The organism is Ralstonia chuxiongensis (assembly GCF_024158925.1).
Classification (GTDB): Bacteria; Pseudomonadota; Gammaproteobacteria; order Burkholderiales; family Burkholderiaceae; genus Ralstonia; species Ralstonia chuxiongensis.
On record NZ_JAMYWC010000003.1, the window covers coordinates 283464 to 396650 of the forward strand.

Annotated in this window: 107 protein-coding genes, 1 tRNA gene and 2 pseudogenes (1 of these 110 cut by a window edge); 65 read left to right on the forward strand and 45 right to left on the reverse strand. The window is 63.7% G+C overall.

The features are described from left to right. The 5 genes from NKG59_RS10500 to cysM form a co-directional block, all read left to right on the forward strand. Positions 1-45, forward strand: partial view of a UDP-glucose dehydrogenase family protein gene (locus NKG59_RS10500; RefSeq protein ID WP_253536662.1) — the end only. 1320 nt of this gene lie to the left of the window's left edge; only the last 45 of its 1365 coding nucleotides appear in the window; the start codon falls outside the window, past its left edge; its stop codon occupies positions 43-45. 38 nt (positions 46-83) lie between these two features. Beyond that, a complete protein-coding gene (gene rfaE1 / locus NKG59_RS10505; protein WP_253536663.1) occupies positions 84-1037 on the forward strand; it encodes a D-glycero-beta-D-manno-heptose-7-phosphate kinase in 954 nt (317 codons plus the stop codon). After that, positions 1034-2029, forward strand: coding sequence for an ADP-glyceromanno-heptose 6-epimerase (rfaD, locus tag NKG59_RS10510; RefSeq protein WP_253536664.1), 996 nt, complete (start codon positions 1034-1036; stop codon positions 2027-2029). Before rfaE1 ends, rfaD begins: the two co-directional genes overlap by 4 nt. A 138-nt stretch (positions 2030-2167) precedes the next feature. After that, entirely contained in the window at positions 2168-2485 is a 318-nt protein-coding gene (locus NKG59_RS10515; RefSeq protein WP_253536665.1) for a ComEA family DNA-binding protein, read from the forward strand. A 110-nt stretch (positions 2486-2595) separates the two neighbouring features. Further along, positions 2596-3498, forward strand: coding sequence for a cysteine synthase CysM (gene cysM / locus NKG59_RS10520; protein WP_253536666.1), 903 nt, complete (start codon positions 2596-2598; stop codon positions 3496-3498). 73 nt (positions 3499-3571) lie between these two features. On the opposite strand, the gene mltB is transcribed toward cysM, so the two are convergent. Then, entirely contained in the window at positions 3572-4696 is a 1125-nt protein-coding gene (gene mltB, locus NKG59_RS10525) for a lytic murein transglycosylase B (RefSeq protein WP_253536667.1), read from the reverse strand. A gap of 131 nt (positions 4697-4827) precedes the next feature. Here mltB and NKG59_RS10530 point away from each other — a divergent pair, with 131 nt between their 5' ends. The 7 genes from NKG59_RS10530 (at position 4828) to NKG59_RS10560 (ending at position 12337) form a co-directional block, all read left to right on the forward strand. Further along, the gene (locus NKG59_RS10530) at positions 4828-5751 is read left to right on the forward strand and encodes a histone deacetylase family protein (RefSeq protein WP_253536668.1); all 924 of its coding nucleotides are present in this window, start codon (positions 4828-4830) and stop codon (positions 5749-5751) included. A 166-nt stretch (positions 5752-5917) separates the two neighbouring features. Beyond that, complete coding sequence (locus tag NKG59_RS10535; protein ID WP_253536669.1) at positions 5918-6967, forward strand: methionine ABC transporter ATP-binding protein; 1050 nt, start codon at positions 5918-5920, stop codon at positions 6965-6967. Next, complete coding sequence (locus tag NKG59_RS10540) at positions 6957-7610, forward strand: methionine ABC transporter permease (RefSeq protein ID WP_253536670.1); 654 nt, start codon at positions 6957-6959, stop codon at positions 7608-7610. The genes NKG59_RS10535 and NKG59_RS10540 overlap by 11 nt, the downstream gene beginning before the upstream one ends. Before the next feature lie 33 nt (positions 7611-7643). Beyond that, on the forward strand, positions 7644-8444 hold the full coding sequence (locus NKG59_RS10545) for a MetQ/NlpA family ABC transporter substrate-binding protein (protein WP_045204497.1): 801 nt from the start codon (positions 7644-7646) through the stop codon (positions 8442-8444). A 189-nt stretch (positions 8445-8633) separates the two neighbouring features. Continuing rightward, the gene (locus NKG59_RS10550) at positions 8634-9383 is read left to right on the forward strand and encodes an electron transfer flavoprotein subunit beta/FixA family protein (RefSeq protein WP_024976254.1); all 750 of its coding nucleotides are present in this window, start codon (positions 8634-8636) and stop codon (positions 9381-9383) included. Positions 9384-9448: 65 nt separating this feature from the next. After that, the gene (locus NKG59_RS10555) at positions 9449-10384 is read left to right on the forward strand and encodes an electron transfer flavoprotein subunit alpha/FixB family protein (protein WP_253536671.1); all 936 of its coding nucleotides are present in this window, start codon (positions 9449-9451) and stop codon (positions 10382-10384) included. 168 nt (positions 10385-10552) lie between these two features. After that, entirely contained in the window at positions 10553-12337 is a 1785-nt protein-coding gene (locus tag NKG59_RS10560) for an acyl-CoA dehydrogenase (protein WP_253536672.1), read from the forward strand. Between the two features lie 65 nt (positions 12338-12402). On the opposite strand, the gene NKG59_RS10565 is transcribed toward NKG59_RS10560, so the two are convergent. Next, positions 12403-13692, reverse strand: a complete 1290-nt coding sequence (locus tag NKG59_RS10565; protein ID WP_045204494.1) for a D-amino acid dehydrogenase — start codon at positions 13690-13692, stop codon at positions 12403-12405. Positions 13693-13814: 122 nt separating this feature from the next. Here NKG59_RS10565 and NKG59_RS10570 point away from each other — a divergent pair, with 122 nt between their 5' ends. The 3 genes from NKG59_RS10570 (at position 13815) to NKG59_RS10580 (ending at position 17203) form a co-directional block, all read left to right on the forward strand. Continuing rightward, a complete protein-coding gene (locus NKG59_RS10570) occupies positions 13815-14312 on the forward strand; it encodes an Lrp/AsnC ligand binding domain-containing protein (RefSeq protein ID WP_253536673.1) in 498 nt (165 codons plus the stop codon). A gap of 64 nt (positions 14313-14376) precedes the next feature. Continuing rightward, on the forward strand, positions 14377-15996 hold the full coding sequence (locus NKG59_RS10575; protein WP_253536674.1) for an alkaline phosphatase D family protein: 1620 nt from the start codon (positions 14377-14379) through the stop codon (positions 15994-15996). Between the two features lie 82 nt (positions 15997-16078). Then, a complete protein-coding gene (locus tag NKG59_RS10580; protein WP_253536675.1) occupies positions 16079-17203 on the forward strand; it encodes a PA0069 family radical SAM protein in 1125 nt (374 codons plus the stop codon). Here NKG59_RS10580 and NKG59_RS10585 read toward each other — a convergent pair whose 3' ends face one another. The 4 genes from NKG59_RS10585 to NKG59_RS10600 form a co-directional block, all read right to left on the reverse strand. Continuing rightward, on the reverse strand, positions 17204-17659 hold the full coding sequence (locus NKG59_RS10585) for an NINE protein (protein WP_045204491.1): 456 nt from the start codon (positions 17657-17659) through the stop codon (positions 17204-17206). Between the two features lie 188 nt (positions 17660-17847). After that, complete coding sequence (locus tag NKG59_RS10590; RefSeq protein WP_045204490.1) at positions 17848-18030, reverse strand: hypothetical protein; 183 nt, start codon at positions 18028-18030, stop codon at positions 17848-17850. 127 nt (positions 18031-18157) lie between these two features. Then, positions 18158-18550: a hypothetical protein gene (locus tag NKG59_RS10595; RefSeq protein ID WP_253536676.1), complete on the reverse strand. Its 393-nt coding sequence runs from the start codon at positions 18548-18550 to the stop codon at positions 18158-18160. A 193-nt stretch (positions 18551-18743) separates the two neighbouring features. After that, positions 18744-19817, reverse strand: a complete 1074-nt coding sequence (locus NKG59_RS10600) for a PQQ-dependent sugar dehydrogenase (RefSeq protein ID WP_253536677.1) — start codon at positions 19815-19817, stop codon at positions 18744-18746. Positions 19818-19962: 145 nt separating this feature from the next. Between NKG59_RS10600 and rpsP the strand changes: the two genes are divergently transcribed. The 6 genes from rpsP to NKG59_RS10630 all read left to right on the forward strand — a co-directional run bounded on the left by rpsP (position 19963) and on the right by NKG59_RS10630 (position 24028). Then, entirely contained in the window at positions 19963-20217 is a 255-nt protein-coding gene (rpsP, locus tag NKG59_RS10605; protein ID WP_024976244.1) for a 30S ribosomal protein S16, read from the forward strand. A 133-nt stretch (positions 20218-20350) separates the two neighbouring features. Then, a complete protein-coding gene (gene rimM / locus NKG59_RS10610) occupies positions 20351-20905 on the forward strand; it encodes a ribosome maturation factor RimM (RefSeq protein ID WP_253537479.1) in 555 nt (184 codons plus the stop codon). 23 nt (positions 20906-20928) lie between these two features. Continuing rightward, entirely contained in the window at positions 20929-21717 is a 789-nt protein-coding gene (gene trmD / locus NKG59_RS10615; protein ID WP_253536678.1) for a tRNA (guanosine(37)-N1)-methyltransferase TrmD, read from the forward strand. Between the two features lie 73 nt (positions 21718-21790). Beyond that, entirely contained in the window at positions 21791-22177 is a 387-nt protein-coding gene (gene rplS / locus NKG59_RS10620) for a 50S ribosomal protein L19 (RefSeq protein WP_253536679.1), read from the forward strand. Positions 22178-22282: 105 nt separating this feature from the next. Further along, positions 22283-22978, forward strand: coding sequence for a CoA pyrophosphatase (locus NKG59_RS10625; protein WP_045204484.1), 696 nt, complete (start codon positions 22283-22285; stop codon positions 22976-22978). Between the two features lie 108 nt (positions 22979-23086). Then, positions 23087-24028, forward strand: coding sequence for a CobD/CbiB family protein (locus NKG59_RS10630; protein ID WP_045204483.1), 942 nt, complete (start codon positions 23087-23089; stop codon positions 24026-24028). A 32-nt stretch (positions 24029-24060) separates the two neighbouring features. Here the strand turns inward: NKG59_RS10630 and NKG59_RS10635 are convergent, their stop codons facing one another. The 3 genes from NKG59_RS10635 to NKG59_RS10645 are packed head-to-tail and all read right to left on the reverse strand — an operon-like array spanning position 24061 to position 26609. Further along, a complete protein-coding gene (locus NKG59_RS10635) occupies positions 24061-24375 on the reverse strand; it encodes a hypothetical protein (RefSeq protein WP_045204482.1) in 315 nt (104 codons plus the stop codon). 30 nt (positions 24376-24405) lie between these two features. Further along, complete coding sequence (gene rsgA, locus NKG59_RS10640) at positions 24406-25353, reverse strand: ribosome small subunit-dependent GTPase A (RefSeq protein WP_045204481.1); 948 nt, start codon at positions 25351-25353, stop codon at positions 24406-24408. Beyond that, positions 25350-26609, reverse strand: a complete 1260-nt coding sequence (locus tag NKG59_RS10645; protein WP_253536680.1) for a M48 family metallopeptidase — start codon at positions 26607-26609, stop codon at positions 25350-25352. Before NKG59_RS10645 ends, rsgA begins: the two co-directional genes overlap by 4 nt. A gap of 76 nt (positions 26610-26685) precedes the next feature. On the opposite strand from NKG59_RS10645, the gene orn reads away from it, so the two are divergent. After that, positions 26686-27330, forward strand: coding sequence for an oligoribonuclease (orn, locus tag NKG59_RS10650; protein ID WP_394373621.1), 645 nt, complete (start codon positions 26686-26688; stop codon positions 27328-27330). 3 nt (positions 27331-27333) lie between these two features. On the opposite strand, the gene mog is transcribed toward orn, so the two are convergent. Both mog and yjgA read right to left on the reverse strand, forming a co-directional pair. Beyond that, on the reverse strand, positions 27334-27981 hold the full coding sequence (mog, locus tag NKG59_RS10655) for a molybdopterin adenylyltransferase (protein WP_253536682.1): 648 nt from the start codon (positions 27979-27981) through the stop codon (positions 27334-27336). Then, a complete protein-coding gene (gene yjgA / locus NKG59_RS10660) occupies positions 27978-28595 on the reverse strand; it encodes a ribosome biogenesis factor YjgA (RefSeq protein ID WP_301288126.1) in 618 nt (205 codons plus the stop codon). Before yjgA ends, mog begins: the two co-directional genes overlap by 4 nt. Positions 28596-28688: 93 nt before the next feature. Here yjgA and pmbA point away from each other — a divergent pair, with 93 nt between their 5' ends. Next, positions 28689-30062, forward strand: coding sequence for a metalloprotease PmbA (gene pmbA, locus NKG59_RS10665; protein ID WP_045204476.1), 1374 nt, complete (start codon positions 28689-28691; stop codon positions 30060-30062). Positions 30063-30126: 64 nt separating this feature from the next. Here the strand turns inward: pmbA and NKG59_RS10670 are convergent, their stop codons facing one another. Both NKG59_RS10670 and NKG59_RS10675 read right to left on the reverse strand, forming a co-directional pair. Then, positions 30127-30630 carry a dihydrofolate reductase gene (locus NKG59_RS10670; protein WP_045204475.1) on the reverse strand — a complete coding sequence of 168 codons (504 nt, stop codon included), beginning with the start codon at positions 30628-30630 and terminating at the stop codon, positions 30127-30129. A 4-nt stretch (positions 30631-30634) separates the two neighbouring features. Further along, entirely contained in the window at positions 30635-31429 is a 795-nt protein-coding gene (locus tag NKG59_RS10675) for a thymidylate synthase (RefSeq protein WP_045204474.1), read from the reverse strand. 214 nt (positions 31430-31643) lie between these two features. Between NKG59_RS10675 and NKG59_RS10680 the strand changes: the two genes are divergently transcribed. Continuing rightward, positions 31644-32645: a threonine dehydratase gene (locus tag NKG59_RS10680; protein ID WP_253536683.1), complete on the forward strand. Its 1002-nt coding sequence runs from the start codon at positions 31644-31646 to the stop codon at positions 32643-32645. Here NKG59_RS10680 and NKG59_RS10685 read toward each other — a convergent pair. After that, complete coding sequence (locus NKG59_RS10685) at positions 32642-33334, reverse strand: TerC family protein (protein ID WP_253536684.1); 693 nt, start codon at positions 33332-33334, stop codon at positions 32642-32644. The two genes, NKG59_RS10680 and NKG59_RS10685, sit on opposite strands and share 4 nt — an antisense overlap. Before the next feature lie 515 nt (positions 33335-33849). Between NKG59_RS10685 and egtD the strand changes: the two genes are divergently transcribed. After that, complete coding sequence (gene egtD / locus NKG59_RS10690) at positions 33850-34896, forward strand: L-histidine N(alpha)-methyltransferase (RefSeq protein ID WP_253536685.1); 1047 nt, start codon at positions 33850-33852, stop codon at positions 34894-34896. Positions 34897-34960: 64 nt separating this feature from the next. Continuing rightward, the gene (locus tag NKG59_RS10695; RefSeq protein ID WP_253536686.1) at positions 34961-36259 is read left to right on the forward strand and encodes an ergothioneine biosynthesis protein EgtB; all 1299 of its coding nucleotides are present in this window, start codon (positions 34961-34963) and stop codon (positions 36257-36259) included. A gap of 143 nt (positions 36260-36402) precedes the next feature. Here NKG59_RS10695 and NKG59_RS10700 read toward each other — a convergent pair whose 3' ends face one another. Continuing rightward, positions 36403-38283 carry a DEAD/DEAH box helicase gene (locus NKG59_RS10700; RefSeq protein ID WP_253536687.1) on the reverse strand — a complete coding sequence of 627 codons (1881 nt, stop codon included), beginning with the start codon at positions 38281-38283 and terminating at the stop codon, positions 36403-36405. A 499-nt stretch (positions 38284-38782) separates the two neighbouring features. Here NKG59_RS10700 and NKG59_RS10705 point away from each other — a divergent pair, with 499 nt between their 5' ends. Continuing rightward, positions 38783-38971, forward strand: coding sequence for a hypothetical protein (locus NKG59_RS10705; protein WP_012435166.1), 189 nt, complete (start codon positions 38783-38785; stop codon positions 38969-38971). A 112-nt stretch (positions 38972-39083) separates the two neighbouring features. On the opposite strand, the gene NKG59_RS10710 is transcribed toward NKG59_RS10705, so the two are convergent. After that, positions 39084-39158, reverse strand: a tRNA-Arg gene (locus NKG59_RS10710). 311 nt (positions 39159-39469) lie between these two features. Between NKG59_RS10710 and NKG59_RS10715 the strand changes: the two genes are divergently transcribed. Both NKG59_RS10715 and NKG59_RS10720 read left to right on the forward strand, forming a co-directional pair. Then, positions 39470-39685 (forward strand): hypothetical protein, encoded by a 216-nt coding sequence (locus NKG59_RS10715; RefSeq protein ID WP_024976225.1) that lies wholly within the window; start codon positions 39470-39472, stop codon positions 39683-39685. A 135-nt stretch (positions 39686-39820) separates the two neighbouring features. Beyond that, positions 39821-40795, forward strand: coding sequence for a Kdo hydroxylase KdoO (locus NKG59_RS10720; protein WP_253536689.1), 975 nt, complete (start codon positions 39821-39823; stop codon positions 40793-40795). 60 nt (positions 40796-40855) lie between these two features. Here the strand turns inward: NKG59_RS10720 and NKG59_RS10725 are convergent, their stop codons facing one another. Then, positions 40856-41767: an amino acid ABC transporter substrate-binding protein gene (locus NKG59_RS10725; protein ID WP_045204468.1), complete on the reverse strand. Its 912-nt coding sequence runs from the start codon at positions 41765-41767 to the stop codon at positions 40856-40858. A gap of 463 nt (positions 41768-42230) precedes the next feature. After that, the gene (locus NKG59_RS10730) at positions 42231-42437 is read right to left on the reverse strand and encodes a hypothetical protein (RefSeq protein ID WP_045204680.1); all 207 of its coding nucleotides are present in this window, start codon (positions 42435-42437) and stop codon (positions 42231-42233) included. A gap of 173 nt (positions 42438-42610) precedes the next feature. Here NKG59_RS10730 and NKG59_RS26505 point away from each other — a divergent pair. The 10 genes and pseudogenes from NKG59_RS26505 to NKG59_RS10770 all read left to right on the forward strand — a co-directional run. Next, positions 42611-43438 (forward strand): annotated as a pseudogene (locus NKG59_RS26505) (ABC-F family ATP-binding cassette domain-containing protein); the annotation flags it as partial. A 207-nt stretch (positions 43439-43645) separates the two neighbouring features. Further along, positions 43646-43957 (forward strand): annotated as a pseudogene (locus tag NKG59_RS26510) (ATP-binding cassette domain-containing protein); the annotation flags it as partial. A gap of 258 nt (positions 43958-44215) precedes the next feature. Next, positions 44216-44521 carry a hypothetical protein gene (locus tag NKG59_RS26515; protein WP_420804031.1) on the forward strand — a complete coding sequence of 102 codons (306 nt, stop codon included), beginning with the start codon at positions 44216-44218 and terminating at the stop codon, positions 44519-44521. 172 nt (positions 44522-44693) lie between these two features. Next, the gene (locus tag NKG59_RS10740; RefSeq protein ID WP_253536691.1) at positions 44694-46679 is read left to right on the forward strand and encodes a DNA topoisomerase IV subunit B; all 1986 of its coding nucleotides are present in this window, start codon (positions 44694-44696) and stop codon (positions 46677-46679) included. Positions 46680-46695: 16 nt separating this feature from the next. Continuing rightward, on the forward strand, positions 46696-47586 hold the full coding sequence (locus tag NKG59_RS10745; protein ID WP_253536692.1) for a lytic transglycosylase domain-containing protein: 891 nt from the start codon (positions 46696-46698) through the stop codon (positions 47584-47586). Between the two features lie 49 nt (positions 47587-47635). Then, a complete protein-coding gene (gene parC / locus NKG59_RS10750; RefSeq protein ID WP_253536693.1) occupies positions 47636-49978 on the forward strand; it encodes a DNA topoisomerase IV subunit A in 2343 nt (780 codons plus the stop codon). Positions 49979-49982: 4 nt separating this feature from the next. Next, positions 49983-50561, forward strand: a complete 579-nt coding sequence (locus tag NKG59_RS10755) for a chromate transporter (RefSeq protein WP_045204464.1) — start codon at positions 49983-49985, stop codon at positions 50559-50561. Continuing rightward, positions 50543-51088: a chromate transporter gene (locus NKG59_RS10760; protein ID WP_253536694.1), complete on the forward strand. Its 546-nt coding sequence runs from the start codon at positions 50543-50545 to the stop codon at positions 51086-51088. Before NKG59_RS10755 ends, NKG59_RS10760 begins: the two co-directional genes overlap by 19 nt. A 259-nt stretch (positions 51089-51347) precedes the next feature. Beyond that, positions 51348-52730 carry an amino acid permease gene (locus tag NKG59_RS10765; protein WP_253536695.1) on the forward strand — a complete coding sequence of 461 codons (1383 nt, stop codon included), beginning with the start codon at positions 51348-51350 and terminating at the stop codon, positions 52728-52730. Positions 52731-52773: 43 nt separating this feature from the next. Further along, entirely contained in the window at positions 52774-54093 is a 1320-nt protein-coding gene (locus tag NKG59_RS10770; RefSeq protein WP_253536696.1) for an MFS transporter, read from the forward strand. Between the two features lie 3 nt (positions 54094-54096). Here NKG59_RS10770 and NKG59_RS10775 read toward each other — a convergent pair whose 3' ends face one another. Then, a complete protein-coding gene (locus NKG59_RS10775; protein ID WP_253536697.1) occupies positions 54097-55929 on the reverse strand; it encodes an ABC transporter ATP-binding protein in 1833 nt (610 codons plus the stop codon). Positions 55930-56446: 517 nt separating this feature from the next. Then, positions 56447-58126, reverse strand: a complete 1680-nt coding sequence (locus NKG59_RS10780) for an L-lactate permease (protein ID WP_024976212.1) — start codon at positions 58124-58126, stop codon at positions 56447-56449. Between the two features lie 260 nt (positions 58127-58386). On the opposite strand from NKG59_RS10780, the gene NKG59_RS10785 reads away from it, so the two are divergent. From NKG59_RS10785 to NKG59_RS10795, 3 genes are all read left to right on the forward strand, one after another. Then, a complete protein-coding gene (locus NKG59_RS10785) occupies positions 58387-60750 on the forward strand; it encodes a patatin-like phospholipase family protein (RefSeq protein WP_253536698.1) in 2364 nt (787 codons plus the stop codon). A 167-nt stretch (positions 60751-60917) separates the two neighbouring features. Continuing rightward, positions 60918-62099 carry an efflux RND transporter periplasmic adaptor subunit gene (locus NKG59_RS10790; protein WP_253536699.1) on the forward strand — a complete coding sequence of 394 codons (1182 nt, stop codon included), beginning with the start codon at positions 60918-60920 and terminating at the stop codon, positions 62097-62099. Between the two features lie 2 nt (positions 62100-62101). Continuing rightward, positions 62102-65260 (forward strand): efflux RND transporter permease subunit, encoded by a 3159-nt coding sequence (locus tag NKG59_RS10795; protein WP_253536700.1) that lies wholly within the window; start codon positions 62102-62104, stop codon positions 65258-65260. A gap of 9 nt (positions 65261-65269) precedes the next feature. Here the strand turns inward: NKG59_RS10795 and NKG59_RS10800 are convergent, their stop codons facing one another. From NKG59_RS10800 to NKG59_RS10830, 7 genes are all read right to left on the reverse strand, one after another. Beyond that, entirely contained in the window at positions 65270-66094 is an 825-nt protein-coding gene (locus NKG59_RS10800; protein ID WP_253536701.1) for an alpha/beta hydrolase, read from the reverse strand. Beyond that, positions 66091-67377 carry an MASE1 domain-containing protein gene (locus NKG59_RS10805; RefSeq protein ID WP_253536702.1) on the reverse strand — a complete coding sequence of 429 codons (1287 nt, stop codon included), beginning with the start codon at positions 67375-67377 and terminating at the stop codon, positions 66091-66093. Before NKG59_RS10805 ends, NKG59_RS10800 begins: the two co-directional genes overlap by 4 nt. Positions 67378-67466: 89 nt before the next feature. Then, a complete protein-coding gene (locus tag NKG59_RS10810; protein WP_253536703.1) occupies positions 67467-68108 on the reverse strand; it encodes a glutathione S-transferase family protein in 642 nt (213 codons plus the stop codon). A gap of 47 nt (positions 68109-68155) precedes the next feature. After that, positions 68156-69346 carry an aminotransferase-like domain-containing protein gene (locus NKG59_RS10815; protein WP_253536704.1) on the reverse strand — a complete coding sequence of 397 codons (1191 nt, stop codon included), beginning with the start codon at positions 69344-69346 and terminating at the stop codon, positions 68156-68158. Between the two features lie 131 nt (positions 69347-69477). Continuing rightward, positions 69478-69948 carry a RidA family protein gene (locus NKG59_RS10820; RefSeq protein ID WP_004629056.1) on the reverse strand — a complete coding sequence of 157 codons (471 nt, stop codon included), beginning with the start codon at positions 69946-69948 and terminating at the stop codon, positions 69478-69480. A 45-nt stretch (positions 69949-69993) separates the two neighbouring features. Next, positions 69994-70932: a DMT family transporter gene (locus NKG59_RS10825; RefSeq protein WP_253536705.1), complete on the reverse strand. Its 939-nt coding sequence runs from the start codon at positions 70930-70932 to the stop codon at positions 69994-69996. Positions 70933-70941: 9 nt separating this feature from the next. Then, positions 70942-71661, reverse strand: a complete 720-nt coding sequence (locus NKG59_RS10830; protein ID WP_253536706.1) for an alanyl-tRNA editing protein — start codon at positions 71659-71661, stop codon at positions 70942-70944. Between the two features lie 52 nt (positions 71662-71713). Between NKG59_RS10830 and NKG59_RS10835 the strand changes: the two genes are divergently transcribed. The 3 genes from NKG59_RS10835 to NKG59_RS10845 all read left to right on the forward strand — a co-directional run bounded on the left by NKG59_RS10835 (position 71714) and on the right by NKG59_RS10845 (position 75798). Beyond that, on the forward strand, positions 71714-73267 hold the full coding sequence (locus NKG59_RS10835) for an aminotransferase-like domain-containing protein (RefSeq protein ID WP_253536707.1): 1554 nt from the start codon (positions 71714-71716) through the stop codon (positions 73265-73267). Positions 73268-73369: 102 nt separating this feature from the next. Further along, positions 73370-75292: a molecular chaperone HtpG gene (htpG, locus tag NKG59_RS10840; protein WP_253536708.1), complete on the forward strand. Its 1923-nt coding sequence runs from the start codon at positions 73370-73372 to the stop codon at positions 75290-75292. Between the two features lie 8 nt (positions 75293-75300). Then, positions 75301-75798 (forward strand): DNA-deoxyinosine glycosylase, encoded by a 498-nt coding sequence (locus tag NKG59_RS10845; protein ID WP_045204448.1) that lies wholly within the window; start codon positions 75301-75303, stop codon positions 75796-75798. A 7-nt stretch (positions 75799-75805) separates the two neighbouring features. Here NKG59_RS10845 and NKG59_RS10850 read toward each other — a convergent pair whose 3' ends face one another. Further along, positions 75806-76540 (reverse strand): type IV pili methyl-accepting chemotaxis transducer N-terminal domain-containing protein, encoded by a 735-nt coding sequence (locus NKG59_RS10850; protein ID WP_253537481.1) that lies wholly within the window; start codon positions 76538-76540, stop codon positions 75806-75808. Between the two features lie 79 nt (positions 76541-76619). Continuing rightward, entirely contained in the window at positions 76620-77351 is a 732-nt protein-coding gene (locus NKG59_RS10855) for a type IV pili methyl-accepting chemotaxis transducer N-terminal domain-containing protein (protein WP_253536709.1), read from the reverse strand. A gap of 437 nt (positions 77352-77788) precedes the next feature. Here NKG59_RS10855 and NKG59_RS10860 point away from each other — a divergent pair, with 437 nt between their 5' ends. The 3 genes from NKG59_RS10860 to NKG59_RS10870 all read left to right on the forward strand — a co-directional run bounded on the left by NKG59_RS10860 (position 77789) and on the right by NKG59_RS10870 (position 80141). Further along, on the forward strand, positions 77789-78298 hold the full coding sequence (locus tag NKG59_RS10860) for a DUF1993 domain-containing protein (protein ID WP_253536710.1): 510 nt from the start codon (positions 77789-77791) through the stop codon (positions 78296-78298). A 200-nt stretch (positions 78299-78498) separates the two neighbouring features. Continuing rightward, on the forward strand, positions 78499-79257 hold the full coding sequence (locus tag NKG59_RS10865) for a tetratricopeptide repeat protein (RefSeq protein WP_253536711.1): 759 nt from the start codon (positions 78499-78501) through the stop codon (positions 79255-79257). 8 nt (positions 79258-79265) lie between these two features. Continuing rightward, positions 79266-80141 carry a class I SAM-dependent methyltransferase gene (locus NKG59_RS10870; protein WP_045204444.1) on the forward strand — a complete coding sequence of 292 codons (876 nt, stop codon included), beginning with the start codon at positions 79266-79268 and terminating at the stop codon, positions 80139-80141. A 64-nt stretch (positions 80142-80205) separates the two neighbouring features. Here NKG59_RS10870 and NKG59_RS10875 read toward each other — a convergent pair whose 3' ends face one another. Continuing rightward, a complete protein-coding gene (locus tag NKG59_RS10875) occupies positions 80206-80604 on the reverse strand; it encodes a nuclear transport factor 2 family protein (RefSeq protein ID WP_253536712.1) in 399 nt (132 codons plus the stop codon). Positions 80605-81148: 544 nt separating this feature from the next. Between NKG59_RS10875 and NKG59_RS10880 the strand changes: the two genes are divergently transcribed. Next, positions 81149-81964, forward strand: a complete 816-nt coding sequence (locus tag NKG59_RS10880) for a hypothetical protein (RefSeq protein ID WP_253536713.1) — start codon at positions 81149-81151, stop codon at positions 81962-81964. Between the two features lie 57 nt (positions 81965-82021). On the opposite strand, the gene NKG59_RS10885 is transcribed toward NKG59_RS10880, so the two are convergent. Genes NKG59_RS10885 through NKG59_RS10895 form a run of 3 tightly spaced genes read right to left on the reverse strand, consistent with a single transcriptional unit; the run spans position 82022 to position 84728 of the window. Further along, positions 82022-83197 (reverse strand): vWA domain-containing protein, encoded by a 1176-nt coding sequence (locus tag NKG59_RS10885; RefSeq protein WP_253536714.1) that lies wholly within the window; start codon positions 83195-83197, stop codon positions 82022-82024. 16 nt (positions 83198-83213) lie between these two features. Continuing rightward, positions 83214-83822 (reverse strand): GNAT family N-acetyltransferase, encoded by a 609-nt coding sequence (locus NKG59_RS10890; protein ID WP_045204442.1) that lies wholly within the window; start codon positions 83820-83822, stop codon positions 83214-83216. Between the two features lie 12 nt (positions 83823-83834). Beyond that, positions 83835-84728, reverse strand: a complete 894-nt coding sequence (locus NKG59_RS10895) for an AAA family ATPase (protein WP_045204441.1) — start codon at positions 84726-84728, stop codon at positions 83835-83837. 300 nt (positions 84729-85028) lie between these two features. Between NKG59_RS10895 and NKG59_RS10900 the strand changes: the two genes are divergently transcribed. Then, positions 85029-85397 carry a c-type cytochrome gene (locus tag NKG59_RS10900; protein WP_045204440.1) on the forward strand — a complete coding sequence of 123 codons (369 nt, stop codon included), beginning with the start codon at positions 85029-85031 and terminating at the stop codon, positions 85395-85397. Between the two features lie 11 nt (positions 85398-85408). Beyond that, positions 85409-85807 (forward strand): c-type cytochrome, encoded by a 399-nt coding sequence (locus tag NKG59_RS10905; RefSeq protein ID WP_009238577.1) that lies wholly within the window; start codon positions 85409-85411, stop codon positions 85805-85807. A 59-nt stretch (positions 85808-85866) separates the two neighbouring features. On the opposite strand, the gene NKG59_RS10910 is transcribed toward NKG59_RS10905, so the two are convergent. Continuing rightward, positions 85867-86301, reverse strand: a complete 435-nt coding sequence (locus NKG59_RS10910; RefSeq protein WP_009238576.1) for a DUF1841 family protein — start codon at positions 86299-86301, stop codon at positions 85867-85869. Positions 86302-86419: 118 nt separating this feature from the next. Between NKG59_RS10910 and NKG59_RS10915 the strand changes: the two genes are divergently transcribed. After that, a complete protein-coding gene (locus NKG59_RS10915; RefSeq protein ID WP_253536715.1) occupies positions 86420-87355 on the forward strand; it encodes a DMT family transporter in 936 nt (311 codons plus the stop codon). 72 nt (positions 87356-87427) lie between these two features. Here the strand turns inward: NKG59_RS10915 and NKG59_RS10920 are convergent, their stop codons facing one another. Continuing rightward, the gene (locus NKG59_RS10920; RefSeq protein WP_253536716.1) at positions 87428-89233 is read right to left on the reverse strand and encodes a S10 family peptidase; all 1806 of its coding nucleotides are present in this window, start codon (positions 89231-89233) and stop codon (positions 87428-87430) included. A 608-nt stretch (positions 89234-89841) separates the two neighbouring features. Between NKG59_RS10920 and NKG59_RS10925 the strand changes: the two genes are divergently transcribed. Next, positions 89842-90429 carry a malonic semialdehyde reductase gene (locus NKG59_RS10925; protein WP_253536717.1) on the forward strand — a complete coding sequence of 196 codons (588 nt, stop codon included), beginning with the start codon at positions 89842-89844 and terminating at the stop codon, positions 90427-90429. Positions 90430-90489: 60 nt separating this feature from the next. Here NKG59_RS10925 and nth read toward each other — a convergent pair whose 3' ends face one another. Both nth and rsxB read right to left on the reverse strand, forming a co-directional pair. Continuing rightward, the gene (nth, locus tag NKG59_RS10930; RefSeq protein WP_045204434.1) at positions 90490-91134 is read right to left on the reverse strand and encodes an endonuclease III; all 645 of its coding nucleotides are present in this window, start codon (positions 91132-91134) and stop codon (positions 90490-90492) included. 13 nt (positions 91135-91147) lie between these two features. Continuing rightward, the gene (gene rsxB, locus NKG59_RS10935) at positions 91148-91978 is read right to left on the reverse strand and encodes an electron transport complex subunit RsxB (protein WP_253536718.1); all 831 of its coding nucleotides are present in this window, start codon (positions 91976-91978) and stop codon (positions 91148-91150) included. A 140-nt stretch (positions 91979-92118) separates the two neighbouring features. On the opposite strand from rsxB, the gene NKG59_RS10940 reads away from it, so the two are divergent. Then, positions 92119-92814 carry a TetR/AcrR family transcriptional regulator gene (locus NKG59_RS10940; RefSeq protein ID WP_045204432.1) on the forward strand — a complete coding sequence of 232 codons (696 nt, stop codon included), beginning with the start codon at positions 92119-92121 and terminating at the stop codon, positions 92812-92814. Between the two features lie 69 nt (positions 92815-92883). On the opposite strand, the gene NKG59_RS10945 is transcribed toward NKG59_RS10940, so the two are convergent. Beyond that, positions 92884-94155, reverse strand: a complete 1272-nt coding sequence (locus NKG59_RS10945; protein ID WP_253536719.1) for a polyhydroxyalkanoate depolymerase — start codon at positions 94153-94155, stop codon at positions 92884-92886. Positions 94156-94359: 204 nt separating this feature from the next. Continuing rightward, positions 94360-95556: an amino acid aminotransferase gene (locus tag NKG59_RS10950; protein WP_045204430.1), complete on the reverse strand. Its 1197-nt coding sequence runs from the start codon at positions 95554-95556 to the stop codon at positions 94360-94362. 336 nt (positions 95557-95892) lie between these two features. On the opposite strand from NKG59_RS10950, the gene uvrB reads away from it, so the two are divergent. Both uvrB and NKG59_RS10960 read left to right on the forward strand, forming a co-directional pair. Further along, positions 95893-97983, forward strand: coding sequence for an excinuclease ABC subunit UvrB (gene uvrB / locus NKG59_RS10955; RefSeq protein WP_004635725.1), 2091 nt, complete (start codon positions 95893-95895; stop codon positions 97981-97983). 169 nt (positions 97984-98152) lie between these two features. Then, complete coding sequence (locus tag NKG59_RS10960) at positions 98153-100237, forward strand: site-specific recombinase (RefSeq protein ID WP_253536720.1); 2085 nt, start codon at positions 98153-98155, stop codon at positions 100235-100237. Positions 100238-100239: 2 nt separating this feature from the next. On the opposite strand, the gene rbsK is transcribed toward NKG59_RS10960, so the two are convergent. The 5 genes from rbsK to NKG59_RS10985 are packed head-to-tail and all read right to left on the reverse strand — an operon-like array spanning position 100240 to position 105868. Next, entirely contained in the window at positions 100240-101205 is a 966-nt protein-coding gene (rbsK, locus tag NKG59_RS10965; protein WP_045204428.1) for a ribokinase, read from the reverse strand. Positions 101206-101242: 37 nt separating this feature from the next. Beyond that, positions 101243-102283, reverse strand: coding sequence for a LacI family DNA-binding transcriptional regulator (locus NKG59_RS10970; protein ID WP_045204427.1), 1041 nt, complete (start codon positions 102281-102283; stop codon positions 101243-101245). 18 nt (positions 102284-102301) lie between these two features. After that, complete coding sequence (locus NKG59_RS10975) at positions 102302-103309, reverse strand: ABC transporter permease (protein ID WP_253536721.1); 1008 nt, start codon at positions 103307-103309, stop codon at positions 102302-102304. Continuing rightward, positions 103299-104879 (reverse strand): sugar ABC transporter ATP-binding protein, encoded by a 1581-nt coding sequence (locus tag NKG59_RS10980; RefSeq protein ID WP_253536722.1) that lies wholly within the window; start codon positions 104877-104879, stop codon positions 103299-103301. The genes NKG59_RS10975 and NKG59_RS10980 overlap by 11 nt, the downstream gene beginning before the upstream one ends. A gap of 29 nt (positions 104880-104908) precedes the next feature. After that, on the reverse strand, positions 104909-105868 hold the full coding sequence (locus NKG59_RS10985; protein ID WP_253536723.1) for a sugar ABC transporter substrate-binding protein: 960 nt from the start codon (positions 105866-105868) through the stop codon (positions 104909-104911). A gap of 423 nt (positions 105869-106291) precedes the next feature. Between NKG59_RS10985 and iscR the strand changes: the two genes are divergently transcribed. From iscR to iscX, 9 genes are all read left to right on the forward strand, one after another. Next, positions 106292-106885 carry a Fe-S cluster assembly transcriptional regulator IscR gene (gene iscR, locus NKG59_RS10990; RefSeq protein ID WP_232042377.1) on the forward strand — a complete coding sequence of 198 codons (594 nt, stop codon included), beginning with the start codon at positions 106292-106294 and terminating at the stop codon, positions 106883-106885. 74 nt (positions 106886-106959) lie between these two features. After that, positions 106960-108177 carry an IscS subfamily cysteine desulfurase gene (locus NKG59_RS10995; protein ID WP_253536724.1) on the forward strand — a complete coding sequence of 406 codons (1218 nt, stop codon included), beginning with the start codon at positions 106960-106962 and terminating at the stop codon, positions 108175-108177. Between the two features lie 59 nt (positions 108178-108236). Beyond that, a complete protein-coding gene (iscU, locus tag NKG59_RS11000) occupies positions 108237-108638 on the forward strand; it encodes a Fe-S cluster assembly scaffold IscU (protein WP_045204422.1) in 402 nt (133 codons plus the stop codon). A 26-nt stretch (positions 108639-108664) separates the two neighbouring features. Then, positions 108665-108985, forward strand: coding sequence for an iron-sulfur cluster assembly protein IscA (gene iscA / locus NKG59_RS11005; protein WP_045204421.1), 321 nt, complete (start codon positions 108665-108667; stop codon positions 108983-108985). A gap of 10 nt (positions 108986-108995) precedes the next feature. After that, positions 108996-109196, forward strand: a complete 201-nt coding sequence (locus NKG59_RS11010) for a DUF3565 domain-containing protein (RefSeq protein ID WP_253536725.1) — start codon at positions 108996-108998, stop codon at positions 109194-109196. A 34-nt stretch (positions 109197-109230) separates the two neighbouring features. Continuing rightward, positions 109231-109770, forward strand: a complete 540-nt coding sequence (gene hscB / locus NKG59_RS11015) for a Fe-S protein assembly co-chaperone HscB (RefSeq protein WP_045204420.1) — start codon at positions 109231-109233, stop codon at positions 109768-109770. Between the two features lie 69 nt (positions 109771-109839). Continuing rightward, the gene (hscA, locus tag NKG59_RS11020) at positions 109840-111705 is read left to right on the forward strand and encodes a Fe-S protein assembly chaperone HscA (RefSeq protein ID WP_253536726.1); all 1866 of its coding nucleotides are present in this window, start codon (positions 109840-109842) and stop codon (positions 111703-111705) included. A gap of 46 nt (positions 111706-111751) precedes the next feature. Then, entirely contained in the window at positions 111752-112090 is a 339-nt protein-coding gene (gene fdx, locus NKG59_RS11025) for an ISC system 2Fe-2S type ferredoxin (RefSeq protein WP_045204418.1), read from the forward strand. Positions 112091-112121: 31 nt separating this feature from the next. Then, a complete protein-coding gene (gene iscX, locus NKG59_RS11030; RefSeq protein WP_045204417.1) occupies positions 112122-112316 on the forward strand; it encodes a Fe-S cluster assembly protein IscX in 195 nt (64 codons plus the stop codon). A 79-nt stretch (positions 112317-112395) separates the two neighbouring features. Here iscX and NKG59_RS11035 read toward each other — a convergent pair whose 3' ends face one another. Beyond that, complete coding sequence (locus NKG59_RS11035) at positions 112396-113139, reverse strand: glycine zipper 2TM domain-containing protein (RefSeq protein WP_232042382.1); 744 nt, start codon at positions 113137-113139, stop codon at positions 112396-112398. Positions 113140-113187: the final 48 nt, after the last annotated feature.

Consider the following 113187-nt stretch of genomic DNA (forward strand, 5'->3'; position numbering starts at 1 on the left):
GCGGGCTTTGAATACCAGGCCATCGGGCGCTCCACCCAATCGTAATCACCGAGAACCACCGGCCGCTGCCGACGCCCAGACCCATGACCACGCTCGCTTCCGAACAGATCCACGCCGCCCGTATTCTCGTGGTCGGCGACATGATGCTCGACCGCTACTGGTTTGGAGACGTCGATCGGATTTCGCCGGAAGCGCCGGTACCGGTCGTGCAGATCAAGCGCCAGGAAGAACGCCTTGGTGGTGCCGCCAACGTGGCGCGCAACGTGGCGGCACTGGGCGCGCAGGCCACCATGCTCGGGGTGATTGGCGATGACGAACCGGGCCGCACCATCGAAACGCTGCTTGGCGAGAGCCACGTTACGGGTCAACTGCATCGTGACCCGGCGGTCAACACGACGATCAAGCTGCGCGTGCTGGCACGTCAGCAACAATTGATCCGCGTCGATTTTGAGAACGCGCCTACGCATGAAGTGCTGATGTCGGTGCTCGATCGTTTCGCCACGCTGGTGCCGCAGCACGACGTTGTGGTGCTGTCGGACTACGGTAAGGGCGGTCTCACGCACGTGGGCAAGATGATCGAGACGGCACGCCAGGCGGGCCGCCGCGTGCTGGTCGACCCGAAGGGCGACGATTATTCGCGCTACAAGGGCGCAACCATGATCACGCCCAACCGCGCTGAAATGCGTCAGGTGGTCGGCTCGTGGAAATCCGAGCAGGACCTCACCATCCGTGCACAGAACCTGCGTCGCGAACTGCAGCTCGAGGCACTGCTGCTTACACGCTCGGAAGAAGGCATGACGCTCTATACCGAGCACGAGGTGTTGCACGTGTCAGCGCAGGCGCGGGAAGTGTTCGACGTCTCGGGCGCGGGCGATACCGTGATCGCTACGCTGGCCACACTGCTGGGCGCGGGGGCCAACATCAAGGAAGCCGTGCAGTACGCGAATCGCGCAGGCGGCATCGTCGTCGGCAAGCTGGGCACGGCTGTCGTCACCCACGCAGAACTCTTCAACTTATCACCTGATCAACGATCATGACCATCATCGTCACCGGCGCGGCTGGCTTTATCGGCGCCAACATCGTCAAAGGCCTGAACGAGCGCGGCGAGACCGACATCATCGCCGTGGACAACCTGACGCGGGCCGACAAGTTCAAGAACATCGTCGACTGCCAGATCAGCGACTACCTGGACAAGACCGATTTTGTCGAACGCTTTGCGCGCGGCGAGTTCGGCAAAGTCCGCGCGATCTTCCATGAGGGCGCCTGCTCCGACACCATGGAGACCGATGGTCGCTACATGATGGACAACAATTACCGCTACTCGCTGGCGGTGATGCGCGCGTGTCTGGACCAAGGCGTGCAGTTCCTCTATGCCTCGTCGGCGGCCACGTACGGCGCGTCGGAAACGTTCCGCGAAGAGCCCGAGTTCGAGCGGCCGCTCAACGTGTACGGCTATTCCAAGCTGCTGTTCGACCAGATCGTGCGCCGTGTCATGCCGACCGCGCTGTCGCAGATCGTCGGCTTCCGCTACTTCAACGTCTACGGCCCGCGCGAGCAGCACAAGGGTCGCATGGCGTCTGTGGCATTCCACAACTTCAACCAGTTCCGCGCTGAAGGCACCGTCAAGCTGTTCGGCGAGTACAACGGCTACCCGCAGGGCGGCCAGATGCGCGATTTCGTGTCGGTGGAAGATGTGGTGAAGGTCAACCTGTTCTTCTTCGACAATCCGGACAAGTCGGGCATCTTCAACCTCGGCACGGGCCGCGCGCAGCCGTTTAACGACATCGCGACGACGGTCGTGAACACGTTGCGCGCAGCGGATGGCAAGCCGGCGCTTTCCACCGAAGAACTGGCACAGGAAGGCCTGATCGAGTACGTGAAATTTCCCGATGCGTTGCGCGGCAAGTATCAGTGCTTCACGCAGGCGGACCAGTCGCGCCTGCGCGCGGCGGGCTACACGGCGCCGTTCCTGACTGTCCAGGAGGGCGTGGAGCGTTACTGCCAGTGGCTGTTGAGGCAGCCGGCCTGATCGCATAGCACCTCAACAATCAGACAGCGTGTGACTTTTTGTTCGCGCGCTGCAGCATCGCCAGGATGCTCTTTAAGATGTGCCGAAACCGCCGCTCACGTGGCGGTTTTTTTTTATTCCCTATACAAGGAGAAGCACATGTTGAAGAAGCTGTTGGCCACCGCCTTGATGTCGCTGTCGATGCTGTCGGTCTCGTGGGCCGCGGTAGACGTGAATACCGCAGATCACGCTGCGCTGGAAACGCTGTCCGGCATCGGCCCCAAGCGTTCCAAGTCGATCATTGAAGAGCGCACCAAGAATGGCCCGTACAAAGACGCCGCCGACTTCAAGGCTCGCGTGTCCGGCATTGGTGACAAGACACTGGTCAAGCTGGAGAACGAGGGTCTGACGTTCGGGGGGCCGGCACCAGCGCCGGCCGCAGCCAAGAAGGACGGCAAGGACGCGAAGAAGAAATAAGTCTGCGACTATCTGCCGACAGCGCCCCGCCCCGAGCGGGGCGTTTTGCCATGTGCGGGGGAGGGATTTGGGCTGCATTACAATGCTTTGATTCCCGTCCCCCACGCATCATGGCCTATCTCACCATCGAAGACACCATCGGCAACACGCCGCTGGTTCAGCTCCAGCGTATTCCCGGCGAAGGCAACGCGCGCCGCGGCAATGTCATCCTCGGCAAACTCGAGGGCAATAACCCCGCCGGCTCGGTCAAGGATCGCCCCGCGTTGTCCATGATCAAGCGCGCCGAAGCGCGTGGCCGCATCAAGCCGGGTGACACGCTGATCGAATCCACGTCGGGCAACACAGGCATTGCCCTGGCCATGGCCGCCGCCGTGCGTGGCTACAAGATGGTTCTGATCATGCCGGAAGACCTGTCGGTGGAACGCCGCCAAAGCATGGCCGCATACGGCGCGGAGATCATCCTCACCCCCGTCAAGGGCGGCATGGAATACGCACGCGATCTGGCCGATGCGATGGAAAAGGAAGGTAAGGGCGTCATCCTCGATCAGTTCGCCAACCCGGACAACCCGCTCGCGCATTACGAGACCACCGGCCCTGAACTGTGGCGCGACACCGAAGGCCGCATCACGCATTTCGTTTCGGCGATGGGCACGACGGGCACGATTACCGGTGTCTCGCGCTTCCTGAAAGAGAAGAATGCCGGCATCCAGATCGTGGGCGCACAGCCGGAAGAAGGCTCGCGCATCCCGGGCATCCGCAAGTGGCCTGAGGCGTACATGCCGAAGATCTACGATCCGAAGTACATCGATCGCACCGAGTCGGTGAGCCAGTCCGACGCCGAACACATGGCACGTCGCATGGCTCGCGAAGAAGGCATCTTCTGTGGAATCTCTGCGGCGGGGGCGTTGTGCGTAGCGCTGCGTGTAGCCGAGGAAGTCGAAAACGCGACGATCGCTTTCATTGTGTGCGACCGAGGTGATCGCTACTTGTCGACGGGCGTCTTCCCAGCCTGACGGCACGCCGCATCGCCATGAAAAAAGCGCAGCTTCGGCTGCGCTTTTCGTTTGCCTTTGCCTGGGCGGCGGATCAACCCTGCATCGCCTGCCGTACGGCCTGGCCCAACTCGTACACCGCGGCTGCGTAAAAGAAGCTGCGGTTGTAGCGCGTGAGCACGTAGAAGTTGCGCAGGCCGACGCGGTACTCGGTCGGTTGACCCGGCGTGGGCAGATCGATCATCAGCACTTCGGTTTCCTGCTCGCGCGCGGCATCGACGCCCGGAGCCAGGGCCAGACCAGCGCGTGTGAGCCTGGACAACGTCATGCCGGGATACGGCTGGCCGTCTGCAGCGGCTGCCGCAATGCCCTGGCTGTCAGTGTCGCCGGCAATGTTCCACATCACAGGGCGGTTCGGCTCCCAGCCGTGCATCTGTAGGAAGCGCGCGACGCTGCCAATGGCATCCACCGCACTGTTGCGCAGGTCGATATGACCATCGTGGTCGTAATCGACGGCGTATTCGCGGATGCTGGTCGGCATAAATTGCGGAATGCCGACTGCCCCCGCATATGAGCCAAGGATCGAGAACGCATCCGCGCCCGTGTCACGGCACCAGAGCAGGAAGTCCTTGAGCTGGTTGCGGAACATAGTGCTGCGGTCTTCGCGGTTGGGCGTGTCGGGGTAGTCGAAGGCCAGCGTGGACAGCGCGTCCATCACGCGGAAGTTGCCCATGTCTCGGCCGTAGATCGTCTCGACGCCCAGGATGCCCACGATCACGTCGGCAGGCACGCCGAATTCGTTCTCGGCGCGGCGCAGCGTGTCGCCGTATTGCTGCCAGAACCGCACGCCTGCGCCAATGCGGATCGGCTCGATGAAGCGGCCGCGATAGGCCGTCCAGCTGCGCCGCGCGGGCGTGGCCGGAGGCAGGATCAGGCGTGCCACGGTGGCGGAATAGGCCGTGCCAGCAAACAGCGTATCGAGCGATGTCCGGTCAAAGTTGTACTGCGCGACCAGCATGCCGATGAAGGCCTGCGTTTGCGGGTTGTTGCGATAACGATCGGGGTCGATCTCTTCTTCATGCACCGCTACGCGGCGCTTGGGCGATTTGGCGGCTTTCTTGGCAGCCAGCGAGAGTGCCGGGAAAGAGAGCGCGGAGAGCGCTGCGCCAGCCACCAGGGCGCGCAATACGGGACGACGGGAAGAAGGCGATTGGCTCATGGGCGGGCTTCATACGGGATCGGGGCATTGTAGCGGATGCGTCTGTCGGATCGCCCGGGGCGTGCGGCGTTGTCGCACCGCCGTGCTAACGTAGCGGCTGGAGACACTGAAACACACCGGATCACAACAACATGGCGACCGGCCTCTACACGCATCCCGAATTCCTCCGGCACGAGATGGGACCACACCATCCCGAATGCCCGGACCGCCTGCGCGCGATCGAAGACCAGCTCATCGCCAGCCGCATCGACGACCTGCTCGTTCCCTGCGAGGCGCCGCCTGCCACCGAGGCGCAGCTATGTCGCGTCCATCGCACCGAATACGTGCGCGAGTTGGTGGCCAGCGTGCCGATTGCCGGCTATATGCCGATCGATCCCGATACCTCGATGAACCCGCACACTTATATGGCCGCGGTGCTGGCCGCAGGTGCCGCGGTGGATGCCACCGATAAGGTCATCGCCGGTGAACTGGAGAACGCCTTCTGCAGCGTGCGCCCACCTGGCCATCATGCGGAGCCGGGCCGGGCGATGGGCTTCTGCTTCTTCAACAACGTGGCCGTGGCTGCGCGTCATGCGCTGGAGCATCACGGCTTGCAACGCGTGGCGATCGTCGACTTTGACGTGCACCACGGTAACGGCACCGAAGCGGCGTTCATCAATGAGCCGCGCGTGCTGATGTGCAGCATCTTTCAGCACCCGTTCTATCCGTATTCCGGCACGGAAGCGGTTGCGGCCAACATGGTGAACATTCCACTGCCGGCGTACACGAACGGCCTGACCGTGCGCGAAGTGGTGGAGACCATTTGGGTGCCTCGCTTGGAGGCGTTCCAGCCAGAGATGCTCTTCATCTCCGCCGGTTTCGATGCGCACCGCGAAGATGATCTGGGCCAGATGGGCCTGGTTGAGGCGGACTACGCGTGGATTACGAAGCAACTCATGCAAGTGGCGCGCACGCACGCCAAGGGCCGTATCGTCAGTTGCCTCGAGGGCGGTTACAACCTCAGCGCGCTGGGTCGCAGCGTGGTGGCTCACATCAAGGCGCTGGCGGAGCTTTAAGCCGTCGACGATGACGAATCGTTGAGGACATTCGAAAAAGTAATAAAGACATCGTTAAAGAATCGTTCCTCGCATGTAGGGTCTGCCTTACACTAGCGCCTCATTCAAACAAAAAAGAGACGGCAACGGCCTAGGCACAAGGCGGTTGCCGTTTTTGTCTGTACGCATGATCGAACTCAAGGGGATATCGCAGCATTTTCGGGGAGCGGGCGGCCATGACGTCCACGCGCTGCGCGATGTGGACCTCGCCATCGACCGGGGAGAGATCTTCGGCATCATCGGCCGCAGCGGCGCGGGCAAGAGCACGCTGGTCCGCGTCATCAATCTCCTGAACCGGCCGACCTCCGGCACTGTTACCGTGGCAGGGCAGGAGCTCACCGCACTCAATGCCGACGGCCTGCGTCAGGCGCGCCGCAAGATCGGCATGATCTTTCAGCACTTCAACTTGCTGTCGTCGCGCACCGTGTACGACAACGTGGCGCTGCCGCTGGAGTTGGCCGGCACGTCGCGTGAACGCATACGCGAGATCGTGTTGCCGCTGCTGGAACTGGTGGGCCTGTCTGCACACAAGGACCGCTACCCTGCGCAGATTTCCGGTGGCCAGAAGCAGCGCGTTGGCATCGCCCGCGCCCTCGCCAGCCAGCCCGATGTGCTGCTCTCCGACGAAGCGACCTCCGCGCTGGACCCGGAGACCACGCGCTCGATTCTTGACCTGCTGCGCAAGATCAATCGCGAACTGGGTCTGACCATCGTGCTGATTACGCACCAGATGGAAGTCATCAAGCAGGTGTGCGACCGGGTGGCGGTGCTCGACGCCGGCCGGGTGGTGGAACTGGGCCGCGTGATTGACGTGTTCCTGAAGCCCGCGCATGACGTGACGCGCGCGCTCATCGGGGAGGTGATCTCGCAAGAGCTGCCGCCCTCCGTTCTGGCGCGCGTGGAAAGCCGTCTCACCGCACGTGAGCAAGGTGGTCGCGACCACCTGTTCCGTCTCGCCTTTACCGGCGCAGGCGTGGACCAACCGGTCCTGGCGCATGCGATCCGCAACTACGGGCTCGACTTCAACATCCTGCACGGCCATATCGACGAGATCCAGGGCCAGGCCTTTGGCTCGCTGGCGATCCTGGCGTCGGGCGAAACCTCCGATATCAACAACGCGATGAACTTCCTGCGCGAGCAAGGCGTGGTGGTCGAGGAGATCAACCATGTGGTCTGACCTGACCGATCTGTTCCTGCCAGCCTTCTGGGAAACGCTCGCCATGGTTGGGGTGTCCGGCGGCATTGGTGCGCTGTTTGGCGTGCCGCTGGGCGTGCTGCTGTATCTGACGACTTCGGGCGGCGTGCTGTCGGCGCCGGTGTTCAACCGCGTGGCGGGCCTTGTCGTCAATGCCGTGCGCTCGGTGCCGTTCATCATCCTGCTGGTCGCGGTGATTCCGTTCACGCGCCTACTGGCGGGCTCGTCCATCGGCACTGCCGCGGCCATCGTGCCTCTGACGATTGCTGCGATTCCTTTTGTTGCGCGCTTGGTTGAGACCGCGTTGCGCGAAGTGGACCGCGGCCTGATCGAGGCCGCCCAATCGATGGGTGCTACGACGGGTCAACTCGTCTACAAGGTGCTGTTGCCCGAGGCGATGCCGGGCATCCTCGCTGGCCTGACGATCACCTTCGTCAGTCTTGTCGGCTACTCGGCCATGGCCGGTACCATCGGCGGCGGCGGCCTGGGCGATCTGGGCATTCGCTATGGCTATCAGCGCTACGAATCGGACATCATGCTGGCGGTTGTCGTCATCCTGATCGTCTTTGTGCAGGCGGTGCAATCGACGGGCGATTGTCTCGTGCGCCGCCTGAGCCACCGTTAATCACCCAATCGACAGACACAACGAGGAAACACAATGAATCGCCGTCAACTGCTGCAATGGTCCGCGAGCCTTGGTGCCGCACTGGCATTGGTCGCGGGCAGCGCCCTGGCGCAGAGCAAGCCGATCAAGATCGGCGTGACCGCCGGCCCGCACGCCGAGATCATGGAAGAAGTGAAGAAGGTCGCCGAGAAGGATGGCCTGAAGCTGCAGATCGTCGAGTTCAACGATTACATCCAGCCGAACGCCGCCTTGGCCGCCGGCGATCTGGACGCCAACAGCTATCAGCACCAGCCGTATCTCGATGACCAGATTGCCACGCGTGGCTACAAGTTCGTGAGCGTCGGCCAGACCATCACCTTCCCGATGGGTATCTACTCGAAGAAGATCAAGTCGCTGAAGGAACTGAAGGACGGTGCGCGCTTCGGCCTGCCGAACGATCCGACCAACGGAGGCCGCGCGCTCCTGCTGCTGCAATCGCAAGGCGTGATCAAGCTCAAGCCGAACGCCGGTTTCAAGGCCTCGCCGCGCGACGTGGCCGAGAACCCGAAGAAGCTGAAGTTTGTCGAGTTGGATGCCGCGCAACTGCCGCGCTCGCTGGATGATCTAGATGCCGCCGCCATCAACGGCAACTACGCCGAGAAGGCCAACCTGGACCCGACCAAGGACGGCATCGCCATCGAAAGCCCGAAAGGCCCGTATGCCAACGTGATCGCCATCCGCGCCGCCGACAAGGACCAACCCTGGGTTGCCAAGCTGGTGAAGGCGTATCATTCCGACGCCGTGAAGTCCTTCGTCAAGACGAAGTACAAAGATGCGGTGATTGTGGCTTGGTAACCACTTTGTGATCCCTCGGTGACCCGGTAGAGGGTTCTACCGAACAGATTGCCGGACGTTTGACTGGCGTCCGGCAAATTTTCGCGGTTAAAATAGCACGACCGTTCGGAAAAATTACGCGAGCGACCGGCCCCCCTTATAATGGCCGGCGTTTTGCAAAATCGTCTTATCAATTAGTGGAGTGAGCGCATGAAAGTCCTGGTCGCAGTCAAGCGCGTGATCGATTACAACGTGAAGGTTCGCGTGAAGACGGACGGCAGCGGTGTCGATCTTGCCAACGTCAAGATGAGCATGAACCCGTTCGACGAGATCGCCGTGGAAGAGGCGGTTCGCCTGAAGGAAGCGGGCATCGCTACTGAAGTGATCGCCGTCTCGTGCGGCGTGACGCAGTGCCAGGAAACCCTGCGCACCGCCATGGCCATCGGCGCCGACCGCGGCATTCTGGTCGAGACCGCCGAAGAGCTGCAGCCGCTGGCCGTTGCCAAGCTGCTCAAGGCGCTGGTCGACAAGGAACAGCCTCAGCTGATCATCCTCGGCAAGCAGGCGATTGACGACGACGCCAACCAGACCGGCCAGATGCTGGCTGCGCTGGCCGGCCTGCCGCAAGCCACGTTTGCCTCGAAGGTGCAGATTGCCGACGGCAAGGCTTCGGTCACGCGTGAAGTGGACGGTGGTCTGGAAACCCTGTCGGTCAAGCTGCCGGCCGTGGTCACCACCGACCTGCGCCTGAACGAGCCGCGCTACGTGACGCTGCCGAACATCATGAAGGCGAAGAAGAAGCAGCTCGACACGGTCAAGCCGGAAGATCTGGGCGTGGACGTTGCACCGCGCCTGAAGACGCTGAAGGTGGTCGAGCCCGCCAAGCGCAGCGCCGGCGTGATGGTGCCCGATGTGGCCACGCTGGTGTCCAAGCTCAAGACGGAAGCCAAGGTGCTGTAAGCGGCGGGTTTGTAACCCTCCCGCAACTGCACGCAACTTCAAGCACACCGAACAGGCAGATCAAGATGACCGCACTCGTTATTGCTGAACACGACAATCAATCCATCAAGGCAGCGACCCTGAACACCGTGACGGCAGCCGCCCAATGCGGTGGTGACGTCCACGTGCTGGTGGCCGGCGCTGGCTGCGGCGCTGCCGCCCAGGCCGCTGCGCAAATCGCCGGCGTGACCAAGGTGCTGTTGGCCGACGCGCCTCAGTTTGCCGATGGCCTGGCCGAGAATGTCGCCGAGCAGGCCCTGGCCGTTGCCGGCAACTACAGCCACATCCTGGCACCCGCCACCGCCTACGGCAAGAACATCCTGCCGCGCGTGGCCGCCAAGCTCGACGTGGCCCAGTTGTCCGACATCACCAAGGTCGACGGCCCGGACACCTTCGAGCGCCCAATCTACGCGGGCAACGCGATTGCCACCGTGCAATCGGCGGACAAGGTGAAGGTGATCACCGTGCGCGGCACGGCATTCGACCCGGCTGCCGCTACCGGTGGCTCCGCTGCAACCGAAAGCCTGGCCGCCGTGGCTGACGCCGGTATCTCGCAATTCGTCTCGCGTGAAGTGACGAAGAGCGACCGCCCGGAACTGACCGCCGCCAAGATCATCGTGTCGGGTGGCCGTGGCGTGGGCTCGGGCGAAAACTACACCAAGGTGCTGACGCCGCTGGCGGACAAGCTGGGCGCCGCGCTGGGTGCCTCGCGCGCCGCAGTGGATGCCGGCTTCGTGCCGAACGACTACCAGGTTGGCCAGACCGGCAAGATCGTCGCGCCGCAGCTGTACATCGCCGTCGGTATCTCGGGCGCGATCCAGCACTTGGCCGGCATGAAGGACTCCAAGGTGATCGTCGCGATCAACAAGGATCCGGAAGCGCCGATCTTCCAGGTGGCGGACTATGGCCTCGTGGGCGACCTGAACGCTGTCGTGCCGGAGCTGGTGACCGCACTGGGCTGATTGCACCGCGCTGCGCGCATCAAGAGAAGCGCGCAGCAATGCCCGACGCAAAGCCGTTTCCGACCTGTTTGGAAACGGCTTTTTTATACGCGAGCGCTATCAGGAGAGTGCGTCACGCATTCGATGAGGCACTGTCCTGATCGCGCTTAACAAGAGTTGGAGAGAGACATGACCTATCAAGCTCCCGTCAAGGACATGCTGTTCGTGATGAACGAGTTGGCCGGCCTGGACAACGTCGCCAAGCTGCCTGGCTTTGAAGACGCCACCGCCGACACAGCGCAGGCCGTGCTGGAAGAAAGCGCGCGCTTTACCGGTGAAGTGGTTGCGCCGCTCAACGCGGAAGGCGACCGCAATCCGAGCAGTTGGAAAGACGGCGTCGTCACGGCCACCGCGGGTTTCAAAGAAGCGTTCGCCCAGTTCGGCCAAGGCGGCTGGCAGGGTGTGCAGCACCCGCTGGAATACGGCGGCCAGGGCTTGCCCAAGCTGATCGCCACGGCGTGCATCGAAATGCTGAATGCGGCCAACCTGTCGTTCGCCCTCTGTCCGCTGCTGACGGATGGTGCCATCGAGGCGTTGCTGACGGCTGGCACCGAAGAGCAGAAACAGCTTTTCGTTCCCAAGCTCATCTCGGGCGAATGGACGGGCACGATGAACCTGACCGAGCCGCAGGCCGGCTCCGATCTGGCACTCGTGCGCACGCGCGCCGAGCCGGTCGGCGACGGCACGTTCAAGATTTTCGGCACGAAGATCTTCATCACCTGGGGCGAGCACGACATGGCCGAGAACATCGTCCACCTTGTGCTGGCGCGGACGCCGGGCGCGCCGGAAGGCGTGAAGGGGATTTCGCTTTTCGTGGTGCCGAAGTTCATGGTCAATGAAGACGGCTCGCTGGGCGCGCGCAACGATGCACATTGCGTGTCGATCGAACACAAGCTCGGCATCAAGGCGAGCCCGACGGCGGTGCTGCAATTTGGCGACAACGGCGGGGCGATCGGTACGCTGGTCGGCGAAGAAAACCGCGGCCTGGAATACATGTTCATCATGATGAACGCGGCGCGTTATGCGGTGGGCATGCAGGGCATCGGCGTATCGGAGCGCGCGTATCAGAAGGCCGTGGCGTATGCGCGCGACCGCGTGCAGAGCCGCCCCGTGGATGGCTCTGTTGCCAAGGCCGTGCCCATCATTCACCACCCGGATGTGAAGCGCATGCTGCTGACGATGCGCGCCATGACCGAAGGCGCACGCGCGCTGGCCTATGTGGCTGCTGCAGCGTGCGATGCTGGCCATCACGCGGCCGATGATGCAACGCGCAAGCAGAACGCAGCGCTGTACGAATTCCTGGTGCCGATCGTGAAGGGCTGGAGCACCGAGATGTCGATTGACGTCACCAGCATGGGCGTGCAGGTGCACGGCGGCATGGGCTTTATCGAAGAGACGGGCGCCGCGCAGTTCTATCGTGATGCGCGCATCCTGCCGATCTACGAAGGCACCACGGCCATTCAGGCCAACGATCTGATCGGCCGCAAGACGGTGCGCGATGGTGGCGCAGGGGCACTGGGCATTTGCGCGGAAATCGCCAAGGTGGAAGCGGCGCTGGCAGCAAAGGGCGGTGCGCATTGCGACGCGATGCGGGCGCGTCTGGCAGCAGGTCGCGAGGCACTGGAATCGGTGGTGCACTTTGTGGTCGCGCAGACTAAGGCGCAGCCGAATGCCGTGTTCGCGGGCAGCGTGCCGTATCTGCGACTGTGCGGCATCGTGCTGTCGGGTTGGCAGATGGCGCGTGCGTTGCTGGTGGCCATCGACCGCGAGAGCGAAGACCCGAACTTCTATGGTGCGAAGATCGCCACGGCGCGCGTGTTCGCTGACGTGTTGCTCACGCAGGCACCCGGTATTGCGCAGAGCGTGCTGACGGGCGGCGAGACGATCGGTGCGATGCCGGAAGTGCAGTTCTAAGCGGTATCAGTGGAACAAAAAAGGGAGGCTTCGGCCTCCCTTTTTGTTGCATGCAGCGCAGGTGATCAGGCAAGCGCAGGCTTGGTTGCCGGCATCTGCGTGCCGCCCAGGTAGCGATACACCGACAGGTCATCCGAGCGGATGGCGGGCGAGCGGCCGGACACCAGATCCGACAGCAGCTTGCCCGAGCCGCATGCCATGGTCCAACCCAACGTGCCGTGGCCAGTGTTGAGCCACAGGCCGCGCACGGGCGTCTGGCCAACGATGGGCGTGCCGTCTGGCGTCATCGGGCGCAGGCCGGTCCAGAACGAGGCGCGCGACACATCCCCGGCACCCGGGAACAGATCGTTGACCACGAACTCCAGTGTCTTGCGCTTGCCCGGGTCCAGGCGTTTGTCGTAGCCGACGATCTGCGCCATGCCGCCCACGCGGATGCGGTCGTCAAAGCGCGTCACGGCGACTTTGTAGGTCTCGTCCAGGATGGTGGATGCAGGGCTCTTCGCCGCGTCCGTCATCGGTACGGTGATCGAGAAACCCTTGAGCGGGTAGACCGGCACGTTCACCAGATTCTTCAGGAACGGCGTGCTGTAGCTGCCCAGCGCCACGACCACGAGATCGGCGTCGATCGGCTGGCCGTCGACCAGCGCGCCGCGTACGGCGTCGTTCTTGAAGATGAGGCTGTTGATCGTGCTGTTGAAACGGAAGCGCACGCCTAGCTTTTCCGCCATCGCGGCGAGGCGCGTGGTGAAGAGTTGGCAATCGCCCGTTTCGTCATTGGGCAGGCGCAAGCCACCGGCCAGCTTGTGGCGGGTCGAGGCCAGGCCTGGTTCACTGCGCACGAGGTCTTCGCGTGAAAGCAGTTCGTAGGGCACGCCGGCGCGCTCGAGCACGGCGATGTCGTTCGCGGCGCCGTCGAGCTGTTGCTGGGTGCGGAAGATTTGCAGCGTGCCTTGCTGGCGGCCTTCGTAGGCGATGCCGGTGTCGGCGCGCAGGTCGCGGATGCAGTCGCGGCTGTACTCGGCCAGGCGGACCATGCGCTCCTTGTTTTGCGCATAGCTGGCGGCGTCGCAGTTGCGCAGCATCTGCCACATCCACTTGAGTTGGAAGAGCGTGCCGTCGGGGCGGATGGAGAGCGGCGCGTGCTGCTGGAACATCCACTTGATGGCTTTGAGCGGCACGCCCGGGGCGGCCCACGGCGACGCGTAGCCCGGCGAGATCTGGCCAGCATTGGCAAAGCTCGTCTCCAGCGCAGGACCGGCTTCACGGTCGACGACGGTGACTTCATGGCCCGCGCGGGCCAGGTAATAGGCGCTGGTCACGCCAATCACGCCGCTGCCAAGAACGAGCACGCGCATGGTGATACTCCCCAGAGATGCATTTGCGATAGATGTCGCTATCGTATTCGTACAAGACCAGCAATTGTTTCTGTATATTTGTCGGAAACAGAAACAATTTCGATTTTGAGGTGTTTTCAATCATGCGAACCCAGCGCAAGCCCGTCCGGGCCCTCGATAAGCTCGATCGGCGCATCCTCGACCTGCTGCAAAAAGACGGAAGGCTGTCGATGAAAGAGCTGTCCGAGGCGGTCGGCCTGACCATCACGCCGTGCATCGAGCGTGTCAAACGGCTGGAGCGCGAGCATTTCATCTTGGGTTACTACGCGCGGCTCAACCCGGCCATGCTGGGTGCGTCGCTGCTGGTGTTTGTGGAGATCAGCCTGGGAAGCAAGTCCGGCAACATGTTCGAGCAGTTCCGGCGCGAGGTGCTGCGCATTCCCGAGGTGCTGGAGTGCCACCTTGTTTCGGGCGATTTTGATTACCTCATCAAGGCGCGCATTCGCGAGATGAGCGAATACCGCCGCTTGCTGGGCGACATCCTGCTGCAACTGCCCGGCGCAGTGCAGTCCAAGAGTTACATCGTGATGGAGGAGATCAAGGAGACGCTCGCTATCGATGTGACGGAAGGGGCCGCGTGACGTAGCGTTGTCACGGAAACGCCTTAGGCTGGCCGGCACCTTCATCACCGACACCGGAGCCCGCATGTCCGACCAGCCGATCTTCAAGCCGACCCGCCGCACGCTTATCAAGGGCCTCGTTTCCGCCAGTGGTACCGCACTGCTCGGCTCGCGTATTGGCGATGTGCTGGCCCAGGGCGTCGCGCCGGCCGCCGTGACGTCCGAGCGCCTGCGCCCCCAACTGCCCGGTGGTGTGATGAGTGGCGATATCACGGCCGACAGCGCCATCGTTTGGAGCCGCACCGACCGGCCTGCGCGCATGATCGTCGAATATTCCACGGACGCCGCCTTCAAGAGCGTCGCGCGTCGCGTTGGCCCAGCGGCCCTCGAAAGCGGCGGGCTCACAGCCCGCGTTGACCTGACGGGCCTGCCCGCTGGTGCTGACCTGTTCTACCGCGTCCGCTTCCAGGACCTCGTGCACGACAAAGTCTTCAGCGAGCCCGTCACCGGTCGTTTCCGCACGGCACCCGTGTCGGCCAATCGCCCGATCTGCTTCGTCTTCTCTGGCGATGAAGCTGGCCAGGGCTGGGGGATCAACGAGCGCTTTGGCGGATATCGGCTGTACGAAGCGATGCGTCGCGAATCGCCCGACTTCTTCATCCACTCCGGCGACCAGATCTACGCCGACGGCCCGATCCAGGCCGAGGTGAAGCTGCCCGACGGCTCGATGTGGACCAACCTTGTTACCGAGGCCAAGTCGCACGTTGCACAAACGCTCGACGATTACCGGGGTGCCTTCGCCTACAACCAGCTCGACAAAAACAAGCGGGCGTTCTCGGCTGAAGTGCCGTTCCTCGTGCAGTGGGACGACCACGAAGTGCGCAACAACTGGTATCCCGGCCAGCAGATCGGCCCGGAAGAGAAGCGCTACCAGGAGCGCAGCGCGTCGCTATTGGCCGCCCGCGCGAAGCAGGCGATGTTCGAGTACAACCCGTTCCGATTCAACCCGATCGACCCCGAGCAAATCTACCGCGCGTTCCAGTACGGGCCGCTGCTCGACGTTTTCATGCTGGACGAGCGCAGCTATCGCGGGCGCAACTCGCCGAACCGCCAGACCAAGCTGGATGCCGATTCGGCCTTCCTCGGCCCCGCACAGGCGGCGTGGCTCAAGCAATCGCTCAAGCAGTCGAAGGCGACTTGGAAGGTGATTGCCAGCGACATGCCGATCTCGCTGATCGTGCCCGATTTGAATCCGGACGTGCCCAAGGGCACCTACGAAGCCTGGGCCAATGCGGATGATGGCGCGCCGTTGGGCCGCGAACTGGAACTGGCGGAGATCCTGCGCTTCATCAAGCAGGAGGACATCCAAAACGTGGTGTGGGTGACGGCTGATGTGCACTACGCGCAGGCTACGTACTACCACCCGTCGCGTGCCAAGTTCACGGAGTTCAAGCCGTTCTGGGAATTCGTCGGTGGGCCGATCAACGCGGGCACGTTCGGGCCGAACGAAGTGGATCAGACCTTTGGGCCGGACCTGCGCTACATCAGCATTCCCAAGGACAATCCGCAGAACCAGTCGCCGGCAGCGCTGCAGCAGTATTACGGCCGCGCCAAGATCGACCCGGTCACGCGCACGATGCACGTGTCGCTCCACGACCTCGACGGCAAATCGCTCTGGGAAGTGAAACTCGATCCCGAGGCGTAGCCGGCGTCACCCACAGCGGGGCGGGGGCGGATGCGATAGGATCAGCAAGCCCCCGCATCCATTCTGTTCTGCTGTGTCCGATATGTCCGATCGCCACGTCCCTCGCAAGGGGCGCGGCGCCACTTCCAATCTGCAAGGCCGCTTCGAACGCGACGAACGCACGCGTGTCGACGACTGCTGGCAACCGCTCGTCGGGCATCTCGATCCGGATGACGCGCCGCCGCGCATCCAGACCTCTGTCTCCATCGAACGTGCGCGCTCGATCCTGAGCCATAACCAGTCGCCGGATATTCCGTTTGGGGTGTCGCTCAATCCGTATCGCGGGTGTGAGCATGGTTGTGTGTACTGCTTTGCGCGGCCCACGCATGCGTATCTGGAGTTGTCGCCGGGTCTCGATTTTGAGACCAAGCTGTTCGCCAAGACCAATGCCGCCGAGGTGCTGCGCGAGACGCTGGCCAAGCCCGGCTACCGTTGCGAGGCGATTGCGCTGGGCGTGAACACCGATGCGTATCAGCCGATCGAGCGCGAGTTGCGCATCACGCGCGACGTATTGCAGGTGCTGCACGATTGCGGCCACCCGGTCGGGCTCATCACCAAGTCGACATTGATTGAGCGCGACATCGATCTGCTCGCCCCGATGGCGACAAAGAACCTCGTCGTAGCCGCCGTCACGATCACCACGCTCGACGCCGATCTGGCGCGCAAGCTGGAGCCCCGCGCCGCCACGCCATCGCGCCGCCTGCGCACGATTCGCACGCTGGCCGAGGCGGGTATTCCGGTGGGAGTCAGCGTCGCGCCGATGATTCCGTTCATCACGGACGACCACATGGAGCAGATTCTGGAGGCTGCGCACGAGGCGGGCGCCACGTACGCGAGCTACATCGTGCTGCGCTTGCCGAATGAGCTAAACGGGGTGTTCCAGGATTGGCTGACGGCGCATTTTCCGGATCGGGCGCAACGCGTGATGAACCGTATTCGCGATCTGCACGGTGGGCAGGATTACAAGGCGGATTTCGCCACGCGCATGCGCGGCACCGGCATTTGGGCGGACTTATTGCGGCAGCGTTTCTACAAGACCGCCGACAGGCTCGGCTTCAGTTACCACCGCTACAACGAACTGGTGCTTGATACCTCGCAGTTCAAACCTCCGGCGCGCGCCGTCAAGCCGCGAAAGCCGGTCGATGAGCGCCAGGGCAGCTTGTTTTGACTACTGCGACAGTTCTTTCGCTGCCTGCACCTGCGTTTCGAAATACGTCTGGAAAGTGATGGCGAGACCGGCCATCAGCAGGCCTGTGCCGATCATCAGCGTGAGGATACTGAGCAGAACGACAGGCCAGCCCGAATGTGTGGGCGCGCCGTCGGCATTGAATTGCGCATCCCATTTTTCGTCGGGGCGCAGGCCGTAGACCAGCGCAGACAGATAGCCCGCCAGCACTGAAGATCCACCGATTATTGCGCAGACCCAGCCCGGGACGCTCGCACGCTGCGTCGACCACAGCAGCGCCACGCCAATCGCGCCGAGCGCCATGGCAAGCACTTGCGACCACGCCCAGAAATCGCGTCCGCCCTTGAGGTAGAAGCGATGCGCGCCCACGCTACCGAACAGGAAGGCGAGCAGCACGGTCAACAGCTTGGATTTTTTCTGGAGAGCGGTCGTAGGCATAGCGGGCGGTGGACACACGGCAAGAGACAGCGCCGCGCATTCTACGCCCAACATCAACCGCGGCGCAGCCAAAATGGCGGCGCCGGGAGCGCGTCCTAAAGACGCATCAGCAACTGGAAGAAGAGGCCGTCAGTTCGGCCGGATGCGCGCAACGCTGCGGAGCGCTTGCGGCAGGAGAGGCAGGATCACTAAATCGGAACCGGACGCAGCGACGGGACGCTCATCGAAACCGTCGCGTCTTGCTGTAGCTGGGGTGCTTGATGGCGCGAACCGACTTCACCGTAGAGCAGGTGAGCGAGCATCAGCATAAAGGCCGTGGTCCAGATCAGGCCGAGGATAAGCCGCACGTGGCGGTGGAGGGGAAATGACATTGGAGCACCTGTTGTCGTTGTGATTGGTGTGATGCCGCGTGCACGCCAAACGTGTGCACGTGACATCCAATCCGACTCAGGTGCCCCAGGCAAGTTCCGGGATGCGAAATGCGGCCGCGTATGTGCCTCAGCCTCGGCGCGAGCCGCGCCAGTTACCTTGGTCGCCGTTGCCGCGCTCCTGGCGCATGCGTTCTTGCTGTTGCTGCCAGTCGCCGCGGCCGCCGCCATCCCGAGGTTGAACCCGGCCATTGAGGCGATCATCGGCACGGGCGCGTGCTTCCATGCGCTCCATTTGCGCGCGGATGCGGGCGGCCTGCTCACTGCGCGTGTCGGCAAAAAATTGCGCCACCAACGGACGCTCCTGCGGTGTCGTCTGTGCCGTTTGCGTCCAGACGGGCAGGGCGGATTTTGCAAAGGCGACGGCGGCTTGACGCGCCGATGCGTTGGCAGCCACAGCGCCCGCAGAGGCGACGATCAGAACGCCTGCCGCCAAAGGGCGAAGCAATGCGCGAATCGGCATGGCTATCTCCTGTCGGGCAAGGATTCGAAAGCGCCACGCGCCGCGTGCTTCTGATGTGTGCAACAGAGATCGGCTGCGCGTGTTCATGCTTGTCAATGTAAGGCTTCACTCAGCAGGCATCCACTGTCCGAACGTTACCCGTGTAACGAGATGTTTCGTGCACGCTTTGCCATGGCGAGGGGCGACGCCGAGGTCATTTCCCGGTGTAGCGGATGCGATACACAGCGCCGGCCAAGTCGTCGGACACCAGCAGGCTGCCGTCGGGTGCCACGAGCACATCGGCTGGGCGTCCCCACGCCTGTTCGCCTTGCAGCCAGCCGTGCGCGAACGGTTCCTGCTTCGTCACATTGCCAGCAGCGTCGAGTGCGACGCGCATGACGCGGTAGCCCACCTTTGACGAGCGGTTCCACGAGCCATGCTCGGCAACGAAGATGTTGTTCCGGTACTCCGCCGGAAAGCTGCCCCCCGGATAGAACCGTATGCCTAACGCCGCCACGTGCGCCCCGAGCTTGGCGGCGGGCGGCACGTAGTTGCTGCACGGGTGTCCGGCGCCGAATTCCGGGTCGGGAATGTTGCCCGCGTGGCAGAACGGGTAGCCGAAGTGCGGATTGGGTTGAGTGATGCGGTTCAGCTCGTCGTCGGGCACGTCGTCACCCATCAGGTCACGGCCGTTGTCGGTGAACCACAATTCGTGCGTGGTCGGGTGCCAGTCGAAGCCGACCGTGTTGCGAATGCCGCGCGCCACCAGTTCCAGGCCGCTGCCGTCGGCGTTCATGCGCATGATGTTGGCATACCGGTTTTCATCGGGGCGGCAGATATTGCAGGGTGCGCCAACAGGCACATACAGTTTTCCGTCTGGCCCGAATGCGATGAATTTCCAACCGTGATGCGTTTCCGTCGGCAGCTTGTCATTGATGACCACGGGCTCGGGCGGATTGCCGAGTCGTTTGTCGATGCCATCGAGCCGCACCACACGCGAAACCGCAGACACATACAGGTTGCCGTCACGCCATGCGACGCCAACAGGGAGTTGCAGCCCAGACGCCACCACATGGATGGGCGCATTCGGCGTCTGCAATGACATCGCGTAGACTTTGCCGACGCGGCTCCCGACATAAAGAATGCCGGCTGGAGAAAGCGCCATTTCACGTGCGGCCGGCATCGCGTCGGTCAGCACTTCGACACGGAAACCGGGCGGTACGTGGAGTGTCTCGATGGAGAGCTGGGCGAGTGCTGCAGCCACTCCACCAAGCCAAGCTGCGACCACAATGGCGGCCTTTACGTACCGTCCTTGCCGCGCGTGCCGCCCGGCATCTCCATTCGCTACGCCTAAGTGTTTGTTTGGTCGGAGAAATTGCGCTATACTTGCGTGTTTCTCTGTACGCATACCCAGTTTTTCAAGGAATAGATCCATGGTCGTGATCCGTCTGGCCCGCGGTGGCTCCAAGAAGCGCCCGTTCTTCAATATCGTTGCGACCGACTCGCGTAACCGCCGTGATGGCCGTTTCATCGAGCGCGTCGGTTTCTACAACCCGCTCGCCGGTGAAGGCGAAGAAGGTCTGCGCATCGTGCAAGACCGCCTGACCTATTGGGAAGGCGTGGGCGCACAACTGTCGCCGACGGTTGCCCGTCTGGTGAAGCAAAACGGCAAGAAAGCCGCTGCCTAAGTTTTAGCATGCGTCGATCGACGGTGCCGTCTGAGCACTTCCTGCTGTGACGCGCGCCGCATCGACACGGCCCGGTCCTGTGGCTGCTGCAACGCAGGCAACCTCGCAAAAGGTTGCCGAACGGCTGCAAGCCATGCGCCCGGGCGCGGGCACCAACCCGACGCTCCCCGACGATCTCGTCGAGGTGGGTTATGTCGGTGGAGCCTACGGTATTCGCGGTTGGATCAAGGTCCAGTTGCACGGCGATGCCGATGCGCTGCTGAATGCTCGCACCTGGTGGCTCAAGCCGGCTGCTGGCGCACTGGCAACGTCGGCAGACTGGCGGGTGTTTCCCGTTGGCACGTCGCGTGAGCATAGCGGCACGGTGGTGGCGGGTTCGCCTGCCGCGCCCGATCGCAATGTCGCCGAGGCGCTGCGCGGCTATGCCGTGTGGGTCAGCCGGGCTGATTTTCCCGAGCCGGACGATGACGAGTTCTACTGGGTCGATCTGATCGGCGCCACGGTCGTTAACGAGCAACAGGAAACGCTTGGCACGGTGGGCGGCCTGATCGACAACGGTGCGCATCAAGTCCTGCGTATCGTCGGTGAGGGCGAGGTTGAGCGGCTCGTGCCGTTTGTCGAGGTTTACGTGAAGTCGGTGGATGTCGCAGGCAAGCGCATCGTCGTCGACTGGGGTCTGGATTACTGAACATGCGGCCGGAGAATTCGGCGATGCAGTTCGACGTCGTCTCGCTGTTTCCGGACATGTTCCGGGCGCTCACTGACTGGGGGATCACCAGCCGTGCAGCCAAGCAGCAGGTGTACACGTTGCGCACCTGGAACCCGCGCGATTTCACGACGGACAACTACCGCACCGTGGACGATCGCCCTTACGGCGGTGGTCCAGGCATGGTGATGTTGGCCAAGCCGCTGGAAGCCGCGCTGGACGCGATTCATGAAGCGCAAGCGCCGGCGGCTTCGCATGTGGTGTTGCTGTCGCCGCAAGGCAAGCCGCTTACGCACAAGCGGGTGATGGAACTGGCGCAACTGCCGGCCCTCACGTTGCTGTGTGGCCGTTACGAAGCGATCGATCAACGTCTGGTCGACCGTCGCGTAGATGAAGAAATCAGCCTTGGCGATTTCGTCCTCTCCGGCGGAGAGCTGGCAGCGATGGCGATCATCGACGCTGTGGTCCGGCAGTTGCCCGGCGTGCTGGGCGATGCACAGTCGGCGGTGCAAGACAGTTTCGTCAACGGTTTGCTCGATTGCCCGCACTACACGCGGCCGGAAGAGTACGAAGGTGTGCGTGTGCCCGATGTGCTGCTGGGTGGCCACCATGCCGAGATCGAGAAGTGGCGCCGCCAGCAGGCGCTGTTGAATACGATGCGCAAGCGGCCCGATCTGATCGAGGCGGCGCGCAAGCAGGGTTTGTTGTCCCGCAGCGATGAGGTCTTCCTCGCTGCCGCGGCGATAACGGCAAAGGGGTCAGAGGCTTCCACACCGGAAGGCTCGGCCAAGTGAAGTTCCCATCCTCTACCGGGGCCGCGGTCTATCGACTGGGCAAAACGCCGGCATGATGGTCTAGGAGAAAAAGATGAATCTCATCGAGCAAATCGAGCAGGAAGAAATCAAGCGCCTGACGGCCAACAAGACGATCCCCCCGTTCGCCCCTGGCGACACCGTGATCGTCAACGTGAACGTCGTTGAAGGCACCCGCAAGCGTGTGCAGGCGTATGAAGGCGTCGTGATTGCCAAGCGCAATCGTGGCCTGAATTCGTCGTTCATCGTTCGCAAGATCTCTTCGGGCGAAGGCGTGGAGCGTACGTTCCAGCTGTACTCGCCGCTGCTGGCTAGCATCGAAGTGAAGCGTCGCGGTGATGTGCGCCGTGCGAAGCTGTACTACCTGCGCCAACGCTCGGGCAAGTCGGCACGCATCAAGGAGAAGCTGACCTTCAAGCGCAAGGAAGCCGTAGCGGAGTAATCTGCGCGCGTTGCGAAAAGGCACCTTCGGGTGCCTTTTTTCTCTTTTGCGGCGGAAGATTGACCACATATGTATTTTTAGCCCATCACTATTCATTCCGATCCGATGCGCCGTCCCTTGTTCGATCCTGAGCAGTTGCCGGTGGTGCCGACCGAGGCATCGTTGCCGGCGCTCGAGGTCGCGCGGTTGACCGCCGAGTTCGTACGCGCACGGCTGCAGATGCCGCCCGACTGGCAGCCGGAGCAGACGGATGAATCCCGCCTGATCGATGCTTCGCTCAAGTTGCGCGAGGCGGCGGTGTTGGTGCCGCTGGTGCAGCGCGAGGTGGGTCTGACGGTGCTGCTGACGCAACGCAATGCGTCGCTTAGTCAACATGCCGGCCAGGTCAGCTTTCCGGGCGGCGGGCGGGAAGATTTCGACCTCGACATGGTCGACACGGCGCTGCGCGAGACGATGGAAGAGGTCGGCATCAGTGCGAATCACATTGAGGTGATCGGTCGCCTTCCTGACTACATCACCGGGACGGGTTTCCACGTGAGTCCGATTGTCGGACTGCTGGCGCCCGATTTCACGCTTCAACCCGACCCCAGCGAAGTGGCCGAGGTGTTTGAAGTGCCGCTGGCCTTCTTGATGGACCCAGCCAACCACGAAGTGCGCGAGCTGCGTTGGGAAGACCGTGTGCGTCGTTTCTACGCGATGCCGTATCGGCGATCTGACCAAGCGCCAGACGCTGGTTATCACTTCATCTGGGGCGCGACGGCGGGCATGCTGCGCAACCTGTATCACCTGCTGGCAGCGTAGCGTTGGTGCGAATATGAGCCCCAAGGTGCGCTGTTGCGCGCACGCTGTGTGCTATCGTCTTGCACATCGCCTCCACGGCGTGATCCACGCCTTCGCAACGCCCTTCCAATGACTTTTTTCTCCGTACTCTGCGCGCTGATTCTTGAACAGTTCCGTGCGCTCAGCCGGGACAACCCGATCTACGACGTCGTACGCGCACTGGCCGCGCGGGCAGAAGAATGGTTCGACACGGGCCATCGTCGCGATGCCGTGCTCGCTTGGTGCGTGGTTACGCTGCCGGCCGTGGTAGTCGTGGCGCTGGTGCACTACCTCCTGTCGTCGATCAGCCTTGGGCTGGCGTTCCTGTGGAACGTGCTGATGGTCTACCTGACGCTTGGCTTCCGCCAGTTCAGCCACTACTTCACCGATATCCACGAGGCGCTGCGCAGCGATGACGTTGTCACTGCGCGCCTGCTGCTCAACGAATGGTCGGGGCAGGACACGACCGACATGCCTGTCAACGAGATCGTCCGCCACACGCTCGAATGCGCGATCGTGGCGGCGCATCGTCACGTGTTTGGCGTGTTCTTCTGGTTCCTGGTGCCGATCGGGCCGGCGGGCGTTGTGCTGTACCGCGGCGCTGAATACCTCGCTCGCCACTGGAGCGACACGTCGACGGAGCGCAGCCCCGCGCTGGGCCTATTCGCCCGTCAGGCATTTTTCGTCATCGACTACATCCCCGCGCGCCTGACTGCGATTGGCTTCTCCATCGTGGGTAACTTTGAAGATGCCGTGTACGCGTGGCGCAACCGCGCTGCCAAGTGGAACGACGAAGTGAATGGCATCCTGCTGGCGGCCGGGGGCGGCGCACTCGGCGTGCGTCTGGGCACGCCCATTGCGCAACGCGATTCGGTCGACAGCATTGCCGACGAAGACGGCGCCTATCCGATGGAAGTGGGGCAGGAGCCGAATGTCCGCACGCTGCAGTCAGCTGTGGGGCTGGTGTGGCGCGCGGTGGTGCTGTGGATGCTGCTGCTGGCGATGCTGTCGATTGCCGTGTGGCTGGGCTGATGCGGCACGACGCCTAGCCGCTGAACGATCAATCAGGCCGCATCCTCGCGGTCTTTGCCGCAGCGCCAGCACTGGGCGAACTGCGGCTCGTGACTCTCTCCGCAATGCACGCAACGCCATGCCGGCCCGGTGGGCGGATGCTGCGCTTGATCGAGCAGCGCTTGAGCCTGCGCTTCCTGCGAGGGGTTCACGAGCCAGACTTGCGCTGCGCAGTCCTGCGGCGGAACATCACCCGCTACGCTGCTCAGGTAAATGTTGCGCAGCTCGGTGCGGATGCCGGCTGCAGACAGCACGTTCTGCCAGTGTGCCGCCATGCCGAGCGATGAACTGCTGATCAGCAACTTCATCTCAGCCCCCCCGAACGTGTTACGAAGCCGCTACCAAGGCTTCTGTTGCTCCGATTCGTGCAGCAGTTGCGCATAAAGCTGGTGCCGCCGTGGATCGATCTTGCCTTCGGCCATCGCACCCAGAATGCCACAGCCAGGTTCTTGCAGGTGCCGGCAGTTATAAAAGCGGCACTCGGTCAGGCGGGGGCGGAATTCGGGAAAGGCCCGCTCCAACATGCCTTCGCTCAGGTGATGCAGGCCGAATTCCTGGAAGCCCGGCGAGTCGATCAGCACGCCGCCCTGGCCCCATTCAGCGGGTAGGTGATAGAGCCGCGTGAACGTCGTCGTATGCTTGCCGGAATCCAGTTTTTCGGAGATCTCGCGCGTTTGCGCGTCCACGCCCGGAATCAGCAGGTTCAGCAGCGATGATTTGCCCATGCCCGATTGTCCGATCAGGATCGAAGCGCGCGCAGCCACGTGCGGTTCGAGCGCGGCGTGCGCGGCGTCCGGCGCGCCATGGACGGTCAATTCCACGATCGTGTAACCCAGCTCTCGGTAGAGGGCCAGGCGTGAGCGAGCCGTCTCCAACCGCGCGGTCAGGTCGATCTTGTTGAGCAGGATCAGTGGGGTGAGGCCGAGGGATTCTGCCGCGACAAGCGCGCGGCCAAGCAGATCTTCCGAAAAGCTCGGCTCGGTGCCGAGCATGATGATGATCTGATCCAGGTTCGCTGCCAGCACCTTCGATTTGAACTGGTCGGAGCGGTGGAGCAGGTTGCGGCGCTCGTCAACGCGTACGACGACGCCCTGGTCGACGGCGGTGGCTTCATAGACCACCCGATCGCCGACAGCGCATTCGCTGCGCTTGCCGCGCGGGAAGCATTGCAGGAAGCCGCCGCCCTCGCGTTCTACCAAGTAATGGCGCCCGTGCGCGGCGATGACAAGCCCGTGTTCGCCGGTGGCTGCCTGCTTATGGGCGCGGCCCGGTTTGCCGCGCGTCATGCCGTGCGAGCCTGCACAAGGCGCTCCACGCGCTGCGATGCAGTCGGGTGCGAATAGTAGAACGTTGAGTAGACCGGGTCCGGGGTGAGCGTCGATGCGTTGTCCTGGAACAGCTTGACCAGCGCCGAGACAAGTTGATTGGCGTCGGCGTGCTCGGCGGCGAAGGCATCCGCTTCGTATTCGTCCTTGCGCGACGACAGGCTCGCCAGCGGCGAGACGAAGAACGTGAACACTGGCAGCACCAGGAAAAACAGCATCAGCGCCAGCGCGTGGTTGTCGGAGAACAGGTTGGGTGCGACGCCAAGACCCAGGTAGAACCATGTGCGCGTCATAAGCCAGCCGAGCAGCGCCAGCGCACCGAGGCTCAGCACGAACGTCACGGCGATGCGCTTGGTGATGTGGTGGCGCTTGAAATGGCCTAGCTCGTGCGCGAGCACGGCTTCCATTTCGGACGGGTTCAAGCGGGCAAGCAGCGTGTCGAAGAAGACGATGCGCTTGGTTGCTCCAAAGCCGCTGAAGTAGGCATTGCCGTGGGCGCTGCGGCGGCTGCCGTCCATCACGAACAAGCCCTTGCTGGCGAAGCCGCAGCGCCGGAGGAGGCTCTCGATGCGCGAGCGCATTTCCTCGTCCTGCAGCGGGGTGAACTTGTTGTAGAGCGGCGCGATGACGTTCGGGTAGATCGCCTGAACAAACAGCATGAACGCCATCCATACGATCCAGGTGTAAAGCCACCAGTACGCGCCCATTTTGTCCATCAGCCAGAGCACCGCCAGCAGCAGCGGCAGACCCAGCACGGTGCCGATGGCCAAGCCCTTGAGGTTGTCGGCCAGCCACAGCTTGAACGTCATCCGGTTGAAGCCGAATCGTTCTTCGACGACGAACTGCCCGTACAGCGAAAACGGCAGCTCGATCACGCTGCTGATCGCGATGACTGATGCGATCAGCGCCACGCCATACGCATAACCGGGCCCAAACACGCCCAGCCATGCCTGGTTGACCCAGTTCAGTCCGCCGAGCAGCGTCAGCGCGATCAGCAGGGCGGCCTGAACCGGCACTTCCAGCATCGCCAGACGGGTGCGGGCGATGGTGTAGTCCGCGGCCTTGCGGTGCATGTCCAGCGTGATCGACTCGGCGAACTGCGCAGGCACGGCATCACGGTGACGCGCCACGTGACGGACTTGCCGCGCGGCCAGCCATAGGCGCGCGGCGGACATCAGTACAAGGGCGATCAGGAATACAGCGGTAAAGGCGGGCATGTGGGGAAACACCTATCAGATATGCGAAAATTATAGCCTTCAGTCATTTTCTCAAGGCCCTTGAGTGAGCACCCCAGTGAGTACCCCCGTTTCGTCCGTTGCATCCTCCTCGCCCGCCAACCGCGTTGCCGCCAAGAGCGATAACAACCTCGTTTGGCTCGACATGGAGATGACCGGCCTGAGCCCCGAAAACGACCGCATCATCGAAGTGGCCGTGGTGGTGACGGATTCGGAGTTGAACATCCTCGCTGAAGGCCCCGTGTTGGTGATTCATCAGTCCGACGAGCTGCTCGACGGCATGGACGCCTGGAACAAGGGCACGCACGGGCGTTCGGGCCTGATCGACAAGGTCAAGGCATCCACCACGACCGAAGCGGAAGCGGAAGCGGAACTGCTGGCCTTCCTCAAGAAGTGGGTACCGAAGAGCAAGTCCCCGATGTGCGGCAACTCTATTTGCCAGGACCGCCGTTTCATGGCGCGCTACATGCCCAAGCTTGAGGAGTACTTCCATTACCGCAACCTGGACGTCTCCACGCTCAAGGAACTCTGCAAGCGCTGGCAGCCGGCCATTGCCAAGGGCTTTACGAAGCACCAGCGGCACACGGCGTTCGCAGACATCATTGAGTCGATCGAAGAGCTGCGCTATTACCGCGAGCACTTCATCCGCGACGTGCCGCAAACGCCGGACGCTGAAGCGCTGGCGTCTTCGGTGGCCCCGTAAGCGTTAAGCCTGCAGGGGTTTTGCGCGCACAGCGTGCTTGGGCCGCCAGGCCTTCACCACGCTGTCGTGCGTCTCGACATACGGGCCGCCGATCAGGTCGATGCAGTACGGCACGGCCGCAAAGATGCCCGGCACCGTGGCGCGGCCTTCCACATCCTTCAAGCCTTCCAGCGTTTCCTTGATGGCGCGAGGCTGGCCGGGCAGGTTGATGATCAGCGTGGCGCGCGACGGCGTTTCGCGGATCACCGCCACCTGACGCGACAGAATCGCCGTCGGAACGAAGTGCAGGCTGATCTGGCGCATCTGCTCGCCGAAACCTGGCATTTCCTTGGTGGCGACGGCCAGCGTGGCTTCGGGCGTCACATCGCGACGCGTCGGGCCGGTGCCGCCCGTGGTGAGCACCAAATCGCAGCCGGCATGGTCGACGAGGTCGATCAGCGTTTCGGCAATCGCCGCTTGATCGTCCGGAATCAGCCGCTCCACCCCTTGCCATGGCGATGAGAGCGCGGTGCCAAACCAGTCCCGCAGAGCGGGAATCCCTTCATCCTGATACGTGCCGGCCGAGGCGCGGTCCGAAATCGACACGAAGCCAACGATCAGTTCGTCGGCGTGGTGACGGGTGATCGGCGCGGAGGGGGCGGGGGCTGTCATGCTTCGTCGTCTTCGGCTTCGGGTTGATCGGCGTCGTCTTCGTCGCGGTCATTGGCCGACAGGGCCTGCTTGACCATTTGGAACAGCTCGCGCGACGACTTGGGCGGCTTGGCCAACTGTGCTTCCTTGCGCGCATTGCGCACCAGCGTACGCAGCGCCTGCACGTCGGAATCCGGGTGCGCTGCAATGAACTCGGTAACGGAGTCGTCGCTGGCGATCAGGCGGTCGCGCCAACGCTCGATGGCGTGCAGACGCGCGGTTTCCGCCTTGGAAGCGCCAACGAAGGTGGCCAGAACGCGGCGGATGGCTTCGACTTCCTCGTCGGTCAGGGCGCGCATCAGCTTGCCGATGTACTGCATCTGGCGGCGCTTGCCTTCATGGGCGGTGGTGCGTTTGGCTTCGCGCAGGGCGTCGAGCAGCTTTTCGGGCAGCGGCACCTTGGCGAGTTTGTCCTTGGGCAGCGCTTCCAGGGCGGTGCCCAGGTCTTGCAAGGCATTCACCTCGCGCTTGCGCTGCGATTTGCTCTTGGGCGTATCCGGATCGTCCTCGTCACCGATGTCGGTGCGCACGACGGGTTGGAGATACGTGGGGTTGTGTCGGGATGCTCGGCTCATGGCGCGCATTGTATCTTGCTATGATGGGCGCTTTCGCCAGTTCTTGCCCGCTTTTGGCAAAATCCCGGCACCCGTTTCTCCCCTCCATTGCCTATGTCTCAAACGCCCGATTCCAAGACCGCCCCTGTGTTTGCCTACCGCCGCGAGCAGCTCGAGGAGATGGCCACCGATGTGCTCCGCATTGCACGCGAACTCGGCGCCTCCGATGCCGCAACGGAAATCTCCGAAGGCCAAGGCCTGTCGGTCACGGTGCGCAAGGGCGAGATCGAGACCATCGAGCAGAACCGCGACAAGATTGTTGGTGTGACGGTCATGCTCGGCAAGAAGCGTGGCAACGCCAGCACGTCAGACTTTTCGCCGGCGGCACTGCGGTCCACCGTCGAGGCTGCCTACAACATTGCGCGCTTCACCGCCGATGATGATTGCGCCGGTTTGGCAGAAGAAGAACTGCTGGAGAAGCACCCGCAAGACCTGCAGCTCTATCACCCGTGGATGATCGATGCGGAAGCCGCCGTGGAGATCGCACGCGCTGCTGAAGCCGCTGCCTTTGCCGTAAGCCCGAAGATCCGCAACAGCGACGGCTCGAGCATCTCGGCGCAGCATTCGCACTTTGTGTTGGCCACGTCGCGCGGTTTCATGGCGGGCTACCCGTATTCGCGTCACTTCATTTCGGCCGCGCCGATCGCCGGTTCGGGCGCGCATATGCAGCGCGACGATTGGTATTCATCCAAGCGCTCGCCGGACGATCTGGCCGCACCGGAAGCGATCGGCAAGTACGCGGCGGAACGTGCGCTGGCGCGTTTGTCCGCGCGCCGGCTGACAACGCGCAAGTGCCCGGTGTTGTTCGAGGCGCCGCTGGCGGCGGGTTTGCTGGGGGCGTTTGTGCAGGCGGTGTCGGGCGGCGCGTTGTATCGCAAGTCGACGTTCCTGCTCGATACGCTGGGCAAGGAAGTTTTCGCGCCGCATGTGCAGATCACGGAAGACCCGCACGTCCTCAACGGCATGGGTAGCGCGCCTTTCGACGAGGAGGGCGTACGCACGCAGCGCCGCGATGTGGTGAAGAACGGCGTGGTGGAGGGCTACTTTCTGTCGACGTATTCCGCGCGCAAGCTCGGCATGCAAACCACGGGCAATGCCGGCGGCTCGCACAACCTGACGTTGTTCTCCGACAAGACCACGCCTGAGGATGACTTTGCCGGCATGCTGCGCCGTATGGGTACGGGCCTGTTGGTCACCGAGCTGATGGGCCAGGGCGTGAACTACGTGACGGGTGATTACTCGCGCGGCGCGTCAGGCTACTGGGTTGAAAACGGCGTGATTCAGTATCCGGTGGAAGAAATCACGATTGCCGGCAACCTGGGTGAGATGTTCCGCCAGATCGTCGCCATCGGTGCCGATGCGCTCGTGCGTGGTACGAAGGAAACTGGCTCGATCTTGATCGAACAGATGACAATTGCCGGCGAATAAATCGTCACTGCCGAAATAAAAAACGCGCTCGAAACTGAGCGCGTTTTTTTATGGCCTGCTGGGATTATTGCTCGTCAGATGGCGGGCGTTCGTACGTAACAAACGCATAGTCGAAATCGTTGGGTGCTGCCGCGTGGTGCGTCTCGCGTGCGACTTCGTGCCAGAGCTTGGGGTCGGGCGCGGGAAAGTGCGCGTCGCCTTCGAAATCGGCGTCGATTTCCGTGACGATCAGGCGGTCTGCGCTCGGGAGGGCATCCGCGTACAGCTGTGCGCCGCCGATCAGAAAGATCTGCTCGGCGCCGACGCACAGGCGCTGCGCATCTTCCATCGAAAATGCGATCTCGCAGCCCGGCAGTTCGAGCTTGGCATTGCGCGTGACGACAATGTTGCGTCGGCCCGGCAGCGGGCGGCCGATTGAATCGTACGTCTTGCGGCCCATCACGATGGGCGCGCCCATCGTGGTGCGCTTGAAGTGCGCGAGATCTTCGGGAAGCCGCCAGGGCAGCGTGTTGTTGCGGCCAATCACGCCGTTACGGGCGCGGGCGACGATGAGCGTCAGGATGGTCATACGGTTACACGGCCACCGGTGCTTTGATCGCAGCGTGGCTCTGATAGCCGACGATCTCAAAGTCTTCGTACTGGTAGTCGAAGATGCTCTCGGGCTTGCGTTTGATGTGCAGTTTCGGCAACGGCAGCGGTTCGCGCGCGAGCTGCGTCTCGACTTGTTCGAAGTGGTTGTTATAGAGGTGGCAATCGCCACCGGTCCAGACGAAATCGCCCACATCGAGGCCAGTCTGCTGCGCAACCATATGCACGAGCAGCGCGTAGCTGGCAATGTTGAACGGCACGCCAAGGAAGATATCGGCGCTGCGCTGGTAGAGCTGGCACGACAGCTTGCCGTCGGCCACATAGAACTGAAAGAACGCGTGGCAGGGCGGCAGCTTCATGCGCGGAATCTCGGCCACGTTCCAGGCGGACACGATCAGCCGACGCGAATCGGGGTTGCGCTTGATCTGCGCGATCAGCTCGGCAATCTGGTCAATGTGTTCGCCATTGGGCGTCGGCCACGAGCGCCACTGGGAGCCGTAGACGGGGCCCAGTTCGCCGTCGGCGTCGGCCCACTCGTCCCAGATCGTCACGCCGTTGTCTTGCAGCCACCGCACGTTGGTCGAGCCCTGGAGGAACCACAGCAGTTCATAGACGATGGACTTGATGTGGACCTTCTTGGTGGTCACCAGCGGAAAGCCGTCTTGCAGGTTGAAGCGCATCTGGTGGCCGAACACGGATCGCGTGCCGGTGCCGGTGCGGTCGGCTTTGTCGGTGCCATGTTCGTAGACATGGCGCATCAGGTCGAGATAAGGCTTCATGCGAGCGCGGGCGAAGAGGCGGGCGTCTGAAATCGGGTGAGCCGCATTGTAACGTGAGCGGCGCGACGTCGACTGTACCGGGAGTGTCCGGAAACTGGCCCGGTCGAATGGACGGCACAGCTGGACTGACAAAGCGCAGAACTGTCGATGTTGTCAGATGCGCGGGGCTGGCAAGATGGCGCCATCGCTTCAAACTGTCTGCCGGAGAAACACCATGCTGCCCATTGCTACCTCCGCGTCGCTGGACCGTGCCGCCGAATTGCGCCATCTTCGCGCAGCCGCCAACGTGGTCCATGCGGCGATTGCGCCGACCCCGCAGTACTGCTGGCCGTTGCTCTCGGAAGCGATGGGGGCGGCGGTGTGGGTTAAGCATGAAAACCACACCGAAGTGGGTACGTTCAAGGTGCGGGGCGGGCTGACTTATCTGCATGCCTTGCGCCAACGTGAGCCAAAGGTGCGCGGTGTGATTGCGGCGACGCGCGGTAATCACGGTCAGTCGATTGCGTTGGCGGCGCGCGGGAACGGTATGGCCGTCACCATCGTCGTGCCGTACGGCAATAGCGTAGAGAAGAATGCCGCCATGCGCGCGCTCGGCGCAGAGCTCATTGAAGCGGGCGACGATTTCCAGGCAAGCCGCGAGTTCGCCGATCAATTGGCCGGTGAACGTGGCTTGCACTTTGTGCCCTCGTATCACGACGATCTGGTGGTCGGGGTGGCGAGCTACTGGCTGGAGTTTCTTGAGGCCACGCCGTTGGATGTGGTCTACGTGCCGATCGGCATGGGTTCCGGGATTTGCGCGGCAGTGCGGGCCCGCGACGCGTTGGGGCTTTCGACGCGCATCGTTGGCGTCGTGTCAGCACATGCCCGATGCTACGAGCAGTCGTTCACCAGCGGTACCGTGGTGTCGGCGCCGGTGTCCACGCTGCTGGCCGACGGGCTTGCATGCCGCACACCGGATGCGAACGCGCTGGAGGTGATCCGCGCCGGTGTCGACGAGATCATTGCGGTGACGGATGACGAAGTGGCGGAGGCCATTCGCCTGTACTTTTCCACCACGCACAACATCGCTGAAGGCGCCGCCGCCGCGGCCCTTGCGGGGGCATGGCAGCAGCGGGAGCGGATTGCGGGCCTGCGCGTCGGTCTGCCGCTGACCGGCGGCAACATTGATCGCGCCAAGCTGGCACGCGTGCTTGCCGGTCAGCCGATCCTGGCTTAGGCGGGTTGTTGGCGGCGACGTTGGACCAACCAACCGCCGCCCAGTACGACCACGAACACCACCACATACACTGCCCACTTAAGCAGCGGCTGTGCAGCAAAGAACGCCTTGAGAACCGGTTCGGCCACGATCATGTGCGCGGCCGTATAAGCCAGCACAGCAGCGCCGCCGTAGATGATGACCGGAAAGCGTTCGATCAGGCGCAGTACCACGCCGCTACCCCACACCACGACCGGCACGCTGATCAGCAGGCCCAATACCACCAGCAGGAAGCTGCCGTGCGATGCGCCGGCAATGGCGAGCACGTTGTCGATGCCCATCACTGCGTCGGCGATGATGATGGTCTTCATTGCGCCTATCAGCGTGGTGCTGCCTGCGCCGTGTTCATCGCCGCCTTGGCCGTCGTCAGCCAGAAGCTTCCACGCGATCCACACCAGCGCCAGACCGCCCACCAGCATCAGGCCCGGAATCTTCAGCAGCCATACCACCGCCAGCGTCATTAGCGCACGCACAATGATGGCGCCCGCGGCGCCCCACATGATGGCCTTCTTCTGTAGCGCGGGCGGCAGGTTGCGCGCGGCCAGCGCGATGAGGATGGCGTTATCTCCCGCAAGCACGAGGTCGATCACGATGATCGACGCCAGCGCGGCGGCAAACTGCATGGTGAAGATGTCAGACAACCATTCCATGGTGGCTCCAAGTCAAACAACAATAAAAATCGATTGACCGAACTGCATGGAGTGCTGGGGCGAGACGCTTTGCAGACCATGAAATCCGGTTGCAAAGGTCTTGCTCGACACGAACAGGTTGGGAACCTGCTGGTGCCGGCACGACCGGAAGCGTGGGCTTCGTCATGACGATCGTGCCTGGGGTTGAAGAACCCCCGAGCTACTCCCCTTTGAGGAAGCCGCATTATATCGCAGCGAGCGGATTGTGCGCTGCAAAAACGCAACGTCGGCCTAGCAGCACGGTGTGCGTGATTTTTTCAGCGGTGCGGGTGATTTTTACGATTAGCGCGATGCCGCGTTGTGACAGCCTCCGGCGAAAGAACGGTGGCGCTGTCACAAAGCGGCGTCTACGCTGCAATTTCATCCGCGCGCCACAAGCGTGCGGTGATGGCATAAGCGCGATGGCACATTTCTCGCTGTCAATGGCCCTCATGACCATGCAGCACCGTGCCGTTCCACCCACAACGGGAGACACCATGCAGGCCACCAAGCCGTCCGCCGATACCTATGCCCGCCGCGCGCTGGCTCGTCTGATCCAGCCCCAGCCCACGGTCGACGCCATTGGCGCGGGCCTGACTTTCTACCAGCTCTTTACGGAAGATGATGCTGCGCTGCGTGCCGAAGCGGAGGCTGGCCTGCTTTCACCCGCGGCCAATATCAGTCCGAAGTTCTTCTACGATGCCCTCGGCTCGCGTCTGTTCGAAGCGATTACCGACTTGCCCGAGTACTACCCGACGCGCACCGAAGCCGCCATCTTCAGCCTGCACGCGGCCGAGATCGCGATGCGCGTGGGTCGCGGCGCCACGTTGATCGACCTGGGGGCCGGCAATTGCGAGAAGGCCGCACGCCTGTTCCGCACGCTCGCGCCGTCGCGTTATGTGGCGATCGACATCTCGGCGGATTTTCTACGCGATACGCTGCGTGGACTTGCGCGTCAGCATCCCCAATTGCCGATGGTCGGCATCGGCGCCGATCTATGTGCACCGCTGGTGTTGCCCGATGCCGTGGGCGATGGTCGCCGCGTGTGGTTCTATCCCGGTTCGAGCCTGGGCAACTTCACGCCGGAAGAGGCGGGCGCATTTCTCTCGCGCCTGCGCGAAGCTTCGGCCTCCGGCGACAGCGTGCTGATCGGTATCGACCTCATCAAAGACGCCCAACGCCTCGAGGCCGCTTACGACGATCCGCTCGGCGTGACGGCAGCGTTCAACCTGAACGTGCTGCGCAACCTGAATCGCCTCCTGGGCGCAAATTTCGACGTGCGGGACTGGCGCCATGTCGCGCTGTACCGCCCTGAAGCCCACCGCGTTGAGATGCACCTGGAAGCTCGTCGCGATGTAACGGTGCAATGGGGCAAGCGCGCCCGCGCCTTCGCCGCTGGCGACCGCATGCACACCGAGAACTCCGTCAAATACGACTTGGCGAGCCTCCAAGTGATGTTTGCCGATGCCGGGTTCGAGGATCTGCATGCCTGGACTGACACCGGCGGTGACTTTGCCGTCTGCCATGCGAGCGTAGGCCCTTAGGCGCGAACGCGGCGCCTGCAGGCCAGTGCGATAATGGATCGATTCCCGCCCGAGGTTTGCCGCGATGGCTGAATTCTTCATGCTCCCCGATCCGACCTTCATCGGATCGCTTCCCGACTGGACCGACGGCCGCCGCCTGCCTCGCCAAGGCATCGCGCATAGCCTGGTCGATGCGCGCAATCGCACGCTGGCGTTGTTGTCGGCGTTTGGCGATACGCAGCGCGGCTGGCAGATTGAACGCGTGGAACATCACGCCCCGCCGCTCTGGACCCTGGGCCAGTTGGCCTGGTTTGCCGAGTTCTGGTGCCTGCGCGAGCCGCGTCGCAACGGCAGCGACACCATCGAAGACGGCGCCGGCACCGAGTGGGATCTGGCGCTTTGGCAGGCCACGCTGCCCGCCGCGCTTGACGGTGCCGACACGTTCTTCGACATGGATCGCATGCCGCCAGAGGCGTGCTGGGACCTGACGCTGCCCGGCATTGCCGCGATCAAGCAGTACGCGCATGACGTGCTCGACCGCGTGCTGCGTAAGCTGGCCACGCTCGGCACCGATGACGATGCGTCGCTGGAGCCGTTCCGCTGGGCGGTATTCCACGAAGACCTGCGCGCCGAACATCTGCACGGTCTGCTGCAGGTACTGGGCCTGCAACCCGCTGGACAGCCACCGCTGGCCGCCGTGGCCGTGCCGGCTGCCCAGACATTGGCGTTGTCCGGCGGCCGTTTCCAGATGGGCTGGCCCGATGCCGATGGCTTCTTCTTCGACAACGAGTGTCCGCCGTACCGCACGTATGTGCCCGCGTTCGAGATCGATGCGCAGCCGGTCACGAATGGCCAATATCTGGAGTTCATCGAAGACCGTGGTTACGATCATCCGCAGTGGTGGTCGCCGGCCGGCATGGAGTGGCTGATGATGCAGGAGCGTTCGGCGCCGCTGGGTTGGCAGCGCGATCCCGCCACGCGTACCTGGCAGGCACTGCGCTACGGTCAAGCGCGTACGATCAACCGGGATGAAGCCGTGCGCCATGTAAGCCTGTACGAAGCCCAGGCGTGGTGCCGCTGGGCTGGCCGTCGCTTACCGACCGAAGACGAATGGGAGATGGCTGCGGTGCAGGGCAGGGCCGGCTTTCATTGGGGGCAGGTGTGGGAGTGGACGTCGTCGCCGTTCGAGCCGTATCCGGATTTTGTGCCGGGCATGCCGCGAGGCCGTGTGGCGAGCCTCTCGGCGCCGCACTTCATGACGATGCAGGCGGTGCGGGGCGCCGCGGCACATACGCCGCAACGCACCCGTCACCCGCGTTTCCGGGGCTTCCTGTTGCCGGAGCGCGATGACGTCTTTGTCGGCTTCCGAACCTGCGCGCTGTAATGGAAGCCTTTTGGGGCAGGACCGGCAAGTCGAGCCGCGATTGACCGGCGTTGCCCAAGAAGCAAAAAACCCCACGCTGTTAAACGTGGGGTTTTTTGTTGGCTGTCTGCTAGGGCCATCCGGAAAAGATGACCCCTCATCGATCAACGATCGAAGTCGCGCGAACGGCCCTTGCTGCCGTAGCTGTCGCGGTTGCCATAGCTGCGACGCTGCGCGCCGTTGCCACCGTCGCCGAAGCGGCTGGCGCCGTTGTTGTCGCCGAAGCGACGCGGGGCGCCTTCCCGGTTGCCATCGCGATTGCCATAGCCGCCACCGTTGCTGGTGCCCGCGCCGTTGCCGTAGCTACGGTTGCCGTCTTGCGTGCCTTGCGTGCGCGCGGGGCGTTGTTGCCAGTCGCCACGGTTTTGCTGGCCTTGGCCATAGGACGGACGCGGGGCGCGGTCGTCGCGGTTCCATTCGCGTTGGGCCCCTTGGTAGCCGCCGCTGTTGCTGTTGCTGTTTCCGTTTCCGTTGCCGTTGCGATCATCGCGGCGCGGAGCAAAGCCGTCGCGGTCGCCGCCGAAGCTGCGTTGGAAGCGGCCTTCGTTGTTGCCGCTATTGCCACCGTTGCCGCCTTGGCGTGCGCCGTAGCCTTCACGCTGGCCGCGATAACCGCCGCCATTACCACCGTTTCCGCGGTAGCCGCCACGGTCGCCGCCGGCGCGCGGGCCACCAGTGCGGGGCTTGGCCGAGCGCTTCGGCTCCAGGCCCTCAACAACCGATGCGTCGATGCGTCGATCAACGAAGCGCTCGATACGGCGCCATTGGAACGTGTCGTTGTGGTTCACCAGGTTAATGGCGATCCCGCTGCGGCCGGCACGGCCCGTACGGCCGATGCGGTGCACGTAGTCTTCAGCTTGCTTGGGCAGGTCGAAGTTGACCACGTGCGTGATGTCCGGCACGTCAATGCCGCGAGCTGCCACGTCGGTGGCCACCAGCACGCGCAACTGACCGCGGCGCAGTGCCGTCAGCGTACGGTTACGCGCGCCCTGGTGCATGTCGCCATGCAAGGCGCCGGCGGAGAAACCGTGCTCGGTCAGGCGCTCGGCCAGCGAGTCAGCATCACGCTTGGTCGCCGTGAAGACGATGGCTTGCTTGAGCGACGCGTCGCGCAGCAGGTGATCCAGCAGTTGCTGCTTGTGCGACATGTCGTCGGTGAAGTGCAGGCGCTCTTCGATGTTGCTTTGGTCGATCTTCGTGGCGGCGATTTCGATACGCTGCGGCTCGCGCATCATGCGCTCGGCCAGTTGCTCGATGCGGCGATCCATCGTTGCCGAGAACATCAGCATTTGGCGCGTGGCCGGCGTGGCGCCGACGATGGCTTCGATGTCATCCGAGAAGCCCATGTCCAGCATGCGGTCGGCTTCGTCAAAGACGAGCATGTCGAGCGCCGACAGATCGATGCGGCCTGAGTCGATGTGGTCGAGCAGGCGGCCAGGCGTGGCGATGATGATGTCCGGCATGCGTGCCAGCATGTCCAGCTGCTTCGGGTAGGGCATGCCGCCCAGGATGCTCGCGCAGACGATGCGGCGCAGATGGCGACCGTATTGTGCGGTGGCGGTAGTCACTTGCAGGGCCAGTTCGCGCGTGGGCGTGAGCACCAGCAGCGACGGCTTGGCCGGTGCCGGGCGGGGGCGGCGGCCCTTCATGCGTTGCGGCGGGCCGTCCATGCGCGGACGCTGCGGCTCAGGCTGCTCGCTGATGCGCTGGATGGCCGGCAGGATGAAGGCGGCGGTCTTGCCCGAGCCGGTTTGGCTCGTGACCAGCAGGTCGCGGCCCGACAGGCAGGCCGGAATGGCTTGCGCTTGAACCGGCGTCGGGGTGATGTAGTTCACTTCGCCCAGCGCGCGGACGATGCGTTCGTCCAAGCCCAGTGCAGCAAACGCGCTAGCACGGGTCGCGGCTTCGGCGATGAGGTTTTCGGTATTGGTGTTGCTGGTTTCAGCGTGCGCAATAGCGCCGCTGCCGTCTTGAGGCTGCGTCATGTCGAATAGGTAGTAAGGCTGCCGCGCCGCTACATCAACGGATGCAGACGACGGAAATGGGATACGGCGACCGGTTAATCACGGGCGTCGGCGCCAATCGGATAAGGCCGGTTCGACAGACGGGCTGCAGAACGGACAGGCGGGGGAATGGGCCGGCCTCAAGCTGAACAGGTCAGCGAGGTGGGGCGGCGGTCCCTTCGGCGTGATGTGAATCCACGCGGGAGATCGGAGACGATGCCAAGCACAATGGCAATCGGCTGCGCATGCATGCAACGGGCGGGGATTTGGACGATGCGCGCCGGTTTGAAACCGGCACATCGGCCAACCGCGGACCGAAAAATACGGCAGTAAGCAGCCAAGTCGCGCACTATAGCACGAATTTTTGCAGTGCGCAAAAATGCTGGTGACATTGATGTATGTGACGGTACCGACGCTTGCTGGATCGAGCGCGCCGCCTATACTCAAAAGACCGGCCATGCTCACAGCCGGAAAGGGGCGGATGATGGAATTCCCGATGGCCTTCTCCAACCTATACCTGTTGCTCGCCGTTTGCGTTGCGGGCGTGATCGGACTGGCGTCTGCGCCGCTGGTGATCCGAGGTGCGCGAGTAGGGATCCGCGTACTGCTGACGATCATTGGGGTGCTGATCGGGCTGCTCGTGCTCGAAGCGCTACCGGTGTTGACCTAGATGGCCCGGGGCCATCCGCAGCCATAGGCCCGCCCGCATGTGGCGGGCCTCGTTGTTTTGTGCGGGCAAGAAAACAAAAGCCAGGCGTGTTGCCTGGCTTTGTCATATCTGCTGGTCCCGCCGACAGGAATCGAACCTGTATCTCACGCTTAGGAGGCGCGTGCACTATCCATTGTGCTACGGCGAGTGACCGACTCCCGGGTGACGCCAACGGCCGCCCGAGCGAGCCGCGATTCTACGCAATTTGCAGAGCCAAGACCAGAGAACCGCGGGAGCGCCGGGCTGCGTCGGCAGCTGTTACCGATGCCATATGAAACGATGATGACGCCATGAGTTTTGTAGGTTGCGGCCCACAGTCCAGGCGTACTTGTGATGAGGCAAACGCTAAAGCGAACGAACGATCGGTCAAAGAATCAGATTTAAGTATTACGAACTTTCCACGGTTGTTCACGGAAGTTATGCTTCATCACCCCTTTCAGAAACCCCTAGGCGACCAACATGCTGACATCCGAAGAACGGGACGATCCGTGGACGGTGGAGCCGTCGCTGGAAAGCCTGCTTCCCAAGCATCGGCCCGGGACGATTGATCGACCGATCTATTTCCGTCACACCGATACCCCCGACGGCCACGTCATCAAGCAATTTCCTGACGGCTCACGCCAGCTCGTGCGCTTTGTCGGCCTGGAAGAGCAGGTCGTCAAGCACTTTCTCTGAAATCCGCTCTCCGCGCCGGCAAGCAAGCACTTCGGCACATGTCGTAAGACATGCTGTGTTGTGTTTCCTGGCGATGCGCTGAGGTGGTGAGCGCTCTATCATTCGCAAATATTTACGTAAGCGATTGATAAGTTCATGGGAAGTATGCAAGGGTTTGCGCCCGCCACGCCGCCGACGCACAACCACTATTCCGGACAGCGAGCCGTCGCTGCGCCGCCTGCCATCGACATGGTGGTGCCGTGGCCGGTGCGTGAATGGTCACCCGTGGTGACGTCTGATGAGGCGGCTGCCATGCGGTCTGCGCTGGAGCGCGGCAATGTGCTGCATTTTCCAGGGCTCGACTTCCCACTTGATGCCCGGGAGCAGCGCTTTCTCGATGCACGCTGGTCTGACGGCAAGACGAAGAACATCAACCTGCGGGCGAACGAGGCCGGCGTGCGCGGCGCCATCGGGCAGCCCGCTGATCTGCGCGATCTCGCTACCTTGATCCGGCGTTACGCCGATGCTGCCGAGTGCCTCGTGCTGACGCTGTTTCCCGACTACGCCCCGCATTTGAAGCGAGCCGGCACGTCGTTGCGGCCGGCCGAGATTGCCGGGCGGCCGGTCAGTTGGCGCAAGGACGACACGCGTCTGCACGTCGACGCATTCCCGTCGAACCCGCTGCACGGCCAGCGCCTCTTGCGTGTGTTCCACAATGTCGATCCGGATGCCTCGCGCGTCTGGCGCATCGGCGAACCCTTTGCCGACTTCGCCCAGCGGTTTGTGCAGAAAACGCGTGGGATGCTCCCGGGACAATCGTGGCTGATGCACAAGCTGCATATCACCAAGCGCCTACGCTCCGAATACGACCACCGCATGCTGCAGCTGCACGATCTCGCGAAGGCCGACCTGGTCTATCAGCGCGGGGCACCGCAACAGACGTTCGAATTCGCTCCGGGTGCGACGTGGGTGGTCTTCAGCGATCAGGCGCTGCATGCGGCAATGCGCGGCCGCGCGATGATGGAACAGACGTTCTACCTTGATCCGGCGGCCATTGCCGATCGCACCCATTCGCCCGAAGCTGTCCTGTCGCGCATGCTCAACAAGCCGATGCTGCCCGCCCAGCGCTGACCGCGCAAAGCAAAACGCCGCCTGACTACACGGCGGCGTTGCGCGATCACACCGTTGCGTTCAATCGGCGACCTTGTCGCTCGGGTACTTGAACGAGTCGCGCAGCAGGAAGCTCATCGGTATATCGAGCTTCGCGCTGTGCGGCGGAATCGGTTGCTGGAACCACTTTTTGTAGAGCTTGTCGGCGTCGTAGTCGAGGATGATGTTGGTCATCGCGCGATCAACAAGGTGCTTGAACTCGGCGTCGTCCTTGCTGAGCATGATCGCGTAGGGCTCGACCGTGAGCATGTCGCCGACGACGGCGTAGTCGCTTGGCGTCTTGGTGTTGGCGCGGAAGCCGAAGAGCAGCACGTCGTCCATCGCAAAGGCGTCAGCCTTGCCGGTTTCGACCATCGCAAACGATTCAGCGTGGTCCTTGGCTTCGAGAAACTTCATATTCAGCACGCGCACGTCATTCATCTTGCGCAGTTCCGCCACGCTGGTGGTGCCTTTGGTGGTGACGACGGTCTTGCCGCGCAGGTCGTCCCACCTGCGGATGCCAGACGAAGTCTTGACGATCATGCGGATGCCCGCGATGTAATGCGGGATCGTGAATGCCACTTTCTCGCGGCGTTCGCGATTATTGGTGGTCGAGCCGCACTCGAGGTCGGCTTTGCCTTCGATGATGGCCGGCATCCGCGTCGAAGGCGTGACCATCACGTATTGCACTTTCAGGTCAGGCCGCTTCAAGTCCGTGCGCAGCTTGTCGACCACGCGCAGGCACAGGTCGACGGCATAGCCGACGGGCTTTTTATCAGCGTCGTAGAACGAGAAGGGCACGGAGCTTTCGCGATAGGCGACGCGGACGGTGCCGGTATCACGGATGCGGTCGAGCACCGGTGTGGAGGAAGCCAGGGCAGTGCCTGGTACAAAACTGGACAGCGAAGCGAAGAGCAGCGCTGCGGCCGGCAGCGCGCGCGTGAAGAACGGCATGGTTGTATCCCCCGGGAAAGAATCGGCGGCCCACTTTATCGTTATGCCCGGCTCGTGGCCGGAGGGCCTGCCGCATGATACGGCGCGACGTTGCAACCTGCAGGCCAGTACTTTTTGGGTGTTGTAAGCAGGCTGCAAGACTCGACCCAGCCCTCTAAAAGCCGACGCGTGGCGATTGCGTTGCAGTGGTGCATTGCGCACACGTGACGTGCGCGATGCACCGTCTCAGCCGTCGGGGCGGTGCAGTGGACTCCCCGCGGTGCATGCCCGAGCCGTGCATGCGTTGCTGCGGTGCGAAGCCGCACCGCGCCTAGCGTTAGGCGTTTTTCCCTACCGGGTTTGTCCCGACTGCCCGAGACAGACGAGGGGCGCTATGCTCCGGCCATGTCTTGTTCGCAAGGCATCGAGGAGAGACTCTTCCGGCCCGCCGAAAGCGGGCCGTTTTCTTTGGTGCGCTCGTTTTCTAGTTCTGGTTGGGCAGCACATTGCCCGGTTGCGACGACTGCCGCGGCCAGTTCGAGAACGCGAAAATCCACAGCGCCACGAGGTTCACCAGCGGCACCAGCACAAGCAGCGTCCACCAAGGCGAGAAGCCGGTTCGCAGCAAGATCTGCCGCACCGGAATGCCTGCCACGATCAAGATGATCAACAGCCCGAATAGTCCGCGCATCGTCGTTCCCCTTCCGTAACGGTATGGATGGCGCGGCCGGAAAAAGCGAGTCCGGCGGCACAAGCGTTATAGCACCGGCATCTGCAAGCGCAATGCCGCCGGTGGACGACGCGCGGGGCGACTACAATACGCGCCTTCCGGCCGCACGCGGCCTGCCTCCTTCTCACTCCAGCATGGCCCTGTTTTCCATTACCGATGCGCAACTGGCGTTCGGCCACGTGGCGTTGCTCGACCACACCGATTTCTCGCTGGAGGCCGGCGAGCGCATAGGCCTGATCGGCCGCAATGGCACTGGCAAGTCGTCGCTGCTCAAGATCGTGGCGGGTACGACCTCGCCGGATGACGGCCTGATTGCTCGCCAGAGCGGCGTGACCTCGGCCTATGTGCCGCAAGAGCCTGAATTCGACCCGGAGCAGACCGTGGCCGAAGCCGTGGCGATGGGAGTGCCGCATGCCGCCGGCCTGCTTGCCGAATACGAAGCGCTGATCACGTCGATGGGCGATTCCCACGACGAAGACGCGCTGCACAAGCTGCAGGCGTTGCAATCCCAGTTGGAAGCGGCAGACGCCTGGCAACTGCATACGCGCGTGGAAACGACCATTGCCCAATTGGGCCTGCAGCCGGGCGCGCGCATCGGTTCGCTGTCTGGCGGCTTGACCAAGCGTGTGGCGCTTGCGCAGGCGCTGGTGAGCGCGCCCGACATCCTGCTGCTGGACGAGCCGACCAACCACCTCGACTACGACTCCATCCGCTGGCTCGAAGATTTGCTGCTGGCCTTCCGCGGCAGCGTGTTGTTCATTACGCACGATCGCGCGTTCCTCGACCGCGTCGCCACGCGCATCATCGAACTCGATCGCGGCAAGCTGCGTTCGTACCCCGGCAACTTTACGGCGTATCAGACGCGCAAGGCGCAGGAGCTGGAAGCCGAAGCCCTGGAGAACGCCCGCTTCGACAAGCTGCTCGCGCAGGAAGAAGTGTGGATCCGCAAGGGTGTGGAAGCGCGTCGCACACGCAGTGTCGGCCGCGTTGCGCGGCTGGAACAGATGCGTGTGGAACGCCAGGTGCGCCGCGAGGTGCAGGGCAACGTCAAGCTGGAGGTCTCGCAGGGCGACCGCTCCGGCAAGATCGTCGCCGAGCTGATCGACGTGACCAAGCGCTATGGCGACAAAACCGTCGTCGACAACTTCACCGCCACGATTTTGCGCGGCGACAAGGTCGGGATTCTCGGCGCCAACGGGGTCGGCAAGACCACGCTGCTGAAGTTGATTCTTGGCGAACTGGCACCCGATTCGGGCACGGTGCGCAACGGCACCAACCTGCAGGTGGCCTATTTCGACCAGATGCGAGCCCAGTTGGACCTGAACCGGTCGCTTGCCGACACCATCAGCCCCGGCAGCGACTGGATCGAAGTCAACGGTCAGCGCAAGCACGTGATGAGCTATCTGGGCGATTTCCTCTTCCCGCCCGAGCGTGCGCGCTCGCCTGTGGCCTCGCTGTCTGGCGGCGAGCGCAACCGGCTGCTGCTGGCGCGCCTGTTTGCCCGTCCGGCCAACGTGCTGGTGCTCGACGAGCCGACTAACGATCTGGACATCGACACGCTTGAGTTGCTGGAAGAGCTGCTGCAGGAGTACAGCGGCACGGTGTTCCTGGTCTCGCACGATCGCGCGTTTGTCGACAACGTCGTCACCTCGGTGATTGCGGCGGAGGGGGAAGGCCGTTGGCGCGAATACGTGGGCGGGTTCTCGGACTGGCAGACGCAATCGGCGCGCTCGGCCAAGATGGCGCAAGCCGCCAAGCCCGTCGCCGAAGAGAAGAAGCCCGAGGCGGCCAAGCCGCGCGAGCGCGCCGCGGTCAAGCTCAGCTACAAGGAGCAGCGCGAACTCGACGCGTTGCCCGCTACCATCGAGGCGCTGGAGGCGGAGCAAAAGCAGGTCGGCGGCGAACTGGAAGACGGCACGATCTACGGCCGCGACCCGGAGCGCGCGCAGAAGCTGGCCGAGCGCCACGAAGCCATCGAACTGGAGCTGCTGGAGGCGCTGGAGCGTTGGGAAGCCCTCGACGCCAAGCGCGCCGGCACGGTGTGACGCTGCAGTAACCACGCAATATGTCAGCGGGATGTCGCCCGAATGTGGTTTTCGGGTCGCATCCCAACGCTGACGATCCCTCCGCATTGTTGAGGACAGCTTCCTTTACAATGCGCGCTGCATTCCCGGTGCTTGGGGACAGACCCAAGCCTGGTCAGTTTTTCCGCCTTCCATGAGCAAAACCTCCCAATACAGCGAATCGTCGATCAAGGTCCTCAAGGGCCTGGAACCGGTCAAACAACGGCCGGGCATGTACACGCGCACCGACAATCCCCTGCACATCGTGCAGGAAGTCATCGACAACTCCGCTGACGAGGCGTTGGGCGGCTACGGCAAGCAGATCGCCGTGACGCTGCACAAGGACGGCAGCGTGAGCGTGGAGGACGACGCGCGCGGCATTCCCGTCGGCATCCACCCCGAAGAGGGCGTGCCGGTGGTCGAGATCGTCTACACGCGCCTGCATGCCGGCGGCAAGTTCGACAAGGGCCGCGGCGGCGCGTACGCGTTCTCCGGCGGCTTGCACGGCGTGGGGGTGTCGGTCACGAACGCGCTGTCGACGCGGCTGGAAGTGACGGTCTGGCGTGACGGAAATGTGTCGACCCTTGCGTTCTCCGGTGGCGACGTGATCGAGCCGCTGACCACCCGCAAGGCCGAACGCGGCGAGAAGAAGAGCGGCACACGCGTGCGCGCGTGGCCGGACGCCAAGTATTTCGATTCCGAGAACATCCCGCAGGCCGAGCTGCAGCGCTTGCTGCGCAGCAAGGCCGTGCTGCTGCCGGGCGTGAAGGTCAGCCTTACGCTGGAAAAAACCGGCGAGACACTCGAATGGCAATACGACCAGGGCCTGCGCGGTTATCTGGTCGAATCGCTCGCACAGGGCAGCGGCGCCGAGCCGGTGATCCCCCTGTTTGAAGGCGAACACTTTGCCGACCCCGACAAGCTCGGCGAAGAAGGTTTTGCCTTCGGCGAAGGCGCCTCATGGGTGGTGGCCTGGACGGAAGAGGGCTCGCCGGTACGTGAGTCATACGTCAACCTGATCCCGACACCCGCGGGCGGTACGCACGAATCCGGTTTGCGCGAAGGCCTGTTCCAGGCCGTGAAGAGCTTTGTCGAGATGCACGCGCTGCTGCCCAAGGGCGTCAAGTTGATGTCCGAAGACGTGTTTGCGCGCGCTTCGTTCGTGTTGTCGGCCAAGGTGCTCGACCCGCAATTCCAGGGCCAGATCAAGGAACGCCTGAACAGCCGCGATGCGGTGCGGCTCGTGTCCACCTTCAGCCGCCCGGCGCTGGAGCTGTGGCTGAACCAGCACGTTGAGCACGGCAAGAAACTGGCCGAACTCGTCATCAAGCAAGCGCAGGCGCGTACACGTGCCGCGCAGAAGGTCGAGAAGAAGAAGGGCTCCGGCGTGGCCGTGCTGCCCGGCAAGCTGACCGATTGCGAGTCTGACGACGTGACCCGCAACGAACTCTTCCTGGTGGAAGGTGACTCCGCTGGCGGCTCGGCCAAGATGGGCCGCGACAAGGAATTCCAGGCCATCCTGCCGCTGCGCGGCAAGGTGCTCAATACGTGGGAAACCGAACGCGACCGCCTGTTCGCCAACAACGAAGTGCACGACATTGCGGTCGCCATCGGCGTAGACCCGCACGGGCCGAACGATACGGTCGACCTGTCGGGCCTGCGCTACGGCAAGATCTGCATCCTGTCCGATGCTGACGTGGATGGCGCGCACATCCAGGTGCTGCTGCTCACGTTGTTCTTCAAGCACTTCCCGCAACTGATCGATCGCGGGAACGTATGCGTGGCCCGGCCGCCGCTGTATCGTGTCGATGCCCCCGCGCGCGGCAAGAAGCCCGCGCAGAAGCTCTACGCGCTGGACGCCGGCGAGCTGGAAGCCATTGAAGACAAGCTGCGCAAGGACGGCGTGAAGGAAGGCGCCTGGCAGATCTCCCGCTTCAAGGGCCTGGGCGAGATGAGCGCCGAGCAGCTCTGGGAAACCACCATGAACCCCGACACGCGCCGTCTGCTGCCGGTGGCGCTGGGCGAACTGGGCCAAGACCAGACCATCAACATGATGAACATGCTGATGGGCAAGGGCGAAGCCGGCGCGCGCCGCACGTGGCTGGAAGCGCGCGGCAACGAAGTCGAAGCCGACATTTGACCGCTGACTGAAAACGATGAAGCTTTTCGCACGTTTCGCATTCGCATTGACGGCGCTGGCCCTGGTGGCCAGCCAGCCGGTGCGCGCGGACGTCTACGGCTACATCGATGAAAACGGTCTCGCGCACTTTGCTGCAGAGCGCCTGGACGATCGCTACGTGCTCTTCATGAAGGGCGCCGCGGTGGCTAGCAAGGGCGACGACAAGGCCAAGGACGACAGCGCCATCGCCCTGCCGGCGACCGAGCTGCCCGATGCCGATGCCTACCTCAATGCCAGCAAGCGCGACGCACTCGACAACGCCGGCGGCATGCGCCAGCGCTTGGTGCGCGCGGTGCTGCAGCATCCGAACGTGCCGACGGTGGAGCCGCTGATCCGCCAGGCCGCCAGCAAGCACGGTATCGACCCCGCGCTGGTGAAGGCCGTGATTGCCGCCGAATCCGGTTTCAACCCGCAGGCCGTGTCGCCCAAGGGGGCAATCGGGCTGATGCAGGTGATTCCGGACACCGGCGCGCGCTACGGCGTGACCGGCGACGCCCGCCGCACCGCTGCGCAGAAGCTGGCCGACCCGAAAACGAACATCACCACCGGCGTGCGTTACCTGAGCGATCTGCTGCGCATGTTCTCGGGCAACCTGGAACTTGTGCTGGCCGCCTACAACGCGGGCGAAGGCGCGGTGCAGAAGCACGGCAACGACATTCCGCCCTACGCCGAGACCCAGAACTACGTGAAGACGGTGCTGCAGTTCTATCGTTACTACAACCCGGTCGCCGCCGTGCCCGGGTTGATGAATGTGAGAGCCAACGGCGTCATCGCCACGCGCAAGCCAGGCCGCACCGGCCGGCCCGCACGCATCGAACTCGTATTGGACCCGGCCACCGGCGTGGCCACGAACATCCCCCAACATTGATCCCGGCGGCGCCGCAACGTTGAAGCGCGCCGCTTTCGCTTGAGCCTCCATGGAACAACAAGACATCCTCTTCGACCCCAGCGAGCCGGCCGAAGCGCTCACGCTTGGCGCCTATGCCGAGCGCGCCTATCTCGACTACGCCATCAGCGTGGTCAAGGGCCGCGCGTTGCCCGAGGTGGCCGATGGCCAGAAGCCAGTGCAGCGCCGCATCCTGTTCGCGATGCACGAGATGGGCCTGCGCTCCGATGCCAAGCCGGTCAAATCGGCGCGCGTGGTGGGCGACGTGCTCGGTAAATACCACCCGCACGGCGATCAATCTGCCTACGACGCGCTGGTGCGCCTGGCGCAGGATTTCTCGCTGCGTTACCCGTTGATCGACGGGCAGGGCAACTTCGGCTCGCGCGATGGCGACGGTGCGGCGGCGATGCGCTACACCGAAGCGCGCCTCACGCCCATCTCGCGTCTGCTGCTCGAAGAGCTGGACCAGGGCACGGTCGACTTCATCCCCAACTACGACGGTTCGATGGACGAGCCGAAGCTGCTGCCGGCGCGCCTGCCGTTCGTGCTGCTTAACGGCGCATCGGGCATTGCGGTGGGGATGGCCACGGAGATCCCGTCGCACAACCTGCGCGAAGTGGCGAACGCCACCGTGGCGCTCATTCGCGACGACAAGCTCACCAGCTCCGATCTGATGCAGTACATGCCGGGGCCGGACTTTCCGGGCGGCGGTCAGATCATCTCGTCTGCAGCCGACATTGCGCAGGTGTATGAGAGCGGTCGCGGCAGCCTGAAGGTGCGCGCGCGCTGGAAGATCGAAGAACTCGCGCGCGGCCAGTGGCAGCTCGTGGTGAACGAATTGCCGCCTAACACCTCGTCGCAGAAGGTGTTGGAAGAGATTGAAGAGCTGACGAACCCGAAGGTGCGCACGGGCAAGAAGTCGTTGTCGCCGGATCAGCTCACCATGAAGCAGACCATGCTGGGGTTGCTCGACGCCGTGCGCGACGAGTCCGGCAAGGATGCGCCGGTACGCCTCGTGTTCGAGCCCAAGAGCAAGAACATCGATCAGCAGGAATTTGCCAACACGCTGCTGGCACATACGTCGTTGGAGTCGGGCGCGCCCATCAACCTGGTGATGATCGGCACGGATGGCCGGCCGCGCCAGAAGGGCTTGGCCGAGATCCTGCGCGAGTGGATCGCCTACCGCTTTGCCACGGTCACGCGCCGCACGCGCCATCGTCTGGGCAAGGTGGAAGACCGCATCCACATCCTCGAAGGCCGGCAACTGGTGCTGCTGCGCATTGAGGATGTGATCCGCATCATCCGCGAGAGCGAAGACCCCAAGGCCGCCCTGATCCAGGTGTTCAACCTGAGCGACCGTCAGGCCGAAGACATCCTGGAAATCCGCCTGCGCCAGCTCGCACGCCTGGAAGCCATCAAGATCGAGCAGGAACTGAAGAACCTGCGCGAAGAACAGGGCGAGCTGGACGTGCTGCTGAAGTCCGAGACCATGATGCGCCGTCGCATCATCAAGGAGATCGAGACTGACGCGAAGCAATACGGCGACGACCGCCGCACCTTCATCCAGGAGGAGCGCCGTGCCGCCGCCGAAGTGAAGGTCGTCGATGAACCCGTCACGGTGATCGTCTCGCAGAAGGGCTGGGTGCGTACGCGCCAGGGCCACGGCCACGACGCCACGCAATTCGGCTTCAAGGCTGGCGACACGCTGTATGACACGTTTGAATGCCGTACCACTGATGCGCTGCTGATCTTCGGCACGCGCGACGACAAGGGCACGGGCCGCGTCTATTCCGTGGCCGTGGCCAACCTGCCGGGCGGCCGTGGCGATGGTGTGCCGCTGACGACGCTGATCGAACTCGCGCCGGGCACGCATATCGCCCACACGTTCGCGGGCCACGCCGAACAGAATCTGGTGATTTCCACGCGCGGCGGCAACGGCTTCCTGGCCAAGGTGGGCGACATGGTCGGCCGCCAGAAGGCCGGCAAGGCGTTCCTGACGCTGGACGAGGGCGACCAGCCCAACAAACCGGCGCCCGTGCCGGCCGACGCTTATGGCGTGGCGTGTCTGTCGGAAGGCGGCCGCATGCTGCTGTTCCAGATCAGCGAGTTGAAGACGCTCGCCAGCGGTGGCCGTGGCGTGATCCTGATGGAGCTGGAGAAGAACGAAACGCTGCTTCAGGCGGTGGCCTTCGGTGCAGCGGGCTTCGTGCTCTCGGGCACCGGCCCACGCGGCGGCAAGGCCGTTGAGCAGACCATGACGACCCGCGCGCAAGAGCCGTATGCAGGCAAGCGCGCGCGCAAGGGCAAGACACTGGAGCCCAAGCTGCGCGACGCGAAGCTCTCGCTGCCGAAACCGGCACCGGCAGCCGCCTGATCCGATGAGCGATCCGCACGCACCGCCTGATGCGGTTTCGGCGACAGACGCAAACGTTCCCTCGTGCCGCAAGCTCTTCACAGAGTTTGCGCGCATGGGGCTGTCGGGCTTTGGTGGCGTGCTGCCGTTCGCGCGTGCCGGCATTGTGGATCGCAACCGCTGGCTATCCAACACCGAGTTCGCCGAGCTGCTGAGTCTGGGGCAGGTGTTGCCCGGTCCGAATGTCGTCAACCTGTCGGTGATGCTCGGCTATCGGTACCACGGCGTGCGTGGCGCCGCAGCCGCAATGGGCGGTCTTGTGCTCACGCCTGCCGTGCTGCTGCTGTTGATCGTCATGCTGTACGACCAATTCAGCGCGCTGCCTTTGGTGCAGAACCTGCTCAAGGGCATGGCAGCGGTGGCGGCGGGGCTGGTGCTCTCAACCGCCGTCAAGCTGGCGCAGGGCCAGTCCCGCACCTGGCGTGCCGTCGGCATCGGTCTGGCGGTCGTCCTCACCATCGGCGTGTTGCAGTGGCCGCTGCTTCCCGTGATGCTGGTGCTGATACCGCTTGCCCTCCTGCTCGAATGGAGGGCGATGCGATGAGCTACCTCGCCACCGTCTTCGACCTGTTTTGGCACTTTCTCGTGCTGTCGTTTCTCGCCATCGGCGGGGCAAGCTCGACGCTGCCCGACATGCATCGTTTCCTGGTCGATACGCGCCACTACATGACGAGCGAGCAGCTGAGCGCCATGTATGCCATCTCGCAGGCGGCCCCAGGCCCCAACGTGCTGTTTGTGGAACTGTTCGGGTGGCAGGCGGCAGGTCTGGGCGGTGCAATCGCATCGCTGGTTGGCATCTGCGGGCCATCCTGCGTGATCGCCGCCGTCATCGCGCGCGTCATGGACCGCAAGCCCGACGCGCGCTGGATCGCGTTGGTCCGCCGCGGCCTTGCACCGCTGACGATCGGTCTGTTGTTCTCCACCGGCTGGGTGCTGGCCCGAGGGGCAGACAGCAGCTTCAGCACCATCGCGCTGACCGTTGCGACGGTCGTGGCCTGTACCTTCACCCGCATACACCCGCTGGTGCTGGTGGGGGTAGGGGCTTTAGTTGGCGGCATGGGCTGGGTGTAGCGCCCTCAGTCGCACCGGCTGCGCGGCGTTCACCGCAAGCGAATCCAAGGCGGACAAAAGTCCGCCTTTTTCTTTGCGCGCTGGCTGGAGGTGCTGGGGCGTAGCCCTTCGGGAATACCCCAATGCCATCGATAATGTATATACAACAACATACGCATCTAAGCGATGTTGTCTGTATGTGAATTCACGTCCGATCGACCCACGCGTCAAGCCCGGACCGGCCCCGCAGGCAACCTCGCCGACATAAAGAGGAGACAGTTTGGAACACCTTCAACGCAACCTGCGCGCGCGGCATATCCGTTTTCTGGCGCTCGGTTCGGCCATTGGCACGGGCCTTTTCTACGGGTCCGCTTCGGCCATCCAGTTGGCCGGGCCGGCCGTGATCCTCGCGTACATCATCGGCGGCGCGGCCGTCTACATGGTCATGCGCGCGCTCGGCGAGATGGCGGTGCGCCAGCCGGTCTCCGGTTCGTTCGGGCGTTATGCGCGCGACAACCTCGGTCCGCTCGCCGGCTTTCTGACCGGATGGACGTACATCCTCGAAATGGTGATCGTCTGCCTGGCTGACGTCACGGCCTTCGGCATCTACATGGGCTTCTGGTTTCCCGAGGTGCCGCAATGGGTCTGGGTGCTCGGCATCGTCATGCTCATCTGCGGCCTGAACCTGTGCAACGTCAAGGTGTTCGGCGAGATGGAATTCTGGCTCGCGCTCATCAAGATCGTGGCGATCGGCGCCATGATCGTCGGCGGCACCGTCATCCTGTTCCTCGGCGTGAAGATGAACGGCGAGCATGCGTCGGGCCTGAGCAATCTCTGGTCGCACGGCGGCTTCCTGCCGCATGGCGTGGGCGGCCTCATCGCGTCGTTTGCCGTGGTGATGTTTGCGTATGGCGGCGTCGAGATCATCGGCATTACCGGCGGTGAAGCGCAGAACCCCGACAAGGTCATCCCGAAGGCCATCAACGCTGTGCCGGCGCGCATCCTGCTGTTCTACGTGCTGACCATGTGTGTGCTGATGGCGATCTTCCCGTGGACGGGCATCGACGGCCAGGGCAGCCCGTTCGTGCAGATCTTCTCGGGGCTGGGCATCCAGTCTGCGGCAGCGATCCTGAACCTCATCGTCATTTCGGCAGCCATCTCGGCCATCAACAGCAACATCTTCGGCGCGGGCCGCATGATGTACGGCATGGCCGAGCAGGGCCAGGCGCCACGCATCTTTGCGGCCACGTCGCGTCACGGCGTGCCCTGGGTGACGGTGCTGTTCATGGCCGGTGCGCTGCTGGGCGGCGTGGTGCTGAACTACCTGATCCCCGAAAACGTCTTCGTGATCATCGCGTCGATCGCCACGTTCGCGACCGTCTGGGTCTGGCTGATGATCCTGCTGTCGCAGGTGGCGATGCGCCGTCGCCTGTCGGCCGAAGAAGTGCGTGCGCTCAAGTTCAAGGTGCCGCTGTGGCCCGTGGGGCCGGCCCTTGCCATCGCGTTCATGCTGTTCGTGATCGGCGTGCTGGGCACCATGGAAGATACCCGCGTGGCGCTGTACGTTGGCGCAGGCTGGGTACTGCTCATGTCGGCAGCGTGGTATCTGCGCGTGAAGCCCAACGCAGCAGCCGTGTTGGCTGAAGAGGCAAGCGGGGCGTGAGCCCGGCCGGAAAAAAAAGAAAGACGATTTCTGGAGACAACCGATGTCGAACCACACCTCTGCGCCGTCGTACGCCGGCCGCGCGGGCGCGCAGGCGACGGTCCACGCGCAACCGCTGTCCCGCACGCGCGCCATTGCCGCCATCACGATCGGTAACGGCCTCGAGTTCTATGACTTCGTGGTCTACAGCTTCTTTGCCACGCTGATCGGCCGGCTGTACTTTCCGGTCGGCAACGCAACCGGCCAGTTGCTCATGTCGTTCGCCACGTTCGGCGTGGGTTTCCTGATGCGGCCGCTCGGCGGTCTGCTGATCGGCATGTACGCTGACCGCGCAGGCCGCAAGCCCGCCGTGGCGCTCACGCTGTGGCTGATGGGCCTGTCGTCGTTGATCTTCGTTGTCACGCCGACCTACGCCCAGATCGGCATCCTCGCACCGGTGCTCGTCGTGCTTGCGCGGCTCGTGCAGGGCTTTGCCATTGGCGGTGAGATGGGTGCTTCGACTGCGCTGCTGCTGGAATACGCCGATGATCGCTCGCGCGGTTTCTACACGAGCTGGCAGCCGTTCAGCCAGGGGCTGGCGGCGCTGTTCGGCGCGCTGGTCGGCTTGCTGCTGAGCAATGTGCTGGCGCCCGCCGCGTTGGAGTCGTGGGGTTGGCGGCTTGCGTTCGTGATCGGCATTCTCGTGATCCCCGTCGGCCTGGTCATCCGTCGCCGTCTTGAGGAAACCGCCGCACCGCACAGCACGCGCGAAGCCGACGCCACGCTGCCGCTGCTGCGCGAACACCGCCGCACGCTGGTGGCGAGCATTCTGCTGATGATTGGCGTGGCTTCGTCCACGTACATCATCGTCTACTACCTCAGCAATTACGCCGTGAGCGTGCTGCACATGCCGCTGTCGCTGGGCATCTGGGCGGCGTGCATTGCGGCGCTGGTGCAGGTGGTGCTGTCACCGTTCGCGGGCCGCCTCGCCGATCGCGTCGGGCGCCGCAAAGTAGTGTTGTGGTCGCGCGTTGCGCTGCTGGTGATGATCTATCCGGCCTTCGCGCTCATCAACGCAGAGCCTTCGCTTGCCCGGTTGCTGATCGTGGTCGGCTGCCTGTCGGTGCCGATGTCGATGACCTCGCCGGCCTCGATGGTGCTCGTCAGCGAGGTGTTGCCGCAGCGGCTGCGCGCCACGGGCCTGTCGATTGCCTACTGCGTTGCCATTGCCATCTTCGGTGGCTTTGCGCAGTTCTTCTCGACCGAGCTGATCCAGCTCACGGGCAACGCAAACGCGCCGGCCTTCTACGTGATCGGCTGCGGGCTGGTCTCGCTGATCGGTCTGGCGATGGTGCCCGAGACGCTCGGCCGGCGCCTCTCGTAACGCTCAGTCCACCCCAACGAAACCGCCGGTCTGATGTGCCCACAGCCGCGCATACAGGCCGCCGTGTTCGAGCAACTCGGCGTGCGTGCCGCTCTCGACAATGCGGCCGCCGTCGAGCACCACCAGCCGGTCCATGCGCGCAATGGTCGAAAGCCGGTGCGCAATGGCGATCACGGTCTTGCCTTGCATCAGCGTTTCCAGGCTTTCCTGGATGGCCGCTTCCACTTCCGAATCCAGCGCTGACGTGGCTTCGTCCAGGATCAGGATCGGCGCGTCCTTGAGCAGCACACGCGCAATCGCAATGCGCTGGCGTTGACCGCCCGAGAGCTTCACCCCACGTTCACCCACCAGCGCGTCAAAGCCGCGTCGCCCTTGCACATCGGATAGCTGCGGGATGAACTCGTCGGCGCGCGCACGGCGTACGGCTTGCATCAACTCCGCCTCGGTGGTGCCGGGTTTGCCGTAGCGCAGGTTGTCGCGAATGGAGCGGTGCAGCAGCGACGTATCCTGCGTGACCATGCCGATCTGCTCGCGCAGGCTCTCTTGTGTCACGGCCGCAATGTCCTGGCCGTCGACCAGAATCCGGCCGCGCTCCACGTCGTATAGCCGGAGCAGCAGGTTCACGAGCGTCGACTTGCCCGCGCCCGAAGGGCCGACCAGGCCGATGCGCTCACCGGGGCGCACCACCAGGTCCAGCCCTTCGATCACGCCGCTGCCCTTGCCGTAGTGAAAGCCGACGTGCTCGAAGCGCACTTCGCCCCGCGTCACCTGCAGCGGCTTGGCATCGGGCTGGTCGATCACGGCGCGCGGCAGCGCGATGGTCTGCATGCCGTCCTGCACCTGCCCGACGTTTTCAAAGATGCCGTTGACCACCCACATGATCCAGCCCGACATGTTGTTGATGCGGATCACCAACCCCGTGGTCAGCGCAATGGTGCCGGCGCTCACGCGGCCCTGGCTCCACAGCCAGAGCGCGAGCGCCGACGTGCCGACGATCAGCAGGCCGTTCATGGCGGTGATGGTGAAATCCATGCCGCTGATCATGCGGCCGGACAGGCGGGTCTTGTCGGTCTGCTCCGCCATGGCGTCGCGCGCATAGCTTTCTTCGTGCTGCGTGTGGGCGAACAGCTTGAGCGTGGTGATGTTGGTGTAGCCATCCACGATGCGGCCCATCAGCTTGGAGCGCGATTCCGTGGCGATAACTGAACGCGCCTTCACGCGCGGCACGAAGTAGCTCAGGGCCGCGATGTAGCAGCCAATCCACACCAGCAGCGGCACCACGAGCCACCAGTCGGCCCTGGCAAACAGCACCATCGCGCTGATCGCGTAGATCACGACATGCCAGAGCGCATCCACGGCCTGCACGGCGGAATCGCGCAGCGAGAAACCGGTCTGCATGATGCGCTGGGCAATGCGGCCCGCAAAGTCGTTCTGGAAAAAGGTCAGGCTCTGCTTGAGGACGTAGCGATGGTTCTGCCAGCGGATCAGGTTCGACAGGTTCGGGTTGATGACCTGGTGCACAAGCACGTCGTGCAGGCCGAAGATGACCGGCCGCGCGATCAGCGCCACAAAGGCCATCCACAGCAATTCGTTGCGGTGGCGGCCGAAGAACTCCGAGCCGGGTGTTGCCTGGATCATGTCGACGATGCGACCCAGGAAGTCGAACAGCGCGACTTCGATCAGCGCACCCAGCAACCCGACGACGAGCAGGAACGCAAAGACGCCACGCACTTCACGCAGGAAGTACGCGTAGAAGCGCCAGACATTGGCCGGAGGCTGCGTGTCGGGCAGGGGGCGGAACGGATCGATGAGCTTTTCCAGGCGGCGCAGCAGCATGTCGGGTCGGGGAGAGGAGACCGACGCCCCAGGGCGGGACGTGCGCGGAAGAGCCGCCCATGATACGCGCGTGAAAGCAGCCCTGCTGGCGGCCCGGCTTACGGAGATCAGAGCGCGGCGCGTGAGGCTTTTTGCTCGGCGATTGGGGCTCAGAGCTCCGCACGTGAGGCTTTTTGCTCGACGGTTGGAGCTCAGAGCTCGACGCGTGAGGCTTTTTGCTCGACGGTTGGAGCTCAGAGCTCGACGCGTGAGGCTTTTTGCTCGGCGGTTGGAGTTCAGAGCTCGGCGCGTAAGGCTTTTTGCTCGGCGGTTGGAGCTCAGAGCTCGACGCGTGAGGCTTTTTGCTCGGCGATTGGGGCTCAGAGCTCGGTGCGTGGGGCTTTTTGCTCGACGGTTGGAGTTCAGAGCGTCAGCTGTGATCCGGGGGAGGCGCCGGGCGGGCCGTGAGACTCATCGCGCCATAAAAAAAAGCCGCTCGGTTGAGGAGCGGCTTTCTTATTTATCCGGGAGAGGGTGGTCAGTGCACCACAATCCGCGTGAACGGCTCCACGTAAGCCTGCAGGGTGATCATCAGGCCCACCAGGAAGGCCAGCGCCAGCGAGTGGAAGAACACGTAGCGCAGGATGTCGCCCTCGTGGCCGTACCACTTGGTGGCGGTGGAGGCCACGACGATGGACTGCGCATCGATCATCTTGCCCATCACGCCGCCCGAGCTGTTGGCTGCCGACATGAGAATTGGCGACAGGCCGAGTTGCGTGGCCGTGGTTTTCTGCAGGCCGCCAAACAGCACGTTCGAGGCTGTATCCGACCCCGTGAGCGCCACGCCCAGCCAGCCCAGCATCGTGCCGAACAGCGGGTACAGCACGCCGGTGTGGGCGAAGGCCAGGCCCAGCGTTGCGTCCAGGCCCGAATAGCGGGTGAGATAGCCGATGCCGAACATCGCGCAGATGGTCAGCAGCGAATAACGCGTGAGCTTGATGGTGTTCCAGTATTCCTTGACCATGCGCGGCACCGAGTAGCCCATCAGCAGGCCGCCCACGATGGCCGATACCAGGATGCCCGTACCCGCCATCGACAGCACATTGAAGAGGAACACCGCGCCTTCGGCGGTCTCCTTCGCGACCACCGGCGGGCCCTTGAGCACCATCTTGTCCAGACCGGGGATCGGGAACTTGAATTGCCACAGACCGTCGGCGAACGCCTTGAACTGCGGAATGCCCCAGATGAACACGAACACGGTCAGGATCACCCACGGCAGCCAAGCCTGCACGCGCGTGATCTTGGTATTGGCATCAGCGCTGGTAGCGGCACGCGCTTCGGCAGCGGCTTCGGGGTCGACGCGGGAGTTGTCCTCGCGGTTGCGCAGGGCGGTCGAGGTCCAGATCGTCTTGGGCTTCCACACCTTCAGGAACAGCGTGAGCGAGCCCATCGACACCAGTGCGGCAATCACGTCCACCAGCCACGGGCCGTGGAAGTTCGACACCAGGAACTGCGGAATGGCGAACGACACGCCCGCCACCAGGATCGCCGGCCAGATCTGCAGCATGCCGCGGAAGCCCGCGAACGCCCAGATCAGCCAGAACGGCACCAGCACCGAGAAGAACGGCAACTGGCGGCCAACCATGGCCGACAGCTTCAGCAAGTCCAGCCCCGTGACCGAGGCCAGCCCGATGAGCGGCGCGCCCAGTGCGCCGTAGGCCACCGGGGCGGTGTTGGCGATCAGGGCCAGGCCAGAGGCGGCCAGCGGCGAGAAGCCCAGGCCGATCAGGATGGCGCCCGTGACAGCCACCGGCGTGCCGAAGCCCGCTGCGCCTTCAAAGAAAGCGCCAAAGCTGAACGCCACCAGCAGCAGTTGCAGGCGGCGGTCTTCGGTGATGCCGGAAATCGAGCTCTGTAAGACCTTGAACGACCCGTTCAAAGTGGTGAGCCGGTGCAGGAAGATGATGTTCAGGACAATCCAGCCAATCGGGAACAGGCCTGAAATGATGCCGAGGCCTGCCGCCTTGCCGGCCATTGCGGTCGGCATGCCGAACACGAACGAGGCGATCCCCACCCCGACAATCAGCGCCAACCCGGCCGCCAGATGGGCCTGCATATGGAAGAACGCCAGCGAGCACAGCAGCACCGCAACCGGTATCCCGGCCGCTAGGGTTGACCACACGGCGCTGCCGAGCGGGTCATAGACTTGATTCCACATCTTGATCTCCTCCTGTTTGGGCGTTTCGGTTCTTCTCGATACCGAACGTCTTCTGCTGCCCCTTTTTCGCAGGGGCAAACGCGGATTGTAGGAACAAGCGTGTCCGGGTCACCGCAATATTCTGTCACTTTCGCCCTGAAAAGTATTCATCGGCTGCGGGGCGAGGGTTGACGCGGCGCATGCAATCGCACCGGGTAAATCCGGGTTGTGGAATCATTGCGCCTGCAGCGCAGACCACCACCCCATTTCGCCCCCTATCCATGGCTTCTCTGACGGCCTTTCCGATTCGCCGACGCGGCTCCCGATGGGCTGCCGCTGTGCTCGCTGCATTTGTGACGCTGGCAACGCTGTCGCCCGCCGTGCATGGCCAGACTGCGGCAGCGCCCGCGCAGGCGAACACCGAATCGACGCGGCCGCGTATCGGCCTGGTGCTCTCGGGCGGCGGGGCGCGCGGCTATGCGCATATTGGCGTGCTCAAGATGCTGGAGCGCATGCGCATTCCCGTGGATGTGATTGCCGCTACGAGCATGGGCGCCGTGGTGGGCGGGCTGTACGCCAGCGGCATGCGTGCGGATGCACTGGAGCAGAAGCTCTCGCAGGTCGACCTGAGCGACATCGCCTTCGACCGCAACGACCGCGCCAAGCTGCCGCAATCGCTGCGTGAGGATGATTTCCAGTATCCGATCGGCTTGTCCGCCGGCTATGGTGACGGCAAGCTCAGGCTGCCCACCGGCCTGGTGCAGGGCAACCGCCTGCTCGCGCTGCTCAAGAACTGGACGGCGCAGTGGCCCGACAACATCGAGTTTTCGCGCCTGCCGATTCCGTTCAAGGCCATGGCGACGGATCTGGCCACGGGCGACGGGGTGATTCTCGACCACGGCTCGCTGCCGCTAGCAATGCGGGCAAGCATGGCGGTGCCGGGGCTGTTCGCGCCCATTGAAGTGGGCGGACGCACGCTGGTGGATGGCGGCCTGGTGAGCAACTTGCCCGTGCAGCTCGCGCGCGATATGGGGGCCGACATCGTCATCGCCGTCAACATCGGGTCGGACTTGCAGCGGCCGGAAGACCTGGCCTCGCCGGCGGCGGTGACGCAGCAGATGATCACCATCCTCGTCGGCCAGAACGTGCGTGCGCAAAAGGCGTTGCTGCGCGGCAAAGATGTGCTGATCGAGCCGCAACTCTCGGAGCTTTCATTTACCGATTTCGCCAAGGGCCCGCAGGGCGTGCGGCAGGGCGAGCGCGCCGCGCAGGGCGTTGAAGCCAAGCTCGCGGCGTTGTCGCTGTCGCCGCAGGCGTATGCCGCGTACGGCGCTGCCCATGAGCCGCAGGGCATGCTGGCCGCGGGCGCACGCATTGACGCCATTGACGTGACCACCAGCGGCCGCGTGCCGCCCGCGCGCGTGCGCCAGTTGATCAAGGTGCGCGAAGGCGATGCGTATGACGCCGAAGCGCTCAACCGCGAACTGTCGGCGCTGGCCACCACGGGCGACTTCGAAACCGTCACGCAGCAACTGGTGGAAGAGAACGGCGTGCACACGCTCAAGATCGACGCGCATGAAAAGTCGTGGGGCAACCAGTTCTTCCTGTTCGGGCTGGGCATGTCGACCAACTTCGACGGGCGGGGCGCATTCAACGTCAACCTCGGCCATCGGTATCCGTGGCTCACGCAGAGCGGGCTGGAGTGGCGCAATGACATCGTGCTTGGCAGCAACCGGGCGGGCATCCACACCGAACTGCGGCAGCCGCTGTGGCAATCGCAGGGGTTCTACCTCGCGCCGTATGCGGAGTATTCGCGCCGCAGATCGGATCTCTACTTTGACGATCTGCCGCCAACCCGGGACGCCAAGCCGTTCAACAACCTGACAATCGAGACAGCGCGCGCCGGCGTTGACCTGGGCATCCCGTTGGGCCGCAAGGGTGAACTGCGCCTGGGCGTGAACTACGTCAGGAAGGCGGCGACGTTCAATTACCTGGAGCTGATCGCGGACGAGTCCGGAAATATCGTGGATGCGACGACCGTTGACACCTTGCGCGCCCAGCAGCCGGCCTTCCGCGCCCAGCTCACGCTTGACCAACTCGACGATCCGCTGTTCCCGCGCAGCGGCTATTACTTCTACAGCAGCGTGGAAGCGGGTTTCGGCTCGCTCGACAAGAAGTTCAACACCGCGCAGGCCAAGGGCCTGTGGGCGACCAGCTACGGCCGCCACACGTTCAATGTGGCGTTGGAAGGGGCGGGTCTGTTTGGCGTCAACAGCCCGACGCGCGAAAACAATGGCAACACGGGCAACGGCGCCAACGAGGGCTTCTTCCTGGGCGGTTTCCAGCACCTTTCCGCCTACGCGCAGAATCAGTTCAACGGCCAGTACATGTTGTACGGCCGCCTGACCTATCTGTACGACCTGCGCATCGATGACCTGCTCGGCCTGCGCGCGCCGGTGTTCGGCGCCAGCGCCGAGGCCGGCAACGTCTGGCAGTTGCGCAACAACTTCGGGCGTGGCCCTTACCTGAAGAGCGGCAGCGTATTCGTTGGCGGCAACAGCCCGATCGGGCCGCTGTATTTCGGTTTTGCTGTGGCGCCGCAGGGCGTGTGGAACGTGTACCTGCAGCTCGGCCGCGTCTTCTGAAACAGCATCAAAGGGGAGCACGCCTGCCTGCCCACGCGAGCTGAGCCTGCTTCGTAAGGTCTTGATCAGATTGGGAAATCAATCGGTCAGCCTGCGGCGGATGTGCGTGCTAGCCTTCCGCTTCGCTTTTTCAAGACCTCGGGCGCGGTCGCGCCCAGCCCCCTCTCATGATGTTCTCTGTGTTGTTCCGTCGTTCCCGTTCGTCCCAGTGGTTGCTGTGCGCTTGCGCGCTGGCTGTGTTGCAGGCGTGCGGCAGGCATGCTGATGAGGCCGCCAAGCCGGCCGGCCCGCCGGAGGTCGAGTTTGCCGTCGCGCAACGCTCCGATGCGCCGCTGGTGACCGAACTGCCCGGCCGCCTGGAGCCGTATCGCACGGCGGAAGTGCGTGCGCGCGTTGACGGCATCGTCCTCAAGCGCGCCTACGACGAAGGCCAGGTGGTCAAAGCCGGCCAGGTGCTGTTCCGCATCGATCCGGCGCCGCTCAAGGCACAGGTGGACGCCGCGCAAGGGGCGCTTGCCCGCGCGCAGGCGCAACTCGCCATCGCCCGCGACAAGGCTGTGCGCTACAAGGAGCTGGCCGCCACGCGCGCCGTGAGCGAGCTGGAATACGCTGAAGCGCAAGCCGCCGAACGTCAGGCTGCAGCGGATGTGGTGTCGGGCCGCGCTGCGCTGGAAACCGCGCAACTGCGCCTGGGTTATGCCACCGTCACGGCGCCGATTGCCGGCCGCTCGCGCCGCGCGCAGGTCACCGAAGGTGCGTTGGTCAAGGAAGACGCTGCCACGCCGCTCACCACCGTCGAGCAGATCGACCCGATCTACGTGGACTTTGCGCAGCCCGCTGCCGAGGTGCTCGCCTTGCAGCGCGCGCTCAAGAAGGGCCAGGCCGCTGCATTGAGCGGCCAGGACATCGGCGTGCAGGTCATCCTGAGCGATGGCGTGGCATACGAGCGCCCGGGCAAGCTGCTGTTCTCCGATCTGGCGGTAGACCGTGCGACGGACAACGTCTCGATGCGCGCCGTGCTGCCGAACCCCGATGGCTTGCTGCTGCCCGGCATGTACGTGCGCGTGAAGCTCTCGCACGCCGTACAGCAAGGCGCGGTGACGATTCCGAAGGGCGCGTTGCAGCGTGATCGCCATGGGGCGACGGTGTTTGTGATGCAGGCAGACAACACGCTGGCTGCACGGCCCGTGGCTGCGCAAACGTTGGCTGGCGATCAATGGCTGGTGACGAGCGGGCTGTCCGGTGGAGAGCGCCTCGCCATTCCAGGCATGCAGACGCTGGAAGCGGGCATGGCGGTCAAGCCCGTGCCTGCGGCATCGCGCGCCGACACGAAGCCGAAGAAGGGCTGACCATGGCACGCTTCTTTATCGACCGCCCGGTCTTTGCCTGGGTGATTGCGCTGGCCATCATCCTGGCCGGCGTGCTCGCGCTGCCCAAGCTGCCGGTGGCGCAGTATCCGAACATCGCGCCGCCCAATGTCAGCATTTCGGCCAACTACCCGGGGGCGTCCGCGCGCACGGTGGAGAGCGCCGTCACCGCCATCATCGAGCGTGAGATGAACGGTGCGCCGGGGCTGCTGTACATGTCGTCGTCGTCCGACGCGGCGGGCAACGTATCGATCAACCTGTCGTTCACGCAGGGCACGAGCCCCGATCTTGCGGCGGTGGAGGTGCAGAACCGGCTGAAGATCGTCGAGGAGCGCCTGCCTGAAGTCGTGCGCCGCAACGGCATCCGCATCGAGAAGGCGGCCGAGAACTACATGATGTATCTGTCGCTGACGGCCGAGCGCGGCCGCTTTGACGGCATCGACCTGGGCGACCTCGCCTCGTCTGATTTGATTCCCCAGCTGCGCCGCGTGCCGGGCGTCGGCACCGCGCAGTTGTTCGATGCGGAATACGCCATGCGCATCTGGCCCGATGCCGACAAGCTCACCGCATTGGGCCTCACCGCCGGTGACTTGAGCGATGCCGTGCGCCGCTACAACGCGCGCATCACCGTGGGTGAGATCGGCAGCGGAGCCGTGCCGGGCAGCGCGCCCATCAACGCGAGCGTCACCGGTGACGATGGGCTCACCACGCCGGAGGCATTCGGCCAGATTCCCCTGCGTGCAGACGCGCAGGGCCGCATGGTGCTGCTGCGCGATGTGGCCCGCGTGGAACTGGGTGGCAGCGATTACCTGTACCTCTCGCGCATGAACGGCAAGCCGGCCACGACCATCGGCATCAAGCTCGCACCGGGCGCCAACGCCGTGGGTGTGGCCAAGCGCGTGCGAGCGGTGCTGGACCAAGCGCAGGCGCATTTCCCGCCGGGCGTGCGCTACGAGGTCGCGTACGACAGTTCGCGCTTTGTCGGCATTGCCATCGAACAGGTCGTCAAGACGCTGCTCGAAGCCGTGGTGCTGGTGTTCCTGGTGATGATGCTGTTCATGCAGAACCTGCGTGCGACGCTCATCCCGACGCTGGTCGTGCCGATCGCGCTGCTGGGTACGTTTGCGGTGATGCTGCCGATGGGCTTTTCCATCAACGTGCTGACGCTGTTCGGCCTGGTGCTTGCCATCGGCATCCTTGTCGACGATGCCATCGTGGTGGTGGAAAACGTCGAACGCGTGATGCACGAAGAAGGGCTCTCGCCGCGCGAGGCGACGGCCAAGGCGATGCGGCAGATCAGCGGGGCGATTGTCGGCATCTCGCTGGTGCTGACGGCGGTGTTCGTGCCGATGGCGTTCTTTGGCGGCGCGGTGGGCAACATCTACCGGCAGTTCTCGCTGTCGCTGGCGGTGTCGATGGTCTTCTCGGCATTCCTGGCGCTGACGCTCACGCCCGCGCTTTGCGCGACGCTGCTCAAACCGGTACAGCCGGGCCATGGTGCCGCCGAGCGCAAAGGCTTCTTCGGCGCATTCAACCGGGGCTTTGCGCGGTTGACGTCGCGCTACCAGAACGGTGTCGCCAAGCTGCTCAATCGCACGGGCCGTGCACTGGTGGCGTACGGCGCGGTCATCGGCGTGGTGGTGTTGCTGTTCACGCAACTGCCGACGGCCTTTCTGCCGGAAGAAGATACCGGCGAATTCATGACCGTCGTCATGCTGCCGACTGGCGCCACACAAGCGCAGACGCTCGACGTCGTGCGGCAGGCTGAGCAGCACTTCATGACGCAGGAGCCGGCCGTTGCGTCCACGCTGGCCATCACCGGGTTCAGCCTGTACGGCAACGGCCAGAACGCGGCCATGCTGTTCCTGACGCTCAAGGACTGGAAGCAGCGCAAGGGCGCTGACCAGCACGTCGATGCCGTGGTGGAACGCGCCAACGCGGCGTTCGGCAAGATCAAGGGCGCGATGGTCATGGCGATGAACTCGCCCGCGCTGCCGGAGTTGGGCAGCAAGCCCGGTTTTGACCTGCGTCTGCAAGACCGCAGCGGCGCCGGCTACGAGCGCCTCGCACAGGCGCGCGACCACATGCTGGCGGAGGCGGCAAAGCATCCCGCGCTGTCGGAAGTCACGTTTGCGGGCCAGGGCGATGCGCCTCAGGTTTTGATCGATGTGGACCGCAAGAAAGCCCTGTCGATGGGCGTATCGATTGAGGACATCAACCGCACGCTGGCCGTGATGTTCGGCTCCGACTACGCGGGCGATTTTGTCTACCGCAACCAGGTGCGCCGCGTGATCGTGCAGGCAGACGGCAAGCAGCGCGTTTCGGTCGAGCAGCTTGGCCGCATGCACGTGCGCAATGCAGCAGGGGCCATGGTGCCGCTTTCCGCATTCACCACCACCAAATGGATGGTCGGGCCGCTCAAGCTGGATCGCTACAACGGCTTTCCGGCCATGACGATCACCGGCTCGCCTGCACCCGGTCACAGCTCCGGCGAGGCCATGGCGGCGATGGAGTCGATTGCCCGCAGCCTGCCTGAGGGCTTTGGCTACGAGTGGACGGGGCAGTCGTTCGAAGAGCGTCTGTCGGGTGCGCAGGCGCCGGCGCTGTTTGCGTTGTCGATCCTCGTCGTGTTCTTGTGTCTGGCCGCGCTGTACGAAAGCTGGTCGATTCCGCTGGCCGTCATGCTTGTGGTGCCGCTGGGTGTGTTGGGCGCGCTACTGGGTGCAACGCTGCGCTTCCTGCCCAACGACATCTACTTCAAGGTGGGGCTGATTGCCACCATCGGCCTGTCGGCCAAGAACGCGATCCTGATCATTGAAGTGGCCAAGGATCTGGTGGCGCAAGGCATGGGCCTGATTGAAGCCACGCTGGAGGCAGCGCGTCTGCGCTTCCGGCCGATCGTGATGACGTCGCTCGCGTTTGCGTTTGGCGTCGTGCCGCTGGCGATTGCGAGCGGTGCGGCATCGGCCAGCCAGCGCGCCATCGGTACGGGCGTGCTGGGCGGGATCATCACGGCGACGGTGCTGGCGGTGTTCCTGGTGCCGGTGTTCTTTGTGGCGGTGCGGGGCGTGTTCAAGGGCAGCGAGCGGCAGCGCCGGCTGGACGCGGCGCACGAGCACGAAAGCGTGGGGCCGGCCGCCTGATCGGCGCGATTACTCCGCGGTGGCTGGGCTCTTGCGCCTGGCTACCGCTGGGCCGAAACCGAAAAAGCCGAGGACCTCTGCGGCCACCTGATCGCGGTCGTTGTCTACGCAGATCATGTGGTAGCTGTTTTCCAGCACCACGCTGCGCACGTGGGGCAGCGTGGCCTGCAGCGTTTCGGCGGAGCGCAGGCTGGTGAGTTCGTCTTCGCGAGAATGGATCACCAGCGTCTGGCACTGCGTATCGGGCGCCCCGGCCACCGCCCAGCGTCGTAGCCGATCCACCTGCCGAATGCATGCGAGTGGCACCCACGGGTAGTGGAAGCTGTCGCCGCGTGCGAGCTTGGCTTTGATGATCCGCCGCAACAGCGGGTTCTTGATGCCGAAGGGCTCGTCTTCTTCCACGCGCATGCGCGCGGCCATGCCCGGGATGCGATACACCGCGTAGCGCAGATTCCGATACCACGGCGTCGACCAGCCATCGATATGGATGGGCGTGGCAAGCAGTGCCAGCCTGTCTTGCGGGCGTGTAACGCCATGTCGAACGCGGTGCGCCAGCACCAGCGCCAGCAATGCGCCCATGCACATCCCGGCGATATGCACGGTGTCATGCTCGCCGACGAGCTGCTCATACGTTTGCGTGAGCGTTTCAAGCCACGCTTCGGCGGGCATGTGGATGAGGTCTTCGGGGCGCGTACCGTGGCCGGGCAAGGTCGGCACGTGCGTGATGGCGCCAGCGCTTCGCAGCGCTTTCTGCAGCACGCCCAGGTCGTAGGCCGTGCCGCCCAGGCCATGGATTAGCAGCACAGCCGTGCTGCCGGACGCCGATTGGGTCACAGTGCGGTCTCGACTGACCAGGTACCGGTTACGAGCGCGGTGTTGCCAACGGCGTCTGTCAGTGGGCCACCGGTATCCACCACGGTGTGCAGCGTGCCGTCGCGCGCGGTGATGCGCAGCGTCTGGCGGCGTGCGGGCGTTGCGGCCTCGTCTTCCAGTGCGGCCGCTCCGAGCCAACGCGCACGCAGCGCGTCGCGGTCATCCGGATGCACCAGTTGCAGCACGGTCGAGATCGACGCCATGCTCGCCGGTTCGTGTCCGAACACGAGAGCGACGTCGCCGCCCCAGTCGATGCGGCCGCTGGCGGGGTCGATGGTGTAGACGAGCTGGCCCGACGCCGCCAACGCCAGTTCCACGCGGTTCTGCCACTGCGCGCTTTGCTCGTGCAGTTGTTCGCGCGTGGTCTTGAGCGCGCTCACCAGCAGCACCAGCAGCGCGGCAATGCCCAGGTACAACTGCGCTTCCAGCAGCGACTGGCCATAGTGATGATCCAGCACGGCGAAGGGGCCGTCGCCCTCAGCGGTTTGCGTGAGTGCCACCAGCGTGAGCAGCAGCACCGCCATCGAGCCACCGCGCCCACCCCACATCAGCGCCGCCACCACGGCAAAGAACAACGGGACGTACGTCAGTGCAAAGCCAATTCCGTCGCCAAATTTGGCATCGCTGTTGCCATCGAAGATGACGTACGCCGACAGCGCCAGCGCAACGACGGCCGCCAGACCGAGCACGAAATCCGTGCGGTCCGTGCCGCCCGAGCGGAACGCGCGAAAGCGCGACCATGCCGCCAGTACCGGCGTGACGATCAGCACGCCCAGGAAATCCGACGCCGCCCAGATGCGCAGCACGTGCCCGAACGAGCCGCCTTGCGACCACGCAAACCATGCCGCCCCGAACAGCGCCCCCAGCAGCGCACTGACCGCGCCCGCCACCAGCATCGCGCGTACGAAGTAAAGCCCTTCAAGCGGCACGCGCGCCAGTCGCACCAGCGCCACGGCCAGCGCCGCGCTGCCCGCCTCGTCGAGCACAAAGAGCATCGCGTGGGCCGGGTTGGTGTGCTCGATCGCCGCCAGCGCCAGCTGCGCTACGGCAAACGCTGCGCCCAGCCCCGGCCATTCGCGGTACGGCCGCAGCATGAACGCGGCCATCGTCACGCCCGCGGGCAGCCAGATGTAGCCCGTCATGTCGACCGGCCCATTCAGCCGGTGCGACACGATGGCGGCAACCAGGTAAAGCGCGCCCCAGAGGATCGTGGCGACGGTGGTGGAAGGTCGGTTCAATGGCATCCGGGTTTCCCTCGGTGAAAACAAAAAACCGCGCCGGCGTAGGTGCCGTGCGCGGTCGGTGATGCTACCGCAATCGGTTTCGGGCGGGCTTAGACCACTGGCAGCGCCAGGACTTCCCGCGCGGCGCGGCGGTCGCGCAGCTCGGTCATCCAACGTTCAAGGTTCGGCCGCGCGGGGCGCTCCATCGGCAAGCCTAGCCAGCGCTGCGTGGCACAGCCGCACACGATGTCGGCCATGGTGAAACGCTGGCCGGCCACGTAGGGCTGCTTGGCCAGCACGGCTTCGAGGATGGCCGTGCTGCGCTCCGCGGCCTGGCGCGAGCGTTCAATGCGCGCGGTGTCGCGCTGGTCTTCCGGCGTGCGCACGAGCTGCAGGAACGCATCCACCATCGACGGGCTGTATGACGTGGTTTGCCAATCCATCCAGCGGTCGGCATCGGCACGCTCGTGAAGTTCGAGCGGATAGAGGTTGCCCGGGCCGTAGCGTGCCGAGAGATAGCGCACGATGGCGTTGGATTCCCACAGCACGAAACGGGTGTCGCCGGAATCGTTCAGGCCGTCTTCGATGACCGGGATCATGCCGTTCGGGTTCATCGCCTTGAATTCCGGCGTGTCGACACCGCCAAAGGCGCCGCCGACGTCGATGCGCTCATGGTCCAGCGAAAGCTCATGCGCGCACCAGACGACCTTCTGAACGTTGACCGAAGAGAGTCTTCCCCAGATCCGCAGCATCGACGACGGCTCCTTTCTTGAATGGATGGAATGGATTGTTATGTAATTTAGGCGGCCTTGGGCGTGAGCGCTGCGATTTCCGCACGGATCAACTCGCCCAGCACGGCAATGCCTTGCTCGATGCGCTCCGGTGCCACCGTCACGAACGCCAGCCGCAAGGTGTTGCGACGCGGCGCATTGGCATAGAACGGCGCGCCCGGCACGAAGGCTACGTTGCGCGCGACGGCCTTTTCCAGCAGCGCCATCGTGTCGATGCCTTCCGGCACTTCCACCCAGATGAACATGCCGCCTTCCGGACGATTCCAATGCACACCGGCCGGCATATGGCGCGTGAGCGAGTCGAGCATCGCCTCGCACTGCTTGCCATAGAGGTTTCGGATGCTCGGGATGTGCGTGTCGAGCAGGCCGGTCTTCAGCACCTCGTACGCCACGCGCTGCGTGAAGCTGGGCGTGTGCAGATCCGATGCCTGCTTGGCCTGCACGAGTTTGAAGTGGATGTGTTCGGGCGCGATGATGTAACCCAGGCGCATGCCCGGCGCCAGGATCTTCGAGAACGAGCCCATGTAGATCACGCCGTCCGGATTGAGCGAGCGCAGCGACGGCAGGGCATCGCCGGTGTAGCTCAGTTCGCCGTACGGATCGTCTTCCACGAGCAGCACGCCGAGTTCCTTCGCGCGGGCCACCAGGGCTTGGCGGCGGTCCAGCGGCAGGCGGCGGCCGGTCGGATTCTGGAAGTTCGGGATCGTGTAGAAGAAGCGCGCGCCGGCAGCCAGCTCTGGCGTGAGCGCGTCCGGCAGCAGGCCTTTGTCATCGGTGGCGATGGACGTATAAGTCGGCTCAAACAGCGAGAACGCCTGCAGGGCGCCCAGGTACGTCGGCGTTTCGACCAGCACCTTGCTTTGCGGGTCGATGAAGATCTTGCCGAGCAGGTCTAGGCCCTGCTGCGAGCCCGTGGTGATCAGCACGCGCGAAGCGGTCGTGCCATGACGCTGGGCGATCCACTCACGCAGCACCGACAGGCCTTCGGTGGGCGTGTACTGCAGCGAGGCCTGCGGGTTGTCGGCAAACATGCGGTCGCACGCCGCCTGAATCGCTTCGACCGGGAAGGTGACGGGGGCGGGCAGGCCACCGGCAAACGAAATGACCTCAGGACGTTCGGTGATCTTGAGGATTTCCCGGATCGCCGAGCTGGTCAGTTTCTGAGCGCGGCTGGAGAAGGTGCAGGCGGTGTGGTCCATTGTGTGGTCCTAGTGTTGCGGCGCCCACCTCGTGAGCGGGTGCCGTGGGTGGGCAAAGCGAAAAGAATAGCAGGCAACCGGCCCATCCAACATTGGGCCGTCACCTTAGAGACTGCGCGAAAAAGCGTCGCTCAGGCGACTTCGGCAATCAGTTCGATCTCGACGCACGCGCCGAACGGAATCTGTGCGACGCCGAAGGCGCTGCGGGCATGCTTGCCGGCGTCGCCAAACACGTCGGCGAACAGTTCCGATGCGCCGTTGGTCACCAGGTGTTGCTCGGTGAATTCCTGGGTGGAGTTCACCAGGCTCATCACTTTGACGATGCGCTTGACGCGGCTGAGGTCACCGCCGAGGTGCGTGTTCAGCGTGGCGATCAGGTCGATGGCGATGGCCCGTGCCGCGGCCTTGCCTTGCTCGGTGGTCATGTCGGCGCCGAGCTTGCCAACCCAGGGCTTGCCGTCTTTCTTGGCGATGTGGCCGGACAGAAAGACCTGATTGCCGGTTTGCGCGGCCATGACGTAGGCGGCAGCGGGGGCGCCAGCGGCGGGCAGTTCGATGCCGAGTTGCTTGAGCTTGGCCTGTGCGTCGTGCGAGGCGGTCATGAAGACTCCTTGTTGAGTGCGGTAAACAAAAGAGGGAAGACGTTGCTATCGGCGTACCGACGTTCGCCGGCCGATGCCGACCACGGCAATCACAGCCAGCGCAAACAGCACGGTGGGGGTGTCGAGCGATTCGCCCAGCAGCAGCCAACCGCCGATCAACGTCATGAAAGGTTGCAGCAATTGTATCTGGCCGACCCGCGCAACACCGCCTGCCGCCAGGCCGGAGTACCAGAACAGGAAGCCGATGAACATGGAGAAGGCCGACACGTAAGCCAGCCCGATCCAGGCGCGGGACGACGCATGTGCCAGCGCTTCGGCCTGATGTGTCGACGGCAGCCACGCCAGCGCGCCCACCAGCGGCAGCAGCACGGGCAGCGAGACGACCAGCGCCCAGGCAATCGTCTGCGTGCCGCCCAGCTGGCGCGCGAGCTTGCCGCCGGTGGCATAGCCGAGGGCGCCCGTCACCATCGCGGCGAAGAGCAGCCAATCGGCGCGGTGCAGCGTGCCGGCACCTTGCAGCAGCGCAAATGAAACGACGAGCACACTGCCCACCATTGCGCAGAGCCAGAACCCTGCAGACGGCCGCTCGCGCCCGAACCAGGCAGCAAAGATGGCGGTCGCAAGCGGCAGCAGGCCGGTGATGATGGCGCCATGGGCCGCCGGCACATCGCGCATCGCCAGCGATGAAAACAGCGGAAAACCCACCACCACGCCCAGCGCCGTCACCGCAAGTTGCCACCACTGATTGCCGCGCGGGCGTTTGGCGCCGGAGAACGCGCCCGTGGCCGCCAGCATCGTCAGCGCTAGCGCACTCGCCAGCACCGCGCGCGCCAGCGCCACGAAGGTGGCATCCAACTCGGCGACGGCCATGCGCGTGAACGGCAGCGTCTGGCTGAAGATGGCCACGCCGACGAAGCCGAGCAACAGGCCCCGGCGTTCAGCGTGGTCAATGTGTGCAATGGGCAGGGCGGCGGATTTGTTCATGGCGGCCGCTCAATCTGCAAACGCCACAGCCACGCGTCGGTTCTGGCGGCTCTTCTTTTCGATCTTGGTGACGACAACGCGGCCGATTTCTCCGGTGGCGCGCACATGGGTGCCGCCGCAGGGCTGGCGGTCGATGCCGTCGATGTGGATGATGCGGATGGCCGATGCGCCCGCCGGCGGCGCCGCGCCGATGGTGCGCACGAGTTCGGGCTGTGCAGCCAGTTCCTCCGGCGTGATCAGGTCGATGCGCACCGGCGTGTTGCGGCCGATGAGTTCATTCAGTTGCGTGGTGAGCGTGTCGCGGTCGAGCGTCGATTCCGGCAGGTCGAAATCGATGCGGCCGGCGTCTGGCGAGATGCCGCAGCCCGTGACCGGCACGGGAATCAGCGAGCCCAGCAGGTGCAGGCATGTATGCAGCCGCATCAGCCGGTGGCGCCGCTCCCAGTCGATTGCGGCCGTGACGGGCGTGCCGGGCGCGAGCCGCGTGAGGCCAGCGCTGTCGGCAGGCACATGCAGAACGGTTTGGCGATCGGGGCTGTAGACGGTGTCGGCAATCGCAACGGCTTGCCCATCGGCCAGGGCGAGCGTGCCGGTGTCGCCGGCCTGGCCACCGCTGCGGGCGTAGAACACCGTTGCGTCCAGCTCGATGCCCTCCGGATGCACGGCGACGACAGTGGCGTCGCAGGTGGCGCGGTAGGCGTCTTCGTCAAAACGTTTCAACGTGGGCATGTGATGTCTCCGGTTCGCTGGGGCGGAATTCTGACCTTGATGCTACCGAACTGTGTCTGTACAGTACCTGTACACTTTGTCGTGGTGCTTTCTGTACAGTTTTCAGCCCGCTTCCGCCTACCTCGTCATGAATTCCACCTCTCACATCATCAGCCTGGATGGCCGCCGCGCCGCTGCCCGCCCGGCGGCGGAGCAGTTGCCGGATCCGATTCCGTCGGCGCAGATGACGCTGGTGGACCAGCTCACCGAATGGGCGCGCATGCGCATTGACGAGCGGGTGTTTCGCGCAGGCATGCGCATGCCGTCGATCCGGCAACTGGCGCAGGAGAAGAGCATTTCCCGGTTTACCGTGGTGGAGGCGTACGAGCGGCTGGTGGCGCAGGGGTATCTGGAATCGCGCCGGGGCTCGGGCTTCTATGTGAAGGAGCGCCACACGCCGCTGCCCGAAGAGCCAGTCGCGCCGCCGCCCACCGCCGCCCGCAAGATCGACGTGACCTGGCTGCTGCGGAACATGTTCCATTCTGCCGAGCCGCGCAAGGCGCCGGGTGTGGGCTTCTTGCCCAACGAGTGGCTGGATGGCGAGCTGATCGCCAACGCGCTGCGCTCGCTGGGGCGACTGAACGGCAACCAATTTCTGTCGCTGGGCACGCCGCAGGGCTTCTTGCCGCTGCGCCAGCAACTGCAAACACGGCTGGCCGAGCTGGAGATTGGTGCGCGACCCGAACAGATCGTGGTGACCTCGGGGATCACGGCCTCACTTGACCTGATCGCGCGTCAGTATGTGCAGCCGGGCGACACGGTGCTCGTGGGCGATCCGGCATGGTTTCTGATGTTCGGCCGTTTTGCCGCGCAGGGTGCGCAGGTGATCGGTGTGCCCTACACCACCGAGGGGCCGGACTTGGTCGCGCTGGAAGGGTTGGTACAGGCGCGTCGCCCCAAGCTGCTGGTCATCAACTCGATCCTGCACAACCCGACCGGTACGTCGCTCTCGGCTGCCAAGGCATTCCAGTTGTTGCGGTTGGCTGAGCAGTACGGCTTTCTGATCGTTGAAGACGACATTTATGGCGATCTTGCACCGCCCGGTTATCAGGCGACGCGGCTCGCAAGCCTGGATCAGTTACGCCGGGTGATTTATCTGAACAGCTTTTCCAAAACGCTGGCGGTGAACTTGCGCGTGGGTTTCATTGCCTGCCACCCGGAACTGGCCAAGAACCTGACCGATGCCAAGCTGTTGACAGGGTTTGCTACGCCCGAGATCAACGAACGCGTGCTCTACAAGATCCTCACCGAAGGCCAGTATCGCAAGCACGTCGAACGCGTGCGCGGCCGCCTGGACCGTGCGCGCGATGCCGTTCAGCGGAACCTCGAGCGCATGGGCCTGAAGCTGTTTGCGCAGCAGGGCGCGGGCATGTTCCTTTGGGCCGATACCGGGCAGGACACCAATGCCATCGCGCGCGCCGGGCACGAGCACGGCTATGTGTTTGCGCCTGGGAGCCTGTTTTCGCCGTCGCAGATGCCGTCGACTTGGATGCGCTTCAACATTGCGACCAGCACGGACCCGGACTTGCTCCGGTTCCTGGCGGAACAGCTCGAACGCGGGGCTTGAAAACCGGGCGCCACGCCACATCTAGCTTCACAAATTCATGCGGGCGCACGCGCAAGGTGTAGCCCGCTTCTCTTTCCACTTTCCAGACTTTTTATGCACACCATGAGCGCACCGCACGAGAAGATGGCTTTCCAGGCAGAAGTGAAGCAGCTTCTGCATCTGATGATCCACTCGCTGTACAGCAACAAGGAAATCTTCCTGCGGGAGCTGGTTTCCAATGCGTCAGATGCGGTGGACAAGCTGCGCTTTGAGGGCATCGCCAACCCGTCGCTTCTCGAAGGCGGTGGCGAGCTGGGCATCCGCATCGGTTTTGATGCCGCCGCGCGCACCATCACGATTGCCGACAACGGTATCGGCATGAGCCGCGATGAAGCCATCCGCAACCTTGGCACCATCGCCCGCTCGGGCACGCGCGAGTTCTTCAGCCAGCTTTCGGGCGACCAGCAAAAGGATGCCGCGCTGATCGGCCAGTTTGGCGTGGGCTTCTACTCGGCGTTTATCGTGGCCGATCGCGTGACGGTGGAATCGCGCCGCGCTGGCGTAGCCGCCAATGAAGGCGTGCGCTGGGAAAGCACCGGCGACGGCGAGTTCACCGTCGACACCATCGAACGCGCCGAGCGCGGCACCACCATCACGCTGCACCTGCGCGAGGGTGAGGACGATTTCCTCTCCGCCTGGCGCGTGAAGTCGGTCGTGCAGAAGTATTCGGACCACATCTCCCTGCCGATCCAGATGCGCAAGGAAGCGTGGGACGAAGAGAAGAAAACGATGGTGCCCCAGGACGAATGGGAAACCATCAACCAGGGCAGCGCACTGTGGGCACGCCCGCGCGCTGATGTGACGGACGATCAGTACATCGCCTTCTACCAGCACATCGCCCACGAAAACGGCAAGCCGCTCGCCTGGACGCACAACCGCGTGGAAGGCCGCAGCGAATACACGCAACTGCTGTACATCCCGACCAACGCGCCGTTCGACCTGTGGGACCGCGAGCGCCGCAGCGGCCTGAAGCTGTACGTCAAGCGCGTCTTCATCATGGACGATGCCGAGCAACTTTTGCCCGGCTACCAGCGCTTCGTGAAGGGCGTGATCGATTCGGCCGATTTGCCGCTGAACGTCTCGCGCGAAATCCTGCAGGAAAGCCGCGATGTGAAGGCCATCCGGGAAGGCTCCACCAAGCGCGTGCTGGGCATGCTCGAATCGATGGCCGAGTCGGATGACGCGGCCGAGAAGGAAAAGTACGCCACGTTCTGGCAGAACTTCGGCCAGGTGCTCAAGGAAGGTATCGGCGAAGACCACGCCAACAAGGACCGCATTGCCAAGCTGCTGCGCTTTGCTTCCACGCACAACGAAGACAGCGCCCAGACCGTCTCGCTGGCGGATTACATCGGCCGCATGAAGGAAGGCCAAAACAAGATCTACTATGTGACGGCCGAAAACTGGACGGCTGCCAAGTCGAGCCCGCATCTGGAAATCTTCCGCAAGAAGGGCGTGGAAGTGCTGCTGCTGACCGACCGCGTGGACGAGTGGATGCTCTCGTTCCTGCACGACTTCGAAGAGAAGGAACTGGTGTCGGTGGCGCGTGGCGATCTCGATCTGGGCGCGATGGAAGACGAGGCCGAGAAGGCCGAGCACGCCAAGGTGGAGGGCGAGTTCAAGCCGCTGGTTGAGCGTGCCAAGGCGGTGCTGGGCGACAAGGCCAAGGACGTGCGCATCACGCATCGCCTGACCGATTCGCCGTCGTGCCTCGTGGCCGATGAAGGCGACATCAGCGGCACGCTGGCACGTCTGCTCAAGCAGGCGGGCCAACAAGCGCCCGACAGCAAGCCGGTGCTGGAGCTGAACCCGACGCACCCGCTCGTGCGCAAGCTCGCGCTGCTGGAAACCGTGACCGGCAACGAAGCCGATCGCGCCGCGTTTGAAGATCGCCTGCACGTGCTGTTCGATCAGGCGCTGCTGGCTGAAGGCGGCGCGTTGGCCGACCCGGCAGCTTACGTGCAACGCGTGAACCGCTTGCTGGCCTGACGACAAGCGTGACGCTCAAGCGATGCTTTCCGCCTGTGGTCGACGCGCACACGCGCGTGCTGATCCTGGGCAGCCTGCCCGGCGAAGCATCGCTTGCGCAATCGCAGTACTACGCTTACAAGCACAACCAGTTCTGGCGCCTGGCCGGTGAGGTAATCGGCCAGGACCTGCCAGACATGGAATACGCCGCACGCTTGAAGACGCTGCTCGCGCATCGCATCGGCTTGTGGGATGTGGTGGCGGAGGCCAAGCGAGAAGGCAGTCTCGACAGCAAGATTCGCGACCATGCTGGAAATGATCTGGCCAGCCTCATTGCTTCACTACCCGAGCTGGCGGTGATCGCCTTTAACGGCGGCACCGCCGCGCGCATGGGTGTGAAGGCACTGGGCGACATCGGCGACCAGCACACCATCCTCAAACTCCCTTCCAGCAGTCCTGCTTATGCAGCCGTGCCGTACGCCCAAAAGTTGGTGGCGTGGCAAGCGCTGCGTGAGTGGCTGTCGTAGCGCTCTGCTACCTTGTCAGCCCCTCGTACAGGCCGGTCACGTCATCCATTACCTGAAGAATGCGTTCGCTGGTTGTGGCAACGTTGCGCAACTGCTCTGCGCGCGTGCCTTCGGTCTGTTTGAGTGCTTCGGCAAAGAACAGCCACTGCGTGCTGGCGAGTTGCAGTTCACTGTTGATTGCCCCGGAGTTCTGCGGCGCAGACGTGAGGAAGGCCTGAGCAGCCGCAAATTCCTTCATGGCTGAATCGAGATCCTGTGTCATCTGCGCAGAGGTAATGTCCCACGCACGGAACATGCTCAGCTTGGCAATGCGCTGCGAAAGCATCCGCTGGCGGCCGGCCACGTTGATCAGCTTGCCCGTTGACGTGCCCGATTGTTTCTCCAGCAGCACCGTGCCCTGTTGCGCGAGCTTCAGCACGTCTTCGCTGGCTTGGGCGATCTTCCTCGCGTTGTCGATGTTGGGCTCGCTGGCTGTCAGCAACTGCCTGTAGACGAGCCATGTCTGTTCAAGTTTGGCGTAGGTGTCCTTGATCTCGGGTGTGGGCGCGAATGCCTTCAACTCCGTAAGCTGCCGATCAAAGAGCGCGACGGACTGCTCGAGAATCTTCTTCGATCGCTCGACCTCCACGCCCAGGCCGATCTGGCAATACGCCTTGGCCATGCGCTGCGACAACATGCGCTGGCGGCCCGCCTTGTTGATGGCCGCGTTGATCGTCAGCGGCTGCGCGCACGCGTTCCCCATCAGCCCCGATAGCAGGGCGGAGCACACAAGCAAGCGGATGAATTGCAGATAGGGTTTCAAGCGGTTCTCCGTCTCATGATCAACGCAGCGACATGTGCCCGAACGTTCGCGATGCCGGCGTCGATGGCCGGCGCGTGCCGGCACCGGGCTGCGCGGCATCGTCGGTTCCGACGACATTGCGGATCAACTGGTCCATCTCCTGGATGATGTCTGCGAGCACCGTCGTGATGACGGAGAATTCACGCCCGTACGGCCCTGCACGCGCCGCCGAGACGCGCGCGTTCATGGCGACGATGTTGGCCTGCATGGAGATGCGCCCGAGGTGCGCGGCAATTTCTGCCTGGCGTTTGCGCAGTGCGACTTCGCACACGTGCATCTCTTCTTGATAGGCCTGCGTGATGGTCTGCAGCAGTTCCAGCATGGGCGTGGCTTGCGCCACGAGCGCATCAAGAGACGGCTTGCGCTGGGCCGTGCTGGTCGACAAGGTATCGATAGCGCTTTTGACCAGAACGATGAACTCGCGGACGCGCGCGTCACCACGCAGCTTGCCGAAGTAGAGCTGACGCAGCGCTTCCGAGAATGCCCCGGGCAGGCGTGCATTGCCCTCGACAAGATCGGTGTGTGCCGACGCGAATGTCGTCAAGCATGACCGTGCGATGTCGAGCGCGGCGGCGTGACCTTGAGCGGCCAACACCATTTGCAGCACGATCCGTTGCGACAGCATGCGTTGCCGTCCGGACAGGTTGATCAGCTCGCCAATGGTCTCGACGGACACATCGGCCCCAGAAGCCGGGGTGGAGGAAGCGTTCATGTCATTGCCTTGGTGGTGGTGCCGACGGCTGATGCCGCGCGTCGGCCAAAAAAAAAGGCGCTCCGAAGCGAGCTGGCGACGCACCGGTTGCCCGGGTCGTGCCGTGTCGCCTCGGAGCGCCGTTGCCCCGGACGCCCCCTGCGGAGCGTGTCATTGCGATGTGCCAAGGTGTATCAAGGCCGCCGTTGGCCTTGTCCTTGCCAATGCAATAGCCATGCCACGCACGAGATGAGGGCGGCACCGTCGATCAGCACACGTCAGGAGGAGCCGCCGCACTAATCTCGTGCCAAATGCCTCATGACGAGGCGTGCGCGTGCGTCATGCAGTGGCGGAGTCGCTGGCCTACACTGTGCCCCTGCGCAAAGGAGCGCGGCGCCGGCGGATCGTGCAGAAGATCGTCGGCGGCCCCAACGATGCATACCAAGGAAATCACTTCCATGACCACACCTTCGATGTACGAGTTTCTGGTCCCGACCGTGAACCGCATGCTGGGTAACCTGTCGGACCTGCTCGACAAGGCGGCTGCCTACGCAGAAGCGAAGAAGTTCGACCCGGCAAATCTGATGACCGCGCGTCTGGCGCCGGACATGCATCCGTTCACGCGGCAGGTGCAGATTGCCTGTGACCAGGCCAAGGGCGGTGCGGCGCGTCTGTCTGGCAACGAGGTGCCGTCGTACCCGGATGTGGAGACGACCATTCCAGAGCTGAAGGCGCGCATTGCCAAGACGCCGGAGTTCGTCAACAGCATCGACCCTGCTGCGTTCGCCGGCAGCGAAGATCGCCAGATCACGCTCAAGAGCCCGACGCGCGAGCTGCAGTTCACGGGCATCGACTACCTGCGTGGCTTCGTGCTGCCGAACCTGTATTTCCACGTCACCACCGCTTACGCGCTGCTGCGCCATAACGGTGTGGAGATCGGCAAGATGGATTTTCTCGGTCGCCCCTAAGAAGCGCCTGGCTTCAAAGACAACGCCGGCTGCCTGACGACAGGCACCGGCGGTTATTGATGGGGCAGCTCCATGCGCGTTCGGGGGTGTCCATGCGCAAACGTTAAGGGCGCGTCACACCTCCGCCGCAGCGCATCTGTCACAATCGCGCCCGTGGCCGACGCGGGGGGCGTCGGTGCATTTCACTCTCGGGCCTTCACATGCCGTTTCTCGGAATCGGGTTTCACGTCATCGTCGCGCTGTTCTTTGCGGTGCATGTTGTGCGCAACAACCAGAACATGTACTGGTTGTTCATCCTCTTTGCGTTTCCATTGCTGGGCAGCGTGGTGTATTTCTTCGCCATCTATCTGCCCGAGATGCGCCACTCGCGCGGCGCACGTGTTGCCAGCCGCGCGGTGACGCAACTGATCGACCCAAACCGTGCCGTGCGCGAAGCGCGCAACGATTTCGACCGTGCGCCAACCGTGCAACACCGCCTGCGCTTGGGCGAAGCGCTGCTGGACGCTGGCGATGCCAAGGAGGCGCGCGAGCATTTCGAGCAGGCGGCTACAGGCCCGTTTGCCGGCGACCCGGCCGTGCTGCTGGGTCTGGCCCGCGCGCAGTTCGCCACGGGCGATGCGGCACTTGCCAAGGGCACGCTCGACAAACTGTTCGAAGCGCATCGCGTGACGCGCCAGCAACCCGAGCCGACATTGCTGTACGCACGCGCATTGGCCGCGACAAATGCGCCGAATACGCGTCAAGCATTCGAGCAAGCCCTGACCTGTGCGAACGATGCGGCTGCCCGTTGCCTCTTCGGCGAATGGCTGCTCGCGCAGAACAACGACGCCGACAAGCAGCGCGCCCAGGCCCTGTTTGAAGAGATTCTGCGCGACGCCAAGCACTGGACGCGCTATGCCAAAGACCACAATCGCGAGTGGCTGCAGCGCGCTGCTGCCGCTCAGTCTTCTTCCCGTTGATCCGCTTTATGACGCTGTTGAAACGTAAATCCATCGAGGCCGTCGCCTCGCGCCGCCCGGCCCGCGCAAAGCGCGAAGACCGCCTCGACCACGACGATGAACCGAAGCGCATGGCCCCGCGCTTTGCGCCGGTCACGTTCTCTGAGCTGGCAGGTGTGCGCTATCTGCACTTCGGTACCGAATGGGTGCAGGGCGCCATGCGCCTGTCCAAGCCCGATGCCATCGAACTGGAATATGCACAGCAGATGATGGCGTGGTTGCTGTTTCTCGATCCGGCCACGAGGCCGGATTTCCACGTCGTGCAACTCGGTCTCGGCGCTGCCGCCCTGACGAAGTTCTGCCATCGCCAACTCGCGCCCGCGCAGGTGACGGCGGTGGAGTTGAACCCGTCCGTGATCGTCGCGGCGCGCAGCATGTTCGGCATGCCGTTTGACGACGCGCGCTTGAGCGTGCTTGAGCAGGATGCCTACGACTGGGTGATGGACGCCAGCCACCACGGCACCGTCGATGCCCTGCAGATCGACCTGTATGACGCCACCGCGCGCGGCCCCGTGTTGGATACGCCGGCGTTCTACAAGGCTTGCCGCCAGGTACTGCGCTCGCCAGGCGTGATGACGATCAACCTGTTTGGCGATCACACCAGCTTCCCGCGCAATATCGAGCGCATTTGCGATGCATTCGACAACCGCGTGCTGGTGTTCCCGGAAGTGCATGACGGCAACGTGATTGCGCTGGCGTTCAATGGCCCGCCGCTGCACGTCAGTTGGGAAGCCGTGCAGGCGCGTGCCGCAGCGCTGCAGGCCTCGCTCAAGCTGCCGACCAAAGGCTGGGCAGAAGGACTGCGCAGTGCCAATGCCGGCCAGGAAGACGCGCTGTCCATCTGATTTCTGTATGCAGCCAATGCAAAACGCCCCGGCAGTGCGGGGCGTTTGCTTTTGGGGAGAGGGCTCAGGCGGCCTCGCCCATGCCGGGCATCTGGTCAATGAAGCCGGTCACCGTTTGCATACGGCTACCTTCAATTCGCACGAAGTCGGTGCCCTTGACCAGCGCCTGGCCCTCGGGGCCGAGCGTCCAGCGAAAGCGGATCGTGTCCTGCACAACATCCACGCCGCCGTCGCGCGCAAAGCGGAAACCGGGGAACTTGGCCTGCACGCCTGCAATGAGGGCGTCGATGCCGTCATGGCCGGTGCCTTGCATCAGCGGATCGACATACGTGGCGCCTTCTGTCCAGGTCTGCGCGACGAGGGCGCGGCGCTGGGCAGCGTCCGTCGCGTTCCACGCGGCAATGTAACGGTCGACCAGCGTATCGGCGAGCGTGTCGTTGGCGGCGAGTTGGGTGGCAGTCATGGCGTTTCTCCGTTCGAAGTGGGAAGCTTTGCCAGCGCGGTGATGATCGATTGCGCTGGATGGCTTCATCTTCGGCGCCGGCGTGGATGGTGTCGATTACGCGTCAGGTAATCGGTGCTCTTCCGAAGAGGAATACGCAGGGCACTGCATCTTCATCCGGTTTCGTCCCCTGATCCCGTTTTTCGCATGGGTTTGCAGATCGACGGCGAGACTCCGGTAGCCTTCGACCTCCGATTGGAGGTCCGGCATGCACAAGAAAATCACAGGCGAGCCATCGCGCAGTCTCTCACCGTTGCCATCGTCTGTATCCCCGACTGAGCGCACGGTTCAAGAAGGGGCAAGTCAACCGACGGTGCGCACACGTTCCCCCGCGTTTGCGAATCTTCCCGCCTCGCGTACCGGCGGGGCGGCACGGGTTTCGGCCGCGCCGGCCAAGATTTCCGACGCGGAGTTGGCACTCGCTGCGTACCTGCTTGCGCGTGCAGTGGATGGGCGCCCGGTGGCCGCATCGGAAATATCTCGCCTTCGCTTGGCGAATGCCAGCGTGAACGAGACCCGCCAATTGCTCAAACATGGTCGCGGTAACGTCGACGTGGACGTGCAAGCCACCCACAACGAAAGTACATGGCGGACGAAGGCAGCACGGACGTTCAGGCTGGAACGTGAGCGGAAAGCAAAGGTGCCCTGGAACGCGTTCGCCCAACGGGCGCCTTATTCCGCCGCCGCGGCATCGGTATTCGGCGCAGGAAATTGTGGCGAGCACACGAGCACGACGAGCGTCTATCACAGCCGCCGGTTGGCGCCTGACGAAGAGGTGCATTACGTGAGTGATCCGGCCGCAGGACACGCTTGGGCGGAAGGCCGGGTGCCGCACGCCCCAACTGCCGAGCAGCCGGAGCGGACGGTCGTGATGGACGCCTGGGCCGCTGGGCCCGCGGTGCTTGCATCCGACGGCCGCTTCGCCAAGCGCCGCGACGGCCTGGAAACTACGCTGCACTTCAACGCAGAAACGGGCCGCGACGCCCGCATTACTGCCAACGATCTGGTTCTGGAGGCACGTTCTGCAGGCCCCGCGGAAATCGCCCGGCGTGTGCAAAGCGAAGCCGGACCTACCGCCCGCTTCGCTGCCTTTATCGATTCTGTCCTGCCAAGCGGTGTTGGTCACTGGCGTGAGCAGCACGTTCTTGACGGAAATTTTTCGCAACGGGTGAAGGGCAAGCTTGCCGCTCCAGCGGATCGGCCCCAGATTCGTGGGCTGGCCGTGCGCGTTGCAGAACAGCTTGGCGTGCCGGCTCAGCAGCGTTCAGCAGAGGCGCAACGAATCATCGAGGCGGCCTACGCTATGTTGCCGGACCGGTGAAGCGGATAGCGCCGGCGCCGGCCGGAGGCGAAAAGGGAGACGAGCTTCCCGAAAACATCACTTGGATAGCAGCCGCATCGCCGATTCCAACCCGGCAATCGTCACCGGATACATCCGCGTTTTCACGATCTGGTTGATGACCGAGATGGACTGACGGTATTCCCACAGGCCTTCCGGCTCGGGGTTGAGCCAGACGAATTTAGGAAACTGTTCGATCAGCCGCTTCAGCCACGTGGCGCCGGCTTCAGCGTTGTTGTATTCGACCGAGCCGCCGGCCTGGAGGATTTCGTACGGGCTCATGGTCGCATCACCCACGAAGATCAGCTTGTAGTCGGGCGGATATTTACGGATGACGTCCCAGGTGGAGAAGCGCTCCGCGTGGCGGCGCCGGTTGTTCTTCCACAGCCATTCGTAGACGCAGTTGTGGAAGTAGTAATACTCGAGGTGCTTGAACTCGGTCTTGGCGGCGGAGAAAAGTTCTTCCACGCGCTTGATGTGGTCATCCATCGAGCCGCCCACATCCATCAGCATCAGCACCTTGACGTTGTTGTGCCGCTCGGGGCGCATCTTGATGTCGAGCAGACCGGCGTTGGCGGCAGTGGAGTGGATCGTGTCGTCCAGATCCAGCTCGATGTCCGCACCATCACGCGCGAACTTGCGCAGGCGGCGCAGCGCCACCTTGATGTTGCGCGTGCCGAGTTCAACGGTGTCGTCGTAGTCCTTGTATGCGCGTGCTTCCCACACCTTGACTGCGGTGCGGTTGCCCTTTGATGGCCCGCCGATTCGGATGCCTTCCGGGTTGTAGCCGCCGTGCCCGAACGGCGATGTGCCACCGGTTCCGATCCACTTGCTGCCGCCTTCGTGGCGCTCGTGCTGTTCGTTCAGCAGTTCCTTCAGGCGCTCCATCAGCTTGTCGAGGCCGCCCATGGCCTCGATCTTGGCCTTCTCCTCTGGTGACAGCTCGCGCTCCAGCTTCTTGGTGAGCCAATCGAGCGGAATATCCGCGCGCCAATCCACCGCGCCTTCCACACCCTTGAAGTAGGCGCCGAACGCCTGATCGAACTTGTCGAAATGCTTTTCGTCCTTCACCAGCGTCATGCGCGCCAGGAAGTAGAACTCGTCGAGCGACGGTGCGATGACCTGCTGCTTGAGCCCTTCGAGCAGCGTCAGGTATTCCTTGACCGAGACCGGCAGCTTGGCGTGCCGCAGCGTGAAGAAGAAATCGATGAGCATGGTGGTCCTCCGGCGCTTATGCGCGCGGTTGCTCCAGCTTGTATTGCAGATGGCGTTTCACGGTCAGCCATTCCGATTCGATGATCGAGAACACGACCGTGTCGCGGAAGCTGCCGTCCGGCATGCGTTGGTGATTGCGCAGCACGCCGTCTTGCTTAGCGCCCAGCCGGGCGATGGCTGCGCGGCTCTGGTGATTCATCCAGTGCGTGCGGAATTCCACCGCAATGCAGCGCAGTGTTTCGAACGCGTGCGTGAGCAGCAACAGCTTGCTTTCCGTGTTGACGGCCGTGCGTTGGACGGATTTTGCGTACCACGTATGGCCAATTTCCAGCCGGCGGTTGGCTTCGTCCACGTTGAAGAGGCGCGTGGCGCCGACCACCTTGCCGGGTTGCCCATCGCGCATCTCGCGTACGACGAACGGCATGGCGCCGAGGCGTTCGCGCATGTCCAGGGCAATGGCCACCCAATCGCCGGTCTTGTCAGGCGAGGGCACCGAGGTGTACCAGAGCTTCCACAGCTCACCATCGGCGGCCGCGGCGCGCACTTCATCCAGATGCTCTGGCCCGAGCGGCTCCAGCCAGGCGTGCTGGCCGGACAAGGTGACGGGCTCGATCAGGCGCGACATGGTCCGACTCGCTCAGCGGTTGGCGCGATTCATGAACACCAGGCGCTCGAACAGGTGCACATCCTGCTCGTTCTTGAGCAGCGCGCCGTGCAGCGGCGGAATCGCGGCGTTCTTATCCTGGCTGCGCAGTGATTCCGGCGGAATGTCTTCGGCCAGCAGCAGCTTGAGCCAGTCGATCAGTTCGGACGTCGACGGCTTTTTCTTCAGCCCCGGCAGATTGCGCATCTCGTAGAACGCATCCAGTGCGGCCTTCACGAGCGCCGGCTTGATGCCCGGGTAGTGCACGTCGACGATGGCCTGCATCGTCTCCGCATCCGGAAACTTGATGTAGTGGAAGAAGCAGCGGCGCAGGAACGCGTCGGGCAGTTCCTTCTCGTTGTTCGACGTGATGATCACCAGCGGGCGGTGCTTGGCGCGGACGGTTTCGCGCGTTTCGTACACGTAGAACTCCATGCGATCCAGCTCGCGCAGCAGGTCGTTCGGGAATTCGATGTCGGCCTTGTCGATCTCGTCGATCAGCAGCACGACAGGTTTGTCCGCCTCGAAGGCCTGCCACAACACGCCCTTGACGATGTAGTTGCGGATGTCGTGGACCCGGTTGCTACTTTCCTTGTCGCCCAGCTGCGAGTCGCGCAGGCGCGAGACGGCGTCGTATTCGTACAGGCCCTGCTGCGCCTTGGTGGTCGATTTCACGTGCCATTGCAGCAGCGGCATGCCCAGCGCGGCGGCCACTTCCTCGGCCAGCATGGTCTTGCCCGTGCCCGGCTCGCCCTTGATGAGCAGCGGGCGCTGGAGCGTCATGGACGCATTGACGGCGAGCTTGAGGTCATCGGTGGCGACGTACTGGTCGGAGCCTTCGAAGCGTGAGCGCTGGTCGGATGAGGCAGGCGAGGTGGTGGTGTTCATCGTGCAAGCCTACTGAGCGGTAAAAGATTTGGAAACGGCCAGTATAAGAGCATTTGGGCGTTTGACGCCGGGCGGCGGCGTGGCGAATGCGCCGTGCCATTCCTTGCTGTCAAGTCACGGGAGCCCTAACTGGACTGGCAAAAAAACGGTGCGGTACAATGCGCCGGTTTGACGCACCTCAAATGACCGTCCTCTGGCCAGTTGCCAACGGCGGGTGAATGCGCCCAGCGAGACAGCCGGCTGAGACGAGCCAAGCCGGCAGGGCGAGCAGGATTCTGAAACTCCACGCTTAAGAACGAGATGAAAAAGATCCTCACCATGGTGGCCGCCTTGGGCACATTCGGCGCACTGTCCGCCGCAGCCAACAGCGCCGCCGCAGCCGACGTTCAGGGCAACGCGGCCGCCGCCGAAAACAAGGTCGCCATGTGTATCGGCTGCCATGCCATCCCCGACTACAAGACGTCGTTCCCTGAGGTGTATCGCGTGCCCTATCTGGGCGGCCAGAACGCCAAGTACATCGAAAGCGCGCTGCATGCGTACCAGAAGGGTGACCGCAAGCACCCGACCATGCGCGCCATCGCCGGCTCGCTGACCGACCAGGACATTGCCAACCTCGCCGCGTATTACTCGCAGCAGACGGCTGCCACCCAAAACAACCCCCAGAAGTGACGAGGAAGAATATGAAGAAGATCTCGCTCGCAATCTCGTTCAATCTGGGCGCGCTGATGCTGGCCGCGGCCGTGTCGGCACAGGCTGCCGATATTGAAAAGGGCAAGCAGCTGGTGGAGAAGGGCGCCTGCGTGGCCTGCCATGGCGCTGGCCTGAACGCTCCGATTTCGCCGGACTATCCGAAGCTCGCCGGCCAGCACGGCGACTACATCTATCACGCGCTGCTGGCCTATCAGACCAGCAACAACCCGCTGGTGGGCCGTAGCAACGCCATCATGGCCGGCCAGGTCAATAGCAACCCTGCCACCATCGGCGCCGATGGCAAGCCGCGTCCGTTTACCCAGGCGGAGCTGAAGGACATTGCTGCGTACATCGAATCGCTGCCGGGTTCGCTGGTGCTCAAGAAGTAACGCGGTATCGCCGGTAAAGAAAAACCGCTCTTCGGAGCGGTTTTTTTATGGCGTCGGATTCAGCGGGCGGTGGCGCGCTTGCGCACGCATTCGATATAGGCGTCGCCGTCGGGCGGCAGGCCGGTGCGTTGCGCCGTCCACAGCATCTGGCCCAGGCATTCCATCACCTGATGCTGTGCTTCGTGGGGCGAGTCTAGCCGCTGGGCCAGGGCTTCATAAGCGGCGCGAATACCGCGTGGCTGATCCACCGATACCTGCTCGCTGATCGACAGGTGCATCGACAGGTGGAGGAACGGGTTGCTCTGGCCGCTTTCCGGCGTGTAGTCGCGGGCGAGGGCTTCTTCGCCGGCTTCCAGGGTGTCGTGGTATTCGGGATGCTGCAGCATCCAGTCGAGCGCCATGGCTTCGAGCGGCGTGAGGATTTCTGCCTGGCGGTGCTTGCGCCACGCGCCGCAGAAGAATTGACGGACTTCGTCGCGGGAGGGATTGAACATGATTTCGCCATTGTACCGACGCGCCTTGATGCCTGCCGGCCAGTTTCGGGAGATGCCGACGCTACAATGGCGCCCCCGCACCCGCAGACGGCGACCCCAAACAAAAACGCCGCACGCCATGAGACAACCGACCGATTCCTCCCTCGCCGCGCGCGCCGCCGACAAGCTCCTAGGCGTGCTGCTGATCGCCGTGTCCGCCGCATCATTTGGCGCGATGGCCATCTTCACGCACTACGCCTATGCGAGCGGTGCCAATGTGGTCGGTCTGTTGATCGTGCGTTTCGTGATCGCGGTCGTGGCGCTGGTGGTCGTGATGCGTGTTCGTCGCATCGGCATACCGCCGTGGTCGCGCGTGGCGGGGCTGGCGGCCATGGGCGGCATCGGCTACGCGGGGCAGTCGTTCGCGTTTTTCACGGCGTTGAACTACGCACCGGCCAGCCTGGTGGCGTTGCTGCTGTATCTGTATCCGATGTTCGTGACGGTACTGGCGGCGATTTTCCTGCGCGAGCGGCTGACCACCACGGCGATTATCGCGCTGGTGCTGTGCTCGGTAGGGGCGGGGTTGACGGTGGGCGGTGCAGGCCTGTCGGGCGGCAGTCTGCTCGGCATTGCGCTGGGTGTGGCTGCCGCGGTGATCTACTCGATCTACATCACGGTCGGGGCGCGTGTCACGCGCGGGCTGGATCCTCTGGCGTGTACGACCGTCATCTGCACTGCTGCGGCCGTGGTGTACGCGGGCATGGCGCTGGCCGGCGCGCCTGTGCATCTGCCCGGCACGTTGGGTGGCTGGGCAGCGGCACTGGCCATTGCGGGTTTGTCGACGGTGGTGGCGATCCTGACGTTCTTTGCCGGCTTGCAGAAGCTGGGAGCGGCGCAGGCGTCGATGCTGTCCACGCTGGAGCCGGTGGTGACGGTGCTGCTGGCGGCATTGCTCCTCGGCGAATCGATCGCGCCCATGCAGATGACGGGCGGCGCATTGATCCTGGCGGGCGTGCTCTGGCTCACGCGTGCAGACGCGAAGCCTGCGGGCCACAGCGTGGATGACATGGCCTGAAGCCGAATCCTCGCTCCAAACAAAAAACCGCCCAGCGTGAACTGGGCGGTTTTGCTTTCTGCGTTGAGGCGTTTACTTCTTCTGCCCGGCCGGCAGGCGTTGCAGGCTCTGCACCCGCATCAGGGCCGGACGATCGGCCATCACGCCATCGTAGAACGAAGCCAGGTCACCCTTGAGTGCGGTACGCGACGCATCGTTCAGATAGATCATGTGGCCCGACGGGTAGTTCTTGATCGTCAGGTTCTTCGCCTTGAGCGTGGGATCGAGCGGCATTTGTGCCAGCGTCAGCTCGGTCTGGTGGAACGGCGTGACGGCGTCGAAATAGCCGCTGGCCTGCAGCACCTTCAGGTCGGGATTCAGGCTCATCGTCGAGGCGAGGTCGCCGGCGGTGTACAGCGTGTTGCCGCCGCCCTTGTTGGCACCCGTCGGGTCGATGTGGCTGAAATCCCAGTTGTTGAACACGGCGTCGTTCAGGTCCACGAACGAGGAGGTCGACGTGTACTTGAGCTGGGTGTTCAGGTAGCTGTTCCACAGCACCGTATACGCGCCGCCGATGTTCGAGATCGACGGATCGTTGCTGCCTGAGTTCGGCAGGATGAACGGCGCGATGCCCTGGCCCGTGTAGTTGGCGCGGCCGTCATACTGGCCGATCTGGATGCCCGGGTTCAGCGTCAGGAAGAACGTGTACGGCGGGTTGTTGTTCTGCGACGGTACGTTGCCCAGCGCTGCCGGATTGCCAAACGTCTGGATCAGCGAGACCGGATCGGTGCCGATGTACGAGCCCATCGTCTGCGCCGTCGCCAGGTTCAGGTTCAGGCGCACGTTGACGAAGCCGCCATCCGCGGCGCTCGGCGCTTGTGCTAGCGGTGCAAGCGTGTTGTCGGCGTAGTTGCGGGCCTGGACCATGTAGCTGTCGAGATCGGCCGGTGCCGGGTTGACCGTCGTCTTCTTCCAGTAGAACGCGTCGGCGGCCAGCGTCGGGAAGGTGCCGACGGCCGAGAGCGCATTCGCGTAGTCGAGAATCGACGATTGCAGCGTGATCCCGTTCAGTTCGATACCGTCTTCATGGAGCACCCACGACAGCACCGCACTGCGCGCCGTGCCATACGACTCACCGTACAGGAACTTGGGCGAATTCCAGCGCGAGTTCTTGGTCAGGTAGCGCTGGATGAAGCGGTCGATGGAATGCGCGTCTTGGTCGGTACCCCAGAAGTCTTTGTTCTTGGCCGGTGCAATGGCGGCCGAATAGCCGGTGCCGACCGGGTTGATGAACACCAGGTCGGAGCGGTCGAGCAGGCTGTCCGGGTTGTCGGGCAGTTTGTACGGCGCCGGCGGCGTGAAGTTCGGGAACGACGACTGCAGCCGTTTCGGTCCGAACGAGCCCAGAAGCAAGAACACTGATGACGAGCCGGGCCCCCCGTTATAGAAGAACGTCACCGGGCGCGGCTTCGACGGGTCCGGGTTGTCCTGCGTGTACGCCACGTAGAACATCGTCGCGTTGGATTGCGACGTAACCGGGTCGATGGTCGTCAGGTGCCCGGCGGTGGCCGTGTAGGCGATGCTCTTGCCGCCGATCGTGACCGTGTGGTGCGTGATGGCTGCGCTTTCGCCCGGGTCGGCAGCCAGGGCGTCGTTGGGCCCGGTGCCGTAGACGTTCGGGTCGACGTAAGGCTGGTCGGGCGGCACGGCGGCCGTGACCGGCTGCGTGGTTGCGTTGCCTGCGTTGGCAGCAACGCCGCTGGGGTTGGCCGTGGCGGACGAGTCTCCGCCGCCGCAACCCGCCAGCAGCACGGCTGACAGCGCCGCGGCCGCAAACGATACACCAAGGGTTCGAGACAATCCTGCAAAATCACTGGTCGATAACCTGGATTTTTTCATGGCGATAATGGCCTTCTTCAGGGTGACGAACGCCGTCACTTAAAACGTTTAGTTTTAAGTGGGCTCCATATTCGTTTTGCGTTTTGTCATTTCTATACGACGCGAAGCGAATATTCAGATTTCCCGCCTTGTCTGCGGAAATTAATGCAATTGTTTTTTATTTGGCGAAATAGGCCCCTGAAATCCGAGCGGATTTCAAAAAGAAAATAATCATGGGGTCAAGCCCGCAGGGCGTTTGCGCAAAGTCTGGCAAGGACTGTGCGAAAACGTGGGGATGAATGCGGCCGCGCACCTGTTTTAAAACCAGATGCGGATCCGATACGTCCAACCCTGTGGGTAATACAATGACGAACCAAAAAGTAGTTCGTAAGCAAACCGTTGTAAAGGGCTCTTTTTCATTGCGTGCGATGGGCTGTAAAAATCACCACGTCAATGCCATGGCGCGTCGCAATAAGTGCGATTAAATACAAACAAGGCATGTCGTTTCTTCTAAAACATCCCTGCCGCTAACGGCGCGCTGGATGCCCATCCGGAGTGTGCAGGTGTCCGGCGCGCATGGAATCAGCGCATTACAATGCGCTCCTCAACTCTTTCCGGAGCACCTTGCAATGCCGATGCTTGAACCGTCCGTGCTGGACCAACTGTTCCACGCAGCCCGTACCCACAACGTGTGGCTGGACAAGCCGGTCGACGACGAACTGCTGCACACGCTGTACGACACCGTGAAGTACGGCCCGACCGCCGCCAACAGCACGCCGGCCCGTTTCGTGTTCGTCAAGAGCGCCGCCGCCAAGGAGCGCCTGATTCCGTGCATGTCGCCGGGCAATCAGGAAAAGACCCGCCAGGCGCCCGTCGCCGTGATCGTCGCGTACGACACGCAATTCCACGAGCAACTGCCCAAGCTGTTCCCGCATACCGATGCGCGTTCGTGGTACGCGGGTGATCAGGCCAAGATCAATGCGGCTGCGTTGATGAACGGCTCGCTGCAGGGCGGCTATCTGGTGCTCGCCGCGCGTGCCCTGGGCCTGGACTGCGGCCCGATGGCCGGCTTCGATGCCAACAAGGTGAATGGGACGTTCTTCCCCGATGGCCAGTGGAAGGTCAACTTCATCATGAACATCGGCTATGGCGACGCCGAGAAGCTGCACCCCCGCAACCCGCGCCTGTCGTTCGAAGAGGCGTGCAAGATCGTTTGATCGACAGCCGGTCGCGCAAAGAAAACGGGGACTCGCTTCAGCAATGGCGGTCCCCGTTTTTCATTCCTTCGGTGCCGGTGTCTTCGGCCTGAATTCGCACAGTGGCTCGATGGCGCAATGCCAGCACTCGGGCTTGCGCGCCTTGCATACGTAGCGCCCATGCAGGATGAGCCAGTGGTGCGCATCCTGCCGAAACTCTTCCGGCACCACCTTCAGCAGTTTCAGTTCGACTTCCAGCACGTTCTTGCCCGGCGCCAGCCCGGTGCGATTGGCCACGCGAAAGATGTGCGTGTCCACGGCAATCGTGGGTTCGCCGAAAGCTGTGTTCATCACCACGTTGGCCGTCTTGCGGCCCACACCCGGTAGTTCTTCCAGCGCGGCGCGGTCGCGCGGCACCTCACCGCCGTATTGGTCGAGCAGGATGCGGCACGTCTGCAGGATGTGCTTGCACTTGGTGCGATACAGCCCGATGGTCTTGATGTATTCGGTGATGCCTTCCTCGCCCAGCGCCAGCAGCTTGGCGGGCGTATTGGCCACTGGGAATAGCTTGCGCGTCGCCTTGTTCACGCCAACGTCGGTTGCTTGCGCCGAGAGCAGCACCGCAATCAGCAACTCGAACGGCGTGGTGTACTCCAGCTCGGTGGTCGGCGTCGGGTTGTTCTCGCGCAGGGTCTCGAAGATGGCGTGGCGCTTGGCGGGATTCATCGTCGGGCTGGGTTCAGTGGGTGTCTGCGTCGGGCTTGGTGCTCTGTTCGATCTGGCTGGCAATGCGCTTGCGGCGGGCTTCAGCCTCATCGATCTGGGCTTGCACATCCGCCGACACGTCGGTCACGTTGCGCGGACCTTGCCCGCGCGCGGCCATCTCGGCCTGCTTCTGGCGCGCCCGTTCAATCGCAGCCTGGATGATCGCCTTCTTGCGCGCCTGCGCGGCGAGTTCGGCATCGTCGGCCGGTTGCTCGGCGCTGACTGCAGCGAGTTTGGCCGCGGCCTTGGCGGCAAGGCGTGCTTCGTTTTCGGCTTGTTCACGCTTGAGGCGTACGTTGCGGAAGACGTAGCGGTCCCGCGCGGCATCGGCTTGCTGCTGGCTCCAGGCATCCCAGCCCGCGCGCTCGCCGGTGACGGGGATCATGTCGATGCAATCGACGGGGCAGGGCGGCACGCACAGGTCGCAACCTGTGCACCAGTCTTCCAGCACCGTGTGCATTGCCTTGGGCGCACCGACGATGGCGTCGACCGGGCATGCCTGAATGCACAGCGTGCAACCGATACAGCGTTCCGGGTCAATGACGGCGACGGCGCGAGGCTGTTCGATGCCGTTGGAAGGGTCCAGCGGCAGCAGCTCACCTGTGCGGCCGAGTGCCTCGGACAGCCGGCGGACACCTTCCGCACCGCCGGGTGGGCAGCGATTAGGTAGCGCCTCGCCGTTGGCCATGGCTTCAGCGTAAGGGCGGCAGCCGTTGTAGCCGCACTTGGTGCATTGCGTTTGCGGCAGGAGGTTTTCGAGCCGGTCGGCCAGGGATGCGGCCACTGCGGGGACCAAGGAAACCACGATGGGACTTGTCGTTTGAATAGCCTGCCATTATCGCCGATTTGGCCCCCGCGCAAGGCGTGCATGCCCTGACGTGGCATACGGCGGGCATGTATCAACCCTATGACATAATTCCTGCGTTCTAAACGGACCGAGGTGCCATGCCGTCTCACCAAGCCGCACCAATCGCCGACATCGAAGCTGATGCTCATGGCGAATCCGCCGCACCCCGCACGCGTCGCGACCCCGCCGGCACGCGCCGACGCATCCTTGCTGCTGCCATCGAGGAGTTCTCGCGGGGCGGTTTTGCCGGTGCCCGCGTCGACGCCATCGCCCGCCGCGCCGAGACCAATGAGCGCATGCTGTATTACTACTACGGCAGCAAGGAAAAGCTTTTTCTGACCGTGCTCGAGCATATGTATTTCCGCTTCAAGGAGGCGGAAGAGCAGGTGCAGATCGAGTCGTCGGATCCGCGCGAGGCGGTCGTCCAGCTTGCGCGTTTCGTCTGGGACTTCTATTACGAGAACCCCGAGTTCATCCGCCTGCTCAACAGCGAAAACCTGCACGAGGCGCGGCATCTGAAGACATCGCCGCACCTGGTTGAGCTGGTCAACCCGGTTATCGAGGTGCTGCGCGGCGTGGTCGAGCGTGGCCAGCGCAGCGGCATCTTCCGAGAGGACGTCGATGTGTCGCGCCTGTATCTGACGATCTCGGCGCTGGGCTATTACGTGCTGTCCAATCGCTACACGATCAGCGCCGTCGTGGGCCGCGACATTGCCTCGGCCGACGAGCACGAAGCCTTTGCGCAACTGCATATCAAGATGCTGCTGGCGTATCTGGATAGGCCCAAGAGCTGATCGGCTGAAGCATCGTCGCGCAACAAAAAAGCCTCGCGGGTGCGAGGCTTTTTCTTGGGTGCTTAAGGCTTACGCGACTGCTTTGATGCGCGGAGCGCCCTCTTCGTTGCGGCGAATGAAATCACGCAACTGCGGATACACCTGCTCGCGCCAGCGGCGACCCGAGAAGATGCCGTAGTGGCCGCACTTGGGTGCCGTCAGGTGCTGCTTGCGCGCGTTCGGGATGCCGGTGCACAGGCCATGCGCGGCTTCGGTCTGACCGCTGCCGGAGATATCGTCCAGCTCGCCCTCGATGGTGAAAAGCGCGGTGCTCTTGATGTCCTGCGGGCGCACCGGCTTGCCTTCCACCACCCACGTGCCGTTGGCCAGGTGGAATTCCTGGAACACGTCGCGGATGGTTTCCAGGTAATACTCGGCCGCCATGTCGAGCACGGCGTTGTACTCGTCGTAGAAGCGTACGTGGGCTTCAGCGTCTTCCGTGTCGCCCTCGATCAGATTCAGGTAATAGTCGTAGTGCGATGACAGGTGGCGGTCCGGGTTCATCGCCACGAAGCCGGCGTGCTGCAGGAAGCCCGGATAAACCTTGCGGCCGTGCCCCGGATAGTTGGCCGGCACCGTATAGATCACGTTGTTCTCGAACCAACTGTGCGACTTGTTGGTCGCCAGCGAATTGACGGAGGTCGGGCTCTTACGTGCATCGATCGGGCCACCCATCATGGTCATGGTGCGCGGTGTCTTCTCGCCGTCCGAGGCCATCAGCGAGATGGCGGCCAGCACGGGCACGGTCGGCTGGCACACCGAGATCACGTGCAGCTTGTCGGCGCCGATGTGATTGATGAACTCGCGGATGTAGTTGATGTAGTCCGACAGGTGGAAGGCACCCTCTTCGGCCGGCACCATGCGGGCGTCGATCCAGTCGGTCACGTACACCTTGTGATCCTGCAGCAGCGTGCGCACGGTGTCGCGCAGGAGCGTGGAGTGGTGGCCCGACAGCGGTGCACACACCAGCACGATCGGCTCATCCTTGAGCAGCTTGATGGTCTCGGCGTCGTCGGCGTAGCGCTTGAAGCGGATCAGGCGGCAGAACGGCTTCTCGATGATGGTCTGTTCGACGATGGGAATGTCGCGGCCGTTGGACTTGACGGAGCGGATGCCGAATTCCGGCTTTTCATACTCCTTGCCCAGGCGGTACAGCAGCTCGTAGCCCGCAGCGTAGCGTTGCGCGCCGGGCATCAGGGACAGCGGACTCAGTGGGTTGGTGAAGGTCTTGGCGGTCGCTTGGGCCCAAGCCGTCATGGGGCTGAGCAGGGCGCGCTGGAATTCATGAAGCTGGTAAAGCATGGCTGGACCGGTCTGTGGTGGCGAGGGCGACGCAAACGATTATGCACCTAGGCGCATGTTACTGCGATGCAGCATAAACCCTGATAACAGAGTGTTGCGTCGCTCTATGATGCGCCCGTGTCAGTCTATTCCCATGCAGCAAAAAAGCGGCCGAAGCCGCTTTTCTTTTTGCAATTGCACCTGAGGCGTGACGCCTACCGCACCTTACAGGACGTCAGCGATGGCGTTCACCACGGCGTCGATGTTGTGCGTGTTCAGCGCGGCCACGCAGATGCGGCCGGTCGACACGGCGTAGATGCCGTGCTCGTTGCGCAGGCGGTCCACTTGCGCGGAGGTCAGGCCGGAGTACGAGAACATGCCACGCTGTGCCTTCACGAACGAGAAGTCGGTCTTCACGCCCTTGGCGGCCAGCTTGTCGACCAGCGCGTTGCGCATCGACTTGATGCGGTCGCGCATTTCGCCCAGTTCCTGTTCCCACATCGCGCGCAGCTCAGGGCTCGTCAGCACGCTGGCGACGATCGTGCCACCGTGCGTCGGCGGGTTCGAGTAGTTCGTGCGGATCACGCGCTTGACTTGCGACAGCACGCGAGCGGCCTCGTCCTTGCTGGTCGTCACGATCGACAGTGCGCCGACGCGCTCGCCGTACAGCGAGAACGACTTCGAGAACGAGCTGGAAACGAAGAACGGCAGGCCCGATTCAGCAAACAGGCGCACGGCCAGGCCGTCTTGCTGGATGCCGTCGGCAAAGCCTTGGTAAGCCATGTCGAGGAACGGAATCAGGTTCTTTGCCTTGATGACTTCCACGACCTGCTTCCACTGCTCGGTGGTCATGTCCACGCCGGTGGGGTTGTGGCAGCAGGCGTGCAGCACGACGATCGTGTTCGGCGCGTAGCTGTTGAGCGAATCCATCATGCCGGCGAAGTTCAGGCCGTGCGAAGGGGCATCGTAGTACGCGTAGTTGACGACTTCGAAGCCGGCCGACTCGAACAGCGCGCGGTGGTTTTCCCAGCTCGGGTCGGAAATGGCGACCTTGGCGTTCGGGTACAGGCGCTTGAGGAAGTCGGCGCCGATCTTCAGTGCGCCGGTGCCACCCAGGGCTTGCGCGGTGACCACGCGGCCTTCGGTGATCAGAGGCGATTCAGCGCCGAACAGCAGCTTCTGCACGGCCTGGTCGTAGGCGGCAATGCCTTCGATCGGCAGGTAGCCACGCGGGGCAGCGGCGGCCAGGCGGGCCTTTTCGGCTTCCTGCACGGCGCGCAGCACCGGAATTTTCCCTTCGTCGGTGAAGTACACGCCCACGCCCAGATTCACTTTGGTGGCGCGGGTATCGGCGTTGAAAGCTTCATTCAGGCCCAGGATGGGATCGCGCGGAGCCAGTTCGACGGCGGAGAAAAGCGACATGAGATGTCTCGATCGGTTGGTTCGGAATTCGGTGGGATCTTGCAGGCGGTGCGGCATGGGCTCCGGGGCGGGTCGCCCGGCGCCAGATGTACAACGAGGCGCGCACGGAGTTGGATTGTACCGAATACAGGCTCTAATCGCCCGAAAAATCCTTGCAGAACAGGCGCCTAAAGCGTTTGAACGGCCAGTACAGATTTGCCGCCCCGGCTGTCCAAACGATTGCCCGGGCCGCACGCTACACTAGACGATTGGTTGCAATTGCCGCTGCCGCCCTCACTTTCCGAGGGCGTGCGAGTCACTTTGTCGACTTCCCGCGCTGCCATCCTACCCGCCGCCATGACCGATCTGAGCCAAGTCCCCAGCCCGCACGATGAGTCGAAGTTCGTGACTTTCGAGGGCTCGCCGTTCCAGTTGTACCAGCCGTATCCGCCGGCCGGCGACCAGCCGGAGGCGATTCGCCAGCTCGTGGAGAACATTGGCGACGGCCTGTCGTACCAGACCCTGCTGGGCGTGACGGGCTCGGGCAAGACCTTCACCATGGCCAATGTGATCGCGCAGGTGGGGCGGCCGGCCATCGTGTTTGCGCCGAACAAGACGCTGGCGGCACAGCTGTATTCGGAGTTTCGCGAGTTTTTCCCGCGCAATGCGGTGGAGTACTTCGTCTCGTACTACGACTACTACCAGCCTGAGGCCTATGTGCCGCAGCGTGATCTCTTCATCGAGAAGGACTCGTCGATCAACGAGCACATCGAGCAGATGCGGCTCTCCGCCACCAAGAGCCTGCTGGAGCGCCGCGATGTGGTGATCGTGGCCACTGTGTCGGCCATTTACGGTATCGGCAACCCGAGCGAATACCACCAGATGATCCTGACGCTGCGCGCGGGCGACAAGGTCAGCCAGCGTGACGTGATCGCACGCCTGATCGCCATGCAGTACACGCGCAACGAGACGGATTTCCAGCGGGGTACGTTCCGCGTGCGTGGCGATACGGTTGACATTTTTCCGGCTGAGCACGCAGAGATGGCCGTGCGCCTGGAGTTGTTCGACGATGAAGTCGAATCGCTGCAGCTGTTCGACCCGCTGACCGGGCGCGTGCGGCAGAAGATTCCGCGCTTTACGGTGTACCCGTCGAGCCACTACGTGACGCCGCGCGAGACCGTGCTGCGGGCCATCGAGACCATCAAGGCCGAGCTGCGCGAACGGCTCGATTTCTTCTACAAGGAAAACAAGCTGGTGGAAGCGCAGCGGCTGGAGCAGCGCACGCGCTTCGATCTGGAGATGCTGCAGGAGCTGGGCTTCTGCAAGGGCATCGAGAACTATTCGCGACATCTGTCCGGCTCCGCGCCGGGCGAGCCGCCTCCGACGCTGGTCGACTACCTGCCGCCGGATGCGCTGATGTTCCTCGATGAATCGCACGTGCTGATCGGTCAGCTCAACGGCATGTACAACGGTGACCGCGCGCGCAAGGAAACGCTGGCTGAATACGGGTTCCGCCTGCCTTCCGCGCTCGACAACCGGCCGCTCAAGTTCGCCGAATTCGAGACCAAGATGCGGCAGGTGACGTTCGTGTCTGCCACGCCCGGGGATTACGAAAAGAAGACGGCGGGCACGGAAGTCGTGGAGCAGGTCGTGCGCCCCACGGGCCTCGTCGACCCGATCATCGAGGTGCGCCCGGCTACGACGCAGGTCGACGACCTGCTGTCCGAGATCCATGTGCGCGTCGAGGCTGGCGAGCGTGTGCTGGTGACCACGCTCACCAAGCGCATGGCGGAGCAACTGACCGAGTTCCTGTCGGAGAACGGCGTCAAAGTCCGCTACCTGCATTCGGACATCGATACCGTAGAACGCGTGGAGATCATCCGCGACCTGCGCCTGGGCACGTTCGATGTGCTGGTCGGTATCAACCTGCTGCGCGAAGGGCTGGATATTCCCGAAGTGTCACTCGTGGCGATTCTGGATGCCGACAAGGAAGGCTTCCTGCGCGCCGAGCGCTCGCTCATCCAGACGATCGGCCGCGCCGCGCGGAACGTGAACGGCACCGCCATCCTTTATGCCGATCGCATGACCGATTCGATGAAGAAGGCAATCGGCGAAACCGAGCGCCGCCGTGCCAAGCAGATCGCTCACAACGAAGCGCACGGCATTACGCCGCGTGGCGTCGTCAAGCGCATCAAGGACATCATCGACGGCGTGTACAACGTCGACGACGCGCGCGCCGAACTGAAGGCCGCGCAAGAGGCCGCCAAGTACGAAGACATGAGCGAGAAGCAGGCGTCCAAGGAAATCAAGCGCCTGGAAAAACAGATGCTCGATCACGCCAAGAACCTCGAATTCGAAAAGGCGGCGGCGGTGCGCGATCAGCTTGCCAAGCTCAAGTCGCAGCTCTTCGGGGCGAGCGGCGAAGACCATATCGTTCCGGCTGCCTGAACTGCGCGGCCACTTGCGTTGTCGGATTCGCGCCGCCTTGCTCCAAGCAGGCGGCGCGTGATTTTTGACGCCATTTCAGAGCAAAATTCAGGCGCCGTGCGTCGCCTGACCGGGGAACCGGCACGTGCTGCAGCGCTCGACTGCACGCGTCCGCCATCAAGGGAGTTCGATGTTCAATTTTTTGCTTAACCCGTGGCGCAAGTGGCGCGCTTCCCGGCACGCCAGCCATCAACTCGATGCCATCCTCGCCCAGTTCGAACCCACGCGCAGTCTGGCCGAACGCAACGAATGGCTGATCGAGCTGGGCTATTGGCTGCGCCGGGCAGAGCGGCCTGTTGGCGCTGAATCGGGGTCTTGGCGCTATGCGCGTCTGCGCTATCTGCTGCAGGTGCTGGAGAACAATCCGGCCTTGGCTGAACGCGTCGGGCAGACATTGCGCAGCATCGTGCAGGACAACGATCCGGTGTCGCTGCTGTGCGATACGGGGCTTTCGTCACGCTCGGGGTTCTGGAGCGAGTTGATCGACCGCTGGCAGGCGCGCTTGCTGCCGCCCGCACCCAATCAGCCGCAACTGGCAACGTTGTTTGCACTGCTGTTTGTGGGGCCGACCGATGCCAAGTGGGTGGATGGCCTGGACGACGAACTGGTCACGCGCCTTTATGCGCTGTTCCGTGCGGGGGTGACGGATGCCGATCACGCAGCTGGCCAGACAAGACTGGAGCGCAGCCTTGGCATCGGCATTCAGATCCTGATCAGCCAAGTCCGTGCGGCGGGTTTGTCGCGCGGTATCCGCAGCCGCATGGACCATGCGGAACTCACCGATTCTCCGTTCTATCTGCTGGCTGATGCGGCCAACGCGATCTTCCTGGAACGGCCCGACACGGAGCTGGCGAGCCCGGAGCAGTTCCTGCAGGAACTCAACTACTTCCGCGCTGTGCTGGACCGCTGCCGCTCAGCTACGGCCAGCGTGTATCAGCATCTGGACGAGAACGGTGTCTCGGTGGAAGTCGTGTTCCAGGTCGAACGCATGAAGGCGTGGCTGGGCCGCATCGATTTGCTGCTCACGGCGTGGGCGGATTCGCAGGGCTCGCGCCGCTTCGTGCATATGACGGCCGAACTGGTGTCGGCTAGCCAGCACCGCCGCAGCGTGGGGTATCTGATCCGCTCCACGTTTGCTGATCTGGCGCGCAAGGTGGTCGAGCGCTCTGCGGAAAGCGGCGAGCACTACATCACCCGCGACGGCAAGGAATACGGCGCGATGGTCAAGGCTGCAGCCGGCGGCGGCGTCATTACGGCGGCCACCGTGTACATCAAGTTCTTCATCACCGGGGCGCATCTGTCGCGCTTTACCGAAGGGCTGTTCGCGTCGATCAACTATGCGGTCAGCTTTCTCGGTATCCATTTCGCGCATTTCACGCTGGCCACCAAACAGCCCGCCATGACGGCGCCTGCGCTGGCGCACCGGCTCGATCAGGTGGGCCGCCAGGAAGGGCTGGATCGCTTTGTCGACGACACGGTCGCCATGATCCGCTCCAACGCGGCGGCGATTGCGGGCAACCTGGTGGCCGTGGCGCCGGTGGCTTTCCTTGTGCAGTGGCTGGCGGGGCGGTTCTTCCATGCGGAATTGATTTCAGCAGCGAAGGCGATGGCGACCATCGATTCGTTTTCGATCTTTGGGCCGACGCCGCTGTACGCGATCTTCACGGGCGTGCTGCTGTGGGCCTCAAGCCTGGCGGCGGGGTGGGCCGACAACTGGTTTGCGCTGCACCGTGTGCATGACGTGATTGCCTACCACCGGCGCTTGCGGTTCATGGTCGGCACGCAGGGCGCACAGCGCATCGCCAGCTTCTGGAAGCGCAATCTGTCGGGCATTGTCGCCAACGTATCGCTGGGCTTCATGCTCGGGCTGGGGCCCGAGATCCTGTCGTTTTTCGGCCCGCATATGGAAGTGCGTCACGTCACGCTGTCGACTGGTGCGGTGGCAACAGCCGTGGGCGTGCTTGGCCCCAACGTGATGCACACGGCGCCGTTCTGGCTGGCTGTGGCAGGTATTGCGCTGATGGGGGTGCTGAATGTGCTGGTGTCGTTCGCGCTGGCCTTCAATATGGCGATGCGCTCACGCAACCTGCGCGGAGTCGATCGCAAACGCGTGACGGGTGCCGTGTGGCGCCGAATCTTGCGGGACCCGCTGTGCCTGCTGGTGCCGCGTGCCCCGACTGTGAGCACGCCGCCCAGCACCAGCACGCCGGTCTAGGTCTAGTGGGTTGCGGGCGCGGCAGGCGCGCCCAACTCGCTACGGAACGGAATGGATGGCTGCGCGCCGAGCCGCGTGACTGACACTGCCGCCGCGGCTTGCCCAAATGCGATGGCCGTATCGGGCGCCACGCCTTCCGCCAGCGCCGCAGCCAGCGCGCCGACAAACGTATCGCCGGCAGCGGTGGTGTCGATGGCCTGCGCGATGGGTGCCGGCATCAGCAGGCGCGACTGCGCATCTACGTAGGCCACGCCGCGCGCGCCCAGCGTGACAATCACGTGCCGCGCACCCTGCGCATGCAGATCAGCGGCGGCATCCAGCGCGGCTTCGGGCGAATCGACAGGCCGGGCTGTCAGCAGGGCCGCTTCGGTTTCGTTCGGGATCAGGTAATCGCAGGCCGCAATCCATGGGGTAGGCAGCGGGCCGATGGCAGGCGCCGGGTTCAGGATGACCGTTTTGCCAAGCCGCTGCCCCAGCTTGAGCGCACATTCCACCGCATCCGGCGGAGACTCCAACTGACAGACGATCACGCGTGCGCGTTCGAACGCAGCCCGCTGCGCTTCGATCATGGCTGGTGTCAGCAATTCGTTGGCGCCGGCCACGATGACGATGGTGTTCTGGCCGCTGTTGGCCACGGTCACGCAGGCGATGCCGGTGGCCGCCCCGGCGTGCACCGACACCATCGACGTGTCCACGCCCTCGCGACGCAGGCCGTCGCGCAGTGCGGTGCCGTATGCGTCGTCACCCACGCAGCCGAGCATGGCGACACGGGCCCCCAGGCGCGCAGCCGCCACGGCCTGGTTGGCACCCTTGCCGCCCGGGATGGTTTCCAGCGCAGGCGCAGCAACCGTTTGCCCGGGACGCGGCAAGCGCGGCGTGCGGATCACGAGATCCATATTCAGGCTGCCGACGATCAGCACGTCGGCAGCGGGGTGGGCAGAAGAGGCGGAAGGGCGCTTGGCCACCATGGCAAAACTACGTTGAAAGCGTGAAAGGAATGCGGGATCAGGCGGCGCGGGCGGGGCGCTCGGGTTCGGCGGTCGACTCGCGCAAAGACAGGCGCGGCGGCAGCACGATGCGGCGCGCACGCCGCTCTTCCACGGGATGGCGCAAGGCGTTGTCGCCGAGGTGTTCGAGCAGCGTCTGCGCGGTGGTCTCGCCCAGCTGGCGGATCGATTGGCCAACGGTGGACAGCGCCGGATAGACGTAGCGGCTCAGTTCGATGTCGTCAAAGCCCATCACGGACAGCGCCTTCGGCACGGGAATGCCCAGTTCCGCAGCAGCACGCAGCGCACCAATGCCCATCAGGTCATTGCCGGCAAAGATGGCCGTGGGCATCTCGCCTTCGGTCAGCAACTGGCGCGCGGCGCGGTAGCCGCCGGGGCTGGTGAAATCGCCTTCGGCAATGCGGGCGGAGCCTTCCGGCACGCCGGCTTCGCGCAGCGCACGGTGGAAACCGGCCAGGCGCTCTGCCGTCACGCTCAGTGCCGACGGCCCGCTGATGCAGGCGATGCGGCGGTGGCCGAGGTCCAGCAGATGCTTGGTCGCCATGTACGCGCCTTCTTCGTGATCGACCTGCACCTGATCGGCCTGGATGCCTTCGGTCGGGCGGTCGACCATCACGATGGGCAGGGCGGATTCACCAAGCGCTTCAACCAATGCCGTGTCCGGCCCGGCGCTGCTGACGATGATGCCGTCGACGCGTTTTTCCATCAGCACACGCAGGTAGTCGCGCTGCTTGCGGGGGTCGTCGTCGGAGTTGCAGAGGATGACGCTGTAGCCGGCGGCAGCGCACACATCTTCAATCCCCCGCGCCAACTCCGCAAAGTACGGGTTGGTGGCGGTGGGCACGAGCACGCCAATGGTGCGCGTGGTGCGGTGTTTGAGCGAACGCGCCACGGCGCTGGGCACATAGCGCGTAGCCCGGATGGCTTCTTCCACGCGTTTGCGTGTCTCGGCGTTGACCGGTCTTGTGTTGTTGATGACGTGCGAGACGGTGGTGAACGAAACTCCGGCCAGTGCGGCCACGTCCTTGATGGTTGCCATGACGATCTCCTCTGTCTCTTAGTGTTGCTTGCTGCGGTTGCGCTTGCTGCGATAGGTATCCATGACCACGGCCGCGACGATGACCGCGCCCGTGATGATTCGTTTGGTGGGCTCCGATGCGCCGATCTGTGCAAGGCCCGATTCGAGCACCGAGATGATCAGCACGCCGAACAGTGTGCGCACGACCGAGCCGCGTCCGCCCATCAGGCTCGTGCCGCCGATCACCACGGCCGCGATCACCTGCAGCTCCATGCCCACCCCGGCGTTCGGATCAGCCGCTTCCAGGCGCGACACCTGGAACAGCGCAGCCAGGCCCGAGAGCAGCCCCATCAGCGCGAACACCGCAATCTTGTAGGGGCGCGGATTCACGCCCGCCAGCCGTACGGCTTCTTCATTCGTGCCGATAGCCACGAGGTAGCGGCCGAACACCGTGCGCACCAGCACGATCTGGCCGACGATCGTGATGACAATCGCAATCAGGAACGACGGCGCAATGCCCAGCGCGATGGGGTTGGCCAGCCAGTCGACCGCGCTGCCGATGTACACGGTGCGCGAATCGGTGAGGCTGTAGGCGAGGCCGCGCGCCATTTCCAACACGCCCAGTGACACGATGAACGACGGGATACCCCAGTGCACCGTGACCGCGCCGGTCAGCATGCCCGCCGCCGTTGCCAGCACCACGCCTGCCAACGCCGCCGGCAACAAGCCCCAGCCCAACTGGGTCATGGCAATAGACAGCACCGAAGCCGCCAGCGCCAGCACTGAGCCCACCGACAAATCAATGCCGCCGATCATCAGGATGAACGTCATCCCCACGGCCATCACCAGCAGGTCGGGAATCTCGTTGGCGATGGTTGTGAACGTGGGCAGCGAGAAGAACGTCGGCGACAGCGTGCTGAACAGCACCAGCATGGCGACCAGCGCAGCGAGCAACCCGCCGATCGTGCCGAGCGACATGCCCAGTGCTGCGCGCGGGCTGGCGGTCGCGGCGGACGTCGTCGGGGGCAGGGTGGAATCAGAGCGCATCTGCGGTCTCCGAGGGCGATTGAGGTGCACGTGAGTCGGATTCGCCCGATTCACCGAAAGCGGCGGCGAGCAGGGCATCCTGGCTCCAGCCGTCGCGTTGGAAGATGTGCGTGAGCCGCCCGGCGCGCATGACGCCAATGCGGTCGCACAGTTGCATGAGTTCGCGCAGATCGCTCGACACAACGACCAGCGCCTTGCCTCGCGCGGCCAGCGCGTCGAGCAGCGTATAGATGTCGAACTTGGCGCCGACATCCACGCCTCGCGTGGGCTCATCGAACAGCAGCACGGGCGTGTCGCGCTCCAGCCAGCGCGCAATTGCTACCTTCTGCTGATTGCCGCCCGAGAGTTCACCCACCGGTTGCTCAGGCCCAGCGCAACGGACGCGCAATGCGCCGATGTGCCGCTGCGCCAGCGCACGCTCGCGCGCCGGTTGCAGCCAGCCTCGCTTCGTTACGCTTGGCATGTTGCCCAGCGCGATGTTGGTCGCGATGGGCAGGCTCAGCATCAGGCCTTCGTCCTTGCGGTCTTCAGTGAGCAAGCTGATGCCGTAACGCACCGCGTCGCCGGGCGAGCGGATGCGCACAGGCGCCAGCGGCGTGCCGACTTCGACGGTGCCCGCATCCGCGCGGTCCGCCCCGAAGATCAGCCGCAGCAATTCCGTGCGGCCCGCACCGACCAGGCCGGCGATGCCGAAGATTTCTCCTGGCGCCACGTCGAAGCTCACATCGCGCACGGCTGGCGCACGCGTCAGGCCGGTTACCCGCAGCGCCGGCGAGCCGTCACCAACCCACGGCTCGCGCGCGGCCCGTTGCGTTTCAGATGAAGCGGCCACGTCGCGGCCGACCATCGCCTGGATGAGTGCGTCCTGCGTGACCGTGGCGGCCGGTGCGTCGGTGACCAGCTTGCCGTCACGTAGAACAACGATCCGATCAGCAATGCGCGCCAGTTCGTCCAGGCGGTGGGAGATATAGAGGATGGCCACGCCCTCGCGGCGCAGCGCGTCGATGCGCTCGAACAGCGTGGCGCTTTCGTGCGCGCTCAGCATCGCCGTCGGCTCGTCGAGGATGAGCACCCGGCATGCGCTGGCCAGCGCGCGGGCAATTTCGATCATCTGCCGGTGGCCGATGCCGAGCTTGTGTACGGGCGTCCAGGGATCGAGGTCCAGACCCACGCGTGCAAGCGCCTGTTCGGCCCGATGGCGCAGCGCAGAACGGTCCACAAAACCCAGCCGCCGGGGCAGTTCGCCGAGGAACAGGTTCTCGGCCACCGTCAGCGTGGGCACCATGCTCAGCTCCTGCAGCACCATGCGCACGCCCAGCGCTTCGGCAGCACTACGCGAATCGGGTGCGTACAGTGTGCCGCCAAGCGTCATGGAACCCGAGGTCGCTGTCTCCAGCCCGCAGAGGATCTTGGAGAGCGTGCTCTTGCCGGCGCCGTTCTCCCCCGTGAGCGCAAGCACCTCGCCCGCGTGCACGTCGAGATCGATATCTCGCAGCACGGGGGCGGCGTAGTGCTTGCTGACGGCGGAGACGCGCAGCAGCGGCGGGCGCGGTTCGTGAGCGGCAGACATGGCTGGCGGCGGCTTGCCTGTCTGGCGCTTTACGTGCGCGTGACGAGGTTGACTGGCGTCTCGACGACACCCGACAGCTTCGCCTGCGGCGTCTTGGCGGCCAGCGCTTTCAGGGCGGTCTCGATGCCGTAGACGGCTTGCTGATCGGCGTGCTGATCAGCAGTGGCAACGACACGCCCATCCGCCAGCATGGCCTTGATGGCTTCGATGTTGTCATAGCCACCAATCAGCACTTTGCCCAGCTTGCCCGCCGCGCGCACCGCCGAGACGGCGCCGATGGCCATGTTGTCGTTGCCGCACAGCAGCGCCTTCAGGTCAGGCTCCGAGCGCAGCATGGCGGCCGCCACCTTGTTGCCCTTGTCGATTTCCCATTCGCCCGATTGCACCCCCGCGATCTTCAGCTTGGCGGCTTCGGCCGCGTCCTTGAAGCCGGCGGTGCGCTGCTGGGCGTTCGTGGTGGTCGGAATGCCTTCAATAATGCCCACGGCATCGCCCGGCTTGAGTGACTTGGCAACGAAGTCGCCCACGAGTCGCGCGCCCTTGCGGTTGTCCGGCCCCACGAAGGGCACGTTGAGCCCTTTCTCCTTGAGCGCCGCCGGGTCCAGCCGATTGTCGATGTTGATGACAAGAATGCCTGCGTCCACGGCCTTTTTGACCACCGGCACCAATGCCTTGGAGTCGGCCGGCGCCAGCACCAGCGCATCCACACGCGCGACGATCATCTGCTCGACCAGGCGGATCTGCCCGGCGGTGTCGGTTTCGTCGCGAATGCCGTTGGTCAGCAGCGAGTACTCCGACGCGTGATCTTTCTGATGCTTGCGGGCGCCGTTCTCCATGGTCAGGAAGAACTCGTTGGCGAGCGACTTCATTACCAGCGCCACTTTGGGTGGCTGGTTGGCGGCGTACGCCAGCGAAAACGGGAACGGCAGAGCGGCAGCTACGGCAGAGCCCGCGCCAATTTTCAGGGCGCGGCGACGGCGGATATCCATGGTGTCTCCTCCAGGAAGAGGCCTATCTGGGGCGGGTGGATGCGGGCGTCGTTGCTGCTTCATGCCGTAAGGCATTCCTAAGGGCAATCGCGCCTCGCTCTTCGCAAACGTTTGCGTATCTGACAGTCTCGGCTACCGCGTAACAGAAGTCAATGAAATTGCGCTTTCCACCGCATAAGGAAAAACCCGTAGTAACGCCGCCTGCGCGCTCGGCGCGCCAGTTGCGTTGCGGGAGCGGCGTGATAGCCCTATCGAACGTGGTTGATTGTTTTGGTCCACAATACGGCCTGCCGCGTAGCCACCCCGTTTTTCGGGCTCTGCAAATCCCCTTGCTGCGACGCGGAATCCCCCGACGCCTTAGTTGACCGATTTTGTCGGGTTCCTTTATACTTGAGCAAAACGATCAGGTATTTCCCCGACGCCATGAGATTGACCACCAAAGGCCGCTTCGCGGTCACCGCCATGATTGACTTGGCGCTGCGCCAAGAGCAGGGTCCGGTCACGCTGGCTGGCATCAGCCAGCGTCAGAAGATTTCGCTGTCGTATCTGGAGCAGCTCTTCGGCAAACTGCGCCGCCACGAAATCGTGGAAAGCGTGCGCGGGCCGGGCGGTGGCTACAGCCTCGCGCGGCGTGCCGGCGACGTTACCGTTGCCGACATCATCATCGCCGTGGACGAGCCGCTGGACGCCACCCAATGCGGCGGCAAGGGCAACTGCGGTGGCGAAGAGCATGTCGGCGGGCACACGGGCCGCTGTATGACGCACGACCTGTGGGCCACGCTCAATCAGAAGATGGTCGAGTATCTCGATTCGGTGTCGCTGCAGAACCTGGTCGATCAGCAGCGCGAACGTCAGCCCGAAGTGATTCAGGACATGCGTGAAGCGCGTCCGGCCCGCCGCGAACGTGCGCCGACACGCGCACGCGCGGTCGACACGCCCGCCGCCACGTCGGTGGCCGCCGAGCCGGTCAAGCGAGCGCCGCTGGTCAACTCCGTTTTCAGCCTGGCGCAGTCGTGATTGCGTCAGCGTGAGGCTGGCCACGACGCCAGCCCCACACAAGAACATCGCCCCCCACACAAGGCAGACAAGATATGAGCACCCCGCAACTTCCCATCTACATGGACTATTCCGCGACGACGCCGGTGGATCCGCGCGTGGTCGACAAGATGATCCCGTACCTGCGTGAGAGCTTCGGCAACCCGGCCTCGCGCAGCCACCCGTTTGGTTGGGAAGCCGAGAAGGCCGTCGAAACCGCGCGCGAGCAGGTTGCAGCACTGGTGAATGCTGACCCGCGCGAAATCGTCTGGACGTCTGGTGCTACCGAGTCCGACAACCTTGCCATCAAGGGCGCTGCCAACTTCTACAGCAGCAAAGGCAAGCACATCATCACCGTGAAGACCGAGCACAAGGCTGTGCTGGACACGACGCGTGAACTGGAGCGTCAGGGTTTCGAAGTGACGTATCTGGACGTGAAGGACAACGGCCTGATCGATATTGAAGTCTTCAAGCAAGCCATCCGCCCCGACACCATTCTTGCGTCGGTGATGATGGTGAACAACGAAATCGGCGTGGTTCAGGACATTGAGCAGCTCGGCGAGATCTGCCGCGAAAAGGGCGTGATCTTCCACGTGGATGCCGCGCAGGCCACCGGGAAGGTGGGCATCGACCTGCAGAAGCTGAAGGTCGACTTGATGTCGTTCTCGGCCCACAAGACATATGGGCCGAAGGGCATCGGTGCGCTGTACGTGCGCCGCAAGCCGCGTATCCGCATCGAAGCGCAGATGCATGGCGGTGGCCACGAGCGCGGCATGCGTTCGGGCACGCTGGCTACGCATCAGATTGTGGGCATGGGCGAGGCCTTCCGCATCGCCAAGGAAGAAATGGCGACCGAGAACGAGCGCATCCGCATGCTGCGTGACCGCTTGTATCGCGGCCTGAACACGATGGAAGAGGTGTATGTGAACGGCGACATGGGAGCCCGCGTGCCGCACAACCTCAACATCAGCTTCAACTTTGTCGAAGGCGAGTCGCTGATCATGGCCATCAAGGACGTTGCTGTGTCGTCGGGCTCGGCCTGTACGTCGGCATCGCTGGAACCTTCGTACGTGCTGCGTGCGCTGGGCCGCAACGACGAACTGGCGCACAGTTCGATCCGCTTCACGGTCGGCCGCTTCACCACGGAAGAAGAAGTGGACTACGTGGTCGAACTGCTCAAGAACAAGATCGGCAAGCTGCGCGACCTGTCTCCGCTGTGGGAGATGTACAAGGACGGCGTGGATCTGAACAGCATTCAATGGGCGGCGCACTAAGCGCGGCGTTTGAGAACAACGGCGCCCCCGCGCCAGCCAACGATTGAAAGAGGTGTGAAATGTCTTACAGCAACCAAGTTCTGGACCATTACGAAAACCCGCGCAACGTCGGTTCGTTCGAGAAGGGCGACGACACGGTCGGTACCGGCATGGTCGGCGCGCCGGCTTGCGGCGACGTGATGAAGCTGCAGATCAAGGTCAACGAGCAGGGCGTGATTGAAGACGCAAAGTTCAAGACCTACGGCTGCGGTTCTGCCATTGCTTCTTCGTCGCTGGTGACGGAGTGGGTGAAGGGCAAGACGCTGGATCAAGCGCTGGAAATTCGCAACACGGCCATCGCTGAGGAGCTGGCCTTGCCGCCGGTGAAGATCCACTGCTCGATCCTGGCCGAAGACGCTATCAAGGCAGCCGTGGCCGACTACAAGGAAAAACACGGCTCGACCGAGCAGAAGGCTGCTTGAGCCGGATTGGATAGAAAGGACGCAGCATGATCACCCTGACCGACAAGGCCGCGCAGCACGTTTCCCGCTACCTGACCCGCCGTGGCAAGGGCGTGGGCCTGCGCGTGGGCGTGAAGACCACGGGCTGTTCAGGCCTGGCATACAAGCTCGAGTACGCGGATGACATCGCCGCCGAAGACCAGGTCTTCGAATCCAACGGCGTCAAGGTGATCGTCGATCCGAAGAGCCTTCCGTACATCGACGGCACCGAGCTGGACTATGCACGCGAAGGCCTGAACGAAGGGTTCCGCTTCAACAACCCGAACGTGAAGGACGAGTGCGGCTGCGGCGAGTCGTTCCGCGTGTGAGCGGGGCGCATTGAAGCAGGCGATTGTCGGTTTCGAGCGGGACGAGGAGGGCCACTGGGTCGCCCGTCTCGCTTGCGGGCATGGGCAGCACATGCGCCACGATCCGCCTTGGCAGTCGCGGCCCTGGACTGAAACCGAAGCCGGGCGCGCCAGCAAGATCGGCGCGGTTGTGGAATGCCTGAAGTGCGATCGGGGTGAGCCGGTCGAATAAGGTACACGAGGCGGCGCAGCCGCTTTTTTTATTCATGAATTCCGGTTTGTCAGCGAACACGACGCATTTTTCCCTCTTCGGTCTGCCCGAGCACTTCGAGGTCGACGACGACGCGCTGAACGCCGCGTATCGCACCGTGCAGTCGCAGGCGCATCCGGATCGCTATGCCCACGCAGGCGACGCCGAACGCCGCGTCGCCATGCAATGGGCCACGCGCGCTAACGAGGCGTATCAGACGCTGCGTGACCCGCTCAAACGGGCGACGTATCTGTTGCACCTGCGTGGTATCGATGTGCAAGCCGAGAACAATACCGCCATGCCGGCTGCGTTTCTGATGCAGCAAATGGAATGGCGCGAAGCCCTGGGCGATGCCAAGGCGGAGCGCAACGTCGATGCCTTGGACGGTTTGCTTGGCATGCTGCGCAAGGAAAAACGTACCCGCTATCAGGCGCTGTCCGGCCTGCTCAATGGCGAGGGCAACACCGCAGCCGCAGCGGATGCCGTGCGCCAATTGATGTTCATCGAAAAGATCGAACGCGATACCGCCGAGGCCATCGACCGGCTGGAAGACTAGAACCCAGAATTTGCGACAATGTTGGGTTTGCCTCGGCAGGCAGCCCATCCGCGCAATCGAGACATCCCCATGGCTTTACTGCAGATTTCCGAACCTGGCGAATCGCCCGCACCGCACCAGCGCCGTCTGGCGGTGGGCATCGACTTGGGCACGACCAACTCGCTGGTGGCCTCCGTGCGCAGCAGCGTGCCGGAAGTATTGCCCGATGACCAGGGCCGCCCGCTGCTGCCCTCCGTGGTGCGCTATCTGCCTGCGGGCGGTGCCCACATCGGCTACAAGGCGCAGGCCGAAGCCGTGCGTGACCCCAAGAACACCATTATCTCGGTCAAGCGCTTCATGGGGCGCGGCTTGAAGGATGTGGCCCACATCGAGAACACGCCATACGACTTTGTAGACGCGCCCGGCATGGTGCAATTGAAGACCGTGGCCGGCGTGAAGAGCCCGGTGGAAGTGTCGGCGGAGATTCTCGCTACGCTGCGCCAGCGCGCCGAAGACACGCTCGGCGATGAGCTCGTCGGCGCCGTCATCACCGTGCCCGCGTACTTTGACGATGCGCAGCGCCAAGCCACCAAGGACGCAGCCAAACTGGCCGGCCTGAACGTGCTGCGTCTGCTGAACGAGCCGACCGCCGCCGCCATCGCCTATGGCCTGGACAATGCCGCCGAAGGCATTTACGCCGTGTATGACCTGGGTGGCGGTACGTTCGACATCTCGGTGCTCAAGCTCACCAAGGGCGTGTTCGAGGTGATGTCGACGGGCGGCGACTCCGCGCTCGGTGGTGACGATTTCGACCAGCGCATCGTCTGCTGGATCGTCGAGCAAGCCGGTCTGCAACCGCTTTCTGCCGAAGACACGCGCCTGCTGCTGAACAAGGCACGCGCTGCCAAGGAATGGCTCTCCACCGCCGACAGCACCGAGATTGACGCGATGCTTTCCACTGGCGAGACCGTGCACCTCGTGCTGACGGCAGAGACCTTTGGCGAACTGACGGCCAATCTGGTGCAGAAGACGCTGTCGCCAGTGCGCCGCGCACTGCGCGATGCGGGCGTGACGGTCGAAGAGGTAAAGGGCGTGGTGCTGGTCGGGGGCGCGACGCGCATGCCGATCATCCGCCGTGCCGTTGGCCAACTGTTTGGCCAGACGCCGCTCACGAACCTCGATCCGGACCAAGTGGTCGCTATCGGTGCAGCCATGCAGGCCAACCTGCTGGCCGGTAACCGTGCGCCGGGTGAAGACTGGCTGCTGCTCGACGTGATCCCGTTGTCGCTGGGCGTCGAGACGATGGGTGGCCTGGTCGAGAAGATCATCCCGCGTAACAGCACGATTCCCGTCGCGCGCGCGCAGGAATTCACCACCTTCAAGGACGGCCAGACGGCCATGGCGATCCACGTGCTGCAGGGCGAGCGCGAACTGGCGAGCGATTGCCGTTCGCTGGCGCGTTTCGAGTTGCGCGGCATCCCTCCGATGGTGGCCGGCGCCGCGCGCATTCGCGTGACGTATCAGGTGGATGCCGATGGCTTGCTGTCGGTGGCGGCACGCGAAACGGTGTCGGGCGTGGAAGCGTCGATTGCCGTGAAGCCGTCGTACGGTCTGGCCGATGACGATGTCGCCCGCATGCTGCAGGAAGGTTTCCAATCCGCCGAAGACGACATGCGCCGTCGTGCGCTGGCGGAAGAGCGCGTTGAAGGCGAGCGCTTGCTTGAGGCGCTGTCGCAGGCGCTGGCGGTCGATGGCGATCTGCTTTCGCCCGAAGAGCGCGCCGCCATCGACACCGAAATTGCCGCGCTGCGCACCACCATGCAAGGCGACGACCACCGCGCTATCAAGGACGCCGTGGATGCCCTGTCGCACGGCACCGACGAATTCGCCGCGCGCCGCATGGACCGCGGCATTCGCAAGGCGCTCGCCGGCAAACGTATCGAGGAGCTCGGCTGATCGCCGATTGCATCCCCCAAAACACACTTATCGAACGAGTTTCTTCATGCCACACATCGTCGTTCTTCCTCACGTCGAATACTGCCCGGAAGGGGCCGTGATCGAAGCCAAGCCCGGCACGACCATCTGCGACGCGCTGTTGGGCGCCGACATCGAGATCGAACACGCATGCGAGAAGTCGTGTGCCTGCACGACTTGCCACGTGATCGTGCGCGAAGGCTTCAATTCGCTGGATGAGGCGAGCGAGAAGGAAGAGGATTTGCTCGACAAGGCCTGGGGCCTGGAGCCGAACTCGCGCTTGTCGTGCCAGGCCAAGGTGGCGGATACGGACTTGACCGTCGAGATCCCGAAGTACACGATCAACCACGCCAAGGAAAACCACTGAGCCAAGCGGCCAGCGGTGGAGGGAGCCCATCATGAAATGGAACGACATCCAGCAGATCGCGGAAGCGCTGTACGACAAGTACCCCGAAGTCGATCCCACGCGCCTGAACTTTGTCGATCTGCACAACAAGGTCGTCACGCTGGAGGGCTTTGACGACGACCACAAGCGTGGCGGCGAGAAGTTTCTCGAGGCCATCCAGCAAGCCTGGATCGACGAAGCGGAATAAGCACGTAGTGCTATAACGCGTGCGCATGAAAAAACCGGCCCGAGGGCCGGTTTTTCTTTGGTGCGAAGGCGATGCCGGATTAGCCAGCCACCAGCGTACCGTTCTCGATATGCACGCGCTCGCCTGCCTGGAAGCCCGGGGCGGCCTTGTACGTGAAGCTGCGGTTTGTACCGTTGTCCATGCGCACGTTCACGCGGTATTGGGTGTCGCGGCTGTAGTAGTTCTCGGCTACATGGCCGCCGTAACCGCCTGCCACCGCGCCGCCGACTGTCGCCAGCGTACGGCCATTGCCGCGGCCAATCTGGTTGCCTAGCAAGCCGCCCACCACAGCGCCACCGATCATACCCAGACCGGTTTCCTTACCTTGCGTAGTAATCGGGGTGACCGACGTCACGTGGCCGGCATAGGGGCTGGCCGATTGGCGGGGCTGTGTTTGCGCATAGCTTGGGCTGGTCGAGGGCGCGCGTTCAGCGTACGAGGGCTCACGAGCTCGCGCCGGAGCGGGTGCCACGTTCTGTGCCGGGTACGGAGCGGCTTGATTTGGCTGCGTCGTCTGGCCCGGTGCAGCCAGCGCCATCGGGGCCGAAGCGCCCGGCATTGCCGCTGCCGATTGCGCAGCCACATTCGGATCGGTGCTGCCCTGCGTAGCCTTTGATGTCGGCAGCACGCCGGTGATGGCAGCCACAGCGGTCAGGCTTGCGATGATCACGGCCACAGCCGCCGTGGTCATCAGCGGATGCATGCGTCGTGACGACGACGGCACCTGACCCGGCGAGGTGCCACCGTATTGTTGACCTTGGTTCGGTTGGATGTTGTTAGTCATCTTCGTTCTCCTGCGGCCCGTGATTGGTTCGTTGTTCGGCCCTTCGAT

Coding starts and splice junctions, on each gene's coding strand:
- rfaE1 (WP_253536663.1), top strand. CDS start 84: ATGACCACGCTCGCTTCCGAACAGATCCACGCCGCCCGTATTCTCGTG.
- rfaD (WP_253536664.1), top strand. CDS start 1,034: ATGACCATCATCGTCACCGGCGCGGCTGGCTTTATCGGCGCCAACATC.
- NKG59_RS10515 (WP_253536665.1), top strand. CDS start 2,168: ATGTTGAAGAAGCTGTTGGCCACCGCCTTGATGTCGCTGTCGATGCTG.
- cysM (WP_253536666.1), top strand. CDS start 2,596: ATGGCCTATCTCACCATCGAAGACACCATCGGCAACACGCCGCTGGTT.
- mltB (WP_253536667.1), bottom strand. CDS start 4,696: ATGAGCCAATCGCCTTCTTCCCGTCGTCCCGTATTGCGCGCCCTGGTG.
- NKG59_RS10530 (WP_253536668.1), top strand. CDS start 4,828: ATGGCGACCGGCCTCTACACGCATCCCGAATTCCTCCGGCACGAGATG.
- NKG59_RS10535 (WP_253536669.1), top strand. CDS start 5,918: ATGATCGAACTCAAGGGGATATCGCAGCATTTTCGGGGAGCGGGCGGC.
- NKG59_RS10540 (WP_253536670.1), top strand. CDS start 6,957: ATGTGGTCTGACCTGACCGATCTGTTCCTGCCAGCCTTCTGGGAAACG.
- NKG59_RS10545 (WP_045204497.1), top strand. CDS start 7,644: ATGAATCGCCGTCAACTGCTGCAATGGTCCGCGAGCCTTGGTGCCGCA.
- NKG59_RS10550 (WP_024976254.1), top strand. CDS start 8,634: ATGAAAGTCCTGGTCGCAGTCAAGCGCGTGATCGATTACAACGTGAAG.
- NKG59_RS10555 (WP_253536671.1), top strand. CDS start 9,449: ATGACCGCACTCGTTATTGCTGAACACGACAATCAATCCATCAAGGCA.
- NKG59_RS10560 (WP_253536672.1), top strand. CDS start 10,553: ATGACCTATCAAGCTCCCGTCAAGGACATGCTGTTCGTGATGAACGAG.
- NKG59_RS10565 (WP_045204494.1), bottom strand. CDS start 13,692: ATGCGCGTGCTCGTTCTTGGCAGCGGCGTGATTGGCGTGACCAGCGCC.
- NKG59_RS10570 (WP_253536673.1), top strand. CDS start 13,815: ATGCGAACCCAGCGCAAGCCCGTCCGGGCCCTCGATAAGCTCGATCGG.
- NKG59_RS10575 (WP_253536674.1), top strand. CDS start 14,377: ATGTCCGACCAGCCGATCTTCAAGCCGACCCGCCGCACGCTTATCAAG.
- NKG59_RS10580 (WP_253536675.1), top strand. CDS start 16,079: ATGTCCGATCGCCACGTCCCTCGCAAGGGGCGCGGCGCCACTTCCAAT.
- NKG59_RS10585 (WP_045204491.1), bottom strand. CDS start 17,659: ATGCCTACGACCGCTCTCCAGAAAAAATCCAAGCTGTTGACCGTGCTG.
- NKG59_RS10590 (WP_045204490.1), bottom strand. CDS start 18,030: ATGTCATTTCCCCTCCACCGCCACGTGCGGCTTATCCTCGGCCTGATC.
- NKG59_RS10595 (WP_253536676.1), bottom strand. CDS start 18,550: ATGCCGATTCGCGCATTGCTTCGCCCTTTGGCGGCAGGCGTTCTGATC.
- rpsP (WP_024976244.1), top strand. CDS start 19,963: ATGGTCGTGATCCGTCTGGCCCGCGGTGGCTCCAAGAAGCGCCCGTTC.
- rimM (WP_253537479.1), top strand. CDS start 20,351: ATGCGCCCGGGCGCGGGCACCAACCCGACGCTCCCCGACGATCTCGTC.
- trmD (WP_253536678.1), top strand. CDS start 20,929: ATGCAGTTCGACGTCGTCTCGCTGTTTCCGGACATGTTCCGGGCGCTC.
- rplS (WP_253536679.1), top strand. CDS start 21,791: ATGAATCTCATCGAGCAAATCGAGCAGGAAGAAATCAAGCGCCTGACG.
- NKG59_RS10625 (WP_045204484.1), top strand. CDS start 22,283: ATGCGCCGTCCCTTGTTCGATCCTGAGCAGTTGCCGGTGGTGCCGACC.
- NKG59_RS10630 (WP_045204483.1), top strand. CDS start 23,087: ATGACTTTTTTCTCCGTACTCTGCGCGCTGATTCTTGAACAGTTCCGT.
- NKG59_RS10635 (WP_045204482.1), bottom strand. CDS start 24,375: ATGAAGTTGCTGATCAGCAGTTCATCGCTCGGCATGGCGGCACACTGG.
- rsgA (WP_045204481.1), bottom strand. CDS start 25,353: ATGACGCGCGGCAAACCGGGCCGCGCCCATAAGCAGGCAGCCACCGGC.
- NKG59_RS10645 (WP_253536680.1), bottom strand. CDS start 26,609: ATGCCCGCCTTTACCGCTGTATTCCTGATCGCCCTTGTACTGATGTCC.
- mog (WP_253536682.1), bottom strand. CDS start 27,981: ATGACAGCCCCCGCCCCCTCCGCGCCGATCACCCGTCACCACGCCGAC.
- yjgA (WP_301288126.1), bottom strand. CDS start 28,595: ATGAGCCGAGCATCCCGACACAACCCCACGTATCTCCAACCCGTCGTG.
- pmbA (WP_045204476.1), top strand. CDS start 28,689: ATGTCTCAAACGCCCGATTCCAAGACCGCCCCTGTGTTTGCCTACCGC.
- NKG59_RS10670 (WP_045204475.1), bottom strand. CDS start 30,630: ATGACCATCCTGACGCTCATCGTCGCCCGCGCCCGTAACGGCGTGATT.
- NKG59_RS10675 (WP_045204474.1), bottom strand. CDS start 31,429: ATGAAGCCTTATCTCGACCTGATGCGCCATGTCTACGAACATGGCACC.
- NKG59_RS10680 (WP_253536683.1), top strand. CDS start 31,644: ATGCTGCCCATTGCTACCTCCGCGTCGCTGGACCGTGCCGCCGAATTG.
- NKG59_RS10685 (WP_253536684.1), bottom strand. CDS start 33,334: ATGGAATGGTTGTCTGACATCTTCACCATGCAGTTTGCCGCCGCGCTG.
- egtD (WP_253536685.1), top strand. CDS start 33,850: ATGCAGGCCACCAAGCCGTCCGCCGATACCTATGCCCGCCGCGCGCTG.
- NKG59_RS10695 (WP_253536686.1), top strand. CDS start 34,961: ATGGCTGAATTCTTCATGCTCCCCGATCCGACCTTCATCGGATCGCTT.
- NKG59_RS10700 (WP_253536687.1), bottom strand. CDS start 38,283: ATGACGCAGCCTCAAGACGGCAGCGGCGCTATTGCGCACGCTGAAACC.
- NKG59_RS10705 (WP_012435166.1), top strand. CDS start 38,783: ATGATGGAATTCCCGATGGCCTTCTCCAACCTATACCTGTTGCTCGCC.
- NKG59_RS10715 (WP_024976225.1), top strand. CDS start 39,470: ATGCTGACATCCGAAGAACGGGACGATCCGTGGACGGTGGAGCCGTCG.
- NKG59_RS10720 (WP_253536689.1), top strand. CDS start 39,821: ATGGGAAGTATGCAAGGGTTTGCGCCCGCCACGCCGCCGACGCACAAC.
- NKG59_RS10725 (WP_045204468.1), bottom strand. CDS start 41,767: ATGCCGTTCTTCACGCGCGCGCTGCCGGCCGCAGCGCTGCTCTTCGCT.
- NKG59_RS10730 (WP_045204680.1), bottom strand. CDS start 42,437: ATGCGCGGACTATTCGGGCTGTTGATCATCTTGATCGTGGCAGGCATT.
- NKG59_RS26515 (WP_420804031.1), top strand. CDS start 44,216: ATGGCGCAAGCCGCCAAGCCCGTCGCCGAAGAGAAGAAGCCCGAGGCG.
- NKG59_RS10740 (WP_253536691.1), top strand. CDS start 44,694: ATGAGCAAAACCTCCCAATACAGCGAATCGTCGATCAAGGTCCTCAAG.
- NKG59_RS10745 (WP_253536692.1), top strand. CDS start 46,696: ATGAAGCTTTTCGCACGTTTCGCATTCGCATTGACGGCGCTGGCCCTG.
- parC (WP_253536693.1), top strand. CDS start 47,636: ATGGAACAACAAGACATCCTCTTCGACCCCAGCGAGCCGGCCGAAGCG.
- NKG59_RS10755 (WP_045204464.1), top strand. CDS start 49,983: ATGAGCGATCCGCACGCACCGCCTGATGCGGTTTCGGCGACAGACGCA.
- NKG59_RS10760 (WP_253536694.1), top strand. CDS start 50,543: ATGGAGGGCGATGCGATGAGCTACCTCGCCACCGTCTTCGACCTGTTT.
- NKG59_RS10770 (WP_253536696.1), top strand. CDS start 52,774: ATGTCGAACCACACCTCTGCGCCGTCGTACGCCGGCCGCGCGGGCGCG.
- NKG59_RS10775 (WP_253536697.1), bottom strand. CDS start 55,929: ATGCTGCTGCGCCGCCTGGAAAAGCTCATCGATCCGTTCCGCCCCCTG.
- NKG59_RS10780 (WP_024976212.1), bottom strand. CDS start 58,126: ATGTGGAATCAAGTCTATGACCCGCTCGGCAGCGCCGTGTGGTCAACC.
- NKG59_RS10785 (WP_253536698.1), top strand. CDS start 58,387: ATGGCTTCTCTGACGGCCTTTCCGATTCGCCGACGCGGCTCCCGATGG.
- NKG59_RS10790 (WP_253536699.1), top strand. CDS start 60,918: ATGATGTTCTCTGTGTTGTTCCGTCGTTCCCGTTCGTCCCAGTGGTTG.
- NKG59_RS10795 (WP_253536700.1), top strand. CDS start 62,102: ATGGCACGCTTCTTTATCGACCGCCCGGTCTTTGCCTGGGTGATTGCG.
- NKG59_RS10805 (WP_253536702.1), bottom strand. CDS start 67,377: ATGCCATTGAACCGACCTTCCACCACCGTCGCCACGATCCTCTGGGGC.
- NKG59_RS10810 (WP_253536703.1), bottom strand. CDS start 68,108: ATGCTGCGGATCTGGGGAAGACTCTCTTCGGTCAACGTTCAGAAGGTC.
- NKG59_RS10815 (WP_253536704.1), bottom strand. CDS start 69,346: ATGGACCACACCGCCTGCACCTTCTCCAGCCGCGCTCAGAAACTGACC.
- NKG59_RS10820 (WP_004629056.1), bottom strand. CDS start 69,948: ATGACCGCCTCGCACGACGCACAGGCCAAGCTCAAGCAACTCGGCATC.
- NKG59_RS10825 (WP_253536705.1), bottom strand. CDS start 70,932: ATGAACAAATCCGCCGCCCTGCCCATTGCACACATTGACCACGCTGAA.
- NKG59_RS10830 (WP_253536706.1), bottom strand. CDS start 71,661: ATGCCCACGTTGAAACGTTTTGACGAAGACGCCTACCGCGCCACCTGC.
- htpG (WP_253536708.1), top strand. CDS start 73,370: ATGAGCGCACCGCACGAGAAGATGGCTTTCCAGGCAGAAGTGAAGCAG.
- NKG59_RS10850 (WP_253537481.1), bottom strand. CDS start 76,540: ATGGGGAACGCGTGCGCGCAGCCGCTGACGATCAACGCGGCCATCAAC.
- NKG59_RS10855 (WP_253536709.1), bottom strand. CDS start 77,351: ATGAACGCTTCCTCCACCCCGGCTTCTGGGGCCGATGTGTCCGTCGAG.
- NKG59_RS10860 (WP_253536710.1), top strand. CDS start 77,789: ATGACCACACCTTCGATGTACGAGTTTCTGGTCCCGACCGTGAACCGC.
- NKG59_RS10865 (WP_253536711.1), top strand. CDS start 78,499: ATGCCGTTTCTCGGAATCGGGTTTCACGTCATCGTCGCGCTGTTCTTT.
- NKG59_RS10870 (WP_045204444.1), top strand. CDS start 79,266: ATGACGCTGTTGAAACGTAAATCCATCGAGGCCGTCGCCTCGCGCCGC.
- NKG59_RS10875 (WP_253536712.1), bottom strand. CDS start 80,604: ATGACTGCCACCCAACTCGCCGCCAACGACACGCTCGCCGATACGCTG.
- NKG59_RS10885 (WP_253536714.1), bottom strand. CDS start 83,197: ATGCTCATCGATTTCTTCTTCACGCTGCGGCACGCCAAGCTGCCGGTC.
- NKG59_RS10890 (WP_045204442.1), bottom strand. CDS start 83,822: ATGTCGCGCCTGATCGAGCCCGTCACCTTGTCCGGCCAGCACGCCTGG.
- NKG59_RS10895 (WP_045204441.1), bottom strand. CDS start 84,728: ATGAACACCACCACCTCGCCTGCCTCATCCGACCAGCGCTCACGCTTC.
- NKG59_RS10900 (WP_045204440.1), top strand. CDS start 85,029: ATGAAAAAGATCCTCACCATGGTGGCCGCCTTGGGCACATTCGGCGCA.
- NKG59_RS10905 (WP_009238577.1), top strand. CDS start 85,409: ATGAAGAAGATCTCGCTCGCAATCTCGTTCAATCTGGGCGCGCTGATG.
- NKG59_RS10910 (WP_009238576.1), bottom strand. CDS start 86,301: ATGTTCAATCCCTCCCGCGACGAAGTCCGTCAATTCTTCTGCGGCGCG.
- NKG59_RS10915 (WP_253536715.1), top strand. CDS start 86,420: ATGAGACAACCGACCGATTCCTCCCTCGCCGCGCGCGCCGCCGACAAG.
- NKG59_RS10920 (WP_253536716.1), bottom strand. CDS start 89,233: ATGAAAAAATCCAGGTTATCGACCAGTGATTTTGCAGGATTGTCTCGA.
- NKG59_RS10925 (WP_253536717.1), top strand. CDS start 89,842: ATGCCGATGCTTGAACCGTCCGTGCTGGACCAACTGTTCCACGCAGCC.
- nth (WP_045204434.1), bottom strand. CDS start 91,134: ATGAATCCCGCCAAGCGCCACGCCATCTTCGAGACCCTGCGCGAGAAC.
- NKG59_RS10940 (WP_045204432.1), top strand. CDS start 92,119: ATGCCGTCTCACCAAGCCGCACCAATCGCCGACATCGAAGCTGATGCT.
- NKG59_RS10945 (WP_253536719.1), bottom strand. CDS start 94,155: ATGCTTTACCAGCTTCATGAATTCCAGCGCGCCCTGCTCAGCCCCATG.
- NKG59_RS10950 (WP_045204430.1), bottom strand. CDS start 95,556: ATGTCGCTTTTCTCCGCCGTCGAACTGGCTCCGCGCGATCCCATCCTG.
- uvrB (WP_004635725.1), top strand. CDS start 95,893: ATGACCGATCTGAGCCAAGTCCCCAGCCCGCACGATGAGTCGAAGTTC.
- NKG59_RS10960 (WP_253536720.1), top strand. CDS start 98,153: ATGTTCAATTTTTTGCTTAACCCGTGGCGCAAGTGGCGCGCTTCCCGG.
- rbsK (WP_045204428.1), bottom strand. CDS start 101,205: ATGGTGGCCAAGCGCCCTTCCGCCTCTTCTGCCCACCCCGCTGCCGAC.
- NKG59_RS10970 (WP_045204427.1), bottom strand. CDS start 102,283: ATGGCAACCATCAAGGACGTGGCCGCACTGGCCGGAGTTTCGTTCACC.
- NKG59_RS10975 (WP_253536721.1), bottom strand. CDS start 103,309: ATGCGCTCTGATTCCACCCTGCCCCCGACGACGTCCGCCGCGACCGCC.
- NKG59_RS10980 (WP_253536722.1), bottom strand. CDS start 104,879: ATGTCTGCCGCTCACGAACCGCGCCCGCCGCTGCTGCGCGTCTCCGCC.
- NKG59_RS10985 (WP_253536723.1), bottom strand. CDS start 105,868: ATGGATATCCGCCGTCGCCGCGCCCTGAAAATTGGCGCGGGCTCTGCC.
- iscR (WP_232042377.1), top strand. CDS start 106,292: ATGAGATTGACCACCAAAGGCCGCTTCGCGGTCACCGCCATGATTGAC.
- NKG59_RS10995 (WP_253536724.1), top strand. CDS start 106,960: ATGAGCACCCCGCAACTTCCCATCTACATGGACTATTCCGCGACGACG.
- iscU (WP_045204422.1), top strand. CDS start 108,237: ATGTCTTACAGCAACCAAGTTCTGGACCATTACGAAAACCCGCGCAAC.
- iscA (WP_045204421.1), top strand. CDS start 108,665: ATGATCACCCTGACCGACAAGGCCGCGCAGCACGTTTCCCGCTACCTG.
- hscB (WP_045204420.1), top strand. CDS start 109,231: ATGAATTCCGGTTTGTCAGCGAACACGACGCATTTTTCCCTCTTCGGT.
- hscA (WP_253536726.1), top strand. CDS start 109,840: ATGGCTTTACTGCAGATTTCCGAACCTGGCGAATCGCCCGCACCGCAC.
- fdx (WP_045204418.1), top strand. CDS start 111,752: ATGCCACACATCGTCGTTCTTCCTCACGTCGAATACTGCCCGGAAGGG.
- iscX (WP_045204417.1), top strand. CDS start 112,122: ATGAAATGGAACGACATCCAGCAGATCGCGGAAGCGCTGTACGACAAG.
- NKG59_RS11035 (WP_232042382.1), bottom strand. CDS start 113,139: ATGACTAACAACATCCAACCGAACCAAGGTCAACAATACGGTGGCACC.